Source organism: Gelidibacter sp. (genome assembly GCF_053579655.1).
The window spans coordinates 1-92,529 of the sequence record NZ_JBMDWE010000016.1 but is presented as its reverse complement, the minus strand read 5'-3'; the positions used below and the strand labels follow the sequence as shown (position 1 = coordinate 92,529).

The following is a 92,529-nucleotide window of genomic DNA, read 5'->3' as shown; positions in this document are numbered from 1 at the left end:
TCGGCAATCTTTGCCGTAGTGATATTCTGGTCTGCTATTTTAGCGGTGGTTATCCCCAAGTCCTTCACCTGTACCCCATTGGTAGCGTCTACCTCAATAGTGGCGCCATCAACCTTTACTTCCAGATTCATAGCGATCAAAGCTGCATCGTTGGCGACCCCTGTGATGGAACCGTTGGAGGAGGTTACATTTTTTGGCAATGCAGTAATTTCGTTCTGCTGTGCAAGTTTGTTCCATGATCCGTTGGCCCAATAATAAAACCCAGGAGAAAGACCTGAAATATTATTAGTGTTGTACACCAAAAGACTTTCAACGTTACCACTTGTAATTGTTGATATATCGTTAATAGAACTGAGCGAAACTCTGGGAATAAGAATTCCTTTATTACTTGATACTACATCTAGTTCCGCAGAAGGATTAGGTAATGCAGTTCCTATTCCAAGTTGGGCGAAGGATTGTGTAAATACTAGTAGCAAAGCCAGTTGAAGTGTTTTTTTAAGCGTCATAGTCAGGTTATTTTATGTTTAATAGGGTTTTATATTAGATATGAATTTGCACTATAGGTATGGGTGGCTGGGCCAGTATATACGGTAGTATCCGTAGTCCCATCTCTCCAATCTACCGTATAGCTAAAGGCGCCAGTCCCAGTAGGGCTGGTTATAGACTCATTACTAGCTGTGGTTTTCCAGGTAGTGATAAACTCTCCCTGTGCCATGCTATTTCCATAAATGAGCAGGCATAGGGCAATAATTAATAGTTTAGTAATTTGTTTTTTCATAAGATACCATTCCTTAAAGTTTGGGATTTAATAAGCTTTGGAAAACTGTTTATATTTTAAGTGGGGCCTAGGTGAAATAGTCTTGGATTTTTCACCTAACACTAACCTAGCCTAATAAAATAATTTACACCCCTATTTTACCACATTATTTTTAATGCTGAATTTTAACGCGCAAAGTAATCCCCATTTAGAATACCAAGGAAATATATAAGAACCGAATGCGTGTCCAAATTGAATTTGGACACGCATTTTAGGGACGAAGAGCATATAAAAGGATATGATCTGCCTTATGCTATATGTTTTTTCTGTCATTAGCACCTGATCAATGGGAATGATTTTCTGGAACACTTAAATGACTGTACTTAAAGATCTTCTATTGCAAAGCTGCATTTCCACGCCAAAGCTTTTGTGGTATATTGCTCTTAAAAACCCATTCCAGATCACTATTTTTCATATTTGTTATACCATCTTTTTAGAAAGCATCTCGCATTGCTATTATAAGCTCTGTTTGAGTAATATCAAATTATAGATCAACCCTAGAATCACTTATGTTTTTGGTAGCATCCGAGGTCGGAGTATATAGTAGGTCGCCTTTTGACCAATTCACCTAACAAAAAATGGGGCACTTAGCGTGCCCCATTTACTTTGGTCTATAATAGTTTATAATAATCTGCTTTGTAGAACAGATATCTCAAAAACAGCTCATTGGTATTTTTCGCCCTGGCCAGTTCCTTACGGGTACTCACCTCATAGGCGCGGAGCCCAGGGTAAAGTACTTTGGTATAATCATTCTATTTTAAAACCTAATAAACCCAAGATTTCCTTATATCCTATTTGGAGACTACGTAAATAATAAGTTTACACACCCAAAATTAATTTCTAATATACTCTTCCGTCTGATTAAAATTTTAAAGCGTTTTGAACCCTATATAACCTGATAATAAATTATAAAAGCAAGCACCACTTTATCGCTAGAAAGCCCAGACACACGAATATGGACCGACTTTCGTTCTGAGTCAAATTTGGTATGAATATAAAGGAATGAAGAAGCGGTCCAATGCTTTTAAATTTGAGAGATAATAAATTTCATACTGTAATTTAACCTGAGTTTTAAAACTTGTACAGCTCATTAGGTGATGACCCGAATGAAATTAAACCATAAGAACTTTTAAGGGAATTGTTCTATACCATTTTCTTATGGCTCTTGCTAATTTCCAGTTATCTACAATAGAGGTTGGCACAGTATTGTTGTAAATAGTAACTCTAATTACAGAAGTCAATAGCATGGAACCATATCCAGAAATTCGGATATTGTCTTTTTCAACACCGTTACCATAGTAATCCCTATAATTTTCAGGGTTTTTCTTCAAGTCTTCTATTATTTCTTCAACGTATTTGCTCATTTTTATGGGTTTTTAATTAAGTTCTGCGAACACTTAGTGTAAGTAATTGCCGTGAAAATGTCACCGGCAATAATAAATCTCCATCTCGTTTGCCTATGAATCGCTTACACATATCCAAAGGTAATTGCAATGATATAAAAGCTCACAGTTGCATTTCGCAGTGCAAAAAAATCACTTTTAGAAGAATAAAACTATATGAGGTGTAGCATATTGTGTGTCCAAATAAAATTTCGACACACATTTGACGGTTAAAAACATCAACTTAACCACCACAAGTCAGAAAAAGTCTATTCCATAACAAAAGAGAGATTAAATGATGAAAATTTATCAGCGTTTACCTTTTCTGAAGATCCCTAACATATTCACTAGGACTCTGGTTAGTTATTGCTTTAAAAGTTTTACTGAACGAACTTCTATTGGCAAAACCGCACTTCTCAGCCAATGCCTCCATAGTATTATGTTCCAAAAAGCCGTGGGAGATCAGTAGTCTGGCGTGATCCATACGCAACTCATTTTTAAAAGCCGTAAAATTTTGTCCATAGGTTTCATTTATGAAATAGGACAAGTGGTGTGCTGGTAATTCCATTTCCTGCGCACACTTGGATACGTTAAAATTTTGCTCTAGAAATACTTTATTTTCAATAATTATGTCCAGTTTACTTTTTATATTGATTTCACTTAAGCCAAATTTTAAATCAGCTGCAGTTTCTTCCATTGATTCAACACTGTCATTTTTAATTTCAGTAACAGCGTTAAGCTTCCTTTTTGATCTTGGAAATCCATGTAATAGCGATGGAAAATAAATGGGAATGACACCTATGATAAAGACAATTATATACAAAAGAAAGATTAAGAGCTCACTGCCATTTTCTAAACCAAAAAGAGAACCGAGTAAACTCTTATCCATAAAATTATCCAACCCATGTAAAACTGTAAAAGATGCCATTAATAATTGAACAGTCCAAAAAAACAGCAACCACTTATTTAATATCTTTTTTAATTTGTGTGAAGTTCCTTCTTTTAAAAATCTTAGTAATTGAGGTAAAATCATTAAAAGTGAGAATAACTGCCATAAGTGCCTTAATAAATAGTGTTCATTCAAACTCAAGAGCCAATATTCAGCCTTAAATCTATTTTCAGAATGAGCTATCGTCTCATTTAAAAGTTGGCTGTAAACTTCATTTGGAGCCGCATAAACATAAATCACATCAACTAGTCCTAAAAAAAATGGTATAAAAAGTAGGAGATAAGCGTTTTGCCAATGAAACTCATCATTTATAACTGTTACAAAATAAAAATAAACGAATATAAATATGAGATGATATACCAATAAAGGCCAAATAAAAAACCAAGAGAATTGAATAAGCCTATCGGTATCAACCAGATACGTTTGCAACGCATACATGGAAATGATAAAATAAAAGCTGCCTAAAAAAAATGCCGCTCTTGAATTGGTGGATTTCTTTAAAAATAAAAGACTCGTTAATACAAACCCGAAAATTGATGCTGTTATTAAAATGGTATTCAAACTATTATTAAAAATATCTTTAGGAAAATTATGACCATTAATTATTAAAAGAATGAGCCTCTAGAAGAAACCTGCTGAATCCAATAATTCCTAAATTGATTAGACGAAATTTAACCTACAAAGAAAGGAATATTTTTAGTCAAATGTTACTCTAAACTAAGCTTAGATGTCTAAATAATAGATTTGATTTCATGCTAAGAAAGTATTGCTTATACAAAACCGATTTCTAAAATATGAATAATAAAAGAGGATTTGACATTTTTTGTTTTCTTTTGATCATTTTCCCTAACCAAACGTTAAAGTTTGTTAAATCGAGATCCGTTCGGCCCCTAAATAGAGACCCTTTGGGAATGCTCATAGACACTAGAAAGTTAAAAATATGGTCGTTCTCTCCGACTCCACCAAAAACCCTTATAAACTCAGTGTTTATAAGGGTTTTTTAATCCAGAGAATAATTTAGTTGATAATTGGCATCCTTTTCTTAACGACGTCATTTATTGATAAGTCACTTTTAAAACTGCACCATCCCCCAAGGAAGCTACATACCAGGTATGATCGTCTACTTGTTTGATGGACGCTGGTTGGTTTAGCCCTTCTGCAAGCACCATTGTGCTAGCGCCATTAACCCATACGAGGGAGCCGGTATTAGGAGCAAATCCAGACGCCGGATTAAAGGAGGCGGCATATTGTGCAACCAAATGGTTGGTATTATTTCCTTTGACTATATCTACCAGCATGGTAAATCCTTTTTGATAAACCGACACAGCTCCAGATGACGAAATTTTATAAATGCTCGCTTCGTCTTTCGGAAATGGGAACCCTGTTAAGCTTGTGACCAAAAATGCCTCACCATCATAGTAGAGGGAAGTAGGTACAGACTGAACTGTGGGACCACCCATTCCAGGGAATAAAGGGTTAGGAAGGGCAGGAATTTCTGCAAAAATAGAATAATCGTTCACGCCTTTACGGTGTACAATGAGGTTGGCACCCGCATCGGCAATGTAAAGATCTCCTCCTGGACCTTTGGTAAGATTATAGGGATGGGAGTCGTGATCAGGATTGCTCGCGGCAGGCAATTTGGAAATCACCGAAAAGATATCTTCAGATGGAAGATTTCGGGCATCCAAGGGCGTATCTCCCGGCTTAAAGTTAGATATGTCCGCCCGGTACAAATGATTGCCAGACAAAACATTTAATATGCCGCCATCCCTTAAAATATGACTTGTACCTTGCAATTCGCCAGAATGCGCGTTGGTATAGGATTCCAAATTGATAATGGCATCATGCTTTTGACCATCGGGGGTTATCAAAATAACCTTGCCATTGTTATTGTGGGTATTATTATCAGCATCGGGAATGTTGGTGCCACTTTCTGTGACCCAGATATTGCCCTGACTATCTATTTCTATACCCATGGGTCCTTTCAATCCAGACGCAACTGTTTTAATCTCAAGTTTTGGAATGACAGGAGTGTTATCATCGTCATTATTGCATCCATAAAACAGAAAACATAGAAACGTGAAGGAAATCAAGGCGATTAGTTTTGGAGCACCGAAATACATTTTTGAAGTCTTCATTTCTATGTGATTTATGAGTTGGAGAATATTTCTAAATTCCGAGCCAATACCGTCGGCATAATATTAGATAAAGTTAGAGGCCAGTTTTCAAAAATAATAGTACAAATACGACAAGTATTATTCCGCCTAAAAATTCATTATGGTATATCTTAGACAAAAATCCAAGCTAGGATTCAAGATCCATGCTATTTACTAAATCGTCAGAATCCTTTGACGCGATGCATTTTCTAAAAATGGGCCACGGTTTTATTACGACCAACTACTGTATTAAATCCATTTACTTCAATTTACTTCAATGGACTCTTGTCATATCTCATCCTATTAAAAACACATTTAAAACCTCAAGGCAATCAAATGCATGATTCACAGAGTTTTAACAGTAAATATTTTTTAAGATATAATCAAAACTGTAAATTTATCTTAGAATGAAATGATAAGTTTTCTTAATCTTGAGACGGTTCAAAAGTTATGGTAACCACTTCACATATAGCGCCAAACCCCATCCTATCCGCATACGTTTCGAGCTACATTTTAAGACATTTCGATACGGAGGGCGCTATTATTACTAGACCATGGTTGGCCTCTTATTACACTTCCATAACTTTTTTCTTCAAGGCCAAATTGATCCATTTACGAGATCCCATTCATAAGGAAATCGTTAAAACAGGCGACTGTATAAATATTTTTGGATTGAGTTCGGCATATAACGGAGAAATGACTTTTAAAGGCTGCTATTTATTTCTTGAGATAATATTTAAACCCACAGGTTTAAATGAAATTTTTGGTATTCCTCTCCCAGAAATTAGAAATCATATTATTGATGGTAGAGATCTTTTACAGCCTGATATACAATCACTTTATGAACGTTTGTGCGCAGCTAAAGATTTAAGAGAAATGGGACTCCTTGCGGACGCTTATTTGTTGCATTATCTTTTAAAAAGCAGTCCATTGGGCGGCAACAAAAACCTTCGAAAAATAGTGGATTTTATGGTTAATGGCTGCGGAAAAGCGAATTTAGATCTGCTGTCTGTTCAAGCCCATATGAGTAACCGTAATTTAGAGCGTTTTTTTACCACTAAACTCGGCATATCTCCCAAACACCTCACCTGCCTCATAAGGTTTAATCGCGCCTTATCCCTCAAAAGAGAAGACGCTATGCTCAAGTGGACATCAATTGCGGCAGAATGTAACTACTTTGACCAAATGCATATGATCAGAGAGTTTAAAAACCTATCGGGAAACACACCATGTCATCTTATGAAAATACCGTTGGTTATGGAAACCGAAGAGCCAATAATCCTTATCAAGTTGAACACGACAAACTCTTCCATCTATCTGGAGTAAAAAAAATAGACCCTTAGGGACGCTGAAAACATGGTGGTTGCATAATCTATGATTCTTTATTAATTCCTTATGCCTTTTACTTTGCTTTCCCCAAAGCTATCGAGATTCCAAGCGAGGAACAGATCAGGCCATAGCCTATAGTGTATAGTTATATATTCCTTTCTAACATCATATTTATTTTCGGCCTCCAATGGTCAATTTTTTCTTGAATCGGTAAATCCGTAACATATATGCTATCTTCAACTTTTAACAAATTTGCGTAAATGTTGTCCCCTATTTTTTCTAAATCAGAATATGATTTATCAGTTCTGTATTTGATTTTATTAATTTCACGGTTAAATTTTCTCGCAAAACTTTCATATAGGTCAAATCTTAATTTCGGCATTTTCATTAGCTCCTCAAAATTTGTTGTATTCTTTATCCACGATTTATTTTGGTCAAATAAAGCTTTTACTTCCGCATCTTTTAAATTTGTTGATTTAAGATAAAATCCGTGAAACCACGATTTATTAGAATCATAATCCCTATCGATGTTAGCTTTAAAGTCTGATGGTTTTATTTGCACATTTTCAGACCAGAAAATGACATGTTTCCTCAGAAAGTAATATTCAATTTGAATTCCAGTATTCCAATAAATAATACCAACCAAAATGATTGATGATAATATGATAATCGTTGTTCTTATCGGTTTCCTCATAATTTATGTCTGTGCATTGTGGTGGGGTTTAGCAGGAACCTCTCCAAATAAATCTGGCTTTGGTAAATTTGTAGGATTTTCTTAGATGGTATAAACCAGACCATAGCTTATATAGTCGGTTGGCTATCGTTATTTTTTCGTGATCTTCTTTATCAATTCGTAGGATAAAGCATCAATTCTGTCATTAATGTCGAACACATTCGACAAGATGATGACTGCCGTTTTTTCCTCAACATTCATGACTATTGAGGATGAATATCCGCCTGTTCCACCATTGTGCCAAAATAAATCTTGTCCATTTGTGGATTCTAATTTGTGCCAACCTAAGCCAATTTTAGTGTCATCCTTAATTTGAAAAGTTGTTTTTCTCGTCAATTCAAGTTCTTTGTTTTTAGGATTGAATTGGGCATTTACAAACTTTGCTAAATCTTCTGTTGTAGATAATATTCCACCTGCACCAAATAACACGTCAAAATCCCAATTGGAAACTATTTCTCCCTTTTTGTTCAAACCTTTTGTAAGACTATTTCCCAAACGTTGTGAGCTGGTGAATGAATTTCTCATTTCATACTTATCAAAAATTTTCTTTTGTAAAAGGGTTTGAAAATTTGTTTTTTGTGATAAACCCAGAGTATAACCTAAAAGTCCTGTGCCCAAGTTTGAATATAAATAGGTTTTTGAAGTTTCGTTTTCAAGCTTTAATAGATTTTTAAGATACTCTTCAAGTTCGGCTTTGCCGTAATTTTTATACGGATTGGTTTTATTTGACAAATCCAAATTTTCAGGCAACCGAGGTAAACCGGAAGTATGATTGGCCAAACTCTCAAAAGTTATCTTGATGTTCCCTTTGAAAGTAAAGGGATAATAAAAATTGACAGCGTCTGTCAATTTTATTTTTTTATCCTCAACAAGTGAAGCTAAAACGGCGGATGTGAATACTTTTGTAATTGAGCCTATTTCGAAAATTTTCTTCTGATTTTCAGCTGGTTTTATGGTATCATTTATTTTTATAATTCCATAGTAATTTGTTTTTTCATTTTGAATTATGGCAATGGAAAGTTGTGTGTTGTTTGGGAAATCTTTTGATTTCGAAAAGATGGTCTCAGCAATTTCTTTTGGATAATTGCTCAATGTGTTTACCAAATTTGTTGCCTCAGTGGATTCTTCGTAAGGCTTGATAAAAAGTCCATTAATTTGATTTTGGCCATTAAGTGAAATATTTACCGCAAAAACACCTTTTTCAAATTTCGTTTTATAGATGGCATAAGTTTCCTGCTGATAGTTGATAAACTCCATACTTTTTATATTACCTGCTTGACTTTTCAAATTAGTCAGAAACTGTTTTGTTTTTTCAATAGGCAATGCTTTTTTCATTTCTTGTGAAAAACAATTAAAAACCGCATCATATTTATCATCATTATAGTTTGACTGAAAATTTTCAATTGCAATTTTATATTTTTCCGTTTGAGCAGACAATAAATTTGTCGAAAGGACCAAAAACAAGAAGAAAAGGATTCTTTTCATATGAATTACTTATTATAATAACAGCCAACGGATTGGCGCAAAAATAGTGGAATAATTAAGTACTTAAAGCAGTAAAAATTGATTGAGCCTGTGGAAATTGCGCAGGAATTTCCAAGTAGACGAGAACTTGTAATTATTTTTACAAAGTGCTTATTATTTGCAGAGTTTTCCGGACGTTACTTGTTCTCCGCCTTCGTATTTCAAAGTTGATTTGTAATAATAACAATTTTCTTCAATTTTAATCAGTTCAGTTAGAACCCCTCCTAAATAATTTATCAATTTTTGCGATTCGGTGAGTTCAGCCTTCGATTCGTCATAGGTTAGTCGATAAGTGCAATCGTCTATCCAATTAATAATTCCATATTGAGGATCAGTCGGATATCCTGAATCTTTTAATTCTATTGGTAATTCAGGCATAATTTCGGTTTGTACATTTCCGTCGCGAACAATTTTCCAATTTATTTGAACTGGCTCTGAAATTGAGGTGTTAAAAGTTCCAGTTTTAAAATCTGCACAAGATAATTCTTGACCGAAAGAGTTAATTCCGATTAGTGTTAATATTATAATTAATTTCTTTTTCATATTGTTTAAACATATGTATAAAGGCAATCCTTTGCGCCTATATCTATTATCAATACCAAACATATTCATTTCTAATAAACATCACACACTAAAGAAACAAACATCTTTATTAAAAACATATACCCCAGTAAATCAAGTTTTAGCTAGGTGAAAAACACCCTAAGACACTTCCTTAATCCAACCCCACCCAAGCCGCATTTTGCTGATCACTTTCAACAGCCGCATGAATAAATTGCACGCCTCTAACCCCAACAGATACCGTCGGATAGTCTGGAGTTTCAATGGGGGTTTTTGTTTTAAATGCATTTAAATGTGTTGCAAAGTTTTTATAGACATTGGCAAAGGCTTCCAAATAACCTTCTGGATGCCCAGCGGGAATTCGAGACGCGGCTAATGACAGTGGGTAAAGATCATTCCCATTAGACGTGAAAATCATTTTCGGTTGATCGAGCCATCTTGTGATCAGTTCATTTGGTTTTTCCTGATGCCATTCCAAACTGCCTTTTTCGCCATAAACCCGAATAGAGAGATTGTTTTCTTCTCCCGCGGCAATTTGAGATATGGACATAATTCCTTTGGCGCCATTTTCCAAGCGCAGCAAAATATTACCATCATCATCCAAAACACGGCCTTTACCGAATCGTCCTAAATCGGCAGCGAGTTCTTTAACTTTTAATCCTGTAATATATTCTACCAAATTATGGGCATGGGTTCCAATATCCCCTAAAGCACCGCCAAGCCCAGATTTTGAAGGATCAACACGCCAAGCCGCCTGTTTATTATCTGAATCCTCAACCGCAGTAGCCATCCAACCTTGTAAATAATGGACTTGCACTTTTCTGATCGCTCCAAGATCTCCATTTTTAACCATGGCTTTGGCTTGTTTAACCATGGGACTTCCTGGATAATTATGGGTCAACGCAAAAAGTAGTCCGGTCGATTTCACGAGCTCCTCTAATTCTTTTGCTTCATCTTCAGTTAAGGTCATCGGTTTGTCGCACACGACATGAAAACCATTTTCTAATGCTAATTTTGCTGGCGCAAAGTGCATATAATTTGGTGTGACAATAGCCACAAAATCCATACGGAGATTTTCAGGTAGCGCTTTTTCTTTAAGAATCATTTCTTCAAAACTGCCATAACATCGGTCTTCAGGTAATAATAGCTCTTTACCCGAAGCCTTTGATTTTTCAGCCGTGCTGCTGAATGCGCCACAAACCAATTCAATCATTCCATCAAGGGTCGCAGCTTTTCTGTGGACATCGCCAATAAAAGAGCCAATGCCGCCACCAATCATTCCTATTCTTAATTTTCTCATGTTTTTCTGTATGTTTTGATAGTTTACTATGCTATTGATAGCTGTTTATATAGAAATTCCTTGTGTTTTAGAATAATTCATTCAGAGACACGAGGAATTTCAATTAGAAAGGTAATGCCCAGGGATTTAAAAAGACTCGAGTCTACAATTCTTTAATCTTAATATTTCTAAACCACACATCGTCGCCATGATCTTGCAGACCGATATAGCCTTCGTTGGCTACATCTGCCCAATCTTTATTTAAGCTTGGAAACTTACTTCCTGCCACCAAGGCATTCCATTCTGGAGTCCATAAGTGATATTCCACTACATTGACCCCGTTTTGTTTATGAATCACAGTACCATTATAAACGGTAATTTCAACTTGATTCCATTCGCCTACAGGTTTTACGTTTTGCGGTTTTGCAGGAATTAAATCATATAATGATCCTGCTTGACGGTTTCCATCTAATCCTAATTTGGCGTCAGGATGCTTGTCATTATCTAAAACTTGCATCTCAGGTGCCGTTTTCCAAACATAATCAAGGTCTTCTTGACCAAGATAAAAGATCCCTGAATTTCCTCCTTCAGAAATTTTCCATTCTAAACTCAAGGTAAAGTTTTTGAATTTTTGGTCATAAATAATATCGCCACCATCTTTATTGCCCGCTTCGCCACGTCCAGATCCTATGCAACGTATAGCATCGCCTTCTATTTTCCAAGCTTCAGGAAAGTGGTCCTTTTTGTACCCTCGCCATCCGTCTGAAGAACTGCCATCAAAAAGAACGATCCAGTCATCGCTATCTTCAACAGCATCCACAGTTTCCTTTTCGGCTTCGGTTGTTTCCTTAGCTTTATCACTCTTGTCCTTACAGCCAAAAATCAATGGCATGAATACTAAACTTAAAATTGCAAGTGCACTTAATTTTTTCATGGGTTTACTATTATAGATTAATATTTTTTTAGATAAGTTTGATGTGATTATTTAGAAAGTTCTTTTCCTATTTTCAATAACAAATCGCGAGTTAATTCAATGCCCTTTTCCTCACTAACATTGCTGCCTTCAAATTCTACACCCATGAAGCCTCTATAACCAGAATCCTTGACAATTTTCAAAAAACGAGGATAGTCCAGCGTAGTTTCATTACCGTCAGCGTCAAAATCATAAGACTTGGCACTAACGCCCTTTGCATAAGGCATCATTTCTTCTACTCCTTTATATTTATCATATTCATCAATACATTTTCCATCCCATTTTCCGCCACCTTCACGTTTCACACAAAAATTGCCAAAATCAGGCAAGGTGCCACAGTTGGCCATATCTATTTTTTTCATGACCTGAACTAAAAGTCCGGCATTTGAAGAAAAACCACCGTGGTTTTCAACGATGATATTTATGCCTTTAGATTGACCATATTCCGCCAATCTTTTTAAACCGATGGTCGCATTTGCAATCCATTCGTCCTCATTATTTGAACCAAATAAATTGACCCGAATAGAATGACAGCCTAAAAATTGAGCCGCATCTACCCACTTTTTATGATTTTCAACAGCCTGATTTCTTTCTTTTTCATCTGAGGCCGCCAAATCGCCTTCACCATCGATCATGATCAATACATTTTCAACGCCATGTGCTTTACTCTTTTCTTTTAAAGCCTCCTGAAGCGCTTCCATCCCCATGGATTCCAGCTTTTTTGTATAAAGACCCGAAACATATTCTATTCCCTCAAAACCCATTGCTTTGGCTTTTTCAGCAAAGTCCAACGGATCTAATTCGTTATTCCCAATGGCTCGGTGTAAGGACCATTGCGCTAGTGACAACTTAAAAAATGGTTTGACATCATTCGTTACAACTTCTGCTTGAACTGATTTTGCTGGATTTTCTTTACATCCAACAAAAAGTGTCGTCACAAGAAAAAATAAACATAAAGGAATAAAAATCTTTTTGGTCATAATGATTTTGGTTTTATTAGTTTAATATTAATATTTTTAAAAAAAATAAAAGAAGATGAAAAATACTAAAGTTTCATCAGAATACTACTAATTTGACTAAGTTTAGACTTTAAAAATCTGCATCACCAAAATAATTAGGACTATTACTCCTGTATTTAGTAGGCTATTAATAGTTTGAATATATAAGTACACTATGATAAAAGAACATTACGACGCTATAGTCATTGGAACAGGAATTAGCGGCGGTTGGGCAGCGAAGGAATTATGTGAGGGAGGATTAAAAACCTTAGTGCTCGAAAGAGGACGCATGGTAAAACACGGCGATTATCCTACCATGCACAATGATCCTTGGGACACCGAATTACGTGGTGGCACCACAACGGAAGATCAGGAACGGCAAGAAAAACAATCCCGAACAGGCTATACCACCTCGGCAGAAAGCAAACATTGGTTTGTGGATGATATCAAACATCCTTATAATGAAACCAAGCGTTTTGATTGGATGCGAGGCTATCACGTAGGCGGACGTTCTTTAACTTGGGGGCGTCAAAGTTACCGCCTAAGCGATTTGGATTTTACCGCTAATCTTAAAGATGGCCATGGTGTGGATTGGCCTATCCGTTACAATGATCTCGCCCCATGGTATGATTATGTCGAAAAATATATCGGCGTCAGTGGCGAAGCCCTCGGAATTCCGCATTTACCAGACAGCATTTTCTCGCCGGCAATGGAATTGAATTGCGTCGAAGAAGAGTTTAAATCCCAACTTGCCAATAACTACGAGGATCGTTTGTTGACTATCGGACGCGTGGCTCATATTACAGGCGATCACGAACATAAAGGACGAAGTAATTGCCAATTTAGAAATAGATGTATTAGAGGCTGTCCTTACGGTGGTTATTTTAGCAGTAACGCTTCCACATTGCCAGCGGCGGAAGCTACCGGCAATATGACTTTGAGACCTGATTCAATTGTCCATGAAATCATCTATGACGACTCGCTAAAAAAAGCAACGGGTGTTAAAGTGATCGATGCTGAAACCAAGGAAACGCATATTTTTACTGCGGATATCATCTTTAGCTGTGCTTCCGCAATCCCGTCGGCGTCCATCTTAATGCAATCCAAATCAGAGCGTTTCCCCAACGGATTAGGCAATGACTCTGGCGAATTAGGACATAATATTATGGACCATCATTTAGGAGCAGGTGCCAATGCTGTAGTAGAGGGATTTGAGGATCAATATTATAAAGGACGTCGACCAAACGGTATTTATATACCACGATTCAGAAACTTAGGAGATAAAGCCACCGAACGCAAAGACTTTTTAAGAGGCTATGGCTATCAAGGCGGCGGCGGCCGATACGGAATCTCCGAACACGTTGCCGAAATTGGCTACGGCGAAAAATTCAAGGAGGCGATTTTAAAACCCGGACCATGGAGCATGGGCATTATGGGCTTTGGGGAATGTTTGCCTTATCATGACAATAAAATGACCTTGGATTATGACAAGCTAGATGAATGGGGCTTGCCGACCGTAACCTTTGATGCGGAATGGAAAGAAAACGAATTGATCATGCGTGAAGACATTAAACAGCAGGCCGCCGAGATGCTGGAAAAGGCAGGATTTAAAGACATCACGACTTATGACGTGCAGCATGCGCCAGGGATAGGCATTCATGAAATGGGCACCGCCCGTATGGGTAGAGATCCAAAAACATCCGTGCTTAATGCCAATAATCAAGTGCATGGCGTGCCGAATGTATATGTAACCGATGGGGCTTGTATGACCTCAGCGGGTTGCCAAAATCCGTCATTGACTTATATGGCATTAACCGCTAGAGCTGCACAGCATGCCATTGCACAATTCAAATCAAATAAAGCATAATTATGAACAGAAGAGACGCACTAAAAAACTTGGGATTATCCTTAGGATATGTTATTGCAACACCTACCATCTTAAGCATGCTTCAAAGTTGTACCACGCCAGAAGAAAAGTGGACGCCCCTATTTTTTTCTGACAAACAAGCCTATGTCTTACAGAAATTAGTGGACTTAATTTTGCCGAAAACGAAAGGTATTCCGGGCGCGCTAGATGTTAACGTACCGAAATTCATTGATCTTTATACCTCAGCAACCGCAACTGACGAACAAAAAGAAATCTATAAAACGGGTTTGGATGCTGTGATTGAAGAGTTGGGAATTCCAGAAGAATTGAATCCTCCAAATGAGAAGCCATTTACTTTGGAACCCGAAAAATTTGATGCCATTTTATCGAAATATCTTAGCCTTACAAAAGCGGAGCGGCTAGCCTATGCGGAACAAGAAAACATAGTTTTTGAAACGCTAATGAAAATTCGCGATCAGACAGTTTGGGCCTATAAATCAAGTAAGGAGATTGGCAAAAACGTGTTAGCCTATGATCCGATTCCAGGGCAGCAAAAAGGATGTGTTTCCGTGGAAAAAGCTACTGGAGGGAGAGCTTGGTCGCTTTAAAATCAAGCCAATTAGTGATTAATATTGATGTGTTGTTTTTTTATGAAATTATCGAAGGGTTGGAAATGACTTAAGGATAAAAGAAGGAGGACGAATGACGGAGGGCGGAGGACGAATAATATTAAATTTTACTATACCACACATCCATTCATACACATATACATCAGGTTTTTAAACGAGAAAATATCCGAATACAGTAAAAATATTTAAAAATTAATGAATATGTACAAACCGTCCAACCCAATTTTAATTGCATTAATTCTTTTATTAATCGTAAGCTGCAAATCAAAACCCGAAGCTAAAAACCGCGATGCTATTGTTAAAAAACAAGCTACGGAAAACTGGATCTCTTTATTTAATGGCAAAGATTTAGACGGATGGACGCCTAAAATCAAAGGCTATGATTTAGGCGACAATATTCACAATACCTTTCGAGTTGAGGATGGTGTCATTAAAGTTTCTTATGATGGTTATGATGGCAAGTTCAATGATCGGTTTGGTCATCTTTTCTATAAAACACCCTATTCCAATTATAAATTAAAAATGCAATACCGTTTTACCGGCGATCAAATTGCAGATGGAGCCGGATGGGCAACCAGAAATAGCGGCGTTATGATTCATGGTGAAGATCCTAAAAACATGGCTAAAGACCAAAGTTTCCCATTGAGCATTGAGGTTCAGATGCTAGGCGGACTGACCCAAGGCGTTGACCGATCCACAGCGAATTTATGCACCCCAGGCACCAACGTGGTCATGGATGGCCTGCTGATTACGGATCATTGTACAGAATCCAATTCCGAAACGTATCATGGCGATCAGTGGGTCAATTTGGAAGTTGAAGTCTATAACGATTCTTTAATCATCCATAAAATCAACGATAAAGAAGTATTGCGCTATTCAAAACCACAATATGGTGGCGCAGATATGGATGACTATAATCCAATGTATAAAAACAGAATTGGTGAAGCCATAAAAGGAGGTTATATCTCTCTACAAAGCGAAAGCCACCCCACCGAATTTAGAAATATTGAATTGTTGAAATTAGATTGATTGAATTGGTAGCAGCGATTCATGATAAGAATGACAACTTGTTATATGATAGAGATGATTTTCAAAGCAAAAACCCAGACGGAAGTCTGGGTTTTTTGATTATTGTGGGTTGGTTTGAAAAGATATTAACGCAGATTTTGGTTAATCATTAACTCCACTTTTGGGTTTCTATTCTTTATTTTCTCTAACCAATCTTCATAATATGGTCGATCATTATTTGCAGGAACTTCGTACCATTGCGAACAGACAAAATAGAGTTCTCCGTTTATACGATATGGGTTTTTCCAATATCTTGTTTTTTCGTAATAAGTTGAATTTTCTTTAGCTAAAAAAGGGAATTGAATATCAAACGTTAATTTTGAATAATCGCCTCTTTGTAATCTTTCAACTTCATTTCTATCAATTAAATTACTATTAACTAACTCATTAAATGTTTTTCGTACATATTTTCCGACCGGAAGCCTTCCATTAGAATTATTAAAATTTTCAATTGAATTATACTTTTGCGCTCTTCTTTTTTCGTGGTTTTTTATTGGAGAAAATTTATTCTTACTCTCAATTTTAACCTCTAATTCTTGGAAAACTTTCTCAATTATTTTGTCGTCATATTCTTTTAGAAGGTCAGATTTTAAATAGTCAATAATTTTTTCGGTATAATTTTCAGAACACAATTGTTTTTTTAGGCTTTTAAAATCTTCTATTTCTTTTAACTCTTGAATTTTTTCTTGGGCGTAATTTTCAATAATTTCTTTATTGTAGTTTCCCTTGATGAATAATTGTACAAACTTTAAACCTTTTTCATTTTCTCTTTTAAATTCAATTTCGTCGATTAAGACAATGCCATTCTCTTGAAAAAACTTACCGTCTAAAAATATTTGTATTTTATTACCTATTAGAATTCCTAATTCTACTCTCATAATCCCCATATAGGACGATAATTGCCCTTTAAAAGTCAAGTTGTCTATTTCGAAAGAAGGTTTTTTGACTTCCACAATGAAAAGATTCCCTAACTCTTTTGATTTAAACAATAAATCTGGACTAATTCTATTTGAGGCTCCTAACTGAACACTTTCTCTGACAATTATTTCATTATTATACTCACTCCATCCTAATTTTTCAAATGCCTGAATGACTTTTAACTCAAATAACTGCTCACTCGTATTTGAAGGCAAGTTTTCCGACAGAATGTAACATAATTCATTCCATTTTTCCATATTCTGTTTTTATTTAAACGTTCGGATGTTTTTTTAAATGCACCACGACATAAGGACATACCTTAGCTTAAAGTGACTTTTATAATTTATCTAATCCACCCCCATCGCCCAGTCATCCCCTCTTGGATCAGCGGCGCCTTCCAATGAGCCATCAGGTCTTACCAGAATTGCTTCTACCCTACCAATATTGCCGCGCTCTTTGACCACATGGCCCATAGCCTCTAATTCTTTTATGACAGCAGGATCCAAAGCTCCTTTTTCAGTGGAAATCCAATCGGGTTTCCATTGGTGATGGAATCGTTTTGCGGATACAGCTTCACTCATGGTCATACCATGATCGATAACGTTCACGACAGATTGAAAAACCGAAGTGATGATGGTGGAGCCTCCTGGCGTTCCGACCACCATAAACAATTGGCCGTTTTTCTCGATAATGGTTGGCGTCATCGCACTGAGCATGCGTTTGTTGGGTTGAATGGAATTGGCCGCACCACCTAATAATCCATACATATTTGGAACTCCTGGTTTCATGCTAAAATCGTCCATTTCGTTATTCAATAAAAAACCAGCGCCTTCCACAAATACTTTAGAGCCGTAGCCATCATTGATCGTGGTAGTTAAAGAAATCGCATTGCCATCTTTATCAACAATGGAATAATGAGTGGTTTCTTCTTTTTCGACAATATTGTCCAACGCCATTGGTCGAACGGTTTCACTATCGGTTGCTTTTGACATATCTATTTGAGCGACTCTTGACGCGATATAATCATCATCTAATAATTCCTTCACCGGAACATCCCAGAAATCAGAATCTCCTAAATGCTCTGCTCTATCGGCATAAATCCTTCTTTCCATTTCGGTCATCGCATGGATGGTTTTTGCCTTTTTTGATCCAAAGTCGGACAATGGGAAATGTTCAGCCATTTTTAGAAGCTGAACCAACGCAATCCCGCCACTACTTGACGGTGCCATGCTATGGATTGTATAATCTCTATAATTTCCAGTGATAGGCGTGCGCCATGCAGACTTATAATTTTTAAGATCTTCTAAAGTAATGATCCCATTCCCAGCTTGCATCTCGGCAACCAAAAGCTCGGCTGTTTTACCTTCGTAAAATCCTTTTCTGCCATCTTTTTTGATGCGCTTTAAAGTTTCGGCCAAATCCTTTTGTACCAATACATCTCCAGCTTTCCATGGTTCGGCTTTGATTAAAGTAACCGTTTCAGGATTGCGATTGTTTTTCGTGAAATCCTCTTTATGGTAATTATAGTTTTTCGCTTGTTGCTCTGAAATATGAAATCCTTTTTCGGCAAGTTGAATCGATGGTTCAATCAAAGTAGCCAGTGGCAAGGAACCGAATTTCTCGTGCGCCAACAACATCCCGTCCACAGAACCAGGAACGCCAGAAGCTTTCTGTCCAAACAAACTTTCTCCTTCGATCACATTGCCGTCAGCATCCAAATACATGTCTTCATAGGCATTGCCCGGCGCTTTTTCTCTAAAATCCAACGAAAAAACTTCGCCATCATTTTTCCGATACATCATAAATCCGCCACCACCAAGGTTACCAGCCGAAGGATAAACTACAGCTAGGGCAAAATGTACGCCGACCATGGCGTCAACAGCATTCCCACCTTGCTTCAGAATTTCCATACCCACTTTACTGGCTTCAGGATGAGCAGAAACCACCATTCCATTATTTGATATTGCAGTTTTGCCGCCTTTAAAAGCTTCCGCCACGACGACTTTGCTTTCTCCACAAGCTAATAAGAGGATGGAAAAAAATGTTAGACTCAATAATTTAATACTATACTTCATATTATTCTTGGTTTGATTTTTAGACTACATCCAATTAAGGGATAATATTTGACAATTTAAAAAAACATCTCTGTTTTAAGGCCTTACTATTACTTAAAATAGAATTCCCCCTAAAAACGTTTTTTTGGTTTTCTATTTAATTCTAACGGATTCGTCCAAATATTTAGTTTTTGGATTGGAACGGGTAAATTCTTCGATCAATTTATACGTTTGTGGAATAGAGGTTTTAAAACGATCCAAAGTTTCTTCTGAAATATTATTTTTACTGAAAGGCACCATTTTCACATATTCCTGAATTTCACCTTCGTTTCTACCGTATTTATAACTGTAAGGAAATCGGCCGTTATCATCAAGCTTTACATTCGCGTTGGTCGAGTTAGGCACACTGATAAAAAACTCGCTATCCTTAATATTTCCGGCAGGATTAAAAAGATTTTTCTCTTTCATATACACGTAGAGTTCTTCGGCAACATTCACGGCAGGATCCACAATCGCAACTTTTTCAACCATATAATCGCGATAAATATACTTCCCATCCTTCTTGTAATTATAAAGTTCATCCAAAACCTCATTAATCTCTTTGGTCAAATAAGGATAATGCGTACATCCTAAAACAATGGCTTTTAGAGGCTGTGGGTTTTTGGCTTTCCGGATTTGCTCCAACAAACTGACTACGTGATAGCGCACATAATTTCCCGAATCATTAATTTGGAGAACCTGACAATCATCGACATCCTTATTATCACATAACATTTTGCCATGATCAAAATCAAAATTATAGATATCCATTAAAGTCTTGTCAATCGCAAAATTGGGATCATTTAACGAAGGGCCTCTATAATCATCACGCGGTTTTTTATATTTTTTATTTACAAAATCCGGCTCCTCGTCCACGGCTTCTGCAATACCATGGCCACCTTGATTAAAAATCTGGATATTTCCGGTATAGCCCAACTCATCCTTCACGCGTAAAAGTGTATTTTCATACCCTTTAGAAGAAATAGTTCCCACCGTTGCCATGACCCCAATGGCGCCATTTTCATCCTTTTTAAAAGTAGAAAGCGTGCCACGTGCACCGGCATCAATAACACCGATGACTTTTAGTTCAATCCCGGTTTTATCGATGAATTCGTTTATAAACTCACTTCCATAAGCCGTAGCTGTATTACAAGCAATCACAATAGATTTTACGGGTTGTTTATCTTTCTGAAATTGGATATCACTGGCCTCACGATAATATTTATCAGAAAGTAAAAACTGCATGTCCTTTAGAATATGTTCGACGAGCAAATCTGTTTTATTTTCGCTGGAATAATTCCCATAAGGCATATTGGCTTGGTCGGCCAAATAGATGAATTTTTCAGAAATAAAATCAGGAATTGCGTCGCCACCTTTCTCGTTATTCTTGTTATTGTGGCCATCAAAATGGACGAGCGCGTCCAAAACTGTCAGTCCACCTGTACCCGAATCAAAAACGCCAATGGGCAGACTTTTGTCCATCTGCGGATAGGTTTTAAAATCCACATGATAAAAAGAAGTGTCATTTTCTAAAATAGCAGATTCAATTGCCCGCTCCTTCTTAACTGGATTTTCGTTTTTTACGATGTCCTTTTTAGCATTATCCTTGCAGGACATCGCGAAGATTACCAATAAAACCCACAGGTATTGGCTTTTAAAGTGTTTCATTCTATTTTGATTTTATGTGCGATATGAATCCTTAGTCTAACTGGATAATAGTGTTTACTTCCAATATCTACAGGTTAAAATTAATAACTACCCAACTAGTACGGCATTCTTCCGATTAAATATTAGCCACTAAAATTAACAAGTGTTTCTAAATATAACTACTTTAAGCTAAAATTATTTAAACAATTAACTATTTAATTGATGATTTGACATTATCAAGATTCCTTATTTAATCAAGCAAGATTTTATCAATGAGATGGAGTAAAACATTTACACTCGCGACATTCGAAGTTGAGTTTTAGGAAAACTATTTGAAGAATCATACAGAATTCTGCTGATCACATTAGATATTAATTTTAGAAATAATTTTACCTTTAAAGAAAAACGCTTTGCAAAAAACAACATTAGACATCGAAATATTCAGCTGGCAAATCTTGGAACATGTGCCAAGTGCCTCGGGAATAGTTAAGTTTAAAGAGGATTTTTATGCAATTGGCGATGATTCTCCTTATTTATTTCGGCTCGACAAAAACTTTGAACTGCTTTCAAAAACCCAGATCTATTCTTCCGAAAAGTTACAAGGAAATACCATTCCAAAAATCGACAAACCCGATTTTGAAGCGATGGAAATGGTCAGCGCGACCGAGATTCTTGTTTTCGGATCTGGATCTAAATCGCCCGAGCGTGATGCTTGTATTTTAGTGCACCTAGGAAAAGAAATCAGCTATGAGACATATGATATCTCCCTGTTTTAGGAGCATATAAGGAGTGTGGAGATCATGCAAGGCTACGAACTCAACATTGAAGGGATCGCTTTTGATGGACATTTACTTTACCTTTTTAATCGAGGACGAAACATCATTTTTAGTTTTTCTTATCCAGATTTTATTGCCTATTGTAAAACAGGGAGTGACTTTCCAATTACTAAAACCAATTGCTATTCTTTGCCGAAAATCAATGGTTTGGAGGCGGGCTTTTCAGGTGTTACAACGCTAGATAATCAACCCTATTTGATTTTCACGGCGGCGGTAGAAGATGCACCCAATGCTTATGACGACGGCGAAATTCTGGGTAGTTTTATCGGCGTCATCAAAATAAATAATGGCGTGCTTGCGGATGACTTCTTAATTCAGCAAATTCCTAATCCTGGATTTCCTTTAAAAGTAGAATCTGTAACTGTGGACCAAATGATATCCGACACGCAAACGGATTTGGTGCTTGTCACAGATAATGACGGAGCGCCTTCAGAAGTTATACGATTGCGAATGACCCTCATGTGAAATGATAGTAAAAACGCGAAGTAACCTTATGGAAAACGGGAATTTTCTATCCAAATTTAAAAACTGGCTCTTCTTCTAAATCGTAGACCATTGAAGATATATCGACTTGAAACCATTGTTTAAACATTGTATAAGTGCGTTTTTGAGGCCATTCTTTTTTATTGGTATGCCAACCTTCTAATTCGCGGATAAATAATTTATCAAATTTCTTTTTAAGCCAGGCTTCCACGTCTTCAATTTCTACACTTACTAAATAAGTACTCATTTCATTCACATCATGCATTTCTCCAGGATACAAGTTAGACAGCCAATCTGAAAACGGTTGTAAGGGTTTTAAAATAATGATATTACGATTGATATAATTTTCTTCAAAATCATCCTCGCTATGATCATCGTCCATATCTTCGGCCATAGCATTCAAATAAGCGTCTGGTTCTTGGGTAACTACTGTTAAAAGTGGATCTCCATCTCTTTCTCCTACTTCATAATCGACAATAAAATTGGGGAATGCTTTAAATTTCTCAATTTTAAAAGCAATCATTCTTTTCAACAAATCGACATCGACGTCCTTATCTTTTATAGCATTGACTATGGCATCACTTTCACCCTCCGGCAATATGAGTTTCATATTCCCAAAATTCCAAGCATTAATGACAAAATCAATAACATCTTCATAAAATTCGACGTCATCAAAATCCCTCGCAAATGGCGTTAGAAATTGTTCTAATAATTCAGAATATTTTACGTCTTGGTTTTGGACAACGGCTTTATCGCCAAATAAATTAATGACTTTGCTTTTCATCGGTATGTTTTAAAAAAGATTTTACTTATATATGGAATCGCCAAACAGTAGCCAAAAAACTAAACCTCCCTGATTATTGTTGACCGTCTTTAGTTAACTAATTGTCAAAATTAGATATTTTTTTCCACTTTCCACCGACTGTTAACATCAATCATTAGTCAGATTTACTATAGAACGCTGATGACACTGATCTGGCTGATTTGCTTTGACTATTATTTAAATCTAAGAACCTTATGATTGGTAGTCAGACCGAATTCGCTGAATTTTATAACATTTCCGCAATTCCTCATCCCTGATTTCATGGAACGCTTGACCTTTACGACCGTTCAGACGAGTGGCGCATATTTTTTGACACGAATTTCAAGGATTTGCACGGATTGCTACTGGTTATTACACAGAGATGCGCGGAGATTTCACTGAGCTTCACGGAGCATTATGGACTTGATACAACCACAACCTAACAACTCACAACTTAGCGCCTCCTTCCGGCTCTGCGAGACATTTGTCTATATTCTATGCTCTATTTTCTCTTTTCTACTCCCTACCCTCTACTTCCTCACAAGAAACTTATGCAAATCTTCCACTTTCTCACAACAAATCTGATCCATAACTTGCTGGAATTCCGTTTTCATTAGAGAAATGGTATGAGAACCACCTTCTTTTCCTAAAGCGCCAACGCCATACATAAAACTGCGTCCCATAAAGGTAAACTCAGCGCCACTTGCCATGGCTCTAGCAATATCGGGACCGCCACGTAAACCTGAGTCCACCATGATTTTGATTTGTCCTTTGAATTTTTCCGCTAAATGGGCCATCGGTACAATTGAAGATTGGCCTGCATCCAGTTGACGTCCGCCATGATTGGAAGCAATGATGCCATCGATACCTAAGTCGATCGATTTTTGCGCATCCTGTTCAATGACGACGCCCTTAATGACCAATTTACCTTTCCATTGATCTCTTAAAGACGCGATGCGATCGGTATTTAATCTTCCAGAAAAAGTGGCATCCATTAAGGCGCCCAACTTCTGCATATTTAAGTCCTTTGGCATATAACGCTCCATAGTTTTAAAAGCAGGTTTCCCATGAACTAAGGTTTGAATCGCCCAATCAGGCTTTGTAAAAATCTCTAGAATATTCTTCAAACTCATCTTAGGCGGCATTGCCAAACCATTTCGAATATCTCGAGGTCGGTATCCAAAGGTTGGTACATCGGCCAGAATCACTAAAACATCAGTTCCTGCAGCAGCGGCGCGATCCAGCAAATCTCTTTTAATTTTTTCGTCAGAGGGATGGTATAATTGGAACCACGATTGCCCTTCGGTTATTTCGGCAATACGTTCAATACTGGACGTAGAAACCGTACTCAATATAAAAGGAATATTGTGATCAAAAGCGGCCTTTGCGAGAATTTCTGGCGAATTTGGCCACATCAAACCTTGCAGTCCCACTGGTGCAATCCCAAAAGGTGCCGCATAGGTATGACCAAACAATTCAGTTCGGGTATCTGCCTTATCAAACTTGGACAAGTATTGCGGCATCAATTCAATTTTTTGAATATCGGTTCGGTTTTTATCTAAGTTGATATCTTCATTACAGCCGCCATCTAAATACTCAAAAGCAAACTTTGGCATTTTTACCATCGCTCTTTTTCTTAGATCGGTTACCGATGGATATTTGGGATTTATTTTTAGTTCCATAAGACTATATTAAGCTTGTAAGTGAAATTTTTGATTGCCCTTCTACCTTCGGAAATTTTACAGCCATAATTAGCAAGACCAAAACCCCAAATGGATGTTGTTGTATTACTTCGGTCTAATATATGGAGTTTCATTACAATAAAAATAGCCTTTTTGAAGTAAGATATATGCGATGTGCAAATAAAGTATTAGAATGTTGTGACTGCAATCCAAATAGCTATCGGGAGAAACAGTCTCACGAATATAATACAAGACACAAAAAACACGTATTGCTTCGTCGATCCGCCATTTGTTCATGAGATTGCTTCGTCGTGCCTCCTCGCAATGACCTAAAACTATAAAAAAACCCCGGAATCAAAAACGATTTCCGGGGTTCTTTGTACTATTAATACTTATCAACTCAATACTGACATCTGACTGAGCCGATTATAATTTTCGATATGATCGAGGAATTCCGAAAGTGTCTTTTTTATTTTAGAACCCACTTTTCGGCACTTACTTTCAACCGTTATTTTAGATACAAGTGTAGCATCAAATTCTTCTTCTCTTTTCACTTGCACTTGTCCGTTAGGGAAATAAATGGTAAAATCGGAACCTTGCTCTTGTTGAAAAAAATAAAACTCCACGCCTAACCAGTTGATAAATTGATCATACTTTTCAGAACATGAAAAGGATTTTTCAAAATACCACCGATGATTTTGTTCTAATAAATTTGTGTCTTGCTTCATTTTTAATTCCGATTTATGCCTCTATAAATTATCAAAAATTACGATGTATAACATATTGACCATCTAAATAGGCTGTTGTTTTCATTACATTTAATCCATTCCGTTGTCTCGGTTTTCCATTTTAAAAAACAAGGCGTTGATCATTTTCTTTCCGAAACTCTTATAATCATTCGCTGTTAAACTCAGATCTTCTATTTTTTTAACGATCGTTGGAAAAATATGGGCTTCGGCGCTTTTTTTAAGCTCCTCCAAACCGTTGGATGATCCTAAAACGATAACGCCATCAATGCCACCGCTCCTTAAACTTTTTAAGCAGCCATATTTGTCATTTTCGTAATTCTGATATTGTTGAACCACCACGCGATATCCATTTTCAAAAGCAATATGCTGAATACTGTTGAGCATACTCCCATAAATCATAGAGTCAATTTTTGGTACGATGACCGCGATTGTATGACTTTTTTGTGACCTGAGCGCTATGGCAGAATTGTTAGGCACGAAGTCATGACTCTGTGCTAAATCCTGTATAATCTTTCTGGTTTTTATACTGATATCTTTCTTGTCGCGTAAAGCCTTCGAAACCGTTGACACGGAATAGCCGCTCATTTGCGACAAGGTTTTCATGGTTACTTCCATCATAATTCCTTTCTTAAAGTTAAAAATGCCATCTCACAAAAGCCTCCATCGCGGCATAATGTGCCAAGCCTAATTGATCATAAAGTAATGCGGTTTCCCTGTTTCTGTCCTCCGCACGTTGCCAAAACTCTCTGGCATCTGATCCTTGAAACACAACCCCGTCTTTTTGTGATTGGTGTTTAAAAATTCCGTGGCGTTTTTCCAATACTTGGTCTGGACTCATCGGTACCGCCATTTCAATTTCGTCGATGCCCCATTCTTGCCATGCACCTCTGTACAGCCATACCCAGCAATCATCCATAAATGGTTTTGACTTTAATCTTCTGACCGCTTCAAATACGGCATCCAAGCACACTTTATGGGTTCCGTGTGGATCGGCTAAATCTCCAGCGGCATAAATTTGATGTGGTTTGATGCTTTCAATCAAATCAATCGTTAATTGAATATCTGCCTCCCCTAAAGGATGTTTATCAATGGTTCCCGTTTCATAAAACGGCAATTCCATAAAGTGGATTTGGTTATCTGGCAAACCAACAAAATGACTCGTTGCTCTCGCCTCCCCTTTTCTAATCAATCCTTTAATATAGCGTGCTTCTGGAATATCAATCTCACTTGATTTTTTATTTTGAAGAGACTTAACAACTTTATTATAAATCTTTTGAGTAGCATCGCTTTCAATCGCAAATTTCTCGTTATAATCCACCACAAAACTTGCAAAGCGCAAGGCCTCTTCATCTGCTACGGCAATATTCCCTGAAGTTTGATACGCCACATGCACCTCATGACCTTGTTCGTGAAGTCTTTTGAAAGTACCTCCCATACTAATGATATCATCATCAGGATGTGGACTGAAAATCAAGACACGTTTTTTAGCTGGTTCAGCACGTTCTGGACGATTACTGTCTTCAGCATTTGGTTTTCCACCTGGCCAACCGGTAATGGTATGTTGAACTTTGTTGAAAATTTTAATGTTGATATCGTAGGCTGGACCAATATCCGTCAATAAATCACTCATTCCATTCTCAATATAATCAGCATCCGTAAGCATTAAAATTGGCTTTTTAAGATCTAATGCCAATCCTAAAACTGCCTTTCTGATGAGACGGTCCGTCCAGTTTACTTTTTCAACCAACCATGGGGTATTGATACGGCTTAGTTTTGAAGCTGCCTCTTTATCAAGTACGTAAGTAGCATTATTATGCTCCTGCAAGAAAGACGCTGGCACTTGGTTGGTAACCTGCCCTTCTACTGAAGTTCTAACAATCGCCGCTTTACTTTCGCCCCACGCCAAAAGAATGACGCGCTTGGCTTCCATAATCTTTTTAACACCGATAGTAATCGCTGTTCTTGGTGTATTGGACAAGCCTGCAAAATCCTTACTGGCCGCAACTCTTGTAATATGATCCAAGGCTACTAAACGCGTTTTGGAGTTTTGTAACGATCCTGATTCGTTAAAACCGATATGACCATTGCCACCAATCCCGAGTATTTGAAGATCGATACCTCCAAAAGCTTCAATTTTTTTCTCAAAGGCATTACAGTAATCTGCAATCTCTTCTTTGGACAAGGTCCCGTCTGGAATGTAGCAGTTTTCTGAAAGAATGTCGATGTGATCAAACAACATCTTCTTCATAAAACGCACGTAACTATTAACGGAATCTGGCTCCATTGGATAATATTCATCCAAGTTAAAAGTCACAACATTTTTAAAACTCAATCCTTCTTCCTTGTGCAAACGCACTAATTCGGCATATAATCCTTTTGGTGACGATCCTGTTGCCAATCCTAAAACACAGGGTTGTTTTTGTGCTTGTTTTACTCTTATAAGATCAGCTATTTCTTTAGCAACAGCTTTTGATGCTGCTTGAGAATCTTCAAACATGACCGTATTAATGTTTTCAAACCTTTTTTCGAAACCAGTTGCTTTATCGAGGGTACTCTTTAACATTTCTTATTTATTTAATTATTTATGACTTTAATTTTATTTTCTAATATGCGATCCATGACCCAAGCTGTTCGGGCTGCTGTATCTCCTGTTGAAGGATGTGGGATTCCTCCTAACAAGTCTGTTTTTATATTCTGAACGTGGTGCCATTGTACGTGTTCGGGGTTTGTGATGCTTAGACTTTTGGTTTCATCATCACGTTCTAAAACGATGGGCGCTTCTCCAAAGACAGAAAAGCTAATATTTCCTTCATTGCCATAGATTTTAACCGTGTCCTCACGTTTTTCGGCGCCAAAATCCCAAGTTCCAAATCCGGTAATTTCCGAATTATGTCTCCAATGGCCTGTGACGTAATCATTGGCGGTGTAAAGTCCAAGCTTATTTTCCGCCAAACCTTTTGCTTCTGTAATATTTCCCAATAGAAAGGCGAACAAATCCAATCCGTGGGAGGCCAAATCATCAAAATAACCACCAGGAGCAATCGTAGCATCAGTACGCCAATTATATACTTTTGACTTATCGATGTCATTGGCAGGTTTGCTAAAATGCCAATGAATATGTTTAATTTTTCCTATTTTATTTTGGTCGATCCATTCCTTAACCTGCAAAAATCTTGGCAATGACCTTCTGTAATAAGCCACAAACAAAGGCAGATTTCGATCTTCAAAGGCCGCGTTGATTCTTAAACAAGCTTCATAAGTTGGCGCCATAGGTTTTTCAATGCAGCATACTTTGCCCGCTTCAGCCACTTTCAAGGCATAATATTCATGAGAATCTGGAGGTGTGGCAATATAGATGGCGTCAATTTCTGGATGATTGATCAACAAGTCGGCATCCGTAAAAAAATGAGGGACATTATGGCGTTTGGCATAATCTTCTGCCTTGGTCGCATCTCTGCGCATGACGGCATAAAGCTCGAACCTTTCCGTTTTCTGATAGGCTGGCGCGCTCTTTAGCTCGGTCACACTACCACAGCCAATCATTCCCCATTTATATACTTTAGTCCCCATAATTTTTGAAACAGAAAGTCTATTATAACTCCTGAATTATATTCATTTATTTCGTCCAACTTTTGATTTTATGACCCCAAAGCGCGAAAAACAAAATCATAAAGTAGCATGGAATCAAAATCCAATAACTACTTGTTGACGCTGTTGCTAAAGTTTCAACGTCCTGAATCCCGTTAGCCATCATCTCATGTTTTCCAGCATCAACCAAACGTCCGTATAATGGCGGAATGATCGCACCACCTGAGATGGCCATAATCAATAATGCCGAAGCCGTTTTAGTGTGTTTTCCTAAACCATCCAAGGTTAACGGCCAAATGGCTGGCCACACCAATGCGTTTGCAATTCCTAAGGCTGCAACAAACAATACCGATGTAAATCCTGTGGTTAATAAAATAAGAATACTGAATATAATTCCTAAAATGGCACTAATGATTAAAGCTGTTTTTTGCTTCAGATATTTCGGAATTAAAATGGCACCCACAGCATACATCGCAACCATGGCCATTAGCGTATAAGTTGTAAAGAATTTAGCATCGGCTGCAGGAATACCTAAAGAAATCCCATAAGCAATAATCGTATCGCCAGCAATCACCTCAGCACCAACATACACAAACAAGGCTAAAACGCCCAGCCATAAATGTGGATACTGAAATATGGTTTTATGAGTGTTTTCACCAACAAGGCCTTCATCCTCCACTGTAGGTTCTACATGTGGCAATGCTGCTTTTCTAATCAATAATGCAAAGACAAATAACACCACCGCCATAACGATATAAGGCGTGTGGACACTATCGGCCATCGTATTTAAAAGTGTATTTTTTTCTGCGTCAGAAACAGTTCCTAATTTTTCATTGACTTCATCAATACCAGATAATAATAAGGCACCAAAAATTAAAGACCCCAATGCACCAGCAACTTTATTTGCAATGCCCATCATTGCCATACGTTTGGCACCACTTTCAATAGGGCCTAAAATGGTAATGTAAGGGTTAGCAGCTGTTTGACAGATGGTCATTCCAATGCCTTGGATAAAAATCGCCACTAAAAACAGCGAGTAAGTACGTCCGTCGGCCGCCGGAATAAACACTAAAGCACCAACAGCCATAATAGCTAAACCTAATGAAATTCCGTTTTTATACCCAATTTTATTAATAATATAAGATGCCGGCAATGCCATGACTACGAAAGAAATATAAGAAGCCGTGGCCACTAAATACGATTGCGCTTCCGTAAGCTCATTAATGGTTTTCATGAAGGGGATTAATGCCCCATTAATCCAGGTTACAAAACCGAAAATCGCGAAGAGTCCTCCGATAATGGCAATTGGGACAAAATTATTTTTAGATGTAGTACTCATAAGGATATCATTTCGTTTTATAACCTATTAATTATTGTATTTTGATTTGGTAAGCGTATCTGTAATATTTAATGATTGTATTTTCAATGTGCATTATTAAACACCCAATTTTTCACTCAGACTCTGCAAGAGTTTAAATTGGTTTTTGGCACGATTTAAATTATGATCGTCATATTTTGTTTTGAAATAAATATCTCCGTTGAGATAATCGGTTAAAAAGCGTAGTCCAATAATAAAAATCATGGTCTTAGCTCCTAACGGCAGATATTTTAGTTCTATTGGCGTTAGGGAATCACCCATGTTTTTTAAAAACCCTTTGGTGAACGCGTTGTAATAATCAAGGTTAAACTCTACAAGATCCAGATTGGTTTCATCTTCAGCAGCAGTGTTACAGCTGGTTCTGATGGCATCCCCAAAATCATAATGTACAATTCCTGGCATTACGGTATCTAAATCTATAAGACAAAGCCCCTTTTCTTTCTTATTAAAAAGCACATTCGATATTTTGGTATCGTTGTGCGTAACCCTCATTTTAATTTCGCCAGACTCCTTTAAATTCTGAAGAATGTGCATTTCCTCTCTAGAGTTGTGCACAAGATTTATATAAGGTTTGGCTTTTTCCACTCGCGCTTTGTCAGCTTTTGCTAAGGCTTCCTCAAATTGTCGATATCTAAAAGGCATATCGTGAAAATTAGGAATGACCTCGGTCAAGGTCGCGGCGTCAAAATCGTTAGTAAGGGTTAAAAACTGGCCTAAAAGTCGACCACCTTGGTAAGCCACGTCTTCATTGGGAACGGTCATGTGCGTGACACTTTTGTCAATAAACCCCATGAGGTTCCAGTAATTGCCTTCATCGCCCCTAAAATAGGAGGCTCCAGTGTTCGTTTTGAAGAATTTTAAAATCCGTCGTTTTTGTTTTTTAGGAGACAGATGTTGTAACTTTTCTTTAATATGCTGACTGATGGCCACTTTGTTCTCAATAAGCCCTGGCACATCTGGAAAAACACCGTGATTGATGCGTTGCAACACATAATACGGCTTCGTTTTTGTTTTAATTAAATAGGTGTCGTTGATATGCCCTGATGCCAACTCCTCAAAGCCGTCAAATTCAGATGTATGATCAAATTGTCCAAAAATAAATTTTAATCGTTCTGTCTGCATCTTACCATAGATTAACTGGATACACACCTTCTTCCTTCAACTTCTCAATGGCGGCTTGCACAATTGCTTTGTCTTCTAAATAGGTCACTCCAAACCATTGTGCGTTAGATTTCAAAACTTCAACGCTTGCCTTTTCCGATCTTAAAATCTCATTGACAACGTAAGGAATAAAAAACTCGGCTTTTGGGTTGTGCTTATTGACTTCTAAAAAAGCATCAAATAATTCGCCTCCAAATTCAAAACATTTAGGCGTAAACCCCCAAAAATTCATGGAAACGATGGTGTCGCCATCAATCGGAATAAACTTACCATGATCATCCAAACGCATTAACTGGCCATCTCTTTTTTCAATGTGCGTGCGCTCTGTGACATCGACCAAAAAACCATTTTTATTCACTTCGCACTCTCCTCTTGCCACATGGCCATGATCTGAAACTGTGTTTTTAAGAAGGTACGCCATCATATTGAAATCATAGGAATTCTTATCTTTTTCCGATAAGGATTTTGCCATAACCGTAAACGCTTCCCTGCCGTAAAAATCATCGGCATTGATAATGGCGAAATTTTCCTTTACCGCATCTTTGGCCATTAATAATGCATGACCAGTACCCCAAGGTTTTGTTCTGTTAGGATCTATATATTTTTCTGGAACACTGTCGAATTCCTGAAACACATACTCCACTTCAGCTTTTCCGTCTAATTTTTTATCGATGAGTTCTCTGAATTCCTTTTCAAAAGCCTTTCTGATGATGAACACAAATTTTCCAAATCCCGCTTGAAGCGCGTCATAAATTGAAAAATCCATAATCGTGTCGCCTTGCGGAGTAAAAGCATCAATTTGTTTCAAACCTCCATACCTGCTCCCCATTCCTGCTGCCAAGATGACCAATGTCGGTTTATTCGTTTCTACCATTTTTTGTTTTTATTTTTCAATTAAATTCAAACTATTGAAAATCATCTTAAAAATTTAATACTTTGCACTGATTCACTAGTTTGAATTCATACAAATCCGACCTTCAATTTTGAAATAACCATCGAATTTTCTAAATTGTGCTCGAACACAGTTATGCGAATATAAACATCTCTTGTGTTTTATACAAGTGTCTATGACGAAAAAATATACGATAAAAGATATCGCCCAATTAGCAGGAGTTTCAAAGGGAACTATTGATAGGGTCATCCATAATAGAGGTAACGTTGCCAAAGATGTTGAGGATAAAGTAAGGCTGCTTTTGGCCGATATTAATTACCAACCCAACCTTATTGCCAGAAACTTAAAAAACAACAAGATTTTTAAGATAGGCGCCTTATTACCTGACCCAGAAAAAGATCCTTATTGGGATGTATGCATGGATGGCGTCAACACCGCCTTATCAGAGTTTAATGCGTTTGATGTGCAAATTAATACCTTTTTGTTTGACCCGACGGATACCGCTGATTTTCTAAAGAATAACGAGGAAATGCTAAAGACCTCTCCGGATGTTATTTTGATGGTGCCATTATTTTACAAAGAGGCAAAACGTGTCATGGAACACTACCGTTCCTTGGACATTCAAGTCTGTTCCTTTAACAATCAAATCACAACCTCTACGGCAACTTTCATAGGACAGGATTTGTATCAAAGCGGCAGAGTGGCGGCAAAATTATTGCATAGCATCAATGCAGACGGCGATTTGGCCATTGTCCATATTGATGAACAATATAAAAATGCGGTTCACATGCAAGAAAAAGAGAAAGGCTTTATAAGTTATTTTGAAGATGTAGGAAATTATGAGGGCGAGATTTTAAAATGTAAGCTCAAATATGGCGAAACGGAAGACAAATTAAGCATCTTTTTATCCAAAAACCCCAATTTAAAAGGGGTTTTCGTAACCAATTCCAAAGCTTTTCATGTGGCTAGAGTATTGCAAAACGAAACTAAAAGCCACATTAAACTGGTGGGTTATGATCTTCTTACAGAAAATATAAGTCATCTAAAAAATGGGGTTATCGATTTTTTAATTCATCAAAACCCGAGACAACAAGCTTATTTGGGCATGAAGTTTTTAATCGAGCATTTAGTCTTTGAAAAACAAATTCCAGAGCAGTTTCTACTTCCTATCGATATTATCAATTCAGAAAATGTGACGCCTTTTTTAAGGATCTAGTATTTATCAAGTTTCAACTTCCCGAAGGATGAGGCGATATGAAAATTGGGCGTTTCGGTTTGAGGATCTATCCAAGTAATCCAGGTGGGCTGAAACTGTCCGTTGGATTGCTGGTGGTATTTGGCACGATAAATCCCGGCTTCAATCATTCCGTCCTTTTGAAGGAGCTCAAATTTCTTTAAGGAGGCTATACTAATGGTCACTTCAACCGTAAAACAGTTCGCCGTTATTTCAGATTTTATCGAAATATCATCTTTTGGCCAATCCCAGGTATAATCAAATTGTCGGTTAACACGTGCTATAAAATCCTGAACCCTGCCCAACGGATCGATTTCAAGACAGTAATAAGGATCGAGACGCTTGTCAGATCTTAAAAACAGCTCTACCCGATCAGAATTGTTGACGCTTTTTTTTGAATCATCTGTAGTATCAATATGAAGGGCGGCGTCATTGACTCGGTACGACACATATAAATTTTCGTCGTCATGAAGGGCTCTAAATTCTATATCCTCAACGTCTTCAACATGCCATGGCGAAATGAAATCTTTTAAAACCACAGCTTTATCCCATAATGGATGATCCACTTTTCCATTGACAACCAAATGGTTGCTGTCAACCTTATTTACTTTGTATGTTTTCATAATTTTTAGAGTCGGAATAATCGCTAGAACAATAATCTTCAATCAAGAATCACGCAGTGCTAAGATATCTTTTTTAATGAAGATTTTTAGAGATCCAAAATATGATTATTTTTTAACAGACCTGACAAAAAACTCAAAGAAACGACTTCATCCTGAATTTACATACATTGATTTCACTTTAAATGAGAGGGTTTGTTATCAAGGCAAAGACTTATTTTTCATCAATTTATTGCACTTATAATGGAACTAAATAATAAGAGGCGCCTAATTAATTTAATAAAGATATAATTACCTTTGCACCCATTTATCAACTAATCGTTAAGAGGTTAGAAATCAATATTTTTTAGAATTTCGCAGTATGGAACAATTTTTTTATGATAATTTCGGCGTAAGTGAAAACACTTTAAACTACGTGATAATTCCCTTATTGATATTTATGGCGCGCATCTGCGACGTGTCAATCTCTACCATCCGAATCATTTTTGTGATGAGCGGAAAACGAAATATCGCTCCTTTTTTAGGATTCTTTGAAGCGCTCATTTGGTTATTGGCCATCGGGCAGATAATTAGCAATATTGACAACACCTTATCCTATGTTGCCTATGCCAGTGGCTTTGCCGTTGGAACTTTTGTTGGCATGTACATCGAGGAAAAACTTGCTATTGGGCGTGTGGTTTTAAGATTGATCACAAAAGAGCCCGTTCATGAATTGCTGAATTTTTTGAGTGATAATGATTATCGTTATTCTATTTTGGATGCCGAAGGGAAAACAGGAAAAGTGAGTGTGGTTTTTCTTGTACTGAAAAGAGAAAACTTAAACCATCTCACTGATGCCATTAATAGATATCATCCAAGCGCCTTTTACACCATTGAAGGCGTGAAAATGGTAAACGAAGGCAATATTTCCGATAATATGCCACGACGCATTGGCTTTTGGGGCTTGCAATTAAAACGCAGGTAAGAAGAACGAAAAAAAAAAATTTTAAAACCCATTATTTAGGCTAAAGGTTCACTTTTAAATGCGCCAGCTTTTCTTTAAAGTCTTTTACGCGTTCAGGAAATTTTGAGGCCAAATTTTCGGTTTCATTCGGATCATTTTTTAAATGGTACAATTGCGGCTCTTTTTGAAATCCAGTTTCAATTTTCGTTCCCCAAGGCACTAATTTTGGTCCATCAAAAGGTTCGATATATTTCCATTCACCTTCAAGGTAGGACAATGGACCTCTGATACTTTCCTGAACTATAGAACTTCTTCCGACTGTATCATCACCTAAAAAAACATTTAATCTGTTTTGGCTATCGATCACATCGGCGTTAACACTTTCAACTCCTGTCAACTGCGCGAAAGAACGTAAAAAATCAACCTGACTTACCAAAGCTTTAGAAACCATTCCTTTATTTTTTCCATCTGGCCATCTGATTATTAATGGAATTTTACTGCCGCCTTCAAAAGCACTGTATTTTCCACCCCGCAAACCCCCTGTCGGCTGATGATCTCCTAACAACTCCTGGGCGCGATCTTGGTATCCGTCATCTAGCACGGGGCCATTATCACTAGAAAAAATGATTACGGTATTATCGTATAAGTTCTGCTCTTTAAGTGTTTTCACGATTTCATTGACGGTCCAATCTAACTGTAAAATCACGTCGCCTCTTGGTCCCATCCCACTTTTATTTTGAAACATGGTATTGGCAATTCTTGGAACGTGAATGTCGTGGGTAGAAAGAAATAAGAAAAAAGGTTGATTCTTACTAGATGCAATGAACCTTTTAGATTTATCCAACAATTCCAAAGGTATCGTTTCGTCATTCCACAGCGCCGCTTTTCCACCGGTCATATACCCAATTCTACTTACCCCATTGACAATGGTATTGTTGTGACCATGTGAAGGTTTCAGCGTTAACAACTCTGGATTTTCTTTACCGGTCGGCCAATCTCCTATTTTCTCTTGGTAGCTTACACTTATGGGATCATTAGGATCCAAATTAACAATATGATGGTTTTCGACAAAAACACACGGCACTCTATCGCCTGTTGCCGGAATTAGGTAAGAATAGTCAAACCCGATTTCCAAAGGTCCTGGGCTGATTTTCCCATTCCAATCGGGACCACTCCCATCGCCCAAGCCCAAATGCCATTTCCCAACCACACCTGTTTTATAACCTGCTGTTTGCAAAATCTTAGGTAAAGTGGTTCTAGCCGTATCAATTAAAAGTGACTCATCTCCATCTGCAACACCAGTTCCTTTTTTACGCCACGCATAATCGCCTGTCATTAAAGAATATCGTGATGGCGTACAGGTTGCGGCTGTGGCATAGGCATTCTTAAACAAAATTCCTTCGTTGGCCAAGGCATCAATCGCAGGTGTTGCTACAGCGGTTGCACCATAAGCACCGATATCGCCATAACCTAAATCATCAGTATAGATAAAAACAATATTGGGTTTTTGAATTTCCTTATGAAGAGTCTTTTTATTTGTTACAATTTCTGAAGTATTGACTTTACAACTGACTATAAGTACTGCGAATAAAAAACAAATTAGAAATGACGCGTTTTTAAAAATCATAGTTGGGTAATTAATAAGTTTGTCAAACCATGCGCTCTCCGTTTTATGATATTCAGAGGAAAAATCATTCGTTTAAACAATTGTGCGCATTGCATATTTGGAGCACAAGATATTAACTTTTTACCATGAGGACAATAGTTCTATTCGTTTTTAAGCTGGGCCACTTTCTTTGTCAGTGTGGAAAAACTTATTGACTTTATCGAGAAGATATAGCAGAGAACTTGAATTTATCTAAGGCTTGTCAAGCGCAGCATTGGCAGCATTGTATCCAATGACAACAATCTCGTCAATATTTTTTCCGTCGAAAGTTCCAAATTTATTTAATTCAGGCGGGCAAATCATGATATCGCATTCTAATAATTTGTGCTGATTCTCCACCACGCAAGGATTTCGTCCCATTTATAGCCATTAGCATAAAGCCAACCGACAATCGCACCGGCACTCGATCCTACAATATGTTGGAGAGATATGGTATTCCTCAAGCGCTTTAATAACACCAATATGAGCAGCACCTCTGATAATGAACAAGCTTGATCAATTTTTAAATGAATAATCTTAGATGAATATTTAAATTTTTCACAAAACCAAAGGGATTCGTATTGGATTTTATTAATACCGAAAGCAGTTCCACCAAGGGCAGTTCAATGGAATACGATCCTTTGTATGACGGACACATCACACAGTCATCAAAATAAAAATCTACCGTTTGATCATTGATCACAAAATTGTTTTTCACATCAAAAAAATCAGTATCTGAGATTTCCCAACTCTCATAAATACAGCTCTGAATTTTTTATTTTTTGTGTTATTTTTTCATTTATTAGCGCCAACAACTCATCTTCAGACCTACTTTGAGCACCTGCTATGAGGCTAAAAAATTTCGATGTTTAGGAAATTATGATTTTCAATGAAAGCCTATCACAAGAAATTCTTCTGATTCTACAGACACACTTTTTCATCTATTCACCTCGTTGCGTGATATTTATCAAGCGTTTTATCACTTTAATTTTTTAACTTTAACAGATCAATCAACTTATTCCTCATTCACAATTTCGATAAAGCTATGGACACTAATCTTGACATCATTAAATCATCTGGAGAAAAAGTAAAGTTTTCAATGGATAAACTCCGCGCCTCTTTGGGGAAATCGGGAGCAGACCGCCAAACCCTAAATGATATTATTGATAAAGTGAAGGTCGAATTATACGATGGCATTTCAACCAAGGAAATCTATAATAGAGCATTTGCCTTATTAAAAAAGAAAGAGGGTTATTTGGCATCAAAGTATAAGCTTAAAAAAGCAATCTATGAGTTGGGGCCAACAGGCTATCCGTTTGAACGTTTTATAAGTGCAATTTTAAAATATTCGGGTTATAATACGCAAGTCAGCGAAATTATGCAGGGTCATTGTGTTAAGCACGAAATTGATGTTGTTGCGGTAAAAAATGGAAAGACCACGCTTATCGAATGCAAATTTCATAGTGAACAAGGCAGAAATTGCAATGTTAAAGTACCTTTATACATCGCGTCACGCTTTAAAGATATCAAAATCCATTGGGATTCAAAATCACATGACACCAAATTAGATGTCGGCTGGGTGGTGACCAACACCTGTTTTACCGAAGATGCCTTACAATACGGAAATTGCATCGGCCTGTACCTTTTAAGTTGGGATTACCCCAAAAATGATGGGTTGCGAAATCGCATTGACCGACTCGGATTATATCCCATAACGGTGTCCACCTTATTGACCAATCGCGAAAAACAGTTCCTATTAAGCAGAAATGTGGTGCTCTGTAAAGACTTGATCGGCGATGTTTTTTTCTTGGACCATCTCGGGATTTCAGAATCCCGTAAAGCAAAAATTCAGAATGAGATAAAAATGCTATGTAAAATCTAAAATTATGGACAAGCATGTAAAAGTAAGTTTCCTGGGGGCCTCCAATGTTGTGACGGGGTCTAAGTTTCTGATTGAAACCTCCGAAAAAAATATAATGATCGATTGTGGTATGTTCCAAGGTTTAAAGGAACTGCGCGAACTCAATTGGGAGGATCTTCCAGTTGATGTCAGCGGCATTGATGTCGTTCTGCTCACGCATGGACATCTCGATCACGTAGGCTACTTACCACGCTTGGTCAAGCAAGGTTTTAATGGGAAAATTATTGGAACCGAACCTACTTTGGCGATTGCTGAAATTATTTTGAATGACAGTGCTAAAATCCACGAGGAAGAAGCCAAAAAAGCCAATGACGAAAAATTCACCAAGCACAATCCAGCGCTGCCTTTTTATACCGTTGCAGAAGCAGAAAAAACCATACGTATGTTTGAAGTGGAAATGCCAGGCAAATGGATCACTTTATCCGAGCATATCTCCTATCGTTTTCAATACAACGGACATATTCTTGGGGCCACCTTTATAGAATTGGACATTAATTCCAAACGCTTTGTGTTTTCGGGAGATATTGGCCGAACTGATGATTATTTACTGGAAGATCCAAAACGCCCAGAATGGGCCGACTTCCTTTTTATTGAAAGTACCTATGGCAATAAACTCCATCCAGAAGAGGATGTGGATCAGATTCTTGCTGATATTATTGTGGAAACCCTTCACAAAAACGGCAATTTGGTTATCCCTAGTTTTGCGGTAGAGCGACTTCAAACCTTGATGTTTATTCTATGGAAATTATATCAGAAAAATAAAATTCCCAACATTCCCATTTTTGTGGATAGTCCAATGGGAAATAATGTTTTGGAAGTTTTCAGACGCTTTCCAAAATGGCATAAACTTTCGGAATCTGATTATAATGCCATGTGCAATCATGTCACTATTATTGAATCTTATAAGGACACCTGGAAAACAATTGATGACAAACGCTCTAAAATAATCATAGCAGGAAGCGGCATGGTTACTGGCGGACGCGTTTTGACTTATTTAGATCATCTTATTGAAGATGCTTCCACTACAGTTTTGTTAGTCGGTTATCAGGCAGAAGGCACTCGCGGACGACAACTTTTTGACGGCGCTTATGAAATTAAATTTTCCGGAAAATATCATCCCGTAAAAGCTACGATTAAACATTTGGACAGTCTGTCGGCCCATGCGGACCAAAATGAATTGCTGCATTGGATGAGTGACATCAAAAACATCCCAGAAAAAGTATATCTCATTCATGGCGAACCCGCTGCTTTAGATGCGTTTAGAGTCAAAATAAAAGACACTTACCATTGGAATGTTTGTATTCCAAAAATCTCTGATGTGGAAGATATCAACATTTAAAATCGTTATTGTCAGGAAAAGAATTAAGACACTTCGACAAGCTCAGTAACCGCCACTGCGTTGATAGCACATAGAACATGGATTTATGCCGTAAAGCATTGGGATCAAAATTTAAGACCCCCTCCTAATCCCTGAGAAAGTTTTGGCGATTTTGAAAACAGATTGAAAGTCTGTTGCATTCGTGAAATTTATAGTAAACATTACGCGACTATTCAGGGAATGAACTAATCCGTGAAAATTAGTGAAATTCGTGTCAAAATTTTTAAAAGCTAAAAGCGAAATGTATAAAACACATAGTTTAAGTTAATTTGAACCCAAATAAAATCAGATTTTTAGCCATAAAAAAGAAAGTGTCTCAATACTTCCTGAACCCTTGTGAGATTTGCATATTTGAAGATCACTCTTTTATAGGAGTCCGAGTACAAAATATAAAAAAAGCCGTTCCAATTAGTATTGAGACGGCTTCTTCAATTTCTCTAAATTATATAGGAAACTATTTTTGGTCTATTTGACATCAAAAACCAAATCCACCTCTTTTGGAGGTAAACACTGAGTATCATTACAAACCATAAATTCAACCACTGCATTTACTTTAAAAGCCTTATTGTTTTTGACTTTAATACGTTGTTTAAAATCGGCCGTTTTAGCAAAATATTTGATGCGCATATTAAAAACTTTGTCATCTATTTCATGACCAGTGCCTTCCTTGGTATTTCCTTTTTTAAGGTAATTAGCGTTGCCTTCAAAAACAAAACTTGTAGGCACAGGACCATCTTTAGGAACCGTTTGCGAATAGAGGTGCCATTGGCCCTGAATTGTTGCCGTAGCGACCAACTCATACTCTGTATCGGAAATTTTAGTAACCGATGTTTTCCATTTCACTGGATCATGGATCTGCGAAAAGGCTTGGACACTAAATAAAACTAGAAATAGACACACAACATTTTTCATAATACTGAATTTTTAATTTGACGGTTTAACAACGATTTCAGAAGTATCTGCACCATTGAGTACTTTACTTGTAAATTCTTTGATGTCATTTACTGAAATATTATTAATGATATCTTCGAAATTAGCAGGATCATTCATATCATAATTTTCACGATAAAAATTAGTCAAAACTCCCATATCATATTGGTTAAAACCTTTTTCTTGACCACGTTCCTTTAGATAATTAGTGGTGGTTTTGTCCAAATCTGATTGATTGATATCTCCAGCGGCAATTTTAAGCAGTTCTTCCTGAACAATACTGACCAATTTATCAACTTTTTCTGGATTACAATCAAAATCAACCACAATAATAGCTTTTTCTACCGGGCGTTTAATTAGCCCAGCATAAGCGCTGGCGCCATAGGTACCACCTTCCTGCTCTCTTAAAGTTTCCATGTATCGCAATGTAAGTATATCGCCAAGGGCGCGCGCGACCAATTCATCCTTAAGATTGAATTTAAAATCATTTTTATAGGTAATTCTTACGCTGCTTTTAGGATCTTCCATCTTTAAGTGAATCTCCTTATCAATAGTTTTGCTCAACCATGGACTCGAATTATCCTTGTAGTTTTCTGTTTGTTTTTTCGTTGGGATGCTGGCAATGTACTTTTCTAACAAGGGCTTTAACTGCTCTTTTTTAATATCACCAACAATAAAAAACTCAAAATCAGAAGCATTCTCAAAACGTTTGGCATACACGTGCTGCATAGCTTCAAAAGATATTGAGTTGATATATTCGTGCGTGAATAAAGGTTGCTTCGGATTGTTTTTTCCGTAAAACGCTACTTTGATACTATCGCTTATTTTCTCGTTGATATTATTAGTTCGACTGATTAAATAATTTTCTAAATTACCAACAAGCACCTCAAAAGCATCTTTATCAAATCTTGGTTTTGCAAATCGTAAATAGGTCATTTGCAACATGGACTCAACCTCTTTAGTTGATGAAGACCCATAAACAACTTCAGAAATATCTGAAATATAAATTCCAGTTGATGCTGTTTTTCCAGCAAGCACTTTCGATAAATCATTACTCGAGTAATCTCCTAATCCTGATGTTCGTACTAAGCTGTTCAAATAATTAGCGGAAGATAGGTTGGCGTCATCCACGAGAGAATAACCGCCATAACTCACTGCGTTTAGTTCGACATCATTTTTATTTTTGTCCGCAAATTTATAATGTACTTTAATGCCATTGCTCAAGGTAAAGGTGGTTGACCCCGTAGCCTTATTAGCTTTCTCAGATTTGATTTTACCTTTTTTGATTTTCAGATCTCCCAACAAAGTCTTGCCGCTGAACGCATCGGCGTAAGCTGTAAGCGATGGATCACTTTCAGCAGAAGCAATGATTTGAAGTGCTTCGTCTTCGGTAAGGTTTTTGTTGCCATTAGCGCCGGTTGCGGTTATATATCTGTTTTTGGCTGTATAAAGACTTTTTATTTTGGCGTGCATCTCTTCAACAGAAAGTGCCTCAAATATTTGTTGTGCAAGGGCGTATTCTTTTGCAATATCCGTCATTGTACTGTTTTCCAAATAATTTTTTTGGATCATATTCTGAATGGAAGCGTGCGATCGATCATTCAATTTACTGATTTGGTTTTCATAGGAATTTTTGAACTTCGTAATCGATCTGTCAATTTCTTCTGATGTAAATCCGAATTTTACAGCACGATTAAGTTCTTTCATGACCGTTTCAAAAGCGGCATGCTGTTGATCCGGTTTAGGCGATATCGCTAACATAAATTCATCGGTAGCTCTAGAGTTGTCGCCATAATTCACATAGACTCCTAAAAAAGTAGCATCTGGCTTTATACTTAATTCTTTCAATCGATCAGAAAGCATCATGGTAGCCATTCTATTCAGCAAGGATTCTTTCAAATCGGTCACAGTTTCATCTCCTAAATTTTTTGGATGTCTAATTCCGAAGGTAATTTCTGCAGTGGTTACTTCTTCATCGCTCGCCGAACTGAACATCAATTTGTCGTTTTCAGGAATACTCACGATAAAACGTTCTCTTGGATTATCGACCGCAGGAATTGGAGAAAATAATGTCTTTATTTTAGACTCAACATCCTCGACGTTAACATCACCAATTATGGCGATAGCTTGTAAGTCTGTTCTATACCAATCATGGTAAAAATCTCTGAGCGCTTTATATTTAAAATTATCTACCACTTCCATTAAACCAATTGGCATTCGTTGGGCGTATACCGTATTGTTGAATAATGTTGGCAAACTCTTCTGAAAAATTCGCATTGGGCCGTTTTGGCGTGTTCTCCATTCTTCCTTAATAACCCCACGTTCGGCATCAATTTCATCATCTTCCAATGATAAATAGTTGGACCAATCCCGAAGTATCAATAAACAGGTATCTACAAGTTCTGGCGTGTTTGGAATGTTGTCCATATTATAGACGGTCTCATCAAAAGAGGTATAGGCATTGATATCTTTACCAAAAACGGCACCATGCTTTTGAAGCGTATTTAAAACGCCCTTGTCGGGAAAATTATCCGTTCCATTAAAAGCCATATGCTCAAGAAAGTGAGCCAAACCTTGTTGGTCATCATTTTCAAGAACCGACCCAACATTTTGAATGATATAGTAGCTGGCAGCATCTTTGACAACCCCAGTTTTATAGATGTAATAGGTAAGACCATTCGGCAAAACGCCTTTGGTAACCCGATCGTTTTCTGGTAAGGGTTGATTTAGAATTGTGTTTTGCGCCATCAAACTCATGCTGAGCAAAAAACTAAAGAGAATGGTAAATTTCTTCATTATTATTTTAGTGTTTTAAATTACAAACCGAAATGGTTGTAGGTTATACACTAGCATAACGCAATAAATTGATTTCACCCTTAGCTGTAAATGTTAAGAATGTATTAAATGTTCGAATTTTGCTCAAAATCCATCTGCATTCATTCAAACATTTTGGATTTTGATATTAAAAAGAAGCGCTAAGCATATGAAGATAAAACTCAAGATAAGAGCCGTTAATTCTAGAACTTAAGATTTCCTTAGAAAACAAAGAGATTAAATCGCATAAAAAAACCTTGCATGGGTTAGCATACAAGGTCTTTAAAGTTAAATAGTGGTTGGGTGGTTTTTTATTTCTTTAAAATTTTAAACGTTTGTTCTGAGGCTTCTGAAGAGAGTTTTAAAATATACAATCCAGAACTTAAATTAGATACGTCAATCGTATTATCGTGTGACAGCGTGGTTGAAAATTGCTTTCCTAAAACATTATAAAGTTTGACGGATTGCACAGGACTTTTTGATTTTAAAAAAATCTTATCGGACACTGGATTTGGATAAACCTCAACTGTAAAGTTTTCAAAATCGGGCGTAGAAAGTTTTTCACATTCTGGATTTGTACCCGCAACCATGGAAAGCACGCCAGCATTAACTGCCCAATTCTGCCAAATTCCACCATTGCCGGTTTGCCAATCGGACAAATCAAAATAGTTCGTTCCAGCGGTTGTGCCAGATACTTTATAGACTTTCATGGCTTCTCCTCCTCTATTCCAGGTCAAAGGTTGAAACTTTACAATAACTTCTGGCGCAAAATTTGTAGTGCAATTCGCCTGTAAAAAATAAGCTGATCCAGGCCCATAGACGGATGCTTTTCCATCGCTATCTACAGTAATCGCAGTATCTTCATCGCAACCGATTCCAAAGGAACGTCGATTATTATCTTTTGCAAAACGGGCTAAAAACACACTCAGTCGGCCTTGACGATTGCGTTGGGCAAAATGCGAATCGGTAATCACATCTTCCATAAACGGAATCTTCAAAAAGTCATTATAACCTAATGCTATCGCTGGATGATACGGATTAAGTAAGGCGCCAGCACTTTCAATGCTGCCAAATTCAGCGGAAAAATAAGAACTTCCCATAATCGCCAAACCTGCACTAATGCCACCAATTACTCCTTTTTTAGTATTGATGAAGGTATTTAAGGCATCTTCCATGGCATTGCCCTTAAAATATTTGACATAATCATATTGATCTCCACCAGCAAACCAAATGGCTTCTGCATTGGCAACTTTTTCAAGTACGTATGGATCAAGAGCACCAGCTGCGTTATTAATTACAAAAGTTCTTACGGAATTGATGGTCACACCCAACTGGGAATACATAAAATTATTATAACCATCTGCTCCTGAAGCTCGCAATACCAACACATCGCCACCGTTGGCCTGAGCCAAAAACCATTTCATGGCCTCGCGCTGGTCAATATTGCCACCCATTAAAACGATTCCCGATAGATGATTGGTGGTAACATCTGTGGCATTTCCGGTAAGGAATTCGGTGTAATTCTGAGCAAACAGCGCTTGAAAACTCAGTAAAAATAAAAATGTAATTTTCTTCATATGCCCTTTATTTCGCATTCTATTTCTTCTGATTAACTAAACGGTAGAGCATTACCGCCGTAATTTTAGCTTGGGTTGCCACTGTGCGCAAATCGCCAATTTCTTCAATCGTATGATCTCCAGAACCGCCGGTCAAACCTAAACCATCCAATGCCATATCCACATATCCCGAAGTAAATGAGATATCGGCAGCGCCTGCATTCCTTGGGTTGACCGCTTCTACAGCGCCAAAACCTAAATCTTGACTGACGCCATCATAAAACTTTAATAGTTTAGTATTGCCATCCGTCAATCCCAACGGCGGATATCCGCCCTCCACAAAAATCAATTCTGCAGTCGTGTTAGGGTAATTATTAGATGCAATTTCTCTCATGATTTTATGAGCTCTTTCCAATTGCTCTAAAGAAGTTGCGCGAAGGTCGCCATGTACAATCGCATGTTCCGCCACGACATTATCTTTTCCGAATGCTGTACCTCCTGTTAAGTCGTCATTAACTTTCAAATCGGTTCCACCAAGGATAAACCCTGGATTAAAGGTCAAATCCTTTTCTTTGGATAACTGTAAATAAAATTCATTCAAAATTCGGGAAGCTTCATAAATAGCACCTACGCCAATATCCTCCGTGAAAATTTGCGAGGAATGCGCCGGAACTCCGGTCACTTTTAATTGCCATTCGGAGGATCCTCTTCGAGAAACCACGATGGTTTTAGGATTGTTGTCGCCATTTTCAAAACCTAAAGCTATGTCGGCACGTTTGGCACCTTCAATTAAATCTTTTTTTGAAAGTTCAATCGGTTCACCACTTTTTTCTTCATCGCCCGTCATGATAATTTCGATGGACATATCATCTAAAACCCCAGCTTCTTTTAAAGCTTTCATGGCTAAGATGATAATGACGTCGCCACCTTTCATATCGGCAACCCCTGGACCTTTCATCATATTCTTATCGAGCATGGTATATTCCTGAGATGGACTGTCCAATTCAAAAACGGTATCCAAATGTCCAATCAATAAAAATTTAGGCCCCTTTTTGCCTTCACGTTTAGCAATCAAATGTCCGGCGCGATTGTAAGCTTCGCCATTGGTCAATTCTGTTTGAAAGCCGAGTTGATCCAATTCGGCTTTGAACAATTCGCCCACTTTTTTCACGCCTTCAAAGTTCATCGTGCCACTATTGATATTCACTGCTTTTTTAAGCAATTCAATGGAAGCGTCTAAATGTTGATCGACCGATTTTACAATTTTATTTTCCATTTTCCCTTTTTGTGCAAATGTAAACGTGCCTAAAAACAGAACTGAAAGCACTAAAATTGTTTGTGATGTTTTTTTCAAAATGATCAGCTTAATTAAGTTTGAATTTTTCTCCTGGTAAATAGACATTCAATTGAAGGTCATGTGCGCCCAGTTTATCGGCATGCACATTTTTTGAACGCTTGGGATTTTTTAGTACAATAACTTGTGAATCGCCTATGATTTCAGCGTAGTTACCACTTACCAAAATGGCTGTGGCTTCATCAATACCGATGCCTAGCATTTCAGGATGTTCAATAACCGCACTGATCAAGCGGTTGTAACGACTGCGTTTTACAAAATGCTGATCGATGATCACGTTGGTCAACATGCCTAATCCCGTCTTAATTTCGATATTATCGGCCTCAATATTCCTGAAAGTTGACGAATAATCCGGATGTTTGAGTTCGTTTCCAGTAATCATCAACTTGCTCATAACCGCTGCTCCTGCGCTGGTACCAGCAATTACACCGCCTTTGGCGTAGGATTCATGAATCGCTTTTTCGATCGCAGTTCCGGCAACAATATCCATAAATCGGTTTTGATCGCCGCCGGAGATATAAATCATTTTGGCATTACTAATGGAATCCACTTTAGATGTGGTCAAGACCTCATCTTTCACAAAATCCAAACCGTAAATATTTTTTATGCCTTTCTCGATAAATTGTTTTCCGGAATAATAAACAGCAGAATCTGGTTCAGCGCTAGACATTGGTAAAATAATGGCGTAGCCCGATTTATCAATCCCTGATTCCTTTATAATCCGATCCACCATTGCTGAAGGTCTTGACCCGCCACCAATGATTACTAGTTTTCCTTTAGGTTTTGCGTTTTGTGCACTTATAGGAGTGCTATAAAACACACTCCCTATAAGCACACAAATTGCTAACAATACATTTAACTTCATATTTATTGTTTTTTTCCGATGACGATTCCTCTTGTATTTCCTGTAGATTGCAACCAAACTTCGACATTGCTACCGTCCAGATTCGCTCTCATTAAGGCATTTTTATTACGGTCACCCCAATAGATTTTATTCTCGTTGACATCATAAGCCAATCCATAAATCACACGTGTGATTCCTGTAGCAATGGTAGTAATACCAGTGCCATCAAGATTTGCAGATTTCAATCGGACATCGCCAGAACTCACATATTCATCAAAATAAATACGATCGCCCACAACCATGATACTCGCGCCTTCAACTCCTGGAATGATTTCTTTTTCGCCTGTGCCATCTAAATTTTTAGACCACACGCCGCCATCATAATTGATCCAATACAACTTGCGATGTAGCAAATCAATAGCCACACCTTCAGGATCGTTAGGTTGACCTGTGACGAAATTTTCTTTTTGAGAAAGATCGGTGACATTCATATTAGCACGTTGCACCCCATTACTGGTATCGTAATACAATTGATTGTTGAGATAATCAATGGCCATCCCGTTAGGACTGTCAAGCCCAGATCTAAACGTTTCCAAGTTACTACCGTCTAAATTGGCTCTGTAAATTTTACTGGCACCAAGGTCACTCACATACAATTTAAGATTCAAGGTATCCATCACCATCCCATATGAGGATTGTGTTACCAAACCATTTACCGGCGTGAAAATAGGCGCTTGCGTATTAATCAATCCTTGATATACCTGTACCCCATTAGTGAAATAAATTGGTGTGCCTGTAGCATTTGGATCTTTGATAACCAGAGTTTGGGACGTTTCCCTAATTTCTAATGACCCCGCAGTGGCGACCACTAAATTCACCTTGTAAGCGCCCGCTTCCATATACACATACGTCGGATTGGCTTCAGCAGAAGAGGAGCCATCACCAAAATTCCAATAATAAGTAGCCGTTCCAACAGTTGCTGGCACAATGGACGTATTTGAAAATGTTACCGTTGCCGGTGCAAACTCATCATTACTTATGGTATACTTAAACGAAGGCACCGTACTTGCTGGTGGCACTGGGAAATCATCTTCCTTACACGACTGAAAGCTGATTGCAATACCCAATATGAAACATATTATAAACGAATTTTTCATCTGTTGCTGTTTTATTATTTAACTAGTACTAGTCCTCTTACACTTCCTAATCCTGATTTTAGGGTTACTTTGTTGGACCCATCCAAATCAGCACTATAGATTTCTCCGGTATCACGTCCACCCCAGTATAATTTATTGTCTTCATTATCTATTTGAATTCCGTAAATCCGCGTCGCTTTAGCAGCAACGAGTTCAATATTTGATCCATCAAGATCTGCTCTTTTTAACGATCTATTGTCCTCATAATATACTTTGTTATTAACGGTATCAACGGCCACAGCATATCCAAAAGCTCCTGAGATAATTATAGAAGGATTTGATCCATCCAAATTGGCGGCATATAAGACTTCATCTTCGGCATCATAGACATACATTTTACCATTTTTAAGATCGAGTGCTATCCCTCTCAATGAAGCATCTGGCATATTTATAATACCAATTTCGGCATTTGTCCCATCTAAATTAGCTCTTGAAACATTGCCCGCATCATCTACCCAATATATTTTATTTCCTGCAACATCTAGCGCAATGGTATAAGGATCGTCGAGGTTTTCAACAATCACCTCCAAATCAGAACCATCACGGTTCATTCTCCAAATATTTCCAAAAGGTGTAGTATCAAAATCACTAAAGTAAATTTTATCATGAGTAGCATCATAAGCCATGCCCACACCAGCTCTACCTGCTAAATCTACCACATCACTAACGGTTCCTGAACCATCAAGAATGAGTTTTCTCATAAAGCTGCTCACAGCATCGATATAATATATTTCTGCCGGTGATTCTGGTGCAATTCCAATAATTACTTCTTTAGTAAAAGTATTTGAGCCTCCCGCACCGGTAGCTGTAAGGGTTACAGTAAAAGTTCCTTCTGATGGAAAAGTATAAGATGGATTTTCCTCCGTAGAGGTGGCGTTATTTCCAAAATTCCAACTGTAGCTCGTAGCGCCTAAAGAGGTATTGGTAAATTTCACAGGAATTTTAGCTGTCAAGTTATCTTCGTCGGCTACTGTAAAACCACTTGCTGGCGTAACTTTAATTTCCATATTAGAAATTGTTGAACCTCCAGAACCTGTAGAAACCAAACTTACCAAAAACACATCACTGGATTGGTAAGATTTTTTTGGTGACACTTGCTTGGATGTGGTCCCATCTCCAAAACTCCATAGGTATGCCGTAGCATTTTGGGAATTGTTGGTAAACTGGATGTCTTCGCCAATTTTCACTTCTTTTGCACTTGCAGTAAATTCTGCTTGTGATTGTGGTTCAAGCGCATCATCATCCTTTTGGCATGAAAAAAATGCTAAAGAGAAGACACTTATCATTAGGTAATTTAGAAATTTAGTTTTCATAAGATCTATATTTAAGATGGTCATTAGTTGATTAGTATCCTGGGTTTTGAGTCATCCCTGGATCATTGTTAGTTTGGATTTCATCAGATGGAATTGGAAATAAGGTTTGGTTGATGCTCTTGACATTTGGCAAAACAGCAATCGCTCTTCCCGTTCTTACCAAATCAAACCATCTTTGACCTTCAAATGCAAATTCCACACGTCTTTCATTTTCTATAGCAGTAGCTAATTGGGAAATAGTATTTGCCTTGGTGTTATTTAAGTTGGCTCTTTTTCTAATCACATTTATATCATCCTTTATCGCAGCAATATCACCATTGAGATTCGTTTTTGCTTCTGCTCTAATTAAATACATTTCTGCTAAACGAATGACAATAAAATTGTCTGCTCCTAAACTTAAGTCGTCATATTTAATAGCATAAGGTTCTAAACCGGCAAATGCAACGCTGGCATCAAAACGCTTGTCATTCACTTCGTAAGCCGCCAAAACAGACGGATCTGGTTGCACTTCACGTCTTCCATTTAAGGATTTGGGAAAATTATATTCTGCTATTCTATTTCTCTCTGTTTGAGAAAAATAGATTTCAAAAATCGATTCTGAAGATCCATCGTCAGCAAAAATATCAGCATAATTTGATAATATGGTATAATTACCATTTTCAATGACCTCATTCGCCAAATCTGAAGCTTTCGCATAGTCACCTTTATAAAGGTAAACTCTCGCTAGTAGTGCTTTTGCAGCATATTTTGTTGCTCTTGTTTTGACACCAGAAGTTCTCAAATATTTCGAAGCAAACGTTAAATCCTCAATAATTTTCGCATATACCTCACTTACAGAATTTCGAGGAGCATCTAAACTTGTCACCCCAACAGTTGGTTGCAGTTTCAAAGGAATAGCTCCAAAATAATTCATAAGATTAAAATGGTTTAACGCTCTGATGAAGTACAATTCAGCTAAAGCAGCATTGCGTTCATCTTCAGTCATATCTTCAATAACTGGAACTTTATCTATGACATTATTTGCAACATTAATACCATCGTAACAGCTAACCCACATTCCACGCACGAAACCATTTTCTGGAAGAATGTTATTGTTGTCTACTTCAGCATTATCAGACGCCGTAGCATCCGGAGAATGGATTAAGTTATCTGCGGCCAAGTCTGAATAAATGGCATAAATTCTACCGTAGTAGCCTAAACTCTGAAAGCTCGCATAAGCACCCAGAATTCCTCTATCAATATCTTTTTTAGTTTGGAAAGCACCAGCTGCGGGAATGGAATTTTGAGGTTCCACTTCCAAGGTATTACAAGACATGGCTGTCAATAATACCATAACTATTATAGAAATCTTTTTCATCGTCATCATAATTTTAAATTAACACCGAAAGTGAATGTTTGTGCCTGTGGATAGGTAAAGAAATCGGTGCCAATAACCGAATTATCGTCTCCTCTATAATTCACTTCAGGATCTAGGCCTGAATAATTGGTAAAGGTGAACAAATTCTGAACGCTGAAATAGAAACGAGCACTAGTGAAAAACATTTTTTGCATCGTCTTTTGATTCAGTGTATATCCAAAAGTCACATTTTTGACCCTTAAATAAGATCCGTCCTCAATAAAACGAGAGGAGATTCTTTTGTTTTGTGTTGCCACGGGCTCTAAAGTCGCCCTTGGAATGTCTGTAATGTCTCCAGGTTGTCTCCATCTTCTAGTGACAGCCGCTATTTGGTTATCCCCACCCTGTAGAGATTCCAAATATAATCTAGAACCATTGAAAACGTCATTTCCGTAAGAACCTTGAAGGAATACGCTAAAATCGAATCCTCTGTAAGAGAAATTATTTGTAAGACCTCCAATAAAATCTGGATGTGGATTTCCAACAATCGTTCTGTCTTCAGAAGTAATTACGCCATCAAAGTTTGTGTCAGCATAAACAATATCTCCAGTAGAAGGATCTACACCTAGTGATTCGAAACTGTAGAAGATACCGATAGGTTGACCTTCCATGATTCTGTTACCACCTCTTCCAATATCATCAATTGGTTGGCCATTGTAAAGCTCAAGTACTTTATTTCTGTTACCTGAAATATTGAAGAGTGTACTCCAAATAAATTCTCCAACAAAGTTTCTTGAAGACACGGTAATCTCAATTCCTTTATTTTCAACTTTACCAACGTTTTGAGTGATGGATGAAAACCCAGAACTCAATGGGAGCGGTCTACTTAATAATAAATCATTGGTTTGTTTGTCATAATAATCTGCAGTAATTGCTAATCTATCATTGAAAAAACCAAGATTCAAACCAAGGTTTAATTGACGTGTAGTTTCCCATTTCAAATCAGGATTTGGGATATTACTTGGATAAATCGCTGGTTGACCACCATATGATGTATTACCATATAATTCTGAAAAGAGGAACGGACTAATATCATCATTCCCTGTAAGACCATAACTCGCACGTAGTTTTAAGTCTGAAAAAATGTTGCTGTCTTTCAAAAATTCTTCTTCTATAACTCTCCATGCAACAGATCCTGCTGGGAAAAACCCTGTTCTGTTGTTTTCTCCAAATTTTGTAGAAGTATCAAATCTACCAGATGCATCAAACAGATATTTATTGTCATAATTATAGTTAGCTCTTCCAAAATAGGATCTTAAACCCGTATCTGTAGCACTCGCACTCGCAGAAACAATTGTAGATGCCGCACTGATGTATTGTAAATTATCATCAGCATAATCTTGGCCTCTGATGAAAGAATTTCGGTATTCATAGCTTTCGAAACTATATCCTGCTAAAAATTCGATTTTATGTTTGTCAAAATCGTGTTTATATTTAAGAATATTATTAGAAACTACGTTAATTATATTGCTATAAGTCTCAAATCCTAAACCATTGTATTTAGCTCCTTGAACTGTCTTTCTAGACTCAAATGCATGTTCTCTAAAATTCAAGAAGTCAACACCCCATTTGGTGGTAAATGTCAAATCTGGAGTGATTCTATAATCTAGATACACGTTTGAATTCGTTCTGTAAGAGAAGTTTTGATTGATGGCTTCATTCGCAATAGAGACCGGATTTGAATAAGGCCCATTTTGGTTGTAGCTACCATCTGGATTAAACACCGGGAAAATTGCAGGTGTAGAAATACCATTAGGAAGTGGCCCTTGAGTTGTTTGGTCACCTTCTACACGGTTTGTTTTTGAATAAGTCAAACCAATACTTGTACCAATTGAGAATTTCTCGGACAATTCATGGTCTAAATTTACCCTTCCGTTCAATCGTTTATAATCGGTACCAATCAAAATACCTTCTTGTTTAAACATTGTACCTCCCATGTAGTATTTCGTTTTATCAGAACCGCCCGTGGCCGATAACTCATAACTATTGATAGGCGCCGTTCTAAAAATCACATCTTGCCAGTCCGTATCAACAGTGATATTATTCATTTGTTCTTGAGTAAAGACCGTAGATTTGGTGAGATCATTTCTGTATTCCATCCATTGTCTCGAATTTAGCATATCCAAACGGTTCCAAGCTCTTTGAACACCCGTATAAACACTTGCCGTCACTACTGATTTTTGAGTTTTTCCTCTTTTAGTCGTAATCAAAACAATCCCATTGGAAGCTCTTGCTCCATAAATAGCGGTTGCGGAAGCATCTTTCAAAATACTGATGGATTCAATATCATTCGGGTTTAAATCCGTAATTGCGCTTGAGCCTTGACCTTCATAGCCAATCATACCAAAATTCCCAGTAGTTACCGGAATGCCGTCAATGATATATAATGGTTGACTTGATCCACTAATGGAGCTCAAACCTCTAATCCTAACAGACATTTCACCACCAGGAGTTCCTGAATTTTGTGATACCTGAACACCAGATGCTTGACCTTGTAAAATTCCATCAACTCCTGAAACTGGTAAATCTTCAATTTCTTTAGAGCTAATGGCAGATACAGAACCTGTTAACAAAGCTTTTTTCTCTGTGCCATATCCAATTACTACCACTTCACTAAGTGCCATATTATCTGCAGCCATCTTTACATTTAAAGTTGTTTTGCCTACGATATTGACATCTTGAGTTACATATCCCAAATATGAGATCACCAAAGTAGTGGCATCATTAGAAACTTTCAATTCAAAATTTCCATCAAAATCGGTAGTAACACCTTTCGATGTTCCTTTAACGATAACCGTCGCTCCTGCTAGAGGTGCACCAGTATCATCCAAAACAGTTCCTTTAATGGTTCGATCTTGAATTTCCATTTTGACAGAAGTTGTTTTTATTGGCGATTTCACTTCTTCTTTAATAACCACCTGTCTATTATCGATGACATAGGTCAGATTGGTATTTTCAAATGCTTTATCCAAAATTGCGGAAAGGGTAGCTTTCTTCAATTTTAGAGACACTTTATGATTCATTACATCGTCTTTATAGAAAAAGATAAATTCACTTTTAGTTTGAATTTCTTTAAATAATTCTTCTAAAGATATGTCTCTCACATTGATATCTATTTTAGTCTGAGCTGAGTTGCTGTTGGCAAAAACAGATCCCAAACCAATAGTCATTAATAATAGAAAGACTCTCATAATATGTAGCAAGTAGTATCTAAAAGATTTTATCCTTTGTTTGGGATAAGGGTTCTCATATTTATTCATAATTTTGTTTTAGTGGTTAATATAACTGTGCTTTCAGTGATGTTAATTCTTCAATTCCAGAGGATGTTGACGCATCTTCTGGTTTTTCATGGTGTCTGATTATGCTCTAATTATTTCAATTTTTTTTAGTTAATATTGAGTTTATTGTTAATAATAGTGTAATCAAATTTTGTGGTTTCTTGAATGGTTTTAATAACGTTTTCTACATTCTCATTGACATCTAGAAACCCAGAAAAAGTGGTGCTCGCCAATTCTTTGTCATTGATGACTATTGCAATATTGTAATATCTCGAGACTTTTTTCATAATCGACTCCAATGAATCATTCTTAAAAATAAAAATACCATCTCGCCACGAAAAATATTTTTGGACATCGACCTTTTGGGTTTTAATACTATTATCATTTCTGTCATATACTGCCATTGTATTTGGACTTAATACAACACTTTCATTAAAGTTCAGTGATTTTGAATTATTATAACTTATTTTCACACTACCACTTTTAAGAACTGTATTTATAGCATGATCATCGTTATAATTACTAACATTAAATATGGTTCCAAGAACTTCAATATTCTGATCTCCGGACTTTACAATAAATGGATGTAATGCATCATGAGCAACTTCAAAGATCCCTTCACCTTCAAGATACACTTCCCGTTTCTCTTTAGTAAAAGCAGCAGGGAAAACCAATTTAGACCCTGAATTGAGCCATACTTTACTACCATCGGCCAATTCAATAGAAGAACGTTTTCCGTATGGCACAATCAGGGTATTAAAAACAACCTTTTGATCTTTGAGAGTTTTTTGGTTTACCGACTTGGAATTACCAATAGTAATTTGTTCTCCCGTATTTGAATAGCTTATTGCTGTTTCTGTTTCCTCAATGTTAATATTTTGTTGATCACCTAAAACAAGTTGGATTTGACCTGGAATTGGTTGCACCACCAATGTTTTAACAAAATTGTCTATTGGAGACGATTGCTGATGGATATTCTCGTTTTGGGTTAGCACAAAGAATGCAAGAATACATGCTGCTGACAGTCCGAATCCATATTTCAAATAACGTTGGCGTTGTATGTATTTTGAAACCGACAATGATATTCTGTTTCGTAATTGTTTTTTCTCTTTATCTGTAATATTCATACTTTATGAATCTATCATAAGTTCAATTGTATTGCTTTGCTGAAACAATTCCATACATAAAATACAAGCCGTTAATAGATATAAGTCAGTAATTTTGGTTTTATAGACAATTTTTTAAAGAAATATATAAAATAAAAGTGCAATTGTTGTTAGATTAGATCGTAGCACCTTTATTGCTCGATAGATAATTGTTCTGGAGGTCTCTACAGAAACATTCATTATTTCTGCTATTTCGTCATATTGACGATTTTCATTAAAGCGCAGAAAGATGCACTGCTTCTGCTTTTTACTCAAACTATTTATGGCATCAGCTAATCTAAATGACTTTTGATCTAAATATTCTGTTTCAATAATATGATCTTCATGGGAAGCTGTGCTATTTTTATTCATATAGCTTTTTGGAAGAAGAGTATTAGGAATAAAAATATGTTTAATTTTTGACTCCTTAAGAATCTGATTCTTCAAGGAACGCAGTAGGTAGTATTTGACATTGTCAGTATCAGTCAGACTATTTCGGTATTTGTAGAGATTGATGAACAAATCATGTATACCATCCATCACAGTTTGTTTGTCCTGTGAAAATTTCGTTCCGTATAAAATCAAGTCGTCAATATACCTATCGTAAAGCAGACCTAAAGCTTCAGTATTACCTTGCTTAAGCTTTTGCCATAATACAGTTTCACAGTCTTGAAATACTTTCAAGTGCTCTTAAGGTGTTTGATTAATTAATTAATTATTGACAGGCACTAAATTTAACTTTTTTTTAATAAAAAGGAAATATATCAATTGGTTTTAACATAGAAAAATAAAACATGGAATAAAAAGAATAAAATTTAAAAAAATCTGTATATCCGTAATTGGTCATAATCCTGTAATGCTAGCAATAACAAGCCTGTCGAAGATTCTCTCCAAAATATCTTTTATTAAGCTTATAAACAAACTCATTTAGGTATAATTGCAGGTATTTACCCTTGATCTTATGATAGTTGCCTGCAAAATTCTATTTGGCATTACTAATTGCGATAGGCACCCATTTAAGGGTTTCCTTTGTGGTTTTCTCATTTGATTTTTCACTTATATGTATTTCTACATAATCTCAATATTGATGTATGATGTACTCTGACCTGTAAAGACAATAGTTTTTTCATTGCGTTTTTAAGGGTTTCATCTGTACCATCGACTTGATGGTCTTCAAGTACCCTTTGCTTTAAAATAGCGACATTGACGCTACTTTACCTGTGTCCAAATCTTCAAGGACGGTACTCTCGGCCATAATCCTAACATTAGATTTAGTCATACTGCTACGCCCCGGCTTTTGTGTTTGGTGTTGATTAATCCTTCCGCCTTTGTCAAAACTCAAATTCGTTACTTTACGCCAATAGTCTAAAATTATATTTACCTAAAGCTTAACATTCCCTAATCCATAAGAATTGGAAGGATATAATATTCCGTTTTTTAGTTCGAATAAATTAGCAAAAGGATCTCCAAGTAAATCCAAATTCCCATCTAAATCTGCGTATTCAATGTTCGGACTGCTCAATGCAAAATGGAGTCCTGCCGAAATTCCTAAAGCACATTCATCGATACAACCAATCATTACCTTCATTCCTGCAGCTTGAGCTACAGAGTTGATATGCTGTGATTCAAGTATGCCGCCGACTTTCATGATCTTGATATTTACCATATCGATCAAGTCTTTACTTGCCAATCTGAACACATCCTTAAGTGTCTTAATACTCTCATCAGCCATTACAGGTACATCAATTTTTTTGGAAACTTCACCTAATTGCGCTTCCTTCTTTTGATCAGTGGGTTGCTCTAGGATTTCGATTTTTGCACTTTTCGTTTTGTTTATAAATTCAATGGCTTCATTAGGTGTATAACCTTGGTTCGCATCATATCGAAGCAAAAATTCATTACCATGTTTTTCACGCAACTTCAATACTTTTTCTATGTCTTCTGCTACGTCTACTCCACCTTTTAGTTTAATAATTGAAAATCCTTGTTTCAAAAAATCACCAGCTTGTTGCAACGTATCTGACAATGGTAAAATTCCGATAGTGATACTTGTTGGTATTTCTGTTCTATAACCTCCCAGCAATTGATATAAAGGCACTTGTGCTTTTCGTGCCATTAGATCATATAATGCCATATCAACCATCGCAATGGTTGATGAGGCATTTGGGCATATTGTTTTAAGTTGATGCGTGTATTGTGCAATATGAAATGGCGATTGATTTTTCAGTAAGTTAACAATGACCGTATCAATATTATTGATAACATCCTCCGCTACTTCACCAGTTACCTCTAAATCGGGTGCAGCACATCCCCAACCTGTTAGTCCTGTGTCCGTTGTTAGTTTTAGAATAATGTTGGTGGTTTTGCTTACCGTTTCATAAGCAATAGTATAAGGGACAGCCAATGGCATATCTAACCTAAAGTATTCAATGGCTGTAATTTTCATTCTAGTAACAATTTTGATGTAATAATTTCAGTAGATATTTTTCTATTGATTTCTACGATAAAGGAGTGAATTATTTTAAATAAGATTTTAAAAGTTCAACCAATTCTTCAGCTCCGTATTCGAGAACATCAAAAGTTGGCAAGCCAGTTTCTTCTTTGATTTTTGCACAAGCAGATAGTATTTCATCCTTTCTCATATCTTCATGGTTAAGAGTTATTGCAATCACTTTTTTACCTGAAATGGTTTCAATAGCATTGATTTGTTCTTTTATGGAATGCAATTTATAACCTGGGAAACCGTCATATTCCATTCTTTTCGGCGCATGTTGGACAATCACATAATCAGGCCTTCCGGCAGCCAAAATTTCAAAACCTCCTGGATATGCAGGGTTCATCAAGCTCCCTTGTCCTTCAATCATAATGAGGTCAGGAGATTCATTTTTCCAAGCTTCATGAACAGCATGTTCTATTTCTCCAGAAACAAAGTCGTTGATACAACTATCCATAATCATGGAATATTTCGCTCCTTGCATCCAAGCCGTTTGACCTGTTCCTGCCATTTCAGCTTTTAATCCAGCATCTCTGAAAGCTTGTACAATAATCCATGCTGTAGTTCTTTTTCCAATTGCTGAATCCGTTCCCAATAAGGCAATTTTCAAACAATCGACTTCTTCAATCTTTCCTGTAAAGAAATGTAATTGATCACGGTCGGGTGTTCGTCTCACATCTCTCACACGGCAATTATTTTTTTTTGCAATGGCCATCAGTTCGGAGTCTAAATATAAAAAATCATGCAAACCACTATCTATATTCAATCCCAATTTCAATGCCTCTTTTATGGTATCTTTTGCTTCAGCTGGTAATCGTCCACCATCGGGAGCTAAACCAATAACCATTGATTCAGGCTTATTAGCCGAACCAAGTTTTTCCATAGCCTCTTTCAAATCTTTGAAGATGGGGATATTATTCTGTTTGCCATCAAGGACCATACCTGCATCCTGACCTGCATATTTATGATCAATCACACCTACTACTTCATATCTATTCGTGAATCTTACCAATCCATGTGCAGTTTTACCATTAGGAGTGTTATATGCGCCATCAGCATATACTAGCGCTTTCCCATCAATTGTATTTTTCATAATTACTATCTATTATTTAATATTGTAATGTCTCTTTTGTTAATCGTTTATATTTTTTCAAACTTTCTTTCTGAAATCAATTCCCTCGCTTTACAAATCTCCCCGAAAAATTAGGTACCGCTTTCTGATCGTGATAAACTAGTTTACCATTGACCCAAACATAATTAACTCCTGCAGAAAGGGCCGAAGAATTTTCAACAGTTGCTTTGTCAATAATGGTGTCAGGATCGAACAAAACAAGATCCGCAAAGTAACCAGGTGCAATGAGACCACGATTTTTAATTCCAACATTTTCTGCCGCAAGACTCGTCATTTTTTGAATAGCGTTCTCAAGGGGAATTAGTTTTTGCTCGCGAACATAACGACCGAGCACACGTGTGAAAGATCCATGGCCACGTGGATGACCTCGCATCACTCCATCTGTGCAAATACTGCTAAAAGGCCACTTAATAAAATTACTGATATCAGTTTCACTCATACTTTTAGCTATGATAGTAGCATCTTCTCCAGGTGCAGCAGATTCTCGGATGATGCGCATGAGACTTTGTGCCGTGCTTTCATTATTTATTTTTGCTATTTCACTAACAGTCTTTCCTTGCCATGCAAGATTTGGTGTGTATTTAACCATGACCGAAGCTTCGGGATCAAACAATTCGCGTGTAGCAAATTCAGCACTCTTGAGATTGTCAAAATCTTTATTGGGAAATAAAACACGTGGTGTGGAGTTCCACATAGTGTACGGATAAACGTCAGCTGTAATGTTAATGCCTTCGAGACGTGCCGTTTCTAATTGGCGTAATATTTTATCAGAGTTGCCCCATTTGCTGCGCATCGCAATTTTGATGTGTGTGATCTGCACAGGAATTTTTGCCTGTCTCCCTATTTCAATAATTTCATCAATAGCTTCTTCTAAATGAATGTCTTCACTGCGTAAGTGGCTGATATAGCGACCTCCTTTTAACGCGGCAACTTTAGATAATTCCACTACCTCATCTCGTGTACTGTAAAATGCGGCTTCATATTCGAGGCCGGTGCTTAAGCCAAGTGAACCTTTATCCATCTCACTTTCAAGCATGACCTTCATGGAATCAATTTCTGAATTGGTGGCATTTCGCAATAAGCTGTCTGACATATAATTTTCGCGCAGTGATGCTTGTCCTGTATAAGTAGCGACATTCACACTTGTCGGAATTTTATTTATCGACGCGATAATAGAATCAATAGGTACCGACTCACCATCCTGACCAGCAACAATTGTAGTGATACCTTGGCTAATAACAGCTATAGCCGACGGATGATCTTCGAGTCCTCCGTAGTGATGACTGTGGTTATCAATAAAACCAGGGGAAAGTATTTTTCCATTACCGTCAGTAACAGTCTCGTTAAGGAAAGGCGTGAGTTTACCCAAATCACCAATGCGATCATTAACAATTCGCACACTTGCTTCAAAAGCAGGAAGACCAGTGCCATCAATCACTTTCACATTCGTGATGAGATGGGTAGTGGGTAGTGTGATGGATTTATCTTCCCAAATGTTTCTTATAAGATTATGAGCATAAGAATTGGAAGAGTTGTCAAGTAAGATCAGTGTTTGATTCTTATCGATATAGCGGACAATGAGGGATCCAAAACCTGCCCAATGACCAGTGTGAGCAAGTATTTTACCTGATTCAATAATTTGCCAGCCAAAACCATATTTTGTTTTATCACCATTATTTAACCTGCCTGGTGTGATTGCTTCTGAAAATGTCGATTTCTTTACCAGTTTTTCAGTATAAAGTGCCTGATCCCATTTGTAAAGGTCTTCAACTGAAGCATAAACATTTCCATCGCCTACAATGCCATCAATGCGTGTGAGATCATTCAGTTCTGGTTTACCACCAACATAACGAAAGCCAAACACACGAGATGCTGGATAGGATTTCATAGTAAGATTATATACATAGGTGTTGGATAATTTTAATGGTGCTGTAATTTCTTTTTCAAAGAATTTATCAACGGTTGTCCCGGAAACTTTTTCTATGACAGAAGCAAGCGTTGTATAGTTGGTGTTGCAATACTCCCATCGCTCCCCTGGCTCAAATAAAAGCGCCGGTTTTTTTTCCGCTAGTAATTTGAGCATCGATTGATTCGTGAGCGTATCAAGTAAAATCATATTGCCTTCCGCAATCTCGAAATATTCAGGTAGGCCAGATACTTGGTTCATCAACTGACGAATAGTGATATTATTATAAGGGAAAATGGGCAGATGTTTTTGAACAAGATCATCATAATTCAATTTCCCCTGTTCTTTTAGCATCATGATCATCATGGCATAAAACTGTTTTGATACTGAAGCGAGGTTGAAAGATGAAGCGGATGTTAAGGGTGTTAAAGTTTTAGGGTCGGCAATACCAAACGCCTTCTCATAAAGAACTTTACCCTTTTCCCCGATAAGGACTGTACCATTAAAGAGTTGTCGTTGATTTAAATACGTAAGTACTGAATCAATCCTGGCTATTTTTTCCTTTTGTTGGGAAAAGCTTACTAATGGAATGAACAGTAGGAGAAAGAAAACATTTTTCATGATTATTTTTATTGTAGATAGAAAGAACAGCTTATTAATCTTTTCTTAGACAAAGATTCAATTGTTAAAGACTTGTCGTTAGGAACCATTAAATATCAAGAGCTCTTTATGGTTATCAGCATAATTTAGTTTTACCAATTCTGTTATACCTATATGACATCTATAAATTAATTTTAATGAGCCCAATTAATAGTATAAGTCAGATCATGTCATTCCATAGACAATCGCTTCAAAAAATTATTTAGAAAAAAATCAATAAAAATTCTTCAAAACCGTATGTATTTACTTCAAGTTTAAAAAATTTCAAATGAAAAATATGATGATGACTATGAAGAATAAGATATTGCCCAGAGAACTTTCGGTCATAGAGACCATTAACGACCAATTAAAGAACATTCCTCAAGCAGAACATTCCAGACATAGGAGTTTTGGTAATTTTAATACTCATTTAATCGCCAGTCTTATTGGTTATTCTTTTCAAGAAAAGAAACGAGTATTAAGTTTGAAACACAAATACAACACAATTGGCTCTTTTTTGCTAAATACTTATATCGAACTCAGGTTAAGAGAAAAATCATGGCCTCTTATCGAGCTAAAGTATCCATTTTAGATAAAAATCACAAAAAATGGCTTTAAAAAATTAATTAAATCAGGCTTGAAGTCTAGGTTTTATGTGCTTTTAAAGTTACAAACAAATACCAGAAGCCTTTATAAATGCTGTATTACAAGAATAAATAATAAAAATAAAAAATACCCAATATTTACTGGTCCACCTCTACCTCATGGTCATCAAAACGCCATTGGGTCATGCCACCTTTAAGATCGTAGATTTTGACAAAACCGGCATCCTTAAGTTTTTTGGCGCATTTTGCACTGCGGCCACCAGATCGACAATATAAAATAACTGGCTTTGTTTTGTCCAATTTCTGAATGTCTTGATCAAAGGTTGGCGAATTAAAATCTATATTCTGTGAATTTTTTATAAAGCCGTCAATCCTGTCCTTAGCCGATCTGACATCGACCAATTGTACATCATCCATTTCCATCAACGACAGCATCTCCTCTGGCGTTACCAATGTTATTTGGTCATCAGATTCTTTCTTACAACCTATTAAAAGGAACGTAAAAACTACGACAAAAATCAACGAAATACGTTTCATAGGGATAGGCTTAATTTTCTTATAAAAAAAAATCATGTTTTATTTTGTGGATGGTCCGTTCCAATTACTAAAACCTCCCATTAAGTTATAGGCTTTTTCAAATCCGAGCTGATTCATTATCGAACAGGCTTGCCCGCTGCGAGCTCCAGATCTGCAATACACATAATAACTTTTATCAGGATCCAATTTTTTTATGCCGTCGATAAATTCTTGACCTTTATAAATATCTAAATGAATAGCATTGGGAATATAACCTTCGTTGACTTCCTCTTGGGTTCTTACATCGATAATGACGGCGTTACTGTCATTCTCCAATTGTGATGCCCATTCTTGTTGTGATAAATCTGCCATAGCTATTATATTTAAAAGGACAAAATTAACATTTCTTTATGATATAGACCAAAAAAAATCTGAAGTGTTACACCTCAGATTCATTTTTAACATTTAAACCCAACAAAATTAGGCGTTTTTCAAGGATTCCTCTTTATAGTCTAATGGAGCAACCTATGGCTCTGGTTTCAGTCTGTTTAATCGGTTGTCCAGCTAAAAGTGCATCAACCGCGTTTTCAACATATTTAGTTTGGACGGCTTGGGCATCTTGATAGTTGTCATCAATGGCACCTATATATTTAACCTCATTCCCTTTAGTGCTTTTTTGAATCAAATAAACTTGAGGCGTTTTCGTCGCGCCATATTGCGGAGAAATTTTCTGCCCTTCATCCATTAAGTATGGAAACGTAAAGCCTTTTTGTTTCGCTCTTTGCTTCATGGCTTCCATATTATCTTTAGGCTGAATGTCCGTATTATTTGGCATGATGGCAATAACAGGATAGCCTTTAGATGCGTATTTTTTATCGAGAGCTACAATTCTATCTTCATAAGACACCGAATAAGGACAGGTATTACACGTAAAAATGACGATAAAACCTTTAGCATCTTTGTAATCAGATAACGAGACCATTTTGTCATCAATATTTTTCAATTTGAAATCGGTGGCGATATCTCCAATTTTATAGCCGCTACTAACGGTTGTAAATGCCGATAATCCAACAATCGCAATTACAGCGAAAATTCCTATTATTTTTTTCATGACTTTATTTTAAATCGTTTTCTGGTCTAGTCTACTCAATAATTATTCCATTGTGTAAATTAGAAAGGACGAGGATTATTTTAAAAATTGTTTTAATTCGGTTTCTAATTCTTCATAAGTAAAAGTCTGCTCATAAAACTGTCGTTTATCTTTATTAAAAATAAGAGTTGCAGGAATGGCGCCAGACCAATCCGGATTAATTGCCGGAATCCAAGTGTTGGAATCCATGTCATTCAAAGCTACGACTTTCGATTTTAATTCATGTTTTTTTACAAACGGCTTTAAATGGGAATCATACTTTTTAGGGAAATCCAAACTTACCAATAACACTTCCACATTTTTATCAGCATAAGCGGCATTTACGGCTTCAAAATAAGGCAACTCCTTAATACAAGGTGCACACCAGGTCGCCCAAAAATTGACGATATAAACTTTATCGGTGTCCGTTTCCAAAAATGGCTTTAGACCTTCAAAATCGTAAACCTCCAAAGGCTCTGCCACATATTTAGAAGTTTCATCAGTGGTTGAATGCCATGTGGACGGGCTTGTTTCATTCTTACAAGACGTCATAATAACTACAAATAATACTAATAAGGTTCTCATGGTATAAAAATATAACTCCCTTTGCCGTCCAATTAAACTTTAACAAAAAATTATAGCTTCAGTTGATCGCAAATCAAAAAACCAAACGTACATTTGTATATACAATTGTTGTACATGAAAGAGATAGAACATATCATAATGACCAGTAGCCAAATTCCCTTGGCAAAACGGACCGTTTTGAATATTTCGTATACCAGTGTTGCGATTAAAGATACCATTTCAAACATCTTAAAACCTTTTGATATTTCTGTTGAACAGTTTAATGTGCTCAGAATATTAAGAGGTCAAAAAGGAAAGGCTGCCAACCTTCAAGACATTCAAAATCGGATGGTCAGTAAAATGAGTAATACCACAAGATTGGTCGACAAGCTTATTTTAAAAGACTTCGTGGAGCGTTTTGTATGTAAAAAAAATCGCAGAAAAGTTGAAATATTCATTACCGCGCAAGGTTTAGAATTTTTAAAAGAAATAGATCCTTTGATCGAAAATACAGAAGCAAAATTAATGTCGTCCTTAACGACAGAAGAACTCAAAACCTTAAATATTTTATTAACAAAGCTTAGAAATTAAACATTAATTCAATTACAATTAAAAAAAAGAAAACCTTATGAAAATTACATTTATTCTAGCCATTGCTTTTGCAGCAAGCACATTCAACGTTTCAACCAAAAAGAACGTCGACGTCGTTAACAGTGAAATCACTTGGAAAGGCCGAAAAATAACAGGCGAACATGAAGGCACCATAAAACTTCAAGAAGGCACCTTGCATTTTGATGGCAAAAAACAATTAACTGGCGGTACATTTATTATGAATATGTCTTCCTTAAATGTTACGGATTTAGAAGGCGAAATGAAAGGTAAACTTGAAGGCCATTTAAAATCAGATGATTTTTTCGGTACGGACAACCACGCTACTTCAAAATTTGTGATCACTAAAGTTCAAGGAAAAAACGGGAAATATAAAGTCACTGGAGATTTGACCATCAAAGGCATCACCTTTCCTAATACTTTTGATATGACCGTAAAAGAAAACAACACCGCTACAGCCAACTTAAAAGTGGACAGAACAAAATACGAGATTAAATACGGATCAGCAAGTTTCTTTGATGGCCTTAAAGACAAAGCTATTTACGATGAATTTGAGTTAAACGTTACCCTTAAATTTTAAATCAAAAAGTGATTAATAGCACGTTTTATTGATTGGGATCCTGCAACTGCAGGATTCTTTTTTTAAAATTTCTTTCGAAATAATTTGAAAACTTAAATTTTCATTTCTATATTTGGCAAAACAATAACATGAACACAAATTTAAATCATACTTGGTGGTGGAACTTTTCGAAACAACATTCGTGAGGTAACGCTATAGGTATATTTAAATATTAATATAAAAAAGGCTTGTCATTCACGACAGGCCTTTTTTCATTTGTAGTAATTGTCATTTCCACGAAGGCGGAAATCCACAAGAGAAGTTATATATAATGTGACAAGATTCAATTATGTTTCAAGAAAAAACCTTCTTTGTTTATATTATGACAAATACGTACAACACTGTAATTTATGTCGGTTTTTCAGGTCAAATCAATGAAAGGATTCATCAACATAAGAAGAAATATAGTAAAGGATTCGCCAATAAATACAATTTGAACAAAATTGTGTATTATGAAAAATTTGAATATGCGATGGAGGCCATTAAAAGAGAAAAGCAAATCAAAAAGTGGAATCGAGAATGGAAAATAAATCTTATTAAAGATTTTAATCCCAATTGGGACGATTTATCACATTTTTTAAAAGAATAAAATTATTAAGATTTCCGTACCTGTCTACCGACAGTCAGATACACAGAAATGACATTAGAAATTTATATGAAAACTTACAGTCTATACACACATTACAAAAAAATTCTTGCAGACACGATCACGCCTGTGAGCATTTACTTGAAAATCAGGGATAAATATCCGAACAGCATTCTTTTGGAAAGTAGTGACTACCATGGCAATGACAACAGTTTTTCCTACATCTGTTGCAATCCGATCGCGTCGATAAAAGTCAAAAATGAAGTGATTACTGAAACATTTCCTGATAAAAGTATCACCACACAGACCATTGATGCCGCTACGGATGTCGCTCGTGTTATCCATAACTTCACACAACGTTTTAAGATCCATTCTGATGACACGTTTAAGTTCATCAATAATGGTATTTTCGGGTACATTGCTTATGATGCGGTTCGATATTTTGAAGATGTTGAAATCTCAAAAAAAGAAGACCATCAAGATATTCCGGATATTTATTATGCCGTTTATCAAAACATTATTGCCATCAACCACTTTAAAAATGAGGCCTACGTGTTTGCGCATTGTTTTGATACCGAAAATAATATTGACGAAATATTACAACTCATCAAATCAAAAAACTTCGCCGCTTTTAATTTTTCAACCTCGGGAGAAACGTTTTCCAATTCAACGGACAACGAATATAAAGAGCAAGTATTGCTAGCAAAAAAACACTGTGCTAGAGGCGATGTGTTTCAATTGGTACTATCAAAAAAATTCTCACAACAATTTAAAGGCGATGAATTTAACGTATATCGTGCTTTGAGAAGTATCAATCCGTCGCCCTACCTCTTCTATTTTGATTATGGCGATTTTAAAATTTTTGGAAGTTCCCCTGAAGCACAATTGGTCATCCACGGAGACAAAGCAGAAATTCATCCTATTGCCGGCACTTTTAAACGTACGGGAAATGATGAAAAAGATGCAGAACTCGCCAAACAATTAGCCATTGACGACAAAGAAAATGCGGAACACGTCATGCTGGTCGATTTGGCACGAAACGACCTCAGTCGTAATGGAAGTCAGGTCACTGTCGAAAAATATAGAGAAGTTCAATTTTTCTCACACGTCATTCACTTAGTAAGCAAGGTCACAGGCAAAAAGCACGAGGACACGACCACCATGCAAATGGTAGCCGATACCTTTCCAGCAGGAACATTATGTGGTGCGCCAAAATTCAAGGCCATGCAGCTCATTGAAAAATACGAAAAAACAAGTCGTGATTTTTATGGTGGTGCTATTGGTTTTATGGATTTTGAAGGCAACTTCAACCATGCCATTATGATTCGAACCTTCTTGAGTAAAAACCATCACTTGCATTGGCAGGCTGGTGCCGGAATAGTTTCCAAGTCAAAACCTGAGGATGAACTTCAGGAAGTATATAATAAATTAGGAGCATTGACCAAGGCGATTGAGATGGCTGAGGAGATTTAAGAGGAAAGTATTGAAACAGCAAATAATTCCTTCCCTTATTTCAAGGGAAGGTGGATTCAGTTTCAGAAAAGAAACTGAAGACGGAAGGGTTTATTTTGAGCTAAATTCAAGTTACGCGATAGACCGAAAATGGAATCCAAAAAGATTCAAAAAACAAAATTTAACTTTTTAATCTGAGATCCCCGCCGTCGCGGGAATAAATATGAAAGTACTAGTTATAGACAATTACGACAGTTTTACTTACAACCTCGTTCATTATCTTGAAGATTTGGGCTGCGAGGTTACTGTAAGACGAAACGATCAACTAACCTTAGACGAGGTAGACGCTTTTGAAAAAATCGTATTATCCCCAGGGCCAGGACTTCCTGAAGAAGCGGGATTATTAAAAGCCATCATCAAAACTTACGCGCCAACAAAAAGTATATTGGGCGTGTGCTTGGGTCAGCAGGCCATTGCCGAAGTTTATGGAGGCACTTTGATCAATTTGGATTCAGTGTATCATGGTGTGGCCACTAAAGTAACCAGTTGCGTAACTGACGAATCTCTTTTCAACGGCTTGGATAAAACCATTGAAGTTGGGCGTTATCATTCTTGGGTCGTCGATCCAAATTTACCAGAAGTATTGGAAGCTACCTCCTTTGATGAAAATGGTCAAGTGATGTCCTTACGTCATAAAGTGTACGATTTAAAAGGGGTACAATACCATCCAGAATCGGTATTGACACCTCAGGGGAAAAAGATCTTGGAAAATTGGATAAATCAGTAAGCAGTTTTCAGTCTTCAGTTGGCAGTCAAATCAAGATCCAGCCGAAGACTGAAGACGGACTGCAGACTTTAATATTATGAAACACATACTCAACAGACTCATCAACCAAGAAAGCATCTCAAGCGAAGAAGCCAAACACGTCTTGGTAAATATCTCAAAAGGCGACTACAACCAAAGCCAAATTGCATCTTTCCTTACGGTTTATATGATGCGAAGCGTGACCATTGAAGAACTGCAAGGTTTTAGGGACGCTCTTTTAGAATTGTGCTTGCACGTCGATTTAGCCGACTATAATGGCATCGATTTATGTGGCACAGGTGGTGATGGAAAAGATACGTTTAACATTTCAACCTTGGCTTCATTTGTGACGGCAGGCGCCGGTGTCAATGTTACCAAACATGGCAATTATGGTGTTTCTTCGGCTTGTGGCTCTTCCAATGTCATGGAATATTTAGGCATTAAATTCACTTCAGATATCGATTTTTTGAAACGTTCTTTGGATGAGGCTGGCATTTGTGTATTGCACGCGCCGCTCTTCCACCCTGCGATGAAAAATGTGGCCCCGATCCGGAAGGATTTGGCTGTAAAAACTTTTTTCAATATGTTGGGGCCCATGGTAAATCCGGCATTTCCAAAAAACCAATTGGTCGGCGTATTTAATTTAGAATTGCTCAGAATGTATAGCTACCTCTACCAAAACACCGATATCAACTATACCATTCTACATGCTTTGGATGGCTATGATGAAATCTCATTGACCGGACCAACCAAAGTGATCAGAAACAGTTCAGAAACCATAATCACTCCCGATTTTTTTGGAGTGAACACTCTAGAACAAAGTGATATTTACGGCGGCGATTCTGTAGAAGATGCAGCAAAAATATTTACGAAAATATTAAATGGCCAAGGTAGCGAAGCGCAAAACAATGTCGTTTGTGCCAATGCCGCCATGGCGATTGCTACGGTAACCCAAAAATCGGTAGAAGATAGTTTTGAAGCAGCAAAAGCATCTTTGTTAAGCGGAAAAGCGAAAGCGAAATTTGAAAAATTAGTTGAAATAAGTAAAATTTAGTCCGCAGTCTTCAGTCCACAGTAAGCAATCCAACCTACTGAAGACTGATGACTGCAGACTGCAGACTGAAAAACATGAATATATTAGACCATATCGTCGCAGACAAACGCAAAGAAGTTGATTTAAGAAGATCAATCATTCCAACGTCACAATTGGAACGATCGGTTTTGTTTGACCGAGACACAGTTTCACTTACCGAAAGATTAAGAAACAGTACTTCAGGTATCATTGCCGAGCACAAACGCCGTTCACCATCAAAATCTGTGATCAATCAGACACTAAGTGTCTTTGATGTCGCACAAGGTTATGAATCGGCGGGAGTTTGTGGCATGTCGGTTTTAACCGATGCTAAATATTTTGGCGGCTCATTGGACGATTTACTTTTGGCAAGAGCCAGTTGTCAATTGCCTTTGTTGCGTAAAGAATTCATCATCCATCCCTACCAAATCTTGGAAGCCAAAGCTTACGGTGCCGATGTCATTTTGCTCATTGCGTCTATTTTATCCAAAGTAGAAATTAAACAATTTTCAGAATTGGCAAAAGGCCTAAACCTCGAAGTGCTTTTAGAAATCCATAATGAAGATGAACTAAACAAATCCGTTATGCCTAGTTTAGATATGATTGGTGTTAATAACAGAAACTTAAAAACATTTGAAGTCAGTTTGGAAACCAGCAAACATTTAAGCTCGTTAATTCCTAATGACTTTTTAAAAATATCAGAAAGTGGCATAAGTAATATTGAAGCAATCAAAGCGTTGAAACCTTATGGATACCGAGGCTTTTTAATTGGAGAAAACTTCATGAAAACCGATAATGCGGGAGAAAGTGCAAGGACTTTTATAAAAGAATTACAATAAATTAGAGAATAACCTAAAGTTAAATGAACAGCAAAATCATCATAAAAACTCCAAATCAAAACCCCTCTCTTTCTGAAAGGGCTGGGGTAAGGATCAAAATTTGTGGTATGAAATATCAGAATAACATTGCTGATATTGCTGAGCTTCAACCAGATTATCTTGGGTTTATATTTTATGAGAAATCCTCTCGTTTTTTCAATGGCATCATTCCGAAGTTGCCTAAAAACATCAAGAAAGTTGGTGTTTTTGTGAATGCATCTATTGAGGAGATTGTAGTAAAAGTAGAACATTATGGTTTAGATTTAGTTCAGTTGCACGGGGAGGAAACAGTGGGGTTTTGCGAGGAACTGAAACGTCATTTCAAGGAGGACAACGATGAAGTAATCTCCAGATTGCCACGCTCCGCTCGCAATGACAATGAGATTCCTGCCTTCGCAGGAATTATTAAAGTTTTCTCAATCAAAGACCATTTCAATTTTGAACATTTAAAACCTTATGAATCGGTATGCGATTACTTTTTGTTTGATACCAAAGGACAATTACCAGGAGGTAATGGCTATACCTTTAATTGGGAAGTATTAAAAAACTATCCTTCAACCAAACCATACTTTTTAAGTGGCGGAATTGGTTTAGAGGAAGTTGATAACATCAACGAATTCCTGCGAAAGCAGGAATCTCAATATTGCCATGCCATTGACATCAACAGCAAATTTGAAATTGAACCTGGACTAAAGAATATCACATCATTAAAAGAATTTAAAAATAGAATTAAACCAGACCTCACAGATTTGGAAAACCTGTGAGGTCTTTTGAACCAATAAAATAGGAGATTAGCTGCGCTGAACCTAACGGTTTCCCGCCTTCTCGTGAATGAAGACTATGACATACAACATCAACAACAAAGGTTATTACGGCGAATTTGGAGGCGCATACATTCCAGAAATGCTCTATCCAAATGTGGAAGAATTACGTCAAAACTATCTCAAAGTTATGGCTGAGCCAGAATTCCAGGAAGAATTCAATGCCTTGCTTAAGGATTACGTTGGCCGCCCTTCCCCACTCTATTTCGCAAAGCGATTGAGCGCGAAGTACAATACCAAGATTTACTTAAAGCGCGAGGACCTGAATCATACAGGTGCGCACAAAATCAACAATACCATTGGACAGATTCTGATGGCCAAACGCCTCGGAAAACACCGCATCATCGCTGAAACTGGCGCTGGTCAACATGGTGTGGCAACAGCAACTGTTTGCGCACTAATGGGCTTGGAATGCATTGTGTATATGGGCGAAATCGACATTGCCCGTCAAGCGCCAAACGTTGCCCGAATGAAGATGTTGGGCGCAACAGTAGTTCCCGCACTTTCGGGAAGTCGCACCTTAAAAGACGCGACTAACGAGGCCATTCGCGATTGGATTAACAATCCTGTCGACACCCATTATATTATCGGTAGTGTGGTTGGTCCGCATCCTTATCCCGATATGGTCGCGCGTTTTCAAGCAGTTGTTTCTGAGGAAATCCAATGGCAACTCAAGGAAAAAGAAGGCACTACCAAACCAGACTATGTCGTGGCATGCGTTGGTGGTGGCAGTAATGCTGCTGGGGCATTCTATCACTTTTTGGACGATACAGAGGTTAAACTCATTGCTGCCGAAGCCGCCGGAAAAGGCGTGCACTCCGGCGAAAGTGCTGCCACATCAGTACTCGGAAACGAAGGCATTATCCATGGCAGTAAAACACTGTTGATGCAAACTCCTGACGGACAAATCACAGAACCTTATAGTATTTCGGCTGGATTGGATTATCCTGGTGTCGGCCCGATGCACGCCCATTTGTTCAAAAGCGGCCGTGCAGAATTTATAGCTATTACCGATGATGACGCAATGAACGCGGGCATGGAATTATGCAAAATGGAAGGCATCATTCCCGCCATTGAAAGCTCGCATGCCTTAGCTGTTTTTGAACATAAAAAGTTTCAACCAGATGATATCATCGTGGTCAGCCTTTCAGGGCGTGGGGATAAGGATTTGGAAACTTATATCAAACACTTTAATCTTTAGTATTTGGGCGTTCCCCTAGCGGGTCAGGCTGTCGGCAGTCGCTCTCTTCGAGGAGCTCCAACAATGCCTCCATCCTTAACGCAAATTCGGAAGATTAATTAAGAGTTGATATTTATATACTAATCGTGAATATAAAAATCCTTTCCTCGTACATTGAGCTTGTCGAAATGAAAGGAAAGAGAATTCAGAAATTATAGAAAATTTAAACACCTATTTTGAATTGTAAAACTCAATAAACTCCTTCCTCGATCATTGAGCTTGTCGAAATGAAGGGAAGGTGGCTTCATCCCCAGAAAACAGGATGAAGACGGAAGGGTTTAATTAAAAAAAAATAAACCACCTCGACTTCAATTCCTTTTCTGGAATTGAAGCCACTCCTCCTTTAAAAGGAGTAGAATTAAAACATGTACAGACAAACTATTAATCGACATACATTCGTGTATTCGTGGCAACAAAAAATAAAGCATATTTAACAAGATAGATTTCCGCCTTCGCGGAAATGAAAATAAATTTTCAATGAACAGAATCAACAAAAAACTACAAGAAAATAGTGACGAGAAGTTACTTTCTATATACTTTACCGCAGGATATCCAAACCTTAACGACACCGTTTCCATCATTCAAGACTTGGAGAAAAGTGGTGTGGGCATGATTGAAATAGGTTTGCCATTCAGCGATCCCTTGGCCGATGGACCAACCATTCAAGCAAGTTCAACACAGGCTTTAAAGAATGGAATGACTACAAAAATTCTTTTTGAGCAACTCAAGGATATCCGTAAAACCGTGAGTATTCCTTTGGTTATTATGGGCTATTTCAATCCCATATTGCAATATGGCGTGGAAGATTTCTGCAAAAAATGTTCAGAGGTTGGTGTCGACGGACTTATTATCCCCGATTTACCTGTGGATGTCTATGATGACCAGTACAAATCCCTATTTGAAAAGTATGGCATTATCAATGTATTTTTAATTACACCACAAACGCCTGATGAACGGGTACGCTATATTGATTCCATATCCAATGGCTTTATCTATATGGTAAGCAGCGCCAGTGTTACAGGAAGCAGCTCTGGATTTGGAAATCAACAAACAGATTATTTCAAGCGTATTGCCGATATGAACTTGAAAAATCCCCAAGTAATCGGTTTTGGGATTTCTGACCATGAAACTTTTACACAGGCTACCAAATATGCCAAAGGCGCTATTATAGGCAGTGCATTTATTAAGCATCTAAATACGGAAGGCACGGGCAAAATAAACAGTTATATCGACCAATTTTTAAAGCCGTAAAACCATTGAAGGGCAACCTCCGCCCTAAACTTTAAGACAATCTTAATAAAAATCACGGCGATTTTCCGTAACTTCTCGTTTCATAAAAATGAAGCGGAAATCATGAGAGTCATCGAGAAAAAAACTATAAAGAATAATATATCTAAAATTTAATTTTCACGTATTTCAAAAAGAAACCTATTCATATCTTTACGAGTAGGTTTCTTTTTGGTTTATGAATTTCATCAAAAACATATTTAACCCCTATAAAACAATTCTAATTAAATCAACCATATGCCCTTAAACATTGTACTAATCGAACCCGAAATCCCAAATAATACCGGTAATATTGGCCGATTGGCCCTAGCTTCTGGTTCCCATTTGCATTTGGTAAAACCTTTCGGATTTGAAATCACTGATGCACGACTTAAACGCGCCGGACTGGATTATTGGCCACATGTCCATATTACCACCTATGAAAATGCAGCCGAGTTTTTCGAACAGCATCAAGACAAGAAAATGGCTTTTTTATCCAGTCATGGCGATAAGGATTATTGGGATATTCCTTTTGAAGAGAATCTCTTTTTGGTATTCGGAAAGGAATCGGTTGGCTTATCCAAAGACATTATTGAAGCACATAAAGAACAGTTGTATAAAATCCCATTGTTCAGTGACCATGTCCGCAGTTTAAACCTTGCCAATGCAGTTGCCATTGTCGCTTATGAAGGCATCAAAGCCTTAAAATAGTATTTTTAAAATTGATAATCTCTCTGATTATCGCTACTCAAAAGATCAACAAAAATTGAATGACACCATGGAAGACATTGATAATATCGAATTAAAATATTTAAACCTGGAAGATTACCAGGAGCTTAAGGAGGCCATGATTGCGTCCTATACCACTATGCCAGATGCTTTCTGGCGCGAAGGTCAAATTAAGAAACTGATCGATAAATTTCCCGAAGGCCAAGTGGTCATTAAAATCAATGGGCATATTGCAGGATGCGCCTTAAGCATCATTGTGGATTATAACACATTTGAGGACAACCATACCTATAAAGACATTACTGGCGATTACACTTTTAGCACGCATACCAATGATGGAGATGTCATTTATGGCATTGATGTGTTTATCAAACCAGAGTATAGAGGTTTGCGTTTGGGCCGCCGACTATACGATTACCGAAAAGAATTGTGCGAACGTTTAAACTTAAGAGGTCTGGCCTTTGGTGGCCGTATTCCCAACTATCATAAATATGCCGACAAGTTATCGCCTAAAGAATATATCGACAAGGTACGTCGTAAGGAAATCCATGATCCGGTGCTTAACTTTCAAATCTCCAATGATTTTCATCCCACCAGAATTCTAAAAAATTATTTGGAAGGTGATGCGTCATCTAAGGATTATGCCGTGCTGTTGGAATGGGACAATATCTATTACGAGAAAAAGTCAAAAAAAGCCACAGCTATCAAAAAGATTGTCCGTTTAGGCTTGGTACAATGGCAAATGCGATTGTATAAAGATATGGACGAAATGATGCAGCAAGCAGAGTTTTTTATTGATTCCGTTTCAGGATATCGCAGTGATTTTGCTTTGTTTCCAGAATTTTTCAATGCGCCTTTAATGGCAGGAACCAATCATTTATCGACCGCTGAAGCCATCCGGGAATTGGCAAAACATACCGAAGAAATGGTACAACGATTTTCAAAATTGGCCATTTCGTATAACATCAACATCATTACCGGCAGTATGCCTGAGATGGTCGACAATAAACTTTATAATGTGGGGTATTTATGTCGACGTGATGGGAGTACCGAACGTTTTGAAAAACTGCACATCACGCCAGATGAAGCCAAAGTATGGGGCATGGTCGGTGGCAAAAAACTCCAAACATTTGATACAGATTGTGGCAAAATAGGCGTGCTCATTTGCTATGATGTTGAGTTTCCTGAATTGAGCCGAATCTTGGCCGATGAAGGTATGGACATCCTATTCGTACCGTTTTTAACCGATACCCAAAACGGGTTTTCGCGTGTGCGCCATTGTGCACAGGCGAGAGCCATTGAAAATGAATGTTATGTTGCCATAGCAGGAAGTGTGGGCAATTTGCCAAATGTTGAAAACATGGACATTCAATACGCACAATCTATGGTATTTACACCTTGTGACTTTGCCTTTCCAACTAACGGAATCAAGGCAGAAGCTACACCAAACGCTGAAATGATCCTAATTGCGGATGTGGATATTGACCTTTTAAGAGAGTTGAACCAATTTGGAAGTGTCAGAAATTTAAAGGATCGCAGAACAGATTTATTTGAATTAAAAAAGAAATAACTATGACCTATCATATCATTATTAACAGTGTTAAAACTGTTGAAGAATTTAAAGAGGCATGGACCAATGCCGATTATATCGAACTTCTGGAACGCTTCGGGTTTCCAGATGGCAAAGACTCAAAACCTGAAGAACTGAAAGAACTTCTCTTTATGGCCATCTCTGATTTTGAAGGCCATGAAGCAGCAGCCATACTTTTAGATTATAAATTGTCCGAACATCTAAACGAAGGGCAAATCGACCAGATGTCGCATGACATGCTACTGGATAAGATATCAGAAGAATATCGCGATATTTCGTTGCACCATGAACTTTTTAATATCAATCAATTGCTATACAAAGCCTACAATGGCACATTTCCAAACGCAAAAGCTACCATCATTGAGTTTGAAATTTCTCCAAATAATGATGTGACCAAAGAAGTTGTTTTAAAAGTTCTTGAAAAAACCTTGGCCAATAACAACGTCATCAAACGGCTATACTCTGAACAATTGGCAGGAAAAGAAGCTTTTGATGAGGCTGAAGATATTGTTTGGGAATTAAAACCCACAGGAGACAATTCTTATATCATGACCACCTCCGAATATTGGATCAGTAGAGATGAGTTTAAGGATGCGGAATTTGATGCCGACATTGTGATTTTTGAGGAGGAAGAGGATTAGGTTAAATAGAATTTAGAACGCTTCGCTGTTAGAACATAGATTATAGACTTGATTCGTGAAATATCAAAATGTAAATAGCTTTGAGAGTGCTTTGCGGTTAGTATTAAGTATTAAGTATTAGGACTGGCTTCCTAAAACATCAGAGATTTGGAATCTGTTTTGAATCCGGGTAATCCGTGCAATCTGGTCTAAAAATACAATAGCCACAGCGTGGCGACATCTTAATAACAAATACATCAACTTAATAGCAAATACATCAAATCATCACAATAGAGCTCAATAGGAGCGGTATAATTAATGTCACCGATATATCAAACGCAATGAAATTGTAAATTATGCGAAAACATGCCGCTCCTAAGGAGCTTATTAATAAACCTCATAATTTAAGCTATTGCTATTGCGCTCTTCTGGAGCTTAAAAACCGATGATAAAGGAAGTTCAAAAGCATTCAATATTTAATTCGTGAAACGATACAAATTTATATTTTGTTGTGAATCCGCGTGATCCGTGCAATCCGTGTCTACAAACAGAACAGCCACGGCGTGGTGACATCTTAATAGAAGAACAAAAGGTTTCAAGGATTAGCTCCAGAGGAGCGACATCCTATTAGCTATAAGACCGCTTCACTATTGGCATAAAAAATTAACCAGTTCATAAAAGATTTAAAATTAAATTGGAATCCGTGTAATTAGTGAAATTCGTGTCAAAAAAACCTCATAAACCCCACCTATAACCTATATTTGAAAGCATTCCGATTTGAATGAATGTATCCAAATTAAACCTGATAAATGAAGCACTTTTTTTATAGTATATTTTTGATAACGATAGGCCTTACTTCTGCGGAAGCACAGACTACCCTAAAAGAAAGTTCAAAAACACCATTGACTATTGGCGAAGTAGTCACCATCGAATCCAAAATCCTTTCAGAATCAAGGATACTCAATATATATTTACCTGAAAGCTATAAAGTAGCCGACACCTTAAAATATCCTGTGATTTATGTTTTGGATGGTAGTATGGACGAAGACTTCTTACATATCGCTGGCTTGGTTCAGTTTTTTAATCTGCAAATGAATATGCCAAAAACCATTGTGGTTGGGATTGCCAACATAGACCGCAAGCGTGATTTCACATTTCCTACCATCGATAAAAAGCTAAAAAAAGATTATCCAACCACAGGAGGTTCCAGAAAATTCATCGATTTTATGGAGAATGAAGTGCAGCCCTATATTAAGGCCAATTACCCAACCAATGCACAAAAAATGCTCATCGGACAATCCCTGGGCGGTTTGGTAGCCACTGAGATTCTATTTAAAAAACCAACCTTGTTTACTGATTATATTATCGTGAGTCCGAGTTTATGGTGGGACAATGAATCGTTGCTGAAGGATGCCAAAATGTTTTTAAGTGCGCACAATAAGCTGTCTGCCAATGTATATGTGTCGGTAGGTTCTGAAGGCGAAATTATGGAACGCGAAGCTAAAAGTTTAGTCGATGTTTTGAAGAATGCAGGCAAACCAAATCTAAAAGCGGAGTTCCTGTTTTTGCCTAATGAAAACCATGCCACTATTTTACATCAAAGTGTGAATGATACTTTTAAATTGATGTATCCTAATCAAGAGAAATAAGACCGCTTTGCTTTTAGAATTAAGAATCAAGACTTATTTTAAAAAGAATTGAAATTGATTATTTCAAAGTCCATATTCAACTTTAATGAGAAAGCTCTATGCGGAGATCAGAATTAAGGGATTTGAAACAGCTCTTATTGATTAGCGTTTCTTAGATAACATTTTTAAGTACATATATTCCACCTTAGCGCGTGCCCAAGGTGTACGTCTTAAAAACTTCAAACTTGATTTGACGGAAGGATCTTCATTAAAACACTTGATTTTAATGATCGAACCCATATATTCCCAACCATAATGCGCAACCAGCTCATTAATGATCTGTTCTAATTTGATGCCGTGAAGAGGATTATTGGCTTGCATGTTTTATTGTTTCAGGTTTGAAGTTTAAGGTTTCAACTTCCCGATTTAGAAAAAGATTCGCCCGGGCAGGCAAATCTCGGAATTTATTTCGACTTTAAAGTCTTCTTTTTTCAGGATTCCAATTTCAATTAGTTATTGAGTTGTCCGGAAGTATCGGGTTCATTTTCAATTTCAACTTCAATTTCAACCTCATCTACTCCTCCACCAAAGCCCTAATCTTCACCGCTTTCTCAAAATGATCCAGTTTATGCGTCATAATCCACCATGTGGCGGCCTCCATCAACAATTCAGGAGTGTCATTTTTGTTGGCAAAAAAAGCATAAAAGGACAAACCAACGTTCGTCCCCTTTGCGGCAATCTTTGCATTGCAAACAGCAATGATTTTATCTTTTAAAACTTGACTGAGCATAATGAGGTTTGAGGCTTGAGGTTTGAGGCTTGAGGTTTGAAAATCTTCAATTTGGACTTCAAGTTCATTTTCAAGTTCATTTTGAACTTTAGCTGCGTCGTCTACTCTTATTTCGGTCAGATCGTCCTCCTGAAGATGGACTCTTAGCGCCTGAACTTTTCTCTTTTGGTTTATTGCTTCGTCCTTGCCCTTGTCCTCTTCCTTGACCTTGTTTAACAGGTTCGGTAGACTCATTTGGATCGGGTTCAAAACCTTCCACTATTTCCACAGGAATGCGTTCTCTGATTAATTTTTCAATATCACGAAGAAAAGTTGTTTCATCAGCACTTACCAACGAAATAGCTAAACCACTCGCTCCTGCCCTTCCTGTTCTACCGATACGGTGTACATAATCTTCAGAAATGTTAGGCAGTTCAAAGTTGACCACGTGTGGCAATAATGGAATATCCAAGCCGCGTGCAGCAATATCAGTGGCGACCAACACGCGTACTGTTCCTTTTTTAAAACCTTCCAAAGCCTTGGTTCTGGCACCTTGACTTTTATTACCGTGGATGGCCATAGCCGTAATTTGGCTACTTATCAACTTTTGAGTCAGTTTGTTGGCCCCATGTTTAGTACGTGTAAATACCAATACTTGTTCCCAATTACCATCGTTAATCAATTTCACCAACAAATCTGCCTTTAAACTTTTGGCAACACGATAGACTTGCTGAGCAATCGCTTCCACCGTTGTGTTTTCAGGAGTTGCTTCCACCAACACCGGATGATTAAGAATATCATTCGCCAAAGCTTTGATGTCTTTGGAAAACGTCGCCGAAAACAAAAGATTCTGGCGTTTAGCTGGCATGACTGCCATAATTTTTTTGATATCGCGTAAAAAACCCATATCCAACATACGGTCGGCCTCATCCAATACGAGAATCTCAACATTGGCAAGGGATAATAAGCGTTGGTTATGCAAATCCAACAAACGCCCAGGCGTTGCAATTAGCACATCTACGCCATTGCGAAGGGTGGCTACTTGCGGATTTTGGTTGACTCCACCAAAAATAACGGTGCTTCTAATATCCAAATACTCACTGTATTGTCTTACGTTTTCGTACACCTGCGCCGCTAGTTCACGGGTTGGCGTCAATACCAAAGCCCTAACCGGACGGTGGCGTAAAGGTTTGCCTTCTGATAATAATTGCAATAATGGCAATGTAAAACCCGCTGTTTTTCCGGTACCTGTTTGTGCCGATGCTAATACATCTTTACCTTCTAATACTAACGGAATGGCTTTTTGTTGAATGGGTGAAGGCGTTGTATAGCCTTGTTTGCTGATGGCTTTAAGTAAAGCATCAGATAATCCTAATGAATTGAATGACATAAATTGTGTTTACGAAGCAAGCACTATTGATTTAGGTCACTCCTTTAAATTTTGGGCAAAGATAAGTTTATTTGCTGGGTACTACACTATGTACGGCGGTATATTGCAAAACACTAGGCTGCACAAACACCTTAATCGCCTAACAACCAAGCCTCGTCAATGTCATCAATGGCCTTCATAAAGGCATGCACCTATGGGTTGAAAATGTCGGGTATTGTCGGTTTTTGTCTGGTTGTGTCGTCTTTTGTCTGGTATTGTCCGTTTTTGTCCGGTTGGAGGCCTTTTATAGGGGTTTTGTTCGAGTCTTGTTCGACACTTGTTCGAGTGAGCCTTTGAAAAATATGATTTTTTGGGGACCGTGTCGAAGGAAGGTGGACGATGGGTTTGAAAAACTGCATATTGGTGTAGGAAACTACGTAAAGTTACGTATAGGATATGAGGTTGGAATTGGGTAGTTTGGTACGTTATTCCAATGCATGTTATTAGGAATATATAATACATTAATAATGTTCATCGGCGGTATAGGCCTTTGTTAGTGGCAAGTGTAGAACGACCACCTAAAAAAAAAACAATAATAGATGAAAATCAAGAAAATAAAAATCAAGAATTTTAGAAGCTACAAAGATGAAGTTGAAATAGAATTTGGCGACTTGACCGCTTTTGTAGGTAAAAATGACATTGGTAAATCTACTGTTTTAGAAGCGTTAGATATTTTCTTCAATGATAGTAAAGGTGTAATAAAACTTGACAAAGACGACATAAATAAAAAAGCACTTGCTTTAGGAGACAATGAAATAGTTATTTCAGTTTGCTTTGAAGAACTACCAGCCACAATTGTAATTGACAGCACAAACGAAACAACTTTAAGTGCAGAATATTCACTAAACTCAAACGGCCAACTTGAGGTAATCAAGAAATATCCAAACGCAAAGACAACTCCAAATGTATTTATCAAAGCAAATCACCCAACAAATGACGACTGTAAAGACTTGTTGTTAAAGAAGAATACAGACCTACAGAAAATCATCAAAGAAAAATCAATAATTTGTAGTGACAACACCAAAAATGCAGTAATGAGAACAGCAATTTGGAACCATTATATCACAGACTTACGATTAAACGAAATTGAACTTGACATAACAAAAGGTGACGCAACAAAATCAATTTGGGAACAGTTAAAAAATTATTTACCACTTTATTCTTTATTTCAATCAGACAGAAAAAATAGCGATGGAGATAACGAAGTACAAGACCCATTAAAAGAAGCAGTAAAACAGATTTTAAGCGATAGTGGTTTAAAAATAAAATTTGCCGAAATTGCAAGTGAAGTTGAGAAAAAGCTAAAAGAGGTTTCCGACAGAACTTTGGAAAAACTGAAAGAAATGAACCCCGAAATTGCTGACAGTTTAAATCCTATAATTCCAACAGCAGAAAGTTTGAAATGGGCTGACGTCTTTAAAAATGTTTCAATCGCAGGAGACGAAGATATTCCAATTAACAAAAGGGGTAGTGGAGTCAAACGTCTAATATTGTTAAACTTCTTTAGAGCAGAAGCTGAAAGAAGAAAAACGGAAGAAAAAATTCCAAGTATTGTATATGCAATAGAAGAACCCGAAACTTCACAACATACCGAACATCAAAGAAAGCTGATTTCTGCATTCTTAACTCTTTCAGGAACAGTAAATACACAGGTAATTATTACAACACACAGTCCTGCTTTAGTAAAAGAATTAGAATTTCAACATTTGCGATTAATTAAATCTACAAGTAGCGGAAAAACTATTGAACCAGTTTCACCACATACATTGCCCTATCCATCACTTAACGAAGTTAACTTCTTGGCGTTTTCTGAAACAACAGAAGAATATCATAACGAATTGTACGGTTTTATAGAATTTGAAGGCAAAATTAATGACTTCAAAAGTGGTAAAACTCAAATTGACTACATCAGAGTAGAGAAAGACGGTAGTAAAAAAACTATAAAAATAATTTCAACAGAAAAAATTAGACACCAAATTCATCACCCAGAAAACAAAGAAAATATAAAATACACCGATGAAGAACTTGCAGAATCTATAAACTTAATGAGAAGTTTTGTAGGAACATTATTGACCACGACATAAAACACGAGCCACTAACATTGTATAAGCGCAATGCGGGCTAAAGTGCTAATCTTAAACGAATTTATCGCCGTTGTTGGTGTTTTCCACCAACAATCTTCCCTCCAGGCTACCATTCGTTTGCAACACGTGCCAAAACATAAACCTCAACCGTAAAAATAATAAAAAAATCTAAGTAACTTTCAGCCCCAGCTAACCCTCCTTCACAACGACCGCCCTACCCATAAGCCAATTTCCAATCTCAACATTTATAATCAAACAAACTCTTCCCAAATCCGTTATCCTTTAAAAACCCCATGCACAAAACATTCGAAACCGAGCGATTACTAATAAGGCCAACTTTAGAAGACGATGCCGAATTAATTTATCAATTGATGAACACGCCTAAATTCATCAAATATGTTGGCGATAGAGCGATTGATTCCGTGGAAGCGGGCGCCAGTTACATTCGCACTAAAATGCTCCCACAACTACATGCGTTTGGCTATTCAAATTATACATTAATCATAAAATCAGAGGGACAAAAAATAGGCACCTGCGGACTTTATAAAAGAGAAGGCCTAAATGGTATTGACCTTGGCTTTGCACTTTTACCACAATATGAAGGTTTAGGCTATGGCTATGAGGCCTCCCATCGATTATTGAACGCAGCCTTTGAAGAATTTGACATTAAAGAAATCAAAGGAATCACGACCAAAGACAATAGCGCTTCGCAACGCCTACTTGAAAAACTTGGGCTAAAATTAAATGGTACCACAAGACTTCCAAACGAAGATGTGGAATTATTACTTTATAAAATTGTAAAACCAACTTAAACCGTCAATAAATCTTTTCTTGATCTGTAAATTTTCGTTACTTCAGGTGTTTCCCCAACAGCCATCACATAATCTGGGTTTCCAACTTGGCAGCTTATACATTATCTACAAAAAAACTCGAGATCAGACCCTAGGAAAGGAACATTCGAATCAAATCGATTTTGTCATTTCCAATTTAAAAAGATATAAATCACGCTCACAAAATCATTACCCCCTTTGAACTATAGTCCTTCAAAAGTTGATGATCACTTTTCAATTCGGTCACGATCACATCGATTTCTGAAAGCGGACATACCGAATAGTTATGACGGATATTAAGTTTATTGGAGGTTATCAATGAGACCACCTTATCTGACGAATCAATCATGGCCTTTTTAATTAAGGCAATCTCATAGCCTTCGTCGGTAATGCCTTCATCTAAAGTAATTCCGCTAGCGCCAACAAAGCAAATATCAGCATGTATTTTGGATAGTATTTGAAAGCAATCGATCCCTATGGAAACCAATGATTTTTTTTGGATTTTCCCACCGATAAAAACGGTTTCAATGTGAGGATGATCGGTTAATTGCAAAGCGATTTCCAAGCTAAAAGTATAAATGGTGGCTTTTAAATCCTTTGGCAGAGCACTCACAAACACCAAGTTTGTTGTACCACCACTTATAATAGCTACCATACCATCTTCTAAAAAAGGAATGGCTTTTTGGGCAATAACCTTCTTCTCTTCCCGATTAAAAACGGCCACTTCATTATAATGAAACAGTTTTTGAATGGAAGACACTGCGCCGCCATGTACTTTAGTCAGCAGGCCGTCTTCATCCATCTCATTCAGATCGCGACGGATAGTATCCGCCGAAACATTCAATTCCATCGCCAGCTGATCGGTGTCCACTTTTCGCTGCCGCATGACGATATCTACAATTAAACGTTGTCTATCACTTTTTTTCATAATACCATAGGGATTAAATAGGGAGGGCAAAGTAATCATAATATTGAAACCATAACAATTTTTGTTAAAATGCACGCTAACCTGCTTTTAAAATACTGAATCATTATCGATTTTGCGCTTTTAATGCATAATTAATGGTTTATTTTTGCATTATTTATGCATTTTTAAATTATTCAATTATATTTGAGAGATAAATTATTAAAACCAACTCAATATGAAAGGCAAATTATTATTGCAATTCCTGTTCGTTTTTTGCTTTGCTCAAGGCGTATTTGCTCAAAGTTTAAAAATTACGGGAACTGTCAAATCCGGCGACGACAACACACCTTTACTCGGCGCAACCGTACAGGTTAAAGGCACCACGGTCGGTACAATTACAGATTTTGACGGAAATTATGTTATTGAAGCCCCCTTAAATTCAACCCTTGTTTTTTCTTACATCGGGTATCAAACCAAAGAAATCAAAGCCATCAATGCAGGACCGATTGATGTGTCATTGCAAGCTGGAGACCTTTTGGATGAAGTTATCATTACAGCTTTAGGTATTAAAAGAGAAAAGAAAGCTTTAGGATATGCAGTACAAGCTGTAGAATCTGACGCGCTTATGGAAGGGAACCAAAACAATATGGTTAACGGCCTGCAAGGTAAAGTCTCTGGCGTTACCGTCGTTAATTCTGGTGGTGCACCGGGTTCTTCCGCTATTATTTTGATTCGCGGCGGAACATCTATCACAGGAAATAACCAACCGCTATTTGTAGTGGATGGAATTCCAATTGACAACTCAACCAGCTCCAGTTTAGAAGTAGCAAGCACCAACAGAGCTTCAGACATTAACCCTGAGGATATTGAAAGTGTTTCTGTCCTTAAAGGTCCTGCTGCTGCCGCTTTGTACGGTATTCAAGCCGCTGGTGGTGCGGTAATTATTACCACTAAAAGAGGAAAAGCAGGCATGAGTACCGTGACCTATTCAGGTTCCATTTCAACAGATAAAGTTATGGGCACACCCAACGTTCAAAAAATGTATGGAAAAGGTGCTCAAATAAGAACCCCAGCAGGCATCACTTACGATCCAGAATCATCGTTGTCTTTTGGACAAGCCATTGGTGCAAACACGCCAACGTTTAACAATATTGAAGATTTCTATAAATCGGCCGCCACCCAAAATCATAACGTAAGTTATTCCACGGGTACTGATAAAAGCAATCTTTATATGTCCATTGGAGACGTCTCTCAAAAAGGAGTCATAGGGGGAACAAGTTATGATAAAACATCATTTAAAATAAATACAAACTCCAATTTGACTGATAATTTCACGGTGGGCATTTCTGCAAACTATATCACTACAGATATTTTGAGCAGTAAACAAGGAAATGCCACTGGCAGCAGTTTCGGAAGCTTGTTAGCTTATCCAGCGGATGTCAATGCAAAAGATTACTTAAATGCCGATGGATCACAAAAAGCATTTTTCCTAAATCAACAATTTGATAACCCTTATTGGAGTGAGGTGAATAGTCCAAACTCGGATGCGACGAAACGATTAATTGGAATCATCAGTCTGAACTATAAGTTCTTAAATGATTTTAATCTATCTTATAAAATTGGAACGGATAATTATACCGAATTCAATAAAAGAGTCACAGGAAGCGGATCGTTAATTGACACTAGAGAAGATGGTTTTATCAATCAATTTGAAAAAGATCATACCCAATTGACTTCTAATATCTTTTTGAGTTATCAGAAAGATATCACGGAAGATTTTTCCTTTGACGGGATGATTGGTAATTCGGTTGAAGAGTTAGATGTAAGAACAACGTTCAGTTCAGGAAGATCTTTCTTGGCACCAGGAATTTATAGCATCGGTAATATTTTAAAGGAAAATCAAGGGATTTCCGAATTGATTACCAGAAAGCGTATCGTTGGGGTTTTTGGAGAACTTAAATTTGGCTGGAAGAATTCATTATTCTTGAACTTAACAGGCCGTAATGACTGGTCCTCCACCCTTCCAAAAGATAAAAGATCGTTCTTTTACCCATCAGTGGGGATGTCGGCTGTGGTGAGCGATTTATTTAAAGTTTACGGCTCGGATATTACTTCGCCAAACGGTTTAACCTATTTCAAATTAAGAGCAACTTGGGCTCAGGTAGGTAAAGACGCACCAATTGGTGCTTTAGAAAGCTCATTGGGCACCAACATCAATGGCTTAGCGAGTTCAGCCTATACTTGGAATGGGGTTAACGTTGGAAATCCTAACTTAGAACCTGAATTCACCAATAGTTTTGAAATAGGAACGGATGTCCGTTTTCTGGAAAACAGAATTGGATTAGATTTGACTTATTATAAAAGCACCTCTGACAATCAGATTTTACGCGACATTAGAGTACCGCCAACAACCGGAACTTTTTACGCCACACTTAACGGCGGTTCCATTACCAATAGCGGTATTGAAGCGATGTTAAGATTGCAGATGCTTCCTAAGACATCCAATGTTACTTGGGATTTAGATTTCAACTTTGGCACTAATAAAAGCAAGGTTAAAGAATTACCAGGATTTTTGAGTGAGGTTTATTTGTCCGACTCTTGGACGTTTAGAAACTCAGCTGCTGGAGCAGCGATCCTTCACGGTTCATTATTTGGACTACGTGGAAAACGCCCTGTAAAAAATCAAAATGGCGAGGTCATCATTAATTCTAATGGTTTACCTACGCTAACCGATCAAACTTATGACGACGTTAACAGAACTCCTGATTGGACTTTAGGCATTTCAAATTCCGTAGGCTATAAGAATTTCAACCTATCGTTTTTATTAGACATCGTTCAAGGTGGCGATGTGTACAACGCTACAGAATCTGCCTTAGCTTATTATGGATTAAGTACCAATACTGTTGCAGGCAGAAATGAATCAGTGGTATTGCCAGGTGTAGACGCTGCAGGCAATCCAAATACGGTTGCGGTGGATAGAGATCAGAATTACTATCAAAATTTTTATTCTCAAAACTCTGAAAACTTCATTGAAGATGGTTCATTTACACGATTGAGATATGTGACCTTATCCTATAAATTTCCAACCCAAGTTTTGGATAAATTATCCCTTACAGGTTTAGAAATTTATGCTACAGGTCGTAACCTATTTACCATTACTAATTACAGCGGTGTAGATCCTGAAGTAAATACATTTGGTGCGGGCATTTCTGGTGCGGGCTCCATGAATATTGATAATCTTGGAACTCCAAACGTGAAAGGATTTGACTTAGGTTTAAGATTTAGATTTTAAAAAATTATAATTATGAAAATTTTAAAATATTCATTTATTGCGCTAGCAATAATTGCCACATCATGTAGCGATGACTACTTTGATGTCAACAGTTCAGAAACTGCTCCAACAACGAGTGGTTTAGCGCCACAGTTTAGAATACAGGGCGCTATTGAAAACACGACAGGAACTGCTCAGTATAGAGGCGCCAGGGAGATTATTGGGGTTACACAATATGCAGCCCATCACACCAAAGCCTATGAATCCAACTCATGGACTAATAACCTTACCACGGGTAGTTACTTTTTTTGGCAGAACGCTTATGTATATGCACTGCCAAACACTGCAGATCTAATTGTTTTAGGTAAAAAATATAATTCTCCAAATTACACTGCAGTGGGCAAGATATTAAGAGCCTATACTTTTGGTATGACTACAGATCAATATGGTGATATTGTAACAAAAGACACCTATGATGGAGAGTCAAACATGAACATTACGCCGAAATTCGTAACGCAAAAAGAGGCCTATCAAACAATTTTCACCTTGTTGGACGAAGCTATTGCAGAACTTCAGCAACCCAGCTCAATAGGACTTAATGTTGAAGGTGGTGATGTACTTTACGATGGCGACCAACAGAAATGGATCCGTTTCGCGCACTCTGTCAAAGCACGTTACTTAAATCATTTAAATAAAAAAACGTCTGGAGATATGGCATACAATGCTGATGCCATTATCGCAGCTTGTGAGGCCGGTATCAATTCAAACGCTTTAAATGCGAAACAAGACTTTGTGGGAGGTGAAGCAGAAAATCAAAGACAACCATTTGCTGTCGGTGGCTACGGCTCTTCAAGATTCCGATACTTTAGTACGTTTTTTGTCAATCTGTTAAAAAACCCATTAAACTTAGCAGTTCCAGTAGAAGATCCTAGATTATCCATTATTGTTCCTGAAGCGGTTAACGGTGGTTATGTAGGTTTAGATGTGGGCCGAGGCTTGGATGGAGATCCTGCAACTAAATATTCAGCCGGAAACGGTGGTTTTTATACCAGTCCAACGTCGCCAACCTATATGATGACTTACAGTGAAGTAAAATTCATAGAGGCAGAAGCAAGATTTAGAAAAAATGATTTAACAGGAGCTTATACTGCTTTTAAAGAAGGTGTTAGAGCGGACATGGAAAAACTAAATGTACCAAGCACTGAAATGAACACCTATTTATCTTTATTAGATGCAAAAATTGGTGCAACCAATATTGGCATGTCAGCAATTATGGTTCAAAAGTATATTGCCAACATGCTTAACCCAGAAACGTGGGTAGATATGCGAAGAATGGATTACAGTGCTGCGATATACCCTGGACTAAAGCGCCCGATCAATGTTAATCTAGATATCTTTCCAGGCAGTGATGAATGGATTCAAGGGATGCTGTACGAGCGCAACGAGGAAGATCGCAACTACATCAATATGCCTAGTAATGATCCGCTTATTCGTTTGAAAACGCCATTATGGTGGAACACTTCGGAACAATAGGAATAAGATTTCCCCTTCACTTTAATCAGTAAATAAAAAGCCAACTTTTAAAAGGTTGGCTTTTTTGATGATCTAAATTTGACATTCTTATTGTTTTTAGATCACAAACTACCATTGTTTAATCACTTAAAATCTTCGGAAAGCCAAAACGCAATAATTTATTCAGATAGAAAAAATGGCACAATTTCGAAAAAACAACAACAGGAACAATCTTGATAGCATCCCTAACTTTTTTGCTCAGACGCATTTCCTCTATTCGCATTAATTTAAAAATAGGCTTATCTTTGCCGCGTGAAAGCGCATCTACATATCAAAAAAGCAGTTCTATTATCCTCGATCATGGGATTAATAGCATTATTGTTGCTGTCACCTTGCAAGGTTCGAAACTCCATCCAAACGGCGCTAGAACTTCCTCAAACAGAAGTTTCCAGCAAAAGCGTGTGTCAAGTTTATGAAGAGAATGAAACATTGGTTTCAGCTACAACAACCAATCAGCAGCAGCAGTTTCCTGCAATTCCTTATAAACAACCACAGTTTGCACTTGTTACAGTTGATTTAGCTAAACAGACAGTCACACAAATTGAGGATAAAAGTGAATCGGTCGCGCTTATCCCCTACTACATTCTCTACCAGAACCTGAAGGTTCATCTGTAACTCATTTCTTATGCCAAACAAGCCGTCTTATAAAGACAGCCACAAGAAATTAGTAACTACATTTTGAGATAAATACAATGAAATTAAATATTAAAAACGATTCCGGGCTTTTAATGCTTGGGGTAAGAATGGTTATTGGCTGGACTTATTTTTCCGCTTTTTACCGAAGAATCATTTTAGAAAATAAATTAGATCCAGAAGTTGCAGGATATATCGGCGAAAAGTTCAACCACTTCCTCCCGAATGCACTTTGGATTCAACCCATCATCCTCAACTTAGTTGAAAACCCAGATAGCCTTTATGTTGCCATGGTTAGTTTTACTATTCTTGAAGGAATTGTAGGCTTGTTTCTGATTTTTGGGCTGTTCACAAGACTTATGAGTATTGGTGTTTTCGGATTGGCCATGGGCATCTTATTGGGTTCTGGATGGATTGGCACGACTTGCTTGGATGAATGGCAAATTGGCGTGCTTGGTATTGCTACAGGATACATGCTTTTCTTAAGCGGCAGCGGCACTTATTCTATGGACAATTACCTCATGAATAAGAACTATGCATTTACCAAAACAAAATGGTTTGCTTGGTTAGGCTCTGGGATATTGCCAATTAAAGATCGCATCTTTCCTAAAGTGGTATTGGTGGGTTCCATTTTAATTTTTGGATTGACCTTATACACCAATCAGGTGTTCCATGGTGGTGTTTGGGGAACCTTGCACAATAAATCGGTCAAGCCGAAATTAGAGATTACGGAAGGTCAATTCAATGACAACGGACTTTCATTTGACGTTTATAGAACCGAAGGCGTGGACGTTTACGGCGCCTGGATGATTGACATTACGCTTACCGATAGTCAAGGCAATACCGTCATCAGCTATAAACAAGATGATTTAGCAAACTTAGATGATGGCGTGATTGACAATTATTATATCGCGAAAGTGAAACCAGGAAAACACAGTCTTATCATTCCTTTGGGAGCAAAAGCCAAAATGAATTTTAAGGATGCTGTTTTTATAAACCTCCCAAAAGGAACTTACAATCTAAAAATAACGGATATCAGCGGTGCCAATTGGGATCATAGTATTACGAAGTAGGATTTAATAAAAGTCTACTAAATAAACAGTCTTTTGAAATGTGAGCAGGTCTTGCATTTTGGGAGGCTGTTTTTAATAAGAACATAGACCGCTGAACTGTTAAAGACTTGTTTCGCTAAAAATTCAAAAATCCATGAAATTAAAATCAGTGTAATCTGTGCAATCTGTTTCTAAAAAGGAACAAAGAATCAAGAACAAAAATTATGACTTGTGATTCTTGAATTACTCGAAATCTGAGCAATTACTTAAAATTAAAAGTACAAACTCAAAATTCGAAAAATCGAAATCCGCGAAATTCATGAAATTTGGAAGAGCTCCAGACGGCTGGCCTGCTTTATTTTAAACAGTAGATTGTTATAGGCCGTCAACAGCTTGCGGATCTTTTTGTTGAGCTCGTTCAGGGAGAAGAAAATCATTTTGCGCAAAGGGTAATAGGTGCGCTGATAGGCAAGATGGACAGCATTCTCTACAAGCGCCTTGTCCTGCGGGGAATATCCACTGGTGGGGTTGATCACACAGTTGTAGTTCCTGGCAAAGTCCTGGAAGCTGCGGTTGATATCTGCCTCATAACGGCTGGCACTGGTTACGGCCGACTTTAAATTATCGGAGACGATGGCCTTGGGAACTCCGCAATAAAACTAAAGGGCATGGCCACAGCAGGTAATAAAATCCGCTCTCTTTTGGCTATGGCAGGCTTACACATAGGTGTACTTACTGTTGGGCAGGATGACCACGAAGACTTCCACCGCAATGAGCTCCCCAGTGGCCCGGTCCACAAAATGCAATTTTTTGCCAGCGTAGTCCATATACATCTCATTGCCCGGATCATGTTCCGGTTTCATGGATCCCTTGGCCTTTGTAAACTTACGGTTGTAATGCTCCATGAACTGGGTATAACTGTAGGGTTCCTTAGCGGTCTGTACATATTGCTGATAGTGGAACAAAAGTAACCACCCGACCAACCCCATCTTTCCCAAGATGGGGTAAGATACTAGCTTT

Annotated in this window: 77 protein-coding genes and 4 pseudogenes; 30 read left to right on the top strand and 51 right to left on the bottom strand. The window is 37.4% G+C overall.

The window, feature by feature from the left end; translation table 11 throughout:
* The 5 genes from ACOH2D_RS09980 to ACOH2D_RS09960 all read right to left on the bottom strand — a co-directional run.
* Positions 1-476 (bottom strand): phage tail-like protein (locus ACOH2D_RS09980; RefSeq protein ID WP_510172141.1); only part of this gene is annotated, 476 nt, incomplete at its 3' end.
* Positions 477-535: 59 nt separating this feature from the next.
* Positions 536-715, bottom strand: a complete 180-nt coding sequence (locus ACOH2D_RS09975) for a hypothetical protein (RefSeq protein WP_449535138.1) — start codon at positions 713-715, stop codon at positions 536-538.
* 1,214 nt (positions 716-1,929) lie between these two features.
* Positions 1,930-2,181 carry a hypothetical protein gene (locus ACOH2D_RS09970; protein WP_449535137.1) on the bottom strand — a complete coding sequence of 84 codons (252 nt, stop codon included), beginning with the start codon at positions 2,179-2,181 and terminating at the stop codon, positions 1,930-1,932.
* 334 nt (positions 2,182-2,515) lie between these two features.
* Positions 2,516-3,709 (bottom strand): helix-turn-helix domain-containing protein, encoded by a 1,194-nt coding sequence (locus tag ACOH2D_RS09965; protein ID WP_449535136.1) that lies wholly within the window; start codon positions 3,707-3,709, stop codon positions 2,516-2,518.
* Positions 3,710-4,203: 494 nt separating this feature from the next.
* Positions 4,204-5,286 carry a ScyD/ScyE family protein gene (locus tag ACOH2D_RS09960; RefSeq protein WP_449535135.1) on the bottom strand — a complete coding sequence of 361 codons (1,083 nt, stop codon included), beginning with the start codon at positions 5,284-5,286 and terminating at the stop codon, positions 4,204-4,206.
* A 468-nt stretch (positions 5,287-5,754) separates the two neighbouring features.
* On the opposite strand from ACOH2D_RS09960, the gene ACOH2D_RS09955 reads away from it, so the two are divergent.
* The gene (locus ACOH2D_RS09955; protein ID WP_449535134.1) at positions 5,755-6,630 is read left to right on the top strand and encodes a helix-turn-helix domain-containing protein; all 876 of its coding nucleotides are present in this window, start codon (positions 5,755-5,757) and stop codon (positions 6,628-6,630) included.
* 148 nt (positions 6,631-6,778) lie between these two features.
* Here the strand turns inward: ACOH2D_RS09955 and ACOH2D_RS09950 are convergent, their stop codons facing one another.
* The 6 genes from ACOH2D_RS09950 to ACOH2D_RS09925 all read right to left on the bottom strand — a co-directional run bounded on the left by ACOH2D_RS09950 (position 6,779) and on the right by ACOH2D_RS09925 (position 12,683).
* Positions 6,779-7,327: a hypothetical protein gene (locus ACOH2D_RS09950; protein WP_449535133.1), complete on the bottom strand. Its 549-nt coding sequence runs from the start codon at positions 7,325-7,327 to the stop codon at positions 6,779-6,781.
* 129 nt (positions 7,328-7,456) lie between these two features.
* Positions 7,457-8,851 carry a serine hydrolase domain-containing protein gene (locus ACOH2D_RS09945; RefSeq protein ID WP_348038870.1) on the bottom strand — a complete coding sequence of 465 codons (1,395 nt, stop codon included), beginning with the start codon at positions 8,849-8,851 and terminating at the stop codon, positions 7,457-7,459.
* Between the two features lie 153 nt (positions 8,852-9,004).
* Positions 9,005-9,433, bottom strand: a complete 429-nt coding sequence (locus tag ACOH2D_RS09940) for a hypothetical protein (protein ID WP_348038868.1) — start codon at positions 9,431-9,433, stop codon at positions 9,005-9,007.
* 172 nt (positions 9,434-9,605) lie between these two features.
* A complete protein-coding gene (locus ACOH2D_RS09935; protein WP_449535132.1) occupies positions 9,606-10,751 on the bottom strand; it encodes a Gfo/Idh/MocA family protein in 1,146 nt (381 codons plus the stop codon).
* 142 nt (positions 10,752-10,893) lie between these two features.
* A complete protein-coding gene (locus ACOH2D_RS09930; RefSeq protein ID WP_449535131.1) occupies positions 10,894-11,664 on the bottom strand; it encodes a 3-keto-disaccharide hydrolase in 771 nt (256 codons plus the stop codon).
* Between the two features lie 47 nt (positions 11,665-11,711).
* Entirely contained in the window at positions 11,712-12,683 is a 972-nt protein-coding gene (locus tag ACOH2D_RS09925) for a sugar phosphate isomerase/epimerase family protein (protein WP_449535130.1), read from the bottom strand.
* Positions 12,684-12,876: 193 nt separating this feature from the next.
* Between ACOH2D_RS09925 and ACOH2D_RS09920 the strand changes: the two genes are divergently transcribed.
* The 3 genes from ACOH2D_RS09920 to ACOH2D_RS09910 all read left to right on the top strand — a co-directional run bounded on the left by ACOH2D_RS09920 (position 12,877) and on the right by ACOH2D_RS09910 (position 16,226).
* Positions 12,877-14,568, top strand: a complete 1,692-nt coding sequence (locus tag ACOH2D_RS09920; RefSeq protein WP_449535129.1) for a GMC oxidoreductase — start codon at positions 12,877-12,879, stop codon at positions 14,566-14,568.
* Between the two features lie 2 nt (positions 14,569-14,570).
* Positions 14,571-15,176, top strand: coding sequence for a gluconate 2-dehydrogenase subunit 3 family protein (locus tag ACOH2D_RS09915; protein ID WP_449535128.1), 606 nt, complete (start codon positions 14,571-14,573; stop codon positions 15,174-15,176).
* Positions 15,177-15,398: 222 nt separating this feature from the next.
* Positions 15,399-16,226: a 3-keto-disaccharide hydrolase gene (locus ACOH2D_RS09910; protein ID WP_348036806.1), complete on the top strand. Its 828-nt coding sequence runs from the start codon at positions 15,399-15,401 to the stop codon at positions 16,224-16,226.
* A gap of 125 nt (positions 16,227-16,351) precedes the next feature.
* On the opposite strand, the gene ACOH2D_RS09905 is transcribed toward ACOH2D_RS09910, so the two are convergent.
* The 3 genes from ACOH2D_RS09905 to ACOH2D_RS09895 all read right to left on the bottom strand — a co-directional run bounded on the left by ACOH2D_RS09905 (position 16,352) and on the right by ACOH2D_RS09895 (position 20,944).
* Positions 16,352-17,440, bottom strand: a complete 1,089-nt coding sequence (locus ACOH2D_RS09905) for a hypothetical protein (protein WP_449535127.1) — start codon at positions 17,438-17,440, stop codon at positions 16,352-16,354.
* A gap of 90 nt (positions 17,441-17,530) precedes the next feature.
* A complete protein-coding gene (ggt, locus tag ACOH2D_RS09900) occupies positions 17,531-19,258 on the bottom strand; it encodes a gamma-glutamyltransferase (RefSeq protein ID WP_449535126.1) in 1,728 nt (575 codons plus the stop codon).
* Positions 19,259-19,390: 132 nt separating this feature from the next.
* On the bottom strand, positions 19,391-20,944 hold the full coding sequence (locus ACOH2D_RS09895; protein ID WP_449535125.1) for a glutamate racemase: 1,554 nt from the start codon (positions 20,942-20,944) through the stop codon (positions 19,391-19,393).
* Positions 20,945-21,387: 443 nt separating this feature from the next.
* On the opposite strand from ACOH2D_RS09895, the pseudogene ACOH2D_RS09890 reads away from it, so the two are divergent.
* Positions 21,388-22,224, top strand: a pseudogene (locus ACOH2D_RS09890) (DUF6929 family protein).
* Positions 22,225-22,270: 46 nt separating this feature from the next.
* Here the strand turns inward: ACOH2D_RS09890 and ACOH2D_RS09885 are convergent.
* The 9 genes from ACOH2D_RS09885 to ACOH2D_RS09845 form a co-directional block, all read right to left on the bottom strand.
* Positions 22,271-23,026, bottom strand: coding sequence for a hypothetical protein (locus ACOH2D_RS09885; protein WP_449535124.1), 756 nt, complete (start codon positions 23,024-23,026; stop codon positions 22,271-22,273).
* A gap of 548 nt (positions 23,027-23,574) precedes the next feature.
* On the bottom strand, positions 23,575-24,726 hold the full coding sequence (locus tag ACOH2D_RS09880; protein WP_449535123.1) for an alpha-hydroxy acid oxidase: 1,152 nt from the start codon (positions 24,724-24,726) through the stop codon (positions 23,575-23,577).
* Positions 24,727-25,121: 395 nt separating this feature from the next.
* The gene (locus tag ACOH2D_RS09875; protein WP_449535122.1) at positions 25,122-25,454 is read right to left on the bottom strand and encodes a hypothetical protein; all 333 of its coding nucleotides are present in this window, start codon (positions 25,452-25,454) and stop codon (positions 25,122-25,124) included.
* Positions 25,455-25,544: 90 nt separating this feature from the next.
* Positions 25,545-26,093 (bottom strand): LacI family DNA-binding transcriptional regulator, encoded by a 549-nt coding sequence (locus ACOH2D_RS09870; protein ID WP_449535121.1) that lies wholly within the window; start codon positions 26,091-26,093, stop codon positions 25,545-25,547.
* Between the two features lie 16 nt (positions 26,094-26,109).
* Complete coding sequence (gene nagB, locus ACOH2D_RS09865) at positions 26,110-28,038, bottom strand: glucosamine-6-phosphate deaminase (RefSeq protein ID WP_449535120.1); 1,929 nt, start codon at positions 28,036-28,038, stop codon at positions 26,110-26,112.
* Between the two features lie 11 nt (positions 28,039-28,049).
* On the bottom strand, positions 28,050-29,045 hold the full coding sequence (locus ACOH2D_RS09860) for a Gfo/Idh/MocA family protein (RefSeq protein WP_449535119.1): 996 nt from the start codon (positions 29,043-29,045) through the stop codon (positions 28,050-28,052).
* Positions 29,046-29,091: 46 nt separating this feature from the next.
* Positions 29,092-30,402, bottom strand: coding sequence for a sugar MFS transporter (locus ACOH2D_RS09855; protein WP_449535118.1), 1,311 nt, complete (start codon positions 30,400-30,402; stop codon positions 29,092-29,094).
* A 96-nt stretch (positions 30,403-30,498) separates the two neighbouring features.
* Complete coding sequence (locus ACOH2D_RS09850) at positions 30,499-31,563, bottom strand: phosphotransferase enzyme family protein (protein ID WP_449535117.1); 1,065 nt, start codon at positions 31,561-31,563, stop codon at positions 30,499-30,501.
* A gap of 1 nt (position 31,564) precedes the next feature.
* Entirely contained in the window at positions 31,565-32,476 is a 912-nt protein-coding gene (locus tag ACOH2D_RS09845; protein WP_449535116.1) for a nucleotidyltransferase family protein, read from the bottom strand.
* 193 nt (positions 32,477-32,669) lie between these two features.
* Here ACOH2D_RS09845 and ACOH2D_RS09840 point away from each other — a divergent pair, with 193 nt between their 5' ends.
* The gene (locus ACOH2D_RS09840) at positions 32,670-33,710 is read left to right on the top strand and encodes a substrate-binding domain-containing protein (RefSeq protein WP_449535115.1); all 1,041 of its coding nucleotides are present in this window, start codon (positions 32,670-32,672) and stop codon (positions 33,708-33,710) included.
* On the opposite strand, the gene ACOH2D_RS09835 is transcribed toward ACOH2D_RS09840, so the two are convergent.
* A complete protein-coding gene (locus ACOH2D_RS09835) occupies positions 33,707-34,351 on the bottom strand; it encodes a carbohydrate-binding family 9-like protein (RefSeq protein WP_348038940.1) in 645 nt (214 codons plus the stop codon). The two genes, ACOH2D_RS09840 and ACOH2D_RS09835, sit on opposite strands and share 4 nt — an antisense overlap.
* 358 nt (positions 34,352-34,709) lie before the next feature.
* Between ACOH2D_RS09835 and ACOH2D_RS09830 the strand changes: the two genes are divergently transcribed.
* Entirely contained in the window at positions 34,710-35,312 is a 603-nt protein-coding gene (locus ACOH2D_RS09830; protein WP_348038938.1) for a DUF2179 domain-containing protein, read from the top strand.
* 40 nt (positions 35,313-35,352) lie between these two features.
* On the opposite strand, the gene ACOH2D_RS09825 is transcribed toward ACOH2D_RS09830, so the two are convergent.
* Positions 35,353-36,918, bottom strand: coding sequence for a sulfatase family protein (locus ACOH2D_RS09825; RefSeq protein WP_449535114.1), 1,566 nt, complete (start codon positions 36,916-36,918; stop codon positions 35,353-35,355).
* Between the two features lie 231 nt (positions 36,919-37,149).
* Positions 37,150-37,317 (bottom strand): hypothetical protein, encoded by a 168-nt coding sequence (locus ACOH2D_RS09820; protein WP_449535113.1) that lies wholly within the window; start codon positions 37,315-37,317, stop codon positions 37,150-37,152.
* Between the two features lie 664 nt (positions 37,318-37,981).
* Here ACOH2D_RS09820 and ACOH2D_RS09815 point away from each other — a divergent pair.
* Together ACOH2D_RS09815 and ACOH2D_RS09810 are read left to right on the top strand one after the other, a co-directional pair.
* Positions 37,982-38,818, top strand: coding sequence for an ATP cone domain-containing protein (locus ACOH2D_RS09815; protein ID WP_348038925.1), 837 nt, complete (start codon positions 37,982-37,984; stop codon positions 38,816-38,818).
* A gap of 4 nt (positions 38,819-38,822) precedes the next feature.
* A complete protein-coding gene (locus ACOH2D_RS09810; protein ID WP_449535112.1) occupies positions 38,823-40,196 on the top strand; it encodes an MBL fold metallo-hydrolase RNA specificity domain-containing protein in 1,374 nt (457 codons plus the stop codon).
* A 504-nt stretch (positions 40,197-40,700) separates the two neighbouring features.
* Here the strand turns inward: ACOH2D_RS09810 and ACOH2D_RS09805 are convergent.
* From ACOH2D_RS09805 to ACOH2D_RS09735, 15 genes and pseudogenes are all read right to left on the bottom strand, one after another.
* Positions 40,701-41,147 carry a protein-disulfide reductase DsbD domain-containing protein gene (locus ACOH2D_RS09805; protein WP_348038921.1) on the bottom strand — a complete coding sequence of 149 codons (447 nt, stop codon included), beginning with the start codon at positions 41,145-41,147 and terminating at the stop codon, positions 40,701-40,703.
* 12 nt (positions 41,148-41,159) lie between these two features.
* A complete protein-coding gene (locus ACOH2D_RS09800; RefSeq protein ID WP_449535111.1) occupies positions 41,160-43,961 on the bottom strand; it encodes a M16 family metallopeptidase in 2,802 nt (933 codons plus the stop codon).
* 329 nt (positions 43,962-44,290) lie between these two features.
* Entirely contained in the window at positions 44,291-45,556 is a 1,266-nt protein-coding gene (locus tag ACOH2D_RS09795; protein WP_348038917.1) for a T9SS type A sorting domain-containing protein, read from the bottom strand.
* Positions 45,557-45,575: 19 nt separating this feature from the next.
* Complete coding sequence (locus tag ACOH2D_RS09790; RefSeq protein WP_348038915.1) at positions 45,576-46,889, bottom strand: M20/M25/M40 family metallo-hydrolase; 1,314 nt, start codon at positions 46,887-46,889, stop codon at positions 45,576-45,578.
* Positions 46,890-46,899: 10 nt separating this feature from the next.
* Complete coding sequence (locus ACOH2D_RS09785) at positions 46,900-47,754, bottom strand: cyanophycinase (RefSeq protein ID WP_449535110.1); 855 nt, start codon at positions 47,752-47,754, stop codon at positions 46,900-46,902.
* 2 nt (positions 47,755-47,756) lie between these two features.
* A complete protein-coding gene (locus ACOH2D_RS09780; RefSeq protein WP_449535109.1) occupies positions 47,757-48,890 on the bottom strand; it encodes a PKD domain-containing protein in 1,134 nt (377 codons plus the stop codon).
* A gap of 14 nt (positions 48,891-48,904) precedes the next feature.
* A complete protein-coding gene (locus ACOH2D_RS09775) occupies positions 48,905-50,242 on the bottom strand; it encodes a PKD domain-containing protein (RefSeq protein ID WP_449535108.1) in 1,338 nt (445 codons plus the stop codon).
* 31 nt (positions 50,243-50,273) lie between these two features.
* Positions 50,274-51,599, bottom strand: a complete 1,326-nt coding sequence (locus ACOH2D_RS09770) for a RagB/SusD family nutrient uptake outer membrane protein (RefSeq protein ID WP_449535107.1) — start codon at positions 51,597-51,599, stop codon at positions 50,274-50,276.
* Between the two features lie 5 nt (positions 51,600-51,604).
* The gene (locus tag ACOH2D_RS09765) at positions 51,605-54,829 is read right to left on the bottom strand and encodes a TonB-dependent receptor (protein WP_449535106.1); all 3,225 of its coding nucleotides are present in this window, start codon (positions 54,827-54,829) and stop codon (positions 51,605-51,607) included.
* 194 nt (positions 54,830-55,023) lie between these two features.
* A complete protein-coding gene (locus ACOH2D_RS09760) occupies positions 55,024-56,043 on the bottom strand; it encodes a FecR family protein (RefSeq protein ID WP_449535105.1) in 1,020 nt (339 codons plus the stop codon).
* A gap of 114 nt (positions 56,044-56,157) precedes the next feature.
* The gene (locus tag ACOH2D_RS09755) at positions 56,158-56,745 is read right to left on the bottom strand and encodes an RNA polymerase sigma factor (protein ID WP_449535104.1); all 588 of its coding nucleotides are present in this window, start codon (positions 56,743-56,745) and stop codon (positions 56,158-56,160) included.
* 159 nt (positions 56,746-56,904) lie between these two features.
* Positions 56,905-57,352 (bottom strand): annotated as a pseudogene (locus tag ACOH2D_RS09750) (transposase); the annotation flags it as partial.
* 90 nt (positions 57,353-57,442) lie between these two features.
* Positions 57,443-58,507, bottom strand: a complete 1,065-nt coding sequence (locus ACOH2D_RS09745; protein ID WP_449535103.1) for a mandelate racemase/muconate lactonizing enzyme family protein — start codon at positions 58,505-58,507, stop codon at positions 57,443-57,445.
* Between the two features lie 70 nt (positions 58,508-58,577).
* Entirely contained in the window at positions 58,578-59,648 is a 1,071-nt protein-coding gene (locus tag ACOH2D_RS09740; protein ID WP_449535102.1) for an N-acetyltransferase DgcN family protein, read from the bottom strand.
* A 76-nt stretch (positions 59,649-59,724) separates the two neighbouring features.
* Positions 59,725-62,214: a serine hydrolase gene (locus ACOH2D_RS09735; protein WP_449535101.1), complete on the bottom strand. Its 2,490-nt coding sequence runs from the start codon at positions 62,212-62,214 to the stop codon at positions 59,725-59,727.
* A 307-nt stretch (positions 62,215-62,521) separates the two neighbouring features.
* Between ACOH2D_RS09735 and ACOH2D_RS09730 the strand changes: the two are divergent.
* Positions 62,522-62,756 (top strand): annotated as a pseudogene (locus ACOH2D_RS09730) (transposase); the annotation flags it as partial.
* Between the two features lie 219 nt (positions 62,757-62,975).
* On the opposite strand, the gene ACOH2D_RS09725 reads toward ACOH2D_RS09730, so the two are convergent.
* The 4 genes from ACOH2D_RS09725 to ACOH2D_RS09710 form a co-directional block, all read right to left on the bottom strand.
* Positions 62,976-63,374 carry a rhodanese-like domain-containing protein gene (locus tag ACOH2D_RS09725; protein WP_449535100.1) on the bottom strand — a complete coding sequence of 133 codons (399 nt, stop codon included), beginning with the start codon at positions 63,372-63,374 and terminating at the stop codon, positions 62,976-62,978.
* A 39-nt stretch (positions 63,375-63,413) separates the two neighbouring features.
* On the bottom strand, positions 63,414-63,725 hold the full coding sequence (locus ACOH2D_RS09720; RefSeq protein ID WP_449535099.1) for a rhodanese-like domain-containing protein: 312 nt from the start codon (positions 63,723-63,725) through the stop codon (positions 63,414-63,416).
* 133 nt (positions 63,726-63,858) lie between these two features.
* The gene (locus tag ACOH2D_RS09715) at positions 63,859-64,464 is read right to left on the bottom strand and encodes a thioredoxin family protein (RefSeq protein WP_449535098.1); all 606 of its coding nucleotides are present in this window, start codon (positions 64,462-64,464) and stop codon (positions 63,859-63,861) included.
* 75 nt (positions 64,465-64,539) lie between these two features.
* Positions 64,540-65,067 (bottom strand): TlpA family protein disulfide reductase, encoded by a 528-nt coding sequence (locus ACOH2D_RS09710; RefSeq protein ID WP_348038097.1) that lies wholly within the window; start codon positions 65,065-65,067, stop codon positions 64,540-64,542.
* 114 nt (positions 65,068-65,181) lie between these two features.
* Here ACOH2D_RS09710 and ACOH2D_RS09705 point away from each other — a divergent pair, with 114 nt between their 5' ends.
* From ACOH2D_RS09705 to ACOH2D_RS09640, 14 genes are all read left to right on the top strand, one after another.
* Entirely contained in the window at positions 65,182-65,637 is a 456-nt protein-coding gene (locus tag ACOH2D_RS09705; RefSeq protein ID WP_348038095.1) for a MarR family winged helix-turn-helix transcriptional regulator, read from the top strand.
* 37 nt (positions 65,638-65,674) lie between these two features.
* Complete coding sequence (locus ACOH2D_RS09700) at positions 65,675-66,235, top strand: YceI family protein (RefSeq protein WP_348038093.1); 561 nt, start codon at positions 65,675-65,677, stop codon at positions 66,233-66,235.
* A 328-nt stretch (positions 66,236-66,563) separates the two neighbouring features.
* Positions 66,564-66,863 (top strand): GIY-YIG nuclease family protein, encoded by a 300-nt coding sequence (locus ACOH2D_RS09695; protein WP_449535097.1) that lies wholly within the window; start codon positions 66,564-66,566, stop codon positions 66,861-66,863.
* Positions 66,864-66,929: 66 nt separating this feature from the next.
* On the top strand, positions 66,930-68,333 hold the full coding sequence (locus tag ACOH2D_RS09690; RefSeq protein WP_449535139.1) for an anthranilate synthase component I family protein: 1,404 nt from the start codon (positions 66,930-66,932) through the stop codon (positions 68,331-68,333).
* A 202-nt stretch (positions 68,334-68,535) separates the two neighbouring features.
* Positions 68,536-69,099 carry an anthranilate synthase component II gene (locus ACOH2D_RS09685; protein WP_449535096.1) on the top strand — a complete coding sequence of 188 codons (564 nt, stop codon included), beginning with the start codon at positions 68,536-68,538 and terminating at the stop codon, positions 69,097-69,099.
* Between the two features lie 76 nt (positions 69,100-69,175).
* The gene (gene trpD / locus ACOH2D_RS09680; protein WP_449535095.1) at positions 69,176-70,171 is read left to right on the top strand and encodes an anthranilate phosphoribosyltransferase; all 996 of its coding nucleotides are present in this window, start codon (positions 69,176-69,178) and stop codon (positions 70,169-70,171) included.
* Between the two features lie 74 nt (positions 70,172-70,245).
* On the top strand, positions 70,246-71,028 hold the full coding sequence (gene trpC / locus ACOH2D_RS09675; protein WP_449535094.1) for an indole-3-glycerol phosphate synthase TrpC: 783 nt from the start codon (positions 70,246-70,248) through the stop codon (positions 71,026-71,028).
* Between the two features lie 23 nt (positions 71,029-71,051).
* Positions 71,052-71,831 carry a phosphoribosylanthranilate isomerase gene (locus ACOH2D_RS09670; RefSeq protein ID WP_510172140.1) on the top strand — a complete coding sequence of 260 codons (780 nt, stop codon included), beginning with the start codon at positions 71,052-71,054 and terminating at the stop codon, positions 71,829-71,831.
* A 76-nt stretch (positions 71,832-71,907) separates the two neighbouring features.
* The gene (trpB, locus tag ACOH2D_RS09665; protein ID WP_348035402.1) at positions 71,908-73,089 is read left to right on the top strand and encodes a tryptophan synthase subunit beta; all 1,182 of its coding nucleotides are present in this window, start codon (positions 71,908-71,910) and stop codon (positions 73,087-73,089) included.
* A 516-nt stretch (positions 73,090-73,605) separates the two neighbouring features.
* Complete coding sequence (gene trpA, locus ACOH2D_RS09660; RefSeq protein WP_449535092.1) at positions 73,606-74,379, top strand: tryptophan synthase subunit alpha; 774 nt, start codon at positions 73,606-73,608, stop codon at positions 74,377-74,379.
* A gap of 273 nt (positions 74,380-74,652) precedes the next feature.
* Entirely contained in the window at positions 74,653-75,105 is a 453-nt protein-coding gene (locus ACOH2D_RS09655) for a tRNA (cytidine(34)-2'-O)-methyltransferase (RefSeq protein ID WP_348037070.1), read from the top strand.
* A gap of 67 nt (positions 75,106-75,172) precedes the next feature.
* Positions 75,173-76,693, top strand: a complete 1,521-nt coding sequence (locus tag ACOH2D_RS09650) for a bifunctional GNAT family N-acetyltransferase/carbon-nitrogen hydrolase family protein (RefSeq protein ID WP_348037072.1) — start codon at positions 75,173-75,175, stop codon at positions 76,691-76,693.
* Between the two features lie 2 nt (positions 76,694-76,695).
* A complete protein-coding gene (locus ACOH2D_RS09645; RefSeq protein WP_348037074.1) occupies positions 76,696-77,355 on the top strand; it encodes a hypothetical protein in 660 nt (219 codons plus the stop codon).
* Between the two features lie 788 nt (positions 77,356-78,143).
* Positions 78,144-78,983, top strand: a complete 840-nt coding sequence (locus ACOH2D_RS09640; RefSeq protein ID WP_348035353.1) for an alpha/beta hydrolase — start codon at positions 78,144-78,146, stop codon at positions 78,981-78,983.
* A gap of 141 nt (positions 78,984-79,124) precedes the next feature.
* On the opposite strand, the gene ACOH2D_RS09635 is transcribed toward ACOH2D_RS09640, so the two are convergent.
* The 3 genes from ACOH2D_RS09635 to ACOH2D_RS09625 all read right to left on the bottom strand — a co-directional run bounded on the left by ACOH2D_RS09635 (position 79,125) and on the right by ACOH2D_RS09625 (position 81,121).
* Positions 79,125-79,343 carry a VF530 family protein gene (locus ACOH2D_RS09635; RefSeq protein WP_449535091.1) on the bottom strand — a complete coding sequence of 73 codons (219 nt, stop codon included), beginning with the start codon at positions 79,341-79,343 and terminating at the stop codon, positions 79,125-79,127.
* Positions 79,344-79,536: 193 nt separating this feature from the next.
* Positions 79,537-79,752: a DUF6500 family protein gene (locus tag ACOH2D_RS09630; protein WP_449535090.1), complete on the bottom strand. Its 216-nt coding sequence runs from the start codon at positions 79,750-79,752 to the stop codon at positions 79,537-79,539.
* A gap of 88 nt (positions 79,753-79,840) precedes the next feature.
* Positions 79,841-81,121, bottom strand: coding sequence for a DEAD/DEAH box helicase (locus ACOH2D_RS09625; RefSeq protein ID WP_449535089.1), 1,281 nt, complete (start codon positions 81,119-81,121; stop codon positions 79,841-79,843).
* A 578-nt stretch (positions 81,122-81,699) separates the two neighbouring features.
* Between ACOH2D_RS09625 and ACOH2D_RS09620 the strand changes: the two genes are divergently transcribed.
* Positions 81,700-83,244, top strand: coding sequence for an ATP-binding protein (locus ACOH2D_RS09620; RefSeq protein WP_348035435.1), 1,545 nt, complete (start codon positions 81,700-81,702; stop codon positions 83,242-83,244).
* Between the two features lie 293 nt (positions 83,245-83,537).
* Positions 83,538-84,056, top strand: a complete 519-nt coding sequence (locus tag ACOH2D_RS09615; RefSeq protein WP_449535088.1) for a GNAT family N-acetyltransferase — start codon at positions 83,538-83,540, stop codon at positions 84,054-84,056.
* A gap of 196 nt (positions 84,057-84,252) precedes the next feature.
* Here the strand turns inward: ACOH2D_RS09615 and ACOH2D_RS09610 are convergent, their stop codons facing one another.
* Entirely contained in the window at positions 84,253-85,002 is a 750-nt protein-coding gene (locus ACOH2D_RS09610) for a DeoR/GlpR family DNA-binding transcription regulator (RefSeq protein ID WP_348035433.1), read from the bottom strand.
* Positions 85,003-85,216: 214 nt separating this feature from the next.
* Here ACOH2D_RS09610 and ACOH2D_RS09605 point away from each other — a divergent pair, with 214 nt between their 5' ends.
* From ACOH2D_RS09605 to ACOH2D_RS09590, 4 genes are all read left to right on the top strand, one after another.
* Entirely contained in the window at positions 85,217-88,273 is a 3,057-nt protein-coding gene (locus ACOH2D_RS09605) for a SusC/RagA family TonB-linked outer membrane protein (RefSeq protein WP_449535087.1), read from the top strand.
* Between the two features lie 12 nt (positions 88,274-88,285).
* Positions 88,286-89,785, top strand: a complete 1,500-nt coding sequence (locus ACOH2D_RS09600; protein ID WP_449535086.1) for a SusD/RagB family nutrient-binding outer membrane lipoprotein — start codon at positions 88,286-88,288, stop codon at positions 89,783-89,785.
* Positions 89,786-90,124: 339 nt separating this feature from the next.
* Positions 90,125-90,439 carry a hypothetical protein gene (locus ACOH2D_RS09595; protein ID WP_449535085.1) on the top strand — a complete coding sequence of 105 codons (315 nt, stop codon included), beginning with the start codon at positions 90,125-90,127 and terminating at the stop codon, positions 90,437-90,439.
* Between the two features lie 77 nt (positions 90,440-90,516).
* On the top strand, positions 90,517-91,530 hold the full coding sequence (locus tag ACOH2D_RS09590; RefSeq protein ID WP_449535084.1) for a TQO small subunit DoxD: 1,014 nt from the start codon (positions 90,517-90,519) through the stop codon (positions 91,528-91,530).
* 296 nt (positions 91,531-91,826) lie between these two features.
* Here the strand turns inward: ACOH2D_RS09590 and ACOH2D_RS09585 are convergent, their stop codons facing one another.
* Both ACOH2D_RS09585 and ACOH2D_RS09580 read right to left on the bottom strand, forming a co-directional pair.
* On the bottom strand, positions 91,827-92,045 hold the full coding sequence (locus tag ACOH2D_RS09585) for a hypothetical protein (RefSeq protein ID WP_449535083.1): 219 nt from the start codon (positions 92,043-92,045) through the stop codon (positions 91,827-91,829).
* A 180-nt stretch (positions 92,046-92,225) separates the two neighbouring features.
* Positions 92,226-92,529: pseudogene (locus tag ACOH2D_RS09580) on the bottom strand (IS21 family transposase); the annotation flags it as partial.

Excerpts from the sequence above, each read along its gene's own strand:
- ACOH2D_RS09975 (WP_449535138.1), bottom strand. The coding sequence starts at position 715 with ATGGCACAGGGAGAGTTTATCACTACCTGGAAAACCACAGCTAGTAAT.
- ACOH2D_RS09970 (WP_449535137.1), bottom strand. The coding sequence starts at position 2,181 with ATGAGCAAATACGTTGAAGAAATAATAGAAGACTTGAAGAAAAACCCT.
- ACOH2D_RS09960 (WP_449535135.1), bottom strand. The coding sequence starts at position 5,286 with ATGAAGACTTCAAAAATGTATTTCGGTGCTCCAAAACTAATCGCCTTG.
- ACOH2D_RS09955 (WP_449535134.1), top strand. The coding sequence starts at position 5,755 with ATGGTAACCACTTCACATATAGCGCCAAACCCCATCCTATCCGCATAC.
- ACOH2D_RS09950 (WP_449535133.1), bottom strand. The coding sequence starts at position 7,327 with ATGAGGAAACCGATAAGAACAACGATTATCATATTATCATCAATCATT.
- ACOH2D_RS09945 (WP_348038870.1), bottom strand. The coding sequence starts at position 8,851 with ATGAAAAGAATCCTTTTCTTCTTGTTTTTGGTCCTTTCGACAAATTTA.
- ACOH2D_RS09940 (WP_348038868.1), bottom strand. The coding sequence starts at position 9,433 with ATGAAAAAGAAATTAATTATAATATTAACACTAATCGGAATTAACTCT.
- ACOH2D_RS09935 (WP_449535132.1), bottom strand. The coding sequence starts at position 10,751 with ATGAGAAAATTAAGAATAGGAATGATTGGTGGCGGCATTGGCTCTTTT.
- ACOH2D_RS09930 (WP_449535131.1), bottom strand. The coding sequence starts at position 11,664 with ATGAAAAAATTAAGTGCACTTGCAATTTTAAGTTTAGTATTCATGCCA.
- ACOH2D_RS09925 (WP_449535130.1), bottom strand. The coding sequence starts at position 12,683 with ATGACCAAAAAGATTTTTATTCCTTTATGTTTATTTTTTCTTGTGACG.
- ACOH2D_RS09920 (WP_449535129.1), top strand. The coding sequence starts at position 12,877 with ATGATAAAAGAACATTACGACGCTATAGTCATTGGAACAGGAATTAGC.
- ACOH2D_RS09915 (WP_449535128.1), top strand. The coding sequence starts at position 14,571 with ATGAACAGAAGAGACGCACTAAAAAACTTGGGATTATCCTTAGGATAT.
- ACOH2D_RS09910 (WP_348036806.1), top strand. The coding sequence starts at position 15,399 with ATGTACAAACCGTCCAACCCAATTTTAATTGCATTAATTCTTTTATTA.
- ACOH2D_RS09905 (WP_449535127.1), bottom strand. The coding sequence starts at position 17,440 with ATGGAAAAATGGAATGAATTATGTTACATTCTGTCGGAAAACTTGCCT.
- ggt (WP_449535126.1), bottom strand. The coding sequence starts at position 19,258 with ATGAAGTATAGTATTAAATTATTGAGTCTAACATTTTTTTCCATCCTC.
- ACOH2D_RS09895 (WP_449535125.1), bottom strand. The coding sequence starts at position 20,944 with ATGAAACACTTTAAAAGCCAATACCTGTGGGTTTTATTGGTAATCTTC.
- ACOH2D_RS09885 (WP_449535124.1), bottom strand. The coding sequence starts at position 23,026 with ATGAAAAGCAAAGTCATTAATTTATTTGGCGATAAAGCCGTTGTCCAA.
- ACOH2D_RS09880 (WP_449535123.1), bottom strand. The coding sequence starts at position 24,726 with ATGGAACTAAAAATAAATCCCAAATATCCATCGGTAACCGATCTAAGA.
- ACOH2D_RS09875 (WP_449535122.1), bottom strand. The coding sequence starts at position 25,454 with ATGAAGCAAGACACAAATTTATTAGAACAAAATCATCGGTGGTATTTT.
- ACOH2D_RS09870 (WP_449535121.1), bottom strand. The coding sequence starts at position 26,093 with ATGATGGAAGTAACCATGAAAACCTTGTCGCAAATGAGCGGCTATTCC.
- nagB (WP_449535120.1), bottom strand. The coding sequence starts at position 28,038 with ATGTTAAAGAGTACCCTCGATAAAGCAACTGGTTTCGAAAAAAGGTTT.
- ACOH2D_RS09860 (WP_449535119.1), bottom strand. The coding sequence starts at position 29,045 with ATGGGGACTAAAGTATATAAATGGGGAATGATTGGCTGTGGTAGTGTG.
- ACOH2D_RS09855 (WP_449535118.1), bottom strand. The coding sequence starts at position 30,402 with ATGAGTACTACATCTAAAAATAATTTTGTCCCAATTGCCATTATCGGA.
- ACOH2D_RS09850 (WP_449535117.1), bottom strand. The coding sequence starts at position 31,563 with ATGCAGACAGAACGATTAAAATTTATTTTTGGACAATTTGATCATACA.
- ACOH2D_RS09845 (WP_449535116.1), bottom strand. The coding sequence starts at position 32,476 with ATGGTAGAAACGAATAAACCGACATTGGTCATCTTGGCAGCAGGAATG.
- ACOH2D_RS09840 (WP_449535115.1), top strand. The coding sequence starts at position 32,670 with ATGACGAAAAAATATACGATAAAAGATATCGCCCAATTAGCAGGAGTT.
- ACOH2D_RS09835 (WP_348038940.1), bottom strand. The coding sequence starts at position 34,351 with ATGAAAACATACAAAGTAAATAAGGTTGACAGCAACCATTTGGTTGTC.
- ACOH2D_RS09830 (WP_348038938.1), top strand. The coding sequence starts at position 34,710 with ATGGAACAATTTTTTTATGATAATTTCGGCGTAAGTGAAAACACTTTA.
- ACOH2D_RS09825 (WP_449535114.1), bottom strand. The coding sequence starts at position 36,918 with ATGATTTTTAAAAACGCGTCATTTCTAATTTGTTTTTTATTCGCAGTA.
- ACOH2D_RS09820 (WP_449535113.1), bottom strand. The coding sequence starts at position 37,317 with ATGGGACGAAATCCTTGCGTGGTGGAGAATCAGCACAAATTATTAGAA.
- ACOH2D_RS09815 (WP_348038925.1), top strand. The coding sequence starts at position 37,982 with ATGGACACTAATCTTGACATCATTAAATCATCTGGAGAAAAAGTAAAG.
- ACOH2D_RS09810 (WP_449535112.1), top strand. The coding sequence starts at position 38,823 with ATGGACAAGCATGTAAAAGTAAGTTTCCTGGGGGCCTCCAATGTTGTG.
- ACOH2D_RS09805 (WP_348038921.1), bottom strand. The coding sequence starts at position 41,147 with ATGAAAAATGTTGTGTGTCTATTTCTAGTTTTATTTAGTGTCCAAGCC.
- ACOH2D_RS09800 (WP_449535111.1), bottom strand. The coding sequence starts at position 43,961 with ATGAAGAAATTTACCATTCTCTTTAGTTTTTTGCTCAGCATGAGTTTG.
- ACOH2D_RS09795 (WP_348038917.1), bottom strand. The coding sequence starts at position 45,556 with ATGAAGAAAATTACATTTTTATTTTTACTGAGTTTTCAAGCGCTGTTT.
- ACOH2D_RS09785 (WP_449535110.1), bottom strand. The coding sequence starts at position 47,754 with ATGAAGTTAAATGTATTGTTAGCAATTTGTGTGCTTATAGGGAGTGTG.
- ACOH2D_RS09780 (WP_449535109.1), bottom strand. The coding sequence starts at position 48,890 with ATGAAAAATTCGTTTATAATATGTTTCATATTGGGTATTGCAATCAGC.
- ACOH2D_RS09775 (WP_449535108.1), bottom strand. The coding sequence starts at position 50,242 with ATGAAAACTAAATTTCTAAATTACCTAATGATAAGTGTCTTCTCTTTA.
- ACOH2D_RS09770 (WP_449535107.1), bottom strand. The coding sequence starts at position 51,599 with ATGAAAAAGATTTCTATAATAGTTATGGTATTATTGACAGCCATGTCT.
- ACOH2D_RS09765 (WP_449535106.1), bottom strand. The coding sequence starts at position 54,829 with ATGAGAGTCTTTCTATTATTAATGACTATTGGTTTGGGATCTGTTTTT.
- ACOH2D_RS09760 (WP_449535105.1), bottom strand. The coding sequence starts at position 56,043 with ATGAATATTACAGATAAAGAGAAAAAACAATTACGAAACAGAATATCA.
- ACOH2D_RS09745 (WP_449535103.1), bottom strand. The coding sequence starts at position 58,507 with ATGAAAATTACAGCCATTGAATACTTTAGGTTAGATATGCCATTGGCT.
- ACOH2D_RS09740 (WP_449535102.1), bottom strand. The coding sequence starts at position 59,648 with ATGAAAAATACAATTGATGGGAAAGCGCTAGTATATGCTGATGGCGCA.
- ACOH2D_RS09735 (WP_449535101.1), bottom strand. The coding sequence starts at position 62,214 with ATGAAAAATGTTTTCTTTCTCCTACTGTTCATTCCATTAGTAAGCTTT.
- ACOH2D_RS09725 (WP_449535100.1), bottom strand. The coding sequence starts at position 63,374 with ATGAAACGTATTTCGTTGATTTTTGTCGTAGTTTTTACGTTCCTTTTA.
- ACOH2D_RS09720 (WP_449535099.1), bottom strand. The coding sequence starts at position 63,725 with ATGGCAGATTTATCACAACAAGAATGGGCATCACAATTGGAGAATGAC.
- ACOH2D_RS09715 (WP_449535098.1), bottom strand. The coding sequence starts at position 64,464 with ATGAAAAAAATAATAGGAATTTTCGCTGTAATTGCGATTGTTGGATTA.
- ACOH2D_RS09710 (WP_348038097.1), bottom strand. The coding sequence starts at position 65,067 with ATGAGAACCTTATTAGTATTATTTGTAGTTATTATGACGTCTTGTAAG.
- ACOH2D_RS09705 (WP_348038095.1), top strand. The coding sequence starts at position 65,182 with ATGAAAGAGATAGAACATATCATAATGACCAGTAGCCAAATTCCCTTG.
- ACOH2D_RS09700 (WP_348038093.1), top strand. The coding sequence starts at position 65,675 with ATGAAAATTACATTTATTCTAGCCATTGCTTTTGCAGCAAGCACATTC.
- ACOH2D_RS09695 (WP_449535097.1), top strand. The coding sequence starts at position 66,564 with ATGTTTCAAGAAAAAACCTTCTTTGTTTATATTATGACAAATACGTAC.
- ACOH2D_RS09690 (WP_449535139.1), top strand. The coding sequence starts at position 66,930 with ATGAAAACTTACAGTCTATACACACATTACAAAAAAATTCTTGCAGAC.
- ACOH2D_RS09685 (WP_449535096.1), top strand. The coding sequence starts at position 68,536 with ATGAAAGTACTAGTTATAGACAATTACGACAGTTTTACTTACAACCTC.
- trpD (WP_449535095.1), top strand. The coding sequence starts at position 69,176 with ATGAAACACATACTCAACAGACTCATCAACCAAGAAAGCATCTCAAGC.
- trpC (WP_449535094.1), top strand. The coding sequence starts at position 70,246 with ATGAATATATTAGACCATATCGTCGCAGACAAACGCAAAGAAGTTGAT.
- ACOH2D_RS09670 (WP_510172140.1), top strand. The coding sequence starts at position 71,052 with ATGAACAGCAAAATCATCATAAAAACTCCAAATCAAAACCCCTCTCTT.
- trpB (WP_348035402.1), top strand. The coding sequence starts at position 71,908 with ATGACATACAACATCAACAACAAAGGTTATTACGGCGAATTTGGAGGC.
- trpA (WP_449535092.1), top strand. The coding sequence starts at position 73,606 with ATGAACAGAATCAACAAAAAACTACAAGAAAATAGTGACGAGAAGTTA.
- ACOH2D_RS09655 (WP_348037070.1), top strand. The coding sequence starts at position 74,653 with ATGCCCTTAAACATTGTACTAATCGAACCCGAAATCCCAAATAATACC.
- ACOH2D_RS09650 (WP_348037072.1), top strand. The coding sequence starts at position 75,173 with ATGGAAGACATTGATAATATCGAATTAAAATATTTAAACCTGGAAGAT.
- ACOH2D_RS09645 (WP_348037074.1), top strand. The coding sequence starts at position 76,696 with ATGACCTATCATATCATTATTAACAGTGTTAAAACTGTTGAAGAATTT.
- ACOH2D_RS09640 (WP_348035353.1), top strand. The coding sequence starts at position 78,144 with ATGAAGCACTTTTTTTATAGTATATTTTTGATAACGATAGGCCTTACT.
- ACOH2D_RS09635 (WP_449535091.1), bottom strand. The coding sequence starts at position 79,343 with ATGCAAGCCAATAATCCTCTTCACGGCATCAAATTAGAACAGATCATT.
- ACOH2D_RS09630 (WP_449535090.1), bottom strand. The coding sequence starts at position 79,752 with ATGCTCAGTCAAGTTTTAAAAGATAAAATCATTGCTGTTTGCAATGCA.
- ACOH2D_RS09625 (WP_449535089.1), bottom strand. The coding sequence starts at position 81,121 with ATGTCATTCAATTCATTAGGATTATCTGATGCTTTACTTAAAGCCATC.
- ACOH2D_RS09620 (WP_348035435.1), top strand. The coding sequence starts at position 81,700 with ATGAAAATCAAGAAAATAAAAATCAAGAATTTTAGAAGCTACAAAGAT.
- ACOH2D_RS09615 (WP_449535088.1), top strand. The coding sequence starts at position 83,538 with ATGCACAAAACATTCGAAACCGAGCGATTACTAATAAGGCCAACTTTA.
- ACOH2D_RS09610 (WP_348035433.1), bottom strand. The coding sequence starts at position 85,002 with ATGAAAAAAAGTGATAGACAACGTTTAATTGTAGATATCGTCATGCGG.
- ACOH2D_RS09605 (WP_449535087.1), top strand. The coding sequence starts at position 85,217 with ATGAAAGGCAAATTATTATTGCAATTCCTGTTCGTTTTTTGCTTTGCT.
- ACOH2D_RS09600 (WP_449535086.1), top strand. The coding sequence starts at position 88,286 with ATGAAAATTTTAAAATATTCATTTATTGCGCTAGCAATAATTGCCACA.
- ACOH2D_RS09595 (WP_449535085.1), top strand. The coding sequence starts at position 90,125 with ATGGGATTAATAGCATTATTGTTGCTGTCACCTTGCAAGGTTCGAAAC.
- ACOH2D_RS09590 (WP_449535084.1), top strand. The coding sequence starts at position 90,517 with ATGAAATTAAATATTAAAAACGATTCCGGGCTTTTAATGCTTGGGGTA.